130 protein-coding genes, 1 tRNA gene and 1 riboswitch (1 of these 132 running past the window's edge) are annotated in these 115,343 nt (G+C 43.8%); of the genes, 8 read left to right on the top strand and 123 right to left on the bottom strand.

What is annotated here, in order from left to right:
- From JOD02_RS09835 to JOD02_RS11710, 15 genes are all read right to left on the bottom strand, one after another.
- A protein-coding gene (locus tag JOD02_RS09835; protein WP_204489170.1) for a spore germination protein crosses the window boundary here: on the bottom strand, positions 1–654 show its beginning. Its footprint begins 1,209 nt before the window's first position; the window shows 654 of its 1,863 coding nt (coding positions 1–654); its start codon is at positions 652–654; its stop codon lies off the left edge, out of view.
- Positions 655–861: 207 nt separating this feature from the next.
- Positions 862–937, bottom strand: a tRNA-Val gene (locus tag JOD02_RS09830).
- A 261-nt stretch (positions 938–1,198) separates the two neighbouring features.
- Positions 1,199–2,536, bottom strand: a complete 1,338-nt coding sequence (locus JOD02_RS09825; RefSeq protein WP_204489168.1) for an FAD-dependent oxidoreductase — start codon at positions 2,534–2,536, stop codon at positions 1,199–1,201.
- Between the two features lie 11 nt (positions 2,537–2,547).
- Positions 2,548–3,081, bottom strand: coding sequence for a hypothetical protein (locus JOD02_RS09820; protein WP_204489166.1), 534 nt, complete (start codon positions 3,079–3,081; stop codon positions 2,548–2,550).
- A 2-nt stretch (positions 3,082–3,083) separates the two neighbouring features.
- Positions 3,084–5,231, bottom strand: coding sequence for a hydantoinase/oxoprolinase family protein (locus JOD02_RS09815; RefSeq protein WP_204489165.1), 2,148 nt, complete (start codon positions 5,229–5,231; stop codon positions 3,084–3,086).
- A 75-nt stretch (positions 5,232–5,306) separates the two neighbouring features.
- A complete protein-coding gene (locus tag JOD02_RS09810; RefSeq protein ID WP_204489163.1) occupies positions 5,307–6,605 on the bottom strand; it encodes a C4-dicarboxylate ABC transporter in 1,299 nt (432 codons plus the stop codon).
- A 27-nt stretch (positions 6,606–6,632) separates the two neighbouring features.
- Positions 6,633–7,310 carry a hypothetical protein gene (locus JOD02_RS09805; protein WP_204489161.1) on the bottom strand — a complete coding sequence of 226 codons (678 nt, stop codon included), beginning with the start codon at positions 7,308–7,310 and terminating at the stop codon, positions 6,633–6,635.
- A gap of 2 nt (positions 7,311–7,312) precedes the next feature.
- Positions 7,313–8,461, bottom strand: coding sequence for an ROK family transcriptional regulator (locus JOD02_RS09800; protein ID WP_204489160.1), 1,149 nt, complete (start codon positions 8,459–8,461; stop codon positions 7,313–7,315).
- 233 nt (positions 8,462–8,694) lie between these two features.
- Complete coding sequence (locus JOD02_RS09795) at positions 8,695–9,543, bottom strand: TMEM164 family acyltransferase (RefSeq protein WP_204489159.1); 849 nt, start codon at positions 9,541–9,543, stop codon at positions 8,695–8,697.
- Positions 9,544–9,586: 43 nt separating this feature from the next.
- A complete protein-coding gene (locus tag JOD02_RS09790) occupies positions 9,587–9,826 on the bottom strand; it encodes an MTH895/ArsE family thioredoxin-like protein (RefSeq protein ID WP_204489158.1) in 240 nt (79 codons plus the stop codon).
- 292 nt (positions 9,827–10,118) lie between these two features.
- On the bottom strand, positions 10,119–11,291 hold the full coding sequence (locus tag JOD02_RS09785) for a permease (RefSeq protein WP_204489157.1): 1,173 nt from the start codon (positions 11,289–11,291) through the stop codon (positions 10,119–10,121).
- A 208-nt stretch (positions 11,292–11,499) separates the two neighbouring features.
- The gene (locus tag JOD02_RS09780; protein WP_204489156.1) at positions 11,500–11,745 is read right to left on the bottom strand and encodes an ATP-binding protein; all 246 of its coding nucleotides are present in this window, start codon (positions 11,743–11,745) and stop codon (positions 11,500–11,502) included.
- A complete protein-coding gene (locus JOD02_RS09775) occupies positions 11,721–12,071 on the bottom strand; it encodes an ArsR/SmtB family transcription factor (RefSeq protein ID WP_204489155.1) in 351 nt (116 codons plus the stop codon). The genes JOD02_RS09780 and JOD02_RS09775 overlap by 25 nt, the downstream gene beginning before the upstream one ends.
- Before the next feature lie 263 nt (positions 12,072–12,334).
- Positions 12,335–12,736 (bottom strand): arsenate reductase ArsC, encoded by a 402-nt coding sequence (locus JOD02_RS09770; RefSeq protein WP_204489154.1) that lies wholly within the window; start codon positions 12,734–12,736, stop codon positions 12,335–12,337.
- Between the two features lie 209 nt (positions 12,737–12,945).
- Positions 12,946–13,149, bottom strand: a complete 204-nt coding sequence (locus JOD02_RS11710) for a sigma factor (RefSeq protein WP_204489152.1) — start codon at positions 13,147–13,149, stop codon at positions 12,946–12,948.
- A 380-nt stretch (positions 13,150–13,529) separates the two neighbouring features.
- On the opposite strand from JOD02_RS11710, the gene JOD02_RS09760 reads away from it, so the two are divergent.
- Positions 13,530–14,093: a pyruvate kinase alpha/beta domain-containing protein gene (locus tag JOD02_RS09760; RefSeq protein WP_204489150.1), complete on the top strand. Its 564-nt coding sequence runs from the start codon at positions 13,530–13,532 to the stop codon at positions 14,091–14,093.
- Between the two features lie 94 nt (positions 14,094–14,187).
- Here the strand turns inward: JOD02_RS09760 and JOD02_RS09755 are convergent, their stop codons facing one another.
- From JOD02_RS09755 to JOD02_RS11705, 8 genes are all read right to left on the bottom strand, one after another.
- Positions 14,188–14,493 carry a type II toxin-antitoxin system RelE/ParE family toxin gene (locus tag JOD02_RS09755; protein ID WP_204489148.1) on the bottom strand — a complete coding sequence of 102 codons (306 nt, stop codon included), beginning with the start codon at positions 14,491–14,493 and terminating at the stop codon, positions 14,188–14,190.
- A complete protein-coding gene (locus JOD02_RS09750) occupies positions 14,486–14,773 on the bottom strand; it encodes a type II toxin-antitoxin system Phd/YefM family antitoxin (protein WP_204489146.1) in 288 nt (95 codons plus the stop codon). The genes JOD02_RS09755 and JOD02_RS09750 overlap by 8 nt, the downstream gene beginning before the upstream one ends.
- 219 nt (positions 14,774–14,992) lie before the next feature.
- Positions 14,993–16,528, bottom strand: a complete 1,536-nt coding sequence (gene guaA, locus JOD02_RS09745; protein WP_204489144.1) for a glutamine-hydrolyzing GMP synthase — start codon at positions 16,526–16,528, stop codon at positions 14,993–14,995.
- A gap of 312 nt (positions 16,529–16,840) precedes the next feature.
- A complete protein-coding gene (gene hisF, locus JOD02_RS09740) occupies positions 16,841–17,602 on the bottom strand; it encodes an imidazole glycerol phosphate synthase subunit HisF (RefSeq protein ID WP_204489143.1) in 762 nt (253 codons plus the stop codon).
- Positions 17,603–17,742: 140 nt separating this feature from the next.
- Positions 17,743–18,348, bottom strand: a complete 606-nt coding sequence (gene hisH / locus JOD02_RS09735; protein WP_204489142.1) for an imidazole glycerol phosphate synthase subunit HisH — start codon at positions 18,346–18,348, stop codon at positions 17,743–17,745.
- Between the two features lie 139 nt (positions 18,349–18,487).
- The gene (locus JOD02_RS09730; protein ID WP_204489141.1) at positions 18,488–22,279 is read right to left on the bottom strand and encodes a phosphoribosylformylglycinamidine synthase; all 3,792 of its coding nucleotides are present in this window, start codon (positions 22,277–22,279) and stop codon (positions 18,488–18,490) included.
- A 302-nt stretch (positions 22,280–22,581) separates the two neighbouring features.
- The gene (locus tag JOD02_RS09725; RefSeq protein WP_204489140.1) at positions 22,582–23,265 is read right to left on the bottom strand and encodes a diguanylate cyclase; all 684 of its coding nucleotides are present in this window, start codon (positions 23,263–23,265) and stop codon (positions 22,582–22,584) included.
- The gene (locus JOD02_RS11705) at positions 23,237–23,413 is read right to left on the bottom strand and encodes an aspartyl-phosphate phosphatase Spo0E family protein (protein WP_341534574.1); all 177 of its coding nucleotides are present in this window, start codon (positions 23,411–23,413) and stop codon (positions 23,237–23,239) included. Before JOD02_RS11705 ends, JOD02_RS09725 begins: the two co-directional genes overlap by 29 nt.
- 143 nt (positions 23,414–23,556) lie before the next feature.
- On the opposite strand from JOD02_RS11705, the gene JOD02_RS09715 reads away from it, so the two are divergent.
- Entirely contained in the window at positions 23,557–23,937 is a 381-nt protein-coding gene (locus tag JOD02_RS09715; RefSeq protein WP_204489137.1) for a helix-turn-helix domain-containing protein, read from the top strand.
- A gap of 192 nt (positions 23,938–24,129) precedes the next feature.
- On the opposite strand, the gene JOD02_RS09710 is transcribed toward JOD02_RS09715, so the two are convergent.
- The 9 genes from JOD02_RS09710 to JOD02_RS09675 all read right to left on the bottom strand — a co-directional run bounded on the left by JOD02_RS09710 (position 24,130) and on the right by JOD02_RS09675 (position 31,369).
- Complete coding sequence (locus JOD02_RS09710; protein ID WP_204489135.1) at positions 24,130–25,524, bottom strand: sensor histidine kinase; 1,395 nt, start codon at positions 25,522–25,524, stop codon at positions 24,130–24,132.
- 2 nt (positions 25,525–25,526) lie between these two features.
- The gene (locus JOD02_RS09705; RefSeq protein ID WP_204489133.1) at positions 25,527–26,228 is read right to left on the bottom strand and encodes a response regulator transcription factor; all 702 of its coding nucleotides are present in this window, start codon (positions 26,226–26,228) and stop codon (positions 25,527–25,529) included.
- 171 nt (positions 26,229–26,399) lie between these two features.
- Positions 26,400–28,253 carry an urease accessory protein UreH domain-containing protein gene (locus tag JOD02_RS09700; protein ID WP_243426471.1) on the bottom strand — a complete coding sequence of 618 codons (1,854 nt, stop codon included), beginning with the start codon at positions 28,251–28,253 and terminating at the stop codon, positions 26,400–26,402.
- A gap of 96 nt (positions 28,254–28,349) precedes the next feature.
- Positions 28,350–28,595: a DUF2933 domain-containing protein gene (locus JOD02_RS09695; RefSeq protein ID WP_204489132.1), complete on the bottom strand. Its 246-nt coding sequence runs from the start codon at positions 28,593–28,595 to the stop codon at positions 28,350–28,352.
- Between the two features lie 246 nt (positions 28,596–28,841).
- Positions 28,842–29,375 carry a YeeE/YedE thiosulfate transporter family protein gene (locus JOD02_RS09690; protein ID WP_204489130.1) on the bottom strand — a complete coding sequence of 178 codons (534 nt, stop codon included), beginning with the start codon at positions 29,373–29,375 and terminating at the stop codon, positions 28,842–28,844.
- A gap of 17 nt (positions 29,376–29,392) precedes the next feature.
- Positions 29,393–29,620 (bottom strand): sulfurtransferase TusA family protein, encoded by a 228-nt coding sequence (locus tag JOD02_RS09685; protein ID WP_204489129.1) that lies wholly within the window; start codon positions 29,618–29,620, stop codon positions 29,393–29,395.
- Between the two features lie 20 nt (positions 29,621–29,640).
- Complete coding sequence (locus tag JOD02_RS09680; RefSeq protein ID WP_207754281.1) at positions 29,641–30,294, bottom strand: YeeE/YedE thiosulfate transporter family protein; 654 nt, start codon at positions 30,292–30,294, stop codon at positions 29,641–29,643.
- Positions 30,295–30,407: 113 nt separating this feature from the next.
- Positions 30,408–30,533, bottom strand: coding sequence for a hypothetical protein (locus tag JOD02_RS11700; RefSeq protein ID WP_279380692.1), 126 nt, complete (start codon positions 30,531–30,533; stop codon positions 30,408–30,410).
- A 389-nt stretch (positions 30,534–30,922) separates the two neighbouring features.
- Complete coding sequence (locus JOD02_RS09675; protein WP_204489128.1) at positions 30,923–31,369, bottom strand: RrF2 family transcriptional regulator; 447 nt, start codon at positions 31,367–31,369, stop codon at positions 30,923–30,925.
- 347 nt (positions 31,370–31,716) lie between these two features.
- Between JOD02_RS09675 and JOD02_RS11930 the strand changes: the two genes are divergently transcribed.
- Complete coding sequence (locus JOD02_RS11930; protein ID WP_394355758.1) at positions 31,717–31,857, top strand: LDCC motif putative metal-binding protein; 141 nt, start codon at positions 31,717–31,719, stop codon at positions 31,855–31,857.
- 59 nt (positions 31,858–31,916) lie between these two features.
- Here JOD02_RS11930 and JOD02_RS09670 read toward each other — a convergent pair whose 3' ends face one another.
- From JOD02_RS09670 to JOD02_RS09625, 10 genes are all read right to left on the bottom strand, one after another.
- Entirely contained in the window at positions 31,917–33,320 is a 1,404-nt protein-coding gene (locus JOD02_RS09670) for a C40 family peptidase (RefSeq protein ID WP_204489127.1), read from the bottom strand.
- Between the two features lie 241 nt (positions 33,321–33,561).
- Entirely contained in the window at positions 33,562–35,790 is a 2,229-nt protein-coding gene (locus JOD02_RS09665; protein ID WP_204489126.1) for an ABC transporter permease, read from the bottom strand.
- Positions 35,790–36,488, bottom strand: a complete 699-nt coding sequence (locus JOD02_RS09660) for an ABC transporter ATP-binding protein (protein WP_204489125.1) — start codon at positions 36,486–36,488, stop codon at positions 35,790–35,792. The genes JOD02_RS09665 and JOD02_RS09660 overlap by 1 nt, the downstream gene beginning before the upstream one ends.
- 77 nt (positions 36,489–36,565) lie before the next feature.
- On the bottom strand, positions 36,566–37,201 hold the full coding sequence (locus JOD02_RS09655) for a TetR/AcrR family transcriptional regulator (protein ID WP_394355759.1): 636 nt from the start codon (positions 37,199–37,201) through the stop codon (positions 36,566–36,568).
- Positions 37,202–37,294: 93 nt separating this feature from the next.
- On the bottom strand, positions 37,295–37,816 hold the full coding sequence (locus tag JOD02_RS09650; RefSeq protein WP_204489121.1) for a Csac_0668 family 2Fe-2S cluster-binding (seleno)protein: 522 nt from the start codon (positions 37,814–37,816) through the stop codon (positions 37,295–37,297).
- Between the two features lie 106 nt (positions 37,817–37,922).
- The gene (gene glmS / locus JOD02_RS09645) at positions 37,923–39,746 is read right to left on the bottom strand and encodes a glutamine--fructose-6-phosphate transaminase (isomerizing) (protein ID WP_204489120.1); all 1,824 of its coding nucleotides are present in this window, start codon (positions 39,744–39,746) and stop codon (positions 37,923–37,925) included.
- 219 nt (positions 39,747–39,965) lie between these two features.
- Complete coding sequence (locus JOD02_RS09640) at positions 39,966–41,162, bottom strand: HD domain-containing phosphohydrolase (RefSeq protein ID WP_204489119.1); 1,197 nt, start codon at positions 41,160–41,162, stop codon at positions 39,966–39,968.
- Between the two features lie 17 nt (positions 41,163–41,179).
- On the bottom strand, positions 41,180–42,016 hold the full coding sequence (locus tag JOD02_RS09635; RefSeq protein WP_204489118.1) for an ATP-binding cassette domain-containing protein: 837 nt from the start codon (positions 42,014–42,016) through the stop codon (positions 41,180–41,182).
- Entirely contained in the window at positions 41,995–42,717 is a 723-nt protein-coding gene (locus JOD02_RS09630) for an energy-coupling factor transporter transmembrane component T family protein (protein ID WP_204489117.1), read from the bottom strand. The genes JOD02_RS09635 and JOD02_RS09630 overlap by 22 nt, the downstream gene beginning before the upstream one ends.
- A 10-nt stretch (positions 42,718–42,727) precedes the next feature.
- Positions 42,728–43,483 (bottom strand): energy-coupling factor ABC transporter permease, encoded by a 756-nt coding sequence (locus tag JOD02_RS09625; RefSeq protein WP_204489116.1) that lies wholly within the window; start codon positions 43,481–43,483, stop codon positions 42,728–42,730.
- Positions 43,484–43,780: 297 nt separating this feature from the next.
- On the opposite strand from JOD02_RS09625, the gene JOD02_RS11815 reads away from it, so the two are divergent.
- Both JOD02_RS11815 and JOD02_RS09615 read left to right on the top strand, forming a co-directional pair.
- Positions 43,781–47,677: an AAA domain-containing protein gene (locus JOD02_RS11815; RefSeq protein ID WP_204489115.1), complete on the top strand. Its 3,897-nt coding sequence runs from the start codon at positions 43,781–43,783 to the stop codon at positions 47,675–47,677.
- A 59-nt stretch (positions 47,678–47,736) separates the two neighbouring features.
- Positions 47,737–47,940, top strand: coding sequence for a DUF378 domain-containing protein (locus JOD02_RS09615; RefSeq protein WP_204489113.1), 204 nt, complete (start codon positions 47,737–47,739; stop codon positions 47,938–47,940).
- 57 nt (positions 47,941–47,997) lie between these two features.
- Here JOD02_RS09615 and JOD02_RS09610 read toward each other — a convergent pair whose 3' ends face one another.
- From JOD02_RS09610 to tsaD, 3 genes are all read right to left on the bottom strand, one after another.
- The gene (locus tag JOD02_RS09610) at positions 47,998–48,237 is read right to left on the bottom strand and encodes an alpha/beta-type small acid-soluble spore protein (protein WP_204489111.1); all 240 of its coding nucleotides are present in this window, start codon (positions 48,235–48,237) and stop codon (positions 47,998–48,000) included.
- A gap of 64 nt (positions 48,238–48,301) precedes the next feature.
- Positions 48,302–48,742: a CBS domain-containing protein gene (locus tag JOD02_RS09605; RefSeq protein ID WP_204489109.1), complete on the bottom strand. Its 441-nt coding sequence runs from the start codon at positions 48,740–48,742 to the stop codon at positions 48,302–48,304.
- A 299-nt stretch (positions 48,743–49,041) separates the two neighbouring features.
- Positions 49,042–50,127: a tRNA (adenosine(37)-N6)-threonylcarbamoyltransferase complex transferase subunit TsaD gene (gene tsaD / locus JOD02_RS09600; RefSeq protein ID WP_243426470.1), complete on the bottom strand. Its 1,086-nt coding sequence runs from the start codon at positions 50,125–50,127 to the stop codon at positions 49,042–49,044.
- Positions 50,128–50,225: 98 nt separating this feature from the next.
- On the opposite strand from tsaD, the gene JOD02_RS09595 reads away from it, so the two are divergent.
- A complete protein-coding gene (locus JOD02_RS09595; protein WP_204489107.1) occupies positions 50,226–50,405 on the top strand; it encodes a hypothetical protein in 180 nt (59 codons plus the stop codon).
- A 130-nt stretch (positions 50,406–50,535) separates the two neighbouring features.
- Here JOD02_RS09595 and JOD02_RS09590 read toward each other — a convergent pair whose 3' ends face one another.
- The 7 genes from JOD02_RS09590 to JOD02_RS09560 all read right to left on the bottom strand — a co-directional run bounded on the left by JOD02_RS09590 (position 50,536) and on the right by JOD02_RS09560 (position 55,983).
- On the bottom strand, positions 50,536–51,255 hold the full coding sequence (locus JOD02_RS09590; protein WP_204489106.1) for a TIGR01906 family membrane protein: 720 nt from the start codon (positions 51,253–51,255) through the stop codon (positions 50,536–50,538).
- Positions 51,256–51,261: 6 nt separating this feature from the next.
- On the bottom strand, positions 51,262–51,738 hold the full coding sequence (gene rimI / locus JOD02_RS09585; RefSeq protein ID WP_341534573.1) for a ribosomal protein S18-alanine N-acetyltransferase: 477 nt from the start codon (positions 51,736–51,738) through the stop codon (positions 51,262–51,264).
- A gap of 19 nt (positions 51,739–51,757) precedes the next feature.
- On the bottom strand, positions 51,758–52,453 hold the full coding sequence (gene tsaB / locus JOD02_RS09580; protein WP_204489102.1) for a tRNA (adenosine(37)-N6)-threonylcarbamoyltransferase complex dimerization subunit type 1 TsaB: 696 nt from the start codon (positions 52,451–52,453) through the stop codon (positions 51,758–51,760).
- Positions 52,450–52,911 carry a tRNA (adenosine(37)-N6)-threonylcarbamoyltransferase complex ATPase subunit type 1 TsaE gene (gene tsaE, locus JOD02_RS09575; RefSeq protein WP_279380691.1) on the bottom strand — a complete coding sequence of 154 codons (462 nt, stop codon included), beginning with the start codon at positions 52,909–52,911 and terminating at the stop codon, positions 52,450–52,452. The genes tsaB and tsaE overlap by 4 nt, the downstream gene beginning before the upstream one ends.
- A 134-nt stretch (positions 52,912–53,045) precedes the next feature.
- Complete coding sequence (locus JOD02_RS09570; RefSeq protein ID WP_204489098.1) at positions 53,046–53,660, bottom strand: ECF transporter S component; 615 nt, start codon at positions 53,658–53,660, stop codon at positions 53,046–53,048.
- 94 nt (positions 53,661–53,754) lie between these two features.
- A riboswitch (FMN riboswitch) is annotated at positions 53,755–53,876 on the bottom strand.
- 102 nt (positions 53,877–53,978) lie between these two features.
- Positions 53,979–54,899 carry an AEC family transporter gene (locus JOD02_RS09565; protein ID WP_204489097.1) on the bottom strand — a complete coding sequence of 307 codons (921 nt, stop codon included), beginning with the start codon at positions 54,897–54,899 and terminating at the stop codon, positions 53,979–53,981.
- A gap of 79 nt (positions 54,900–54,978) precedes the next feature.
- A complete protein-coding gene (locus JOD02_RS09560; protein WP_204489095.1) occupies positions 54,979–55,983 on the bottom strand; it encodes a Gfo/Idh/MocA family protein in 1,005 nt (334 codons plus the stop codon).
- A 213-nt stretch (positions 55,984–56,196) separates the two neighbouring features.
- Between JOD02_RS09560 and JOD02_RS09555 the strand changes: the two genes are divergently transcribed.
- A complete protein-coding gene (locus JOD02_RS09555; RefSeq protein WP_243426468.1) occupies positions 56,197–57,330 on the top strand; it encodes a transposase in 1,134 nt (377 codons plus the stop codon).
- Positions 57,331–57,517: 187 nt separating this feature from the next.
- Positions 57,518–57,640 carry a hypothetical protein gene (locus tag JOD02_RS11695; RefSeq protein ID WP_279380690.1) on the top strand — a complete coding sequence of 41 codons (123 nt, stop codon included), beginning with the start codon at positions 57,518–57,520 and terminating at the stop codon, positions 57,638–57,640.
- 316 nt (positions 57,641–57,956) lie between these two features.
- Here the strand turns inward: JOD02_RS11695 and JOD02_RS09550 are convergent, their stop codons facing one another.
- The 71 genes from JOD02_RS09550 to JOD02_RS09200 form a co-directional block, all read right to left on the bottom strand.
- On the bottom strand, positions 57,957–59,120 hold the full coding sequence (locus JOD02_RS09550) for an amidohydrolase (protein WP_204489094.1): 1,164 nt from the start codon (positions 59,118–59,120) through the stop codon (positions 57,957–57,959).
- A gap of 97 nt (positions 59,121–59,217) precedes the next feature.
- On the bottom strand, positions 59,218–59,883 hold the full coding sequence (radC, locus tag JOD02_RS09545) for a RadC family protein (RefSeq protein ID WP_204489093.1): 666 nt from the start codon (positions 59,881–59,883) through the stop codon (positions 59,218–59,220).
- Between the two features lie 49 nt (positions 59,884–59,932).
- Positions 59,933–60,763, bottom strand: coding sequence for a polyamine aminopropyltransferase (gene speE / locus JOD02_RS09540; protein ID WP_204489092.1), 831 nt, complete (start codon positions 60,761–60,763; stop codon positions 59,933–59,935).
- The gene (locus JOD02_RS09535; protein ID WP_204489091.1) at positions 60,760–61,197 is read right to left on the bottom strand and encodes a Fur family transcriptional regulator; all 438 of its coding nucleotides are present in this window, start codon (positions 61,195–61,197) and stop codon (positions 60,760–60,762) included. Before JOD02_RS09535 ends, speE begins: the two co-directional genes overlap by 4 nt.
- A gap of 55 nt (positions 61,198–61,252) precedes the next feature.
- The gene (thrB, locus tag JOD02_RS09530) at positions 61,253–62,161 is read right to left on the bottom strand and encodes a homoserine kinase (RefSeq protein ID WP_204489090.1); all 909 of its coding nucleotides are present in this window, start codon (positions 62,159–62,161) and stop codon (positions 61,253–61,255) included.
- Positions 62,162–62,414: 253 nt separating this feature from the next.
- Complete coding sequence (locus JOD02_RS09525) at positions 62,415–63,161, bottom strand: HAD family hydrolase (RefSeq protein ID WP_204489089.1); 747 nt, start codon at positions 63,159–63,161, stop codon at positions 62,415–62,417.
- A 6-nt stretch (positions 63,162–63,167) separates the two neighbouring features.
- A complete protein-coding gene (locus JOD02_RS09520) occupies positions 63,168–64,898 on the bottom strand; it encodes a phospho-sugar mutase (protein WP_204489088.1) in 1,731 nt (576 codons plus the stop codon).
- A gap of 97 nt (positions 64,899–64,995) precedes the next feature.
- Positions 64,996–65,877, bottom strand: a complete 882-nt coding sequence (galU, locus tag JOD02_RS09515) for a UTP--glucose-1-phosphate uridylyltransferase GalU (RefSeq protein ID WP_204489086.1) — start codon at positions 65,875–65,877, stop codon at positions 64,996–64,998.
- Between the two features lie 189 nt (positions 65,878–66,066).
- Positions 66,067–68,574, bottom strand: coding sequence for an MBL fold metallo-hydrolase (locus JOD02_RS09510; protein WP_204489085.1), 2,508 nt, complete (start codon positions 68,572–68,574; stop codon positions 66,067–66,069).
- 48 nt (positions 68,575–68,622) lie between these two features.
- Complete coding sequence (locus tag JOD02_RS09505; protein ID WP_204489083.1) at positions 68,623–69,039, bottom strand: site-specific DNA-methyltransferase; 417 nt, start codon at positions 69,037–69,039, stop codon at positions 68,623–68,625.
- Between the two features lie 35 nt (positions 69,040–69,074).
- The gene (locus JOD02_RS09500; protein ID WP_204489081.1) at positions 69,075–70,832 is read right to left on the bottom strand and encodes a RecQ family ATP-dependent DNA helicase; all 1,758 of its coding nucleotides are present in this window, start codon (positions 70,830–70,832) and stop codon (positions 69,075–69,077) included.
- Between the two features lie 242 nt (positions 70,833–71,074).
- Entirely contained in the window at positions 71,075–73,033 is a 1,959-nt protein-coding gene (locus tag JOD02_RS09495; protein WP_204489080.1) for a glycoside hydrolase family 13 protein, read from the bottom strand.
- A gap of 144 nt (positions 73,034–73,177) precedes the next feature.
- Complete coding sequence (gene glgA / locus JOD02_RS09490) at positions 73,178–74,623, bottom strand: glycogen synthase GlgA (protein ID WP_394355757.1); 1,446 nt, start codon at positions 74,621–74,623, stop codon at positions 73,178–73,180.
- Complete coding sequence (glgB, locus tag JOD02_RS09485; RefSeq protein ID WP_204489078.1) at positions 74,617–76,533, bottom strand: 1,4-alpha-glucan branching protein GlgB; 1,917 nt, start codon at positions 76,531–76,533, stop codon at positions 74,617–74,619. The genes glgA and glgB overlap by 7 nt, the downstream gene beginning before the upstream one ends.
- A 307-nt stretch (positions 76,534–76,840) precedes the next feature.
- Positions 76,841–78,394 (bottom strand): Rne/Rng family ribonuclease, encoded by a 1,554-nt coding sequence (locus tag JOD02_RS09480; RefSeq protein WP_243426467.1) that lies wholly within the window; start codon positions 78,392–78,394, stop codon positions 76,841–76,843.
- Complete coding sequence (locus JOD02_RS09475; RefSeq protein ID WP_204489076.1) at positions 78,361–79,056, bottom strand: TIGR03936 family radical SAM-associated protein; 696 nt, start codon at positions 79,054–79,056, stop codon at positions 78,361–78,363. Before JOD02_RS09475 ends, JOD02_RS09480 begins: the two co-directional genes overlap by 34 nt.
- Positions 79,053–80,888 carry a TIGR03960 family B12-binding radical SAM protein gene (locus JOD02_RS09470; protein ID WP_204489075.1) on the bottom strand — a complete coding sequence of 612 codons (1,836 nt, stop codon included), beginning with the start codon at positions 80,886–80,888 and terminating at the stop codon, positions 79,053–79,055. Before JOD02_RS09470 ends, JOD02_RS09475 begins: the two co-directional genes overlap by 4 nt.
- Before the next feature lie 152 nt (positions 80,889–81,040).
- Positions 81,041–81,937 (bottom strand): site-2 protease family protein, encoded by an 897-nt coding sequence (locus tag JOD02_RS09465; protein ID WP_204489074.1) that lies wholly within the window; start codon positions 81,935–81,937, stop codon positions 81,041–81,043.
- A gap of 21 nt (positions 81,938–81,958) precedes the next feature.
- Positions 81,959–82,768 (bottom strand): M23 family metallopeptidase, encoded by an 810-nt coding sequence (locus tag JOD02_RS09460; protein ID WP_204489073.1) that lies wholly within the window; start codon positions 82,766–82,768, stop codon positions 81,959–81,961.
- Between the two features lie 55 nt (positions 82,769–82,823).
- Positions 82,824–83,246 carry a methylglyoxal synthase gene (gene mgsA / locus JOD02_RS09455; RefSeq protein ID WP_204489072.1) on the bottom strand — a complete coding sequence of 141 codons (423 nt, stop codon included), beginning with the start codon at positions 83,244–83,246 and terminating at the stop codon, positions 82,824–82,826.
- Positions 83,247–83,279: 33 nt separating this feature from the next.
- Entirely contained in the window at positions 83,280–84,431 is a 1,152-nt protein-coding gene (gene rodA, locus JOD02_RS09450) for a rod shape-determining protein RodA (RefSeq protein WP_204489071.1), read from the bottom strand.
- 96 nt (positions 84,432–84,527) lie between these two features.
- A complete protein-coding gene (minE, locus tag JOD02_RS09445; protein WP_204489070.1) occupies positions 84,528–84,818 on the bottom strand; it encodes a cell division topological specificity factor MinE in 291 nt (96 codons plus the stop codon).
- Positions 84,819–84,832: 14 nt separating this feature from the next.
- Positions 84,833–85,642, bottom strand: coding sequence for a septum site-determining protein MinD (gene minD / locus JOD02_RS09440; protein WP_204489068.1), 810 nt, complete (start codon positions 85,640–85,642; stop codon positions 84,833–84,835).
- A gap of 106 nt (positions 85,643–85,748) precedes the next feature.
- Positions 85,749–86,393 carry a septum site-determining protein MinC gene (gene minC / locus JOD02_RS09435; RefSeq protein ID WP_204489067.1) on the bottom strand — a complete coding sequence of 215 codons (645 nt, stop codon included), beginning with the start codon at positions 86,391–86,393 and terminating at the stop codon, positions 85,749–85,751.
- An 87-nt stretch (positions 86,394–86,480) separates the two neighbouring features.
- On the bottom strand, positions 86,481–88,916 hold the full coding sequence (locus JOD02_RS09430; RefSeq protein WP_204489065.1) for a penicillin-binding transpeptidase domain-containing protein: 2,436 nt from the start codon (positions 88,914–88,916) through the stop codon (positions 86,481–86,483).
- A gap of 108 nt (positions 88,917–89,024) precedes the next feature.
- Entirely contained in the window at positions 89,025–89,531 is a 507-nt protein-coding gene (mreD, locus tag JOD02_RS09425) for a rod shape-determining protein MreD (RefSeq protein WP_204489063.1), read from the bottom strand.
- A 43-nt stretch (positions 89,532–89,574) separates the two neighbouring features.
- The gene (mreC, locus tag JOD02_RS09420; RefSeq protein ID WP_243426465.1) at positions 89,575–90,315 is read right to left on the bottom strand and encodes a rod shape-determining protein MreC; all 741 of its coding nucleotides are present in this window, start codon (positions 90,313–90,315) and stop codon (positions 89,575–89,577) included.
- Positions 90,316–90,433: 118 nt separating this feature from the next.
- Positions 90,434–91,465: a rod shape-determining protein gene (locus JOD02_RS09415; RefSeq protein ID WP_204489048.1), complete on the bottom strand. Its 1,032-nt coding sequence runs from the start codon at positions 91,463–91,465 to the stop codon at positions 90,434–90,436.
- A gap of 93 nt (positions 91,466–91,558) precedes the next feature.
- Positions 91,559–92,137 (bottom strand): Maf family protein, encoded by a 579-nt coding sequence (locus tag JOD02_RS09410; protein ID WP_204489046.1) that lies wholly within the window; start codon positions 92,135–92,137, stop codon positions 91,559–91,561.
- Positions 92,138–92,212: 75 nt separating this feature from the next.
- On the bottom strand, positions 92,213–92,482 hold the full coding sequence (locus tag JOD02_RS09405; protein ID WP_204489044.1) for a DUF4321 domain-containing protein: 270 nt from the start codon (positions 92,480–92,482) through the stop codon (positions 92,213–92,215).
- A 121-nt stretch (positions 92,483–92,603) separates the two neighbouring features.
- Positions 92,604–93,953 carry a phosphoglucosamine mutase gene (gene glmM / locus JOD02_RS09400; RefSeq protein ID WP_204489043.1) on the bottom strand — a complete coding sequence of 450 codons (1,350 nt, stop codon included), beginning with the start codon at positions 93,951–93,953 and terminating at the stop codon, positions 92,604–92,606.
- 28 nt (positions 93,954–93,981) lie between these two features.
- Positions 93,982–94,899 (bottom strand): thioredoxin-disulfide reductase, encoded by a 918-nt coding sequence (trxB, locus tag JOD02_RS09395; RefSeq protein WP_204489191.1) that lies wholly within the window; start codon positions 94,897–94,899, stop codon positions 93,982–93,984.
- A 127-nt stretch (positions 94,900–95,026) separates the two neighbouring features.
- Entirely contained in the window at positions 95,027–95,419 is a 393-nt protein-coding gene (gene rpsI, locus JOD02_RS09390; protein ID WP_204489041.1) for a 30S ribosomal protein S9, read from the bottom strand.
- A 27-nt stretch (positions 95,420–95,446) separates the two neighbouring features.
- Positions 95,447–95,875 (bottom strand): 50S ribosomal protein L13, encoded by a 429-nt coding sequence (gene rplM / locus JOD02_RS09385; RefSeq protein WP_204489039.1) that lies wholly within the window; start codon positions 95,873–95,875, stop codon positions 95,447–95,449.
- 290 nt (positions 95,876–96,165) lie between these two features.
- Positions 96,166–96,621, bottom strand: a complete 456-nt coding sequence (locus JOD02_RS09380; RefSeq protein WP_204489037.1) for a VOC family protein — start codon at positions 96,619–96,621, stop codon at positions 96,166–96,168.
- A gap of 18 nt (positions 96,622–96,639) precedes the next feature.
- Positions 96,640–97,377, bottom strand: a complete 738-nt coding sequence (gene truA, locus JOD02_RS09375) for a tRNA pseudouridine(38-40) synthase TruA (RefSeq protein WP_204489036.1) — start codon at positions 97,375–97,377, stop codon at positions 96,640–96,642.
- Between the two features lie 194 nt (positions 97,378–97,571).
- Entirely contained in the window at positions 97,572–98,375 is an 804-nt protein-coding gene (locus JOD02_RS09370; protein WP_204489034.1) for an energy-coupling factor transporter transmembrane component T family protein, read from the bottom strand.
- Positions 98,372–99,232: an energy-coupling factor transporter ATPase gene (locus tag JOD02_RS09365; protein ID WP_204489032.1), complete on the bottom strand. Its 861-nt coding sequence runs from the start codon at positions 99,230–99,232 to the stop codon at positions 98,372–98,374. The genes JOD02_RS09370 and JOD02_RS09365 overlap by 4 nt, the downstream gene beginning before the upstream one ends.
- Entirely contained in the window at positions 99,220–100,056 is an 837-nt protein-coding gene (locus JOD02_RS09360; RefSeq protein WP_207754280.1) for an energy-coupling factor transporter ATPase, read from the bottom strand. The genes JOD02_RS09365 and JOD02_RS09360 overlap by 13 nt, the downstream gene beginning before the upstream one ends.
- Positions 100,057–100,132: 76 nt before the next feature.
- Positions 100,133–100,648 carry a bL17 family ribosomal protein gene (locus JOD02_RS09355; protein ID WP_204489031.1) on the bottom strand — a complete coding sequence of 172 codons (516 nt, stop codon included), beginning with the start codon at positions 100,646–100,648 and terminating at the stop codon, positions 100,133–100,135.
- A gap of 48 nt (positions 100,649–100,696) precedes the next feature.
- Positions 100,697–101,644 carry a DNA-directed RNA polymerase subunit alpha gene (locus tag JOD02_RS09350; protein WP_204489029.1) on the bottom strand — a complete coding sequence of 316 codons (948 nt, stop codon included), beginning with the start codon at positions 101,642–101,644 and terminating at the stop codon, positions 100,697–100,699.
- 77 nt (positions 101,645–101,721) lie between these two features.
- Positions 101,722–102,351 carry a 30S ribosomal protein S4 gene (gene rpsD, locus JOD02_RS09345; RefSeq protein ID WP_204489027.1) on the bottom strand — a complete coding sequence of 210 codons (630 nt, stop codon included), beginning with the start codon at positions 102,349–102,351 and terminating at the stop codon, positions 101,722–101,724.
- A gap of 27 nt (positions 102,352–102,378) precedes the next feature.
- Positions 102,379–102,771 (bottom strand): 30S ribosomal protein S11, encoded by a 393-nt coding sequence (rpsK, locus tag JOD02_RS09340; protein ID WP_204489025.1) that lies wholly within the window; start codon positions 102,769–102,771, stop codon positions 102,379–102,381.
- A gap of 3 nt (positions 102,772–102,774) precedes the next feature.
- The gene (gene rpsM / locus JOD02_RS09335; protein ID WP_204489023.1) at positions 102,775–103,161 is read right to left on the bottom strand and encodes a 30S ribosomal protein S13; all 387 of its coding nucleotides are present in this window, start codon (positions 103,159–103,161) and stop codon (positions 102,775–102,777) included.
- A 57-nt stretch (positions 103,162–103,218) separates the two neighbouring features.
- Entirely contained in the window at positions 103,219–103,332 is a 114-nt protein-coding gene (gene rpmJ / locus JOD02_RS09330; RefSeq protein ID WP_204489021.1) for a 50S ribosomal protein L36, read from the bottom strand.
- Between the two features lie 16 nt (positions 103,333–103,348).
- A complete protein-coding gene (infA, locus tag JOD02_RS09325) occupies positions 103,349–103,567 on the bottom strand; it encodes a translation initiation factor IF-1 (protein WP_204489019.1) in 219 nt (72 codons plus the stop codon).
- A 13-nt stretch (positions 103,568–103,580) separates the two neighbouring features.
- Positions 103,581–103,853: a KOW domain-containing RNA-binding protein gene (locus JOD02_RS09320; protein WP_243426464.1), complete on the bottom strand. Its 273-nt coding sequence runs from the start codon at positions 103,851–103,853 to the stop codon at positions 103,581–103,583.
- A gap of 15 nt (positions 103,854–103,868) precedes the next feature.
- A complete protein-coding gene (gene map / locus JOD02_RS09315; RefSeq protein ID WP_204489017.1) occupies positions 103,869–104,612 on the bottom strand; it encodes a type I methionyl aminopeptidase in 744 nt (247 codons plus the stop codon).
- Between the two features lie 10 nt (positions 104,613–104,622).
- The gene (secY, locus tag JOD02_RS09310) at positions 104,623–105,885 is read right to left on the bottom strand and encodes a preprotein translocase subunit SecY (protein ID WP_204489015.1); all 1,263 of its coding nucleotides are present in this window, start codon (positions 105,883–105,885) and stop codon (positions 104,623–104,625) included.
- Position 105,886: 1 nt separating this feature from the next.
- Complete coding sequence (gene rplO, locus JOD02_RS09305) at positions 105,887–106,327, bottom strand: 50S ribosomal protein L15 (RefSeq protein WP_204489013.1); 441 nt, start codon at positions 106,325–106,327, stop codon at positions 105,887–105,889.
- Between the two features lie 16 nt (positions 106,328–106,343).
- Complete coding sequence (rpmD, locus tag JOD02_RS09300) at positions 106,344–106,529, bottom strand: 50S ribosomal protein L30 (protein WP_204489011.1); 186 nt, start codon at positions 106,527–106,529, stop codon at positions 106,344–106,346.
- A 14-nt stretch (positions 106,530–106,543) separates the two neighbouring features.
- Positions 106,544–107,044, bottom strand: a complete 501-nt coding sequence (gene rpsE, locus JOD02_RS09295) for a 30S ribosomal protein S5 (RefSeq protein WP_204489009.1) — start codon at positions 107,042–107,044, stop codon at positions 106,544–106,546.
- A gap of 13 nt (positions 107,045–107,057) precedes the next feature.
- Positions 107,058–107,426 (bottom strand): 50S ribosomal protein L18, encoded by a 369-nt coding sequence (gene rplR, locus JOD02_RS09290; protein ID WP_204489007.1) that lies wholly within the window; start codon positions 107,424–107,426, stop codon positions 107,058–107,060.
- Between the two features lie 21 nt (positions 107,427–107,447).
- On the bottom strand, positions 107,448–107,987 hold the full coding sequence (gene rplF, locus JOD02_RS09285; protein ID WP_204489005.1) for a 50S ribosomal protein L6: 540 nt from the start codon (positions 107,985–107,987) through the stop codon (positions 107,448–107,450).
- Positions 107,988–108,023: 36 nt separating this feature from the next.
- A complete protein-coding gene (rpsH, locus tag JOD02_RS09280) occupies positions 108,024–108,419 on the bottom strand; it encodes a 30S ribosomal protein S8 (protein WP_204489003.1) in 396 nt (131 codons plus the stop codon).
- Between the two features lie 30 nt (positions 108,420–108,449).
- Entirely contained in the window at positions 108,450–108,635 is a 186-nt protein-coding gene (locus JOD02_RS09275) for a type Z 30S ribosomal protein S14 (protein ID WP_204489001.1), read from the bottom strand.
- A gap of 17 nt (positions 108,636–108,652) precedes the next feature.
- A complete protein-coding gene (rplE, locus tag JOD02_RS09270) occupies positions 108,653–109,198 on the bottom strand; it encodes a 50S ribosomal protein L5 (protein ID WP_204488999.1) in 546 nt (181 codons plus the stop codon).
- Positions 109,199–109,222: 24 nt separating this feature from the next.
- A complete protein-coding gene (gene rplX, locus JOD02_RS09265; RefSeq protein ID WP_204488997.1) occupies positions 109,223–109,555 on the bottom strand; it encodes a 50S ribosomal protein L24 in 333 nt (110 codons plus the stop codon).
- 16 nt (positions 109,556–109,571) lie between these two features.
- Positions 109,572–109,940, bottom strand: a complete 369-nt coding sequence (rplN, locus tag JOD02_RS09260) for a 50S ribosomal protein L14 (protein WP_204488995.1) — start codon at positions 109,938–109,940, stop codon at positions 109,572–109,574.
- A complete protein-coding gene (rpsQ, locus tag JOD02_RS09255; RefSeq protein ID WP_204488993.1) occupies positions 109,915–110,241 on the bottom strand; it encodes a 30S ribosomal protein S17 in 327 nt (108 codons plus the stop codon). Before rpsQ ends, rplN begins: the two co-directional genes overlap by 26 nt.
- Positions 110,242–110,267: 26 nt before the next feature.
- Positions 110,268–110,471, bottom strand: coding sequence for a 50S ribosomal protein L29 (gene rpmC, locus JOD02_RS09250; RefSeq protein WP_204488991.1), 204 nt, complete (start codon positions 110,469–110,471; stop codon positions 110,268–110,270).
- Positions 110,468–110,896 (bottom strand): 50S ribosomal protein L16, encoded by a 429-nt coding sequence (gene rplP, locus JOD02_RS09245; RefSeq protein WP_204488989.1) that lies wholly within the window; start codon positions 110,894–110,896, stop codon positions 110,468–110,470. Before rplP ends, rpmC begins: the two co-directional genes overlap by 4 nt.
- On the bottom strand, positions 110,883–111,569 hold the full coding sequence (gene rpsC, locus JOD02_RS09240; protein WP_204488987.1) for a 30S ribosomal protein S3: 687 nt from the start codon (positions 111,567–111,569) through the stop codon (positions 110,883–110,885). The genes rplP and rpsC overlap by 14 nt, the downstream gene beginning before the upstream one ends.
- A 14-nt stretch (positions 111,570–111,583) precedes the next feature.
- Positions 111,584–111,973 carry a 50S ribosomal protein L22 gene (gene rplV, locus JOD02_RS09235; protein ID WP_204488985.1) on the bottom strand — a complete coding sequence of 130 codons (390 nt, stop codon included), beginning with the start codon at positions 111,971–111,973 and terminating at the stop codon, positions 111,584–111,586.
- Positions 111,974–111,990: 17 nt separating this feature from the next.
- Positions 111,991–112,278, bottom strand: coding sequence for a 30S ribosomal protein S19 (gene rpsS / locus JOD02_RS09230; RefSeq protein ID WP_204488984.1), 288 nt, complete (start codon positions 112,276–112,278; stop codon positions 111,991–111,993).
- A 39-nt stretch (positions 112,279–112,317) separates the two neighbouring features.
- A complete protein-coding gene (gene rplB / locus JOD02_RS09225; RefSeq protein ID WP_204488982.1) occupies positions 112,318–113,145 on the bottom strand; it encodes a 50S ribosomal protein L2 in 828 nt (275 codons plus the stop codon).
- A 16-nt stretch (positions 113,146–113,161) separates the two neighbouring features.
- Positions 113,162–113,458, bottom strand: coding sequence for a 50S ribosomal protein L23 (gene rplW, locus JOD02_RS09220; RefSeq protein WP_204488980.1), 297 nt, complete (start codon positions 113,456–113,458; stop codon positions 113,162–113,164).
- Entirely contained in the window at positions 113,458–114,081 is a 624-nt protein-coding gene (gene rplD, locus JOD02_RS09215) for a 50S ribosomal protein L4 (protein WP_204488979.1), read from the bottom strand. The genes rplW and rplD overlap by 1 nt, the downstream gene beginning before the upstream one ends.
- 31 nt (positions 114,082–114,112) lie before the next feature.
- The gene (rplC, locus tag JOD02_RS09210) at positions 114,113–114,754 is read right to left on the bottom strand and encodes a 50S ribosomal protein L3 (RefSeq protein ID WP_204488977.1); all 642 of its coding nucleotides are present in this window, start codon (positions 114,752–114,754) and stop codon (positions 114,113–114,115) included.
- Between the two features lie 40 nt (positions 114,755–114,794).
- The gene (gene rpsJ / locus JOD02_RS09205; RefSeq protein WP_204488975.1) at positions 114,795–115,103 is read right to left on the bottom strand and encodes a 30S ribosomal protein S10; all 309 of its coding nucleotides are present in this window, start codon (positions 115,101–115,103) and stop codon (positions 114,795–114,797) included.
- Positions 115,104–115,250: 147 nt separating this feature from the next.
- The coding region (locus tag JOD02_RS09200) for an EF-Tu C-terminal domain-related protein (protein WP_449240102.1) at positions 115,251–115,343 on the bottom strand (93 nt) is incomplete at its 5' end.

The following is a 115,343-nucleotide window of genomic DNA, read 5'->3' as shown; positions in this document are numbered from 1 at the left end:
AGTAACCTGGTAGACGGAAACTACGTTTCTCACTATATAGTCCAGGATATCACCCTGGTTAAATTCTCTGAAATTCCCGTCATCCATAAGTTGAGGCAATACAAATTGATTGATGACCGTCTTATCCATCATCCCGTCTACAAATACAAGGAAAGCCTTAAACCTTTTTGCGACATTGAACTCCCTGATGACTATATCTTGATTCTTCGGCACGCTAAATCTGTATTTCACATACTCCATGTTAACGTCAATATTTAAGGCCACCATGCCGTTTTTGATCAAATCTATATCCTCTTCATCGATTTGTGTTTGCTGAGTACTTATAACATTTTTATTTCGCCGGTTTCTCTTCTTTACTATGATGGTTGGCTTGATTGTGCCGGTGGGAGAAAAGTTATCCAGTTGCCCACCAGCATCAGATACCTTACAATTCCCTTCCTGGTTTTGCTGAAAGAAGTAGCTACCCTCCTGTTTTGCCCGATTTAAAATCTGTTGCCAGTCTACCCTTTCGTTGTTATTTTGCTGATCATCATGCACACCAAGATTATAAAATGACTGATCCCTTTGCCTAGAATGCGTATATCCTCCCCTATTAATGTTAGAATGAGGCTTATATGTAAAAAAGTCTATAACCGCCTTAATAACCTTTAACATGTGCCCCACACCTTTTCAGAGTGCCTGCGTTTTAAACTGCCACTTGTGATAACCTAAAACCTATTATGGCACCTCAAAAATTATTTATGCGTATATTGACAAGGCAAACTGGAATGTGAACTTGAAGATGCAGATCAATAGGGAAACACACTATAGTCCCATAAAAACAAAAAACCTTCGGCCTTTTCCCGAAGGTTTAGATTTCACTGGTGGGACCTACTGGACTCGAACCAGTGGCCTCCACAATGTGAGTGTGGCGCTCTCCCAGCTGAGCTAAGGTCCCGCCCCCCTATTAAACTTTACGATGATATTATATACTTCAAACTTCACATTTGTCAATAGGGGTAAAAAACCTAAAAACCTATTTTTGCTCCCCAAAGCAGTCAAGGCACACCTTGTGCCTACTATTTTATGCCTTATCTTGCTCTTTAAGAATATTTGCCACAAAACTCACACTCTATGGATGGATTTTCCAAGTTCAAGCGGTCCCAGCTTAAACAGGCACATTATAATTAAGAGTTGGGGAAATTGGCTGAGCCTACTGTCATACACATGCGCCCTGCTCAATCAATATACCCCTTAAGATATTTATATCCACCTCCCAAGGAGCTATGCTGTTTAAAGCAGCAATGCTGGCAGCCACTCCAGCAGCCTGCCCCGTCGCCATAGCAATGGGCGATACCCTCACTGCGGCATTCGCTTCATGGGTTGATGATATGCACCTTCCTGCCACAAGCAGATTGCTCACTTTTCTGCTGTATAAGCACCTGTAGGGTATATCATAGTCTGTGCCTTCCTTCAAATGCATGTACACCACATTCGCACTGTCAGGGGAATGTATGTCCACAGGATACCCCCCTTTGGCAATGCAATCTTCAAATTTCCTGTTATTTATTAAGTCCTCAGCAGTCAGTACATACTCACCGATTATTTTTCTAGTCTCCCTCACCCCAATCTGAGGGCCGGTAGAGAGCAAGATAGAATTTCTAAAACCAGGTATTCTCTTCCTCAAGAAATTGTACACTTCCACAGCCTGCCTTCTGCCAACAATCTCTGCACAGGTTAAATCTTTGGCACTGGTACCGTTTAACCTCTGTACCCTTGTCATGTTGACTATGACTTCACCAGGAGTGTTAGTTTCAAAGAACAATACCATATCCCGCTCAAAACTTATTTCCCCTTTTTTCTTAGCCTCATTTAAGATAGAATAAAAACCGTTAACCGACAACCTCCTGGCATTTTTAATTTCATCTTGAGCTATCATTCTAAATTCGGCCGGATTTTTAAGCATGTAATCTTTTATGGCATCTATATCTACATTCCCAATCCTCACGTTCATGGTCATCGGTTGAGTCAAATGATCCTTTTCTCTCCCCATCAAATAATCCACACCGCTTCGGGCAGCAAGGTCGGCATCTCCCGTTGCATCGATGTACACTTTTGCTTCAATATTGCCCTTCCCTGACTTATTTACTACCTGTACTGATTTAATGCATGGACCATCCATCTCCACTCCGAACATGAAGCTGTGATACAAAAGTGATACCCCGCTTTCAAGCAGCATATTCTCCAGCACGTATTTCAACATCTCAGGGTTAAACGGTGTGACGGTGCTTACAAATCCCGTTGTGTCAACGACGTGTCCGGGACTTCCTCCTAATTCAACAAGCCTATCAACTATTTCCTGGGGTATACCCTTTATCACCTGCCTTTGACCTGCATGGAATGTCATCATGGGGCCAACGCCCATGTTGGTCAGTGAACCCCCTACAAACCCATACCGCTCAACCAAAAGCGTCTTGGCACCCGCCCTCGCTGCAGCGATTGCTGCCACTGCACCGGATACGCCACCACCAATAACGGCCACATCGTATTTATCCATACTATCACCTCTTACCATATATTGTAAAATTCTTTGACAAAAGCATGTGCTGCAATCTCACTCAAAGCCTTAAGCTCCCTTTTAAGCTTTATAAGGCCAAACCTGACATCAATTTTCTTAATGGCACTTGTCCACCCTATACAATTAGCTTCAAGAAAATGAAAATATTCATGGCACAAAAATAGACTTATGGCTTTCTCATAGTCTTTCCACTGCGAATATTTATCGGGAATTAAAGGTATAAAAACCTGCTGTATATTTCTCTTATACAATGTAATAGTTCTGCTGTTTATCGCACAAGTGCTAAATATTGCATATTTGAAACTATACATTAACTCATCAACTTCAACCTTTATCCCATGACTCAATATCAACTCATTTATATCATTTCCTTTTAATCTCTTGCCTTGCTCAATTCCCCTTGTCCATGCTAATTCTGCCAACTCCTCCATCAGCGAGCTTGAGGCTATTCTATCATAATACAAGTCCATTTTTAATTCCTGCTCAATCAATTCATGCTTCTCTAAAAACACAGACGGTACCAATTTCAGCTACCCCTTTTGCTTAAAATGATTATTACCTTTTCATTGGCAGAAACACCGTTTACCTCCGCCCTTGCCAGCGATACAATCTGCTGTTTGTCTATGAGGCTTGACAAATCCACTAATCTGTTTGATAAAACCAAAAAACAGTCAGGTATCTCAGCTCCCCCATCACCATAAGATATGGTTTGGTCCAAAACCTGTTCAAGCGTGCTTTCCAAGTTTCCTGCTGTAGCTTCATAAACCTTTCCATTGTTCCTTTGAAGCCTTATAACCCCTTCTTGATCTATTACCCTTATCGGTTCCATCCTTTTAGTTAAGATGCCAAAAAATCTCTTTTGCTCTACTTTACCTTTGACAACATGCATATATCCTGTGGAAGCTATTATTCTTACATCAGAAGGATTTGCTCTCAAAGAATCGCATGCAACCCTTATTATGTCCTCTTCTGTCACGTTTCTCTTTAATACATCCTTGGAACGCAGCTCTGTGGTCCCTGTTGCAATAGCTCTCACTATATTCCTTTGTACATCCACTTCAACAAATATTTCAACTGTGCTTTCCAAAGCCCCAGCCTTAATTACAGCCTCCCTTGCTTCATTCCTTACAGCTAATATATCCTTTTCGGTGGGATTAGGAATGGTTCTCTCTACCGTTTCCCTCACCATTGCAAGCGCTACTCCTATAGTGGAGATTACCTGTGCATTTTTGGCTATCTTGTATTTCATCTTCATCGTTTCTGCAAGATAAGGCACTATAGAAGTACAACCACCACCTCCACCCACCAGCACCGTCATATCCTTGTCCATTTCATATTCTAGCAACAATTGCTCAACGACCTTACCCACTTTATTGCACGCTATATCCATTATCCTTTTAGCAACTTCCTCAACTGTTTTATTTAACTTCTTTGCTATAGGTTCAAACGCTCTCCTTGCCGCTTCTACATTTCCATGAGCATAATCCCCAGGCTTGACATATCCTAAAATATTGGCAGCACACGATACTGTCACCGCATACATCTTGCCATTCTTACTCTTTATAGCGATATAATTGTCTGGATCTCCTTCTTTAGGTTTAATGTACACTACCTGAGGCTCCACAATCTCCTCAGGGTCACTATACACAGCATAAGGCAATCCAGCAATATGAGCGCTACGTGGGCCAACATCTTCAATGTCTTTCTCTCCCAGCCTAACCATGCTACCTCCCGCTATGCCAACCGTCCTTACGTCCAAAGAATTGATATACGTCTTATGCCCACCTATCTCGGCATAATCAACAACCACTTTGCCGTTTTTTATAGCAGAAATATCAGTACTTGTACCGCCAACCTCAAGGAAAATCCCGTCCGAAATCTTTTCATACATTAGAGCACCTGCTACACCAGCAGCGGGTCCAGAAAGGATGGTAAGCACAGGCCTTTTCTTCACTTCTGCTATATCCATCACACCGCCATCACATCTCATAATCATGAGTTGCGCTTTTATACCTGCCTTTTTTACGCTCTCCTCGGTCATATTGGCGGTCTCTATCATTTTAGGCATAATACAGCCATTTATGGCAGCAGTGCGCGTCCTTATTTTAAGCCCGTAAAGCTTGGTTATCTCATGGGTCGCCGTTGCCGGAAAACCGTTCTTTTCTGCCAATTCCATTATCCTTTTTTCCACAGTAGGGTCATCAACTGAGAAAGCCTGTGCTGCAACAATTGTTCCTACACCCTTAAAAGCCAGTTTCCTCAAAACATCCTCAATCTTTGAATCAAGATTTTCATCTATCTCAACGTACTCATTGAATGTCTTTAAAATTTTTCCTGGCGCCAGCTCTATATCACCAATTTCTGTATCTTTCCTGGCTTTTATGCCTTCAATGCCCTTTCCTGCAGTAATTATGCCTACAGGAACTACATCGCCTTCCAGCAAAGCATTGGTAGCCTGCGTAGTGCCATGAGCTATAAACAGCACATCCTCAGGCTTTATATTAAAATCTTCCATCAACTTCTTTAGCACATCCACTATACCCTTAGCCACGCCCTCTTTGGCGTTGTGCGTTGTAGGAAGTTTGACGGTCCCAATCAGCTCATAAGTATCATTGTCGATTGCAACTGCATCTGTAAAGGTTCCTCCAACATCTATTCCGATTCGTACCTTCAATATTCTCGCCTCCTAAAGTTATACATCTTTTAAGTGAGGGGTTAAGGGTATACCTTAACCCCTCTTGCCATAACCTTAAAAGAACATAATAGCTGCTGCAATTATACCAGCAACAGACAAAGCCCATATATACGGCAACAACTTAATGAGGAGCTTGTTGACGTCAATGCCTACATAGTTGGTTAACCATACATTATGCGTATTAGTAGGGTCCCCTATTGCCTGTATTCTTTCTGTGGAAAGCAGAGCCCCCATCACAGCGGTAGGCGGTAAAACTTTCAAGCCTATAATCAGTCCAGCTATGCCGCTTCCGAGACCCCACAGATTGAGCGGCCCTCTATATAGTGCCAAAGGTGCCAGCACGCTGAAGAAAACGACATATAAGATGGGAGTGGAAGGAATAACGTTCTTCAATGCTGGTTCCAAGCTTTTTGCCACTGATGGATGCATTACAGAATTTAACAGCATTCCTATACCAATCATCAAAAGTACTGCAGGAGCCGAATCAGCCACACCATCATATGCTGTCTTTATCACAACACCTAGGGCATTTTTAATTGACCTCTGTGTTGTTATGATGCTGTAAATGATTCCTGCCAAGAAAGACGATATAATTGGCCATTTGAATACTAAAACAAAGATAATGGGTACAATGGGAGTTAACAGGGCGAAGAAGTTTACTTTTCTCTCGGCTGCATCCTCCTTTTCTGTTTCCATTTTCTGTGCCCACGTAAATTTTAGCCCCTGTCGCTTAAACTCTACAATAAGGAAAACAAGAGCAGTTATCGCTGTCAATGCCATAAGAACTAACGCAAAGCTTCTCATCTGATCCAAGGTTACCCCTGTAGCAGAGATATAAAATGACCAATTCGACATGTTAAGTTGCAGGCCTATAGCCATCCCAAACAGAAAGGTCGCAACCGCCACCATGGGAGGTACTCCTACAGACAACAGTATTGGCACCGCAATGCTTGCTATCATGATTACAGCACCAAGACCCGCCACTGTGGTAAACAACAAAGCTATAGCAGCAGTTACCAACACTGTTATTATAAAAGGCCTATCCCCACCCAGCTCAGCAGCCGTTTTAACTATAGTTCTTGAAATACCTGTTTGATTCATTATTTGGCCCAGCCACGCAGCAATCATCACAGCCACATATGCAGAAGCCAGCCTGGTAGCTCCACCCTCAATAATATGTGCCAGAAGACCAGTATCAGCTTTTGTTTCGGGATTAATCATTTTAAGCGGTACACCTGCTATTGCAGCAATTCCAATTGCCAGAACCGGTAAAGCGACCAATGTGGGTAACTTTCTTGTGACCATCAAAGCTACAACCGCCAAGAAAAGAATCAATATTAACACAGCCTGCATATTAATTTTACCTCCTCCATTCTAAAATTATAAACTATCAATAGCTTGCCTAAATTGCCTTGTTATACGTTCGATGCTGTCTGGACTACTACCCGTTACAATTGCCCCTATCATTATTCCTTTAATGCCCAACTTATATAAAAATTTCACTTCATCGGGCTCTATGATCCTTTGAGTGGGGACAACAACGGGTTTATCAACACTTTCAACAATGCGACCAAACCTCAATAAGTCAGAGACGTGAATTTTTTCTCTTTTGTCATCAGAAAATACATCTGCTTCTATGATGTCCACATCAAGTTTATTGAGCACTTTAAGGTGTGCAGTATCGTAGGATTCGTTTATTGCAAGCATTTTATCCATCTTGGTCTCAAGCATGTAAAGCGGCATATGAAAAACAAACACAGACAAAAAACTAAAACCTAACTGTTCGGCTAACTTGAGTTCATCTTGACTTGCACAGACCTGTGCACCTGGGACAAGCCCTATTGGCACCTCAAAGCTATCCAGCAATTCCTTGAATACTTCTCTTTGCTCATAAACGCTACCAAACCTATTCCCACTTGCTTGATGAAAAACGTTAGCATGAACCTTTAGGGCATCAGCACCTCCTCTTACTGCGGCCTCTGCCAACTCTGTCCTGTTTTGTGGAAGACTGACAATAAGGGTCATCTTATTTTTGTTTAGCATTTGTGATAATTTCACCGTTATCCCCCTTTTACATCAATAAGTTTTTTGAGTGAAAGCCTAGAAACCTCTCTTAAAATATCCTCGTGTTTAACGCTGGTTTTTTTGATTATCACCCCTTCCAAGCCAGAATTTAGTCTATCAATCAACCCTGAAAGGTTCAGAACCCTTCCTCCCAATACAAAAGCCTTTATGTTCAACAAATTCTTTAAATTTAAAAGGGCAATTTTGAAATATCCAGCCACTTCATTTGTCAACTTACTTATCTTTGCCTCGTTCAAAAAGCCACTTAAATTTTCTAAATTTAATTCCCCTATGTCAGTAATAGAACTTGTAATTCCAACATGTTCTTCTATCATCATAATCAAAGCTTTCTTTATAATGGCTTTTGCCGATATAAGCGAGATTAAACATCCCCTGTGGCCTTCAGGGCACTCGGCTCCATCCTTGTCGATAATCAAATGCTCCAAATTTATACCGCCCTCGAACACTTTACCGTTAATGACAACACCAGCCTTGATATTATCATCTATTTCTAAATACGCTAAATTATTAACACCACTCAAACGCCTATATTCAGCAATAGCTTTTAAGTTAATTTCTTGTTCTTTAACCACCGGAATACCGAGCTCAAACGTCAATGCTTCCTCAAGAGACATAAATTCAGCAGATATAGAAGTGTCCAACATCGCTTTGGGATTGAGCAATTTCATATTACTGTCCAAACAGATGCCAACCCCAAGTATTTTTTTATCATCACCACAGAGTTCTTTTTCTAAGGATAGGATATGCCTCATCAAAATCTTATGCAAGTTATGACTACTAAAGTAATCAAATGCGATCTCTTTTTCTGCAATTTTACCCATGTTAAGGTCAAACAACACAGAGTTAATTTTATTCTCTGCAACTCTAATGCCTACCACATAGCCATTTTCAGCATTAAAATCCAATAATATGGGCCTTCTCCCACCGGTGTATTCTCCCGGTCCTATTTCTTTAATGAAATGATCCATCATCAGTTCCTCAACTAGGTCCGAAACAGCTGTTTGACTCAGGCCCGTATATTGGGAAATCTCTGTCCTGGATAAAGGTCCTTTTTTGATCAAAAGGCTCAAGATTATCTTTTTATTCTTCTCTTTTAATTCCTTTAAATTATGTCTACTTTTCAAACTACTTCACCCCTATAAAAGCCCCTGGTTAAATAATATACTGCAAGGTTTTTATGCTTATTTTTAAGAATTTCTTAGTAAGTTAATAAAAAAATGTAATTTAATTGTACCAGCCTCGCATAAATTCCGCTTAATCGACCTCAATATTTTTGCGAATTTCTTAGTAATAAAAATATTCGCCATTTTTCTCAAAAATCCTTCTTAGTCAAATCAAATTTTAAAAATTTTTTTGCCTAAAACGAAGATTTACCAGCTCGCAATTCTTGGGCCATATCGTCAAACACCTTCTTTTGCAATAATCCATGTGCATAATACGGCAGGCGCCCCACAAACAAAGCAAATGCGAACAAAAAGGGCAGATACGTTGGCCATGGCAACAGCTCAAAATCAATGGGAAGATAGGACGTGTATAAATAATTGCTTCCTATGAGCGCATTGACTATACCTGTAAAGACAGCACATATCATGAGAACAGAATATGCCTTTTTCACGTTTTCAATATTTGGTTGATAATTCAAATAAGGGAGCATGAGGGCTACAAACCCCAAAGCCGCGTGATAAAGCAGGCTTTGAATGCTTCTAAAATGAAATACCGGGTATTCGCGAAGCGTGGGAAGCGGAAGTATAAGAGCAAGCACAAAGCCCACTGTACCGTATGCATACACGAATTCACACATATATTCTCCCATCTTCCAGATCCACCTTGAAGTTTCAGCAAAGCTGGATGCATCAGAATGGTCAAGCGGTTGGCCCTCGTTGCGTTGCAGTAAAAGCGCCAGGGGGATGGCAAACATCTGTATGCCACAAAGCTGAAGGGGCAAATCTTCCTTTATGTCAAAAACCCCTGCATAAACATCCCAAACAAATCTCAAAACATTGAGAAACACAAGAAAGACATAAGCCCTTACAGTCCACAGAAACCGCAAACGATATTCATTCTTCTGTCTCACATTACGAACAGCTATAAATACGAGGATGAACAGAAATGTCACTGCAGCAATGTGTGAAGCGGTAAATGGCCTGTAAGGGCCGTTTTGTAGAAGCAACGGGTCATCTTTACCGGCAAAGAATAGCTTAAACACGGTAAATCCTCCCCATTATCGCAATCAAACTGACTATAAAGCACTACATCTCATCCTGTATGAGCTTCTTTATCTCCTCCTTGCCGGGTACCCTACCAAATGCCTTTACTTTACCGTTGATCACCAATCCTGGAGTCATCATTATATTGTACTCCATAATCTTATCGATTTCTGTGACCTTTTCAATAGTAGCGTCAATCCCCAGTTCGCTCACAGCTTCACGGGCGTTTTTCTCAAGCATCTTGCATTTGGGGCATCCTATCCCCAGAATCTTTATATCCACATACTTCAACCTCCCCATTAGGTCATATTACATTTTAGAAAAGTTCAAAGCCATAATTTTTTGCTTATCTTAGAGGTCAACTTTTAAGCCCAAACATAAATTCCCTTCAAGCTTCATTCTTCAATGTTGCGTAAATTCTCCCTTTTAAATTATCGTATACCGACTCTTTACTTCCCAAACACTTTTCGAAAACATCTAGTCATAATATGCCGATTGACTATCAAAGCTTCAGACCCACCACTTAACAACTACATTATGTCACCTGTAAATAAAATATATCAACTTACAAGTTTTATCCAACTATAAAACCAAATATCATGCCGGTTATGGTAGCGAATATGATTACCAGAGACACATATACAATAGTCTTCTTTGTCCCCAGCACGCTCCTTATGACCAGCATGCTGGGAAGGCTGAGCGCTGGGCCAGCCAGCAGAAGCGCCAGAGCCGGGCCTTTCCCCATGCCCGAACCCAGTAACCCCTGTAATATAGGCACTTCGGTGAGGGTGGCAAAGTACATGAATGCCCCAACCACTGAGGCTACAAGATTTGCCAACAGGGAATTACCTCCAACTACAGCCGAGATATATTTGGAAGGAATGATCCCCGCATCGATATTGGGCCTTCCCATAAGGAAGCCCGCAACCAAAACCCCTCCAAACAGCAGCGGCAGAATCTGTTTTGCAAAGCTCCAGGTGGCCTCAACCCACGAAATCCTTTCATCCCGATTAAACCATTTGATCAGGGTATAACCTAAAACGACGAGGAAAAACGCAGTCAAATACCATTTTACTTTGTAAACCGCCATGAAAAATCCCACATCCTGAGTCGGCTTACCCCACGCAGCAAAGATCAATATGAATACAAGGCTGGCAAAGTATATAATGCTCTGCAGCGGACTGCGCCCCTCGGCTTCTTCCACAAACTGTGCCATAGAGCTTTTGGTGCGAGCCTCATCTTCCCTGCGGTATATAGCCGCCATAATAAGGCCTATTATTATAGAAAAAAGCACAGCACCTACGGCCCTTGCAACGCCAAGCTCCCATCCCAAAACGCGTGCCGTTAGAATGATAGCCAGTATATTGATGGCAGGTCCTGAGTAAAGGAATGCAATAGCCGGGCCAATACCAGCACCCTTCTTGTATATCCCCGCAAACAGCGGGAGAACGGTACAAGAACACACGGCAAGAATGGTGCCCGAAACCGATGCCACAGCATATGATACCCATTTTTTGGCTTGACCGCCAAAATATTTAATGACAGCTGCCTGGGATATAAAATTTGAAATTGCTCCGGCGATAAACAGCGCCGGTACCAGGCAGAAGAGCACATGTTCCCTTGCATATTCCTGGAGCATGTAAAAAGCCTCAAGTATAGCCGAACTCACTCTAGGATGAGAAAAAGGTATATAATAGGCAGCAAGGAATACTCCTACTATCAATGCAAACTTTTTCCATTCCTTCATGATCTACATCTCCTTAATGCTCATACTTACAAGCTTTAATTTTCACAGTTATTCCCTTGAAATTAATGTCTGATAATCAGACTCCCATATAAGTACCACCGATAATATGGTTTACTCACAAACCACACTCATAGCTCACCTTATAACATAATAATGCTGCTTAAATAACACTGTTTGTAACTTTAATTAATCCCCATTGTATCACATCTCAGCCGCAACAACTGCACCCACAATTGCAGCTTCCACCATCCTCGCCGGCATCCCCTACATAGGCTATTGCTCCCACTGGACACAGGTTACCGCATCCCTTGCAGCCTTCTACGCATCCTTCAGGGTAGACCACCACAGGCCTATTGCCATCGCGCTTGAACACGCCGTGTTTGCATTTTTCAAGGCAGGCACCGCATTCGATGCATTCCTCATAATTTATCACCGGATACCACGTCTTTGACATTTGAGCTCCCCCTTCTCCTCCAATAATATTTTTGTTTCCTCAATCTGCCTTAAAATCATCTTTTCTGCTAATTCAATTACCTGCAACACCTCAGGACTCTTGAGCCTGTAAACCACCTTGGTCCCTTCTCGCTCGCTTTCCACAATACCTTGACTCCTTAAAACCGCCAGGTGTTGTGAAGCGTTTGACTGTTCAGAATCAATATTGGGCAAAATCTCGCAAACGCACAGCGGTCCCGCTCTCAACAGATTGATAATTTGCAGCCTTATGGGATGAGCGAGGGCCTTAAACACGCCAGCCACCAATTTATCGCTCATATGTGCCATCCACAATACACCTTCTTTAGAATATTAGAATTTTCTAATTTACTAATAATAATATTGCTATTTTTTACATTTGTCAATCATAAAAATTGTTATTTTGCCCCGCAAACTTAATTTATAAAATGCTTACCAGAATTAGTAATACTTCCCATCCAATTTTAGGATTGCTATTATTTTTGCTTATCTTTAACAGAAATATTTTAACTTTACACCTGAATCAATATTAAAAGCCCGGTTGCAACCTACCGGGCTCTGAATCCCTAATTTCACAACTCACCTCTCTTTACCCTGTCTATCAGTTCCTCAACCTTTTGCCTGATGATATCCCTTGCCTTTCTGTAGTCCTCTATGGGACCACCTGATGGGTCTTCTATGCCCCAATCCTCTCTGTGCTTACAGGGAACATAGGGACACTCCACACCGCATCCCATGGTTATCAATATATCCACTTGTGCAGGGATGTCGCTTAGCAGCTTGGGATGATGCCCCGTCATGTCCACCCCCGCTTCTTCCATGACCTTAACAGCCAAAGGCTTAACCTCGGGATACTCCTCAGTCCCGGCTGAATAAGCCTCCAGGACATCGCTCCCTAATTTCTTTGCCCAGGCCTCTGCCATTTGAGACCGGCAGGAATTATGCACGCACACAAACGCCACTCTCTTTTTCATGTTTACTGCATACTCCTCTCCTTATTTTATGTCGTTCTCGAAAAATTCGAGAACTTCATTTGACTGGTTTGCAGGTTTGTTCTAGCGACTTTACCCCCAATTCTTCTGGAAGGTTGTCCTACAAAATCAATCAAATCAATCGTTGTGTTTATGCGCCCAGCTACTTTTTTGAGAGTATTTTTTATTTCCAACCCTTAATTTATTTTAATTTAATGTTTATACAAAGACAACCCTAACAGACACTTTCGTAAGAAATTGGGTGCTTTTTGCATAAGCGTTAAAAATACATCCTGGGTTACATCCTCTGCATCTACAGTATTTTTCAAATAGGCAAAGGCAGTTTTGGCCACTGTTTTAGAATATTTCTCTATAGCAGTCCGGATAAACTCATTCAGTTCTCCCGGTTGGTTCACCTGTACTCCACTCCCTTCACTGATATATACGAACAGGAATAGCAGTATTTTTCATGTAATAGCAAAAAATTTGAGTATCTGGTAGATAAGCGTTTAATTACCCTGTTCAAATTCGTTGGAAATCTTAATGATTCCTACCATTTGCAACACCCACCAAACAGTTATTGACTATGGTACCATTATTGTACCATACAAATATCTCGCATGTGTACGCTAATCCTTACGAAAATCAGTATAACGCTTTCAATCCGCTAAAATGATCTTGTGTTAGAAAAATAAATAACTCTGCTTACTATTCGGTTACCAAAAACAACTCATATATGTTATAATTTTATTAGCTGAACGATTTTCATCAAAATAAAAACAAGGGGGCGTGTTCTATGGAAAGTACCATTACATATTTTGAGGAGCCTGGAAGAAAAAATACCTTAGCCACCCTTGAAATTGCCAAAAAAAGAGCCCTGGAGCTGGGGATCAAGAAAGTACTGGTAGCTTCTTCCCATGGCTATACAGCCCTTGAAGCAGCCAAAGTCTTTCAAGGCACAGGCATTGAAGTTATAGCCGTAAGCATATCCAACAGCTTTCAAGATCTAGGGTGGTCAATGACAGCTGAGCAAAGAAGCAAGATAGAAAAAGCAGGTGTTAAGGTATTAACCGGCCTTCACGGCCTGGCCGATGGTGTAGCGGAAGGTTTTTACGGAGAAAATACCCCAGGAAGCGTCATTGCCAATACTCTGCGCATGTTTTCACAGGGAACAAAAGTAGCAGTTGAAATATCTATCATGGCTCTGGAAGCCGGCCTTATTCAGCCGGGTTCCGAAGTAATCTCTATCGCTGGAACCAGCGAAGGATGCGACACCGCTCTTGTGGTCAGACCGGCTTTTGCAAGAAAAATTAAGGACTTCAGGATATGCGAGATTCTCTGCAAACCTAGAATTGCTTGATTTGTAAGCATCAAATAGAGCATACCTAAAAATATAACCCCCGAAAGTCTTTCACACCAAGGCTTACGGGGGTTTTTCTTTACCTATTGTCGTATCATTTTATAAGCTTGTTTATATCCATTTTAGCATATACCACTCTGTGAATTTCAACAACCTGTTCTTTGACTACATAGAATACCAAATAGTTTTTCACAGGCAACACCCTATATTCATTTTCAAGGGGTTTTTCAGTCTTATACACCCTACATGAATATGGAAACTGTGCAAGCCTTGATATTGCATCATCCAACGCGTTAATTAAATCCATTGCTGCTTTCGGTGATTTCAACTCATCTACAATATAAGTTATAATATCAGCCAAATCCTTACTTGCCAAAGGCAGATATCTAATTTCATACATTATCAGATTCCACCTTATCCTTAAGTCTTGCCCTCAATCCATTAAATACTTCTTCATGGGAAAAACGTTTATCATTAGACTTAGCTTCCAGCTCTGCTTCCTTTAGTTTAAAGTAGATTTCGCTTTCAAACAATTTTTTTTCATAAGCTTCCATGCTCATCACGACCATATCGCCATACCCATTCTTAGTCAAAAATACCGGCTCGCCAGTTTCATGGACAATTCTGGATATTTCAGCAAACTTGTTTCTCAGGTCAGAAACTGGTCTGATATGCGGCATATACTCTCACCTCTCTATTCGTTTATCATAATTTTATCATAATTATGCTAAACAATCAATAAATCAATTGTACTTGTTTTACAAAAAACCTTCAACCATGTTTTTATTAACACTAAAACAGCAATCTTCTTTAAGAGTTAGATAACATAAAAATTATAAATACAACCCCCGAAAGCCTTTCACACCAAGGCTTACGGGGGTTTTTTCTACTCCAAGTTTCTATTCCCACTCGATTGTGGCAGGGGGTTTTGTGGTGATATCGTAAACCACCCTGTTTACGTGCTTTACCTCATTTACAATCCGGGTGGACACCCTTTCCAGCACCTCATATGGTATTTTTGCCCACTGTGCCGTCATGAAATCGGTGGTCACTACCGCCCTCAGGGCAACAACGTAGTCGTATGTCCTGTCATCCCCCATAACGCCCACCGTCTTCATATCGGTAAGCACTGCAAAATACTGGCTTATGTTTTTGGCCAGCCCGGCCTTTTCGATTTCCTCACGGAATATATGGTCAGCTTCTCTGAGGATTTCAAGCTTTTCCCTCGTCACCTCGCCTATTACCCTTACCGCCAGGCCTGGGCCCGGGAAAGGCTGCCTTGAAACTATCTCTTCTGGAAGGCCCAGTTCCCTTCCCACATTCCTTACCTCATCCTTGAAAAGGCTTCGCAGCGGTTCGACAATCCCTTTGAAATCTATGTCTACCGGCAATCCGCCGACGTTGTGATGGCTCTTGATCACCGCCGCATTCCCGGTACCGCTCTCTATCACATCAGGGTATATGGTACCCTGTACCAGATAATCAATCTTCCCAAGCTTTTTCGCCTCTTCCTCAAAAACCCTTATGAACTCCTCCCCTATAATCTTTCTCTTCTTTTCAGGGTCAACAACGCCTGCCAGCCTGGACAAAAATCTGTCGGCTGCATCCACCCTTATGAAATTCATATTGAACCTCTTCTTGAAGACATTCTCAACCTGGTCGGCCTCATTCTTTCTCAAAAGCCCGTGGTCGACGAATATGCAGGTAAGCCTGTCCCCTACGGCTTTATGCACCAGCAGTGCCGCCACCGACGAATCCACGCCGCCCGACAGGGCGCACAGCACCGAAGCATCTCCCACCTTCCGGCGTATATCCTCAACGGCATCCTCAATGAAGGATGAGATCTTCCAGTCGCCCGCACATCCGCATATCCTGAACAAAAAATTTTTCAAAATTTCCTTTCCCTTAACCGTGTGCTCAACTTCGGGGTGGAACTGCACGGCGTAAAGCTTTTTGTCTGTATTTTCCATAGCTGCCACAGGACAGTTGGCTGACCTTGCTGTGACTCTAAAGCCCTCGGGAAGCTTGCTCACGTAATAGGTATGGCTCATCCAGCTTGTGGTCTCCTCCTCTATACCGTAAAAGAGCTGGCTGGAAGGATCAAGCATAACCTCGGTTTTGCCGTACTCCCTCTGCTCGGCTCTTGCAACCTCCCCGCCCAGCATGACGCTCATGAGCTGCATGCCGTAGCATATTCCCAGCACAGGTAAACCCAAATCAAACACCTCAGGGTGGCAGAAAGGCGCTCCCGGCTCGGTAACCGACGCAGGTCCTCCCGTGAATATAATTCCTTTGGGGCTCAAGTTTTTTATCCTATCAATTGAAGCATTAAAAGGCAATATCTCACAGTATACGCCGGCTTCCCTTACCCGTCTGGCAATAAGCTGGCTGTACTGCCCTCCAAAATCTAGTATCAACACCACTTCATGCTTCAAAATAAATACCCCTTTCTCTCGTAAAGATTCGTAAAACAGTACTCACACTCAACATCAACCAATATCCCGACGATATAATTACCCAGCTCTCTTTCTCTTATAGAGTCTCATATTGCAGCTTGAAAGAGTTATTTTGCTTAAAAAATCTGCAACTCTAAATCCAAGAACAAAAGCAAACGAAAAAACGCTTGCACAAGCATGACTTTACCAAAGCACTTTTTGGGTTTATTATATCACGTGTTTCTTTTGCCTCAATACGGGAACTTTACCCCAATTTCCCTCAATAACACAACAGCCATATCAACGCATCATCTATCTTCTCACTGGTATACCTCTCTCCGCCAGATAATCCTTTACCTGAGCAATCGTCAGCTCCCCATAATGAAACAGAGAAGCCGCCAGGACGGCATCGGCTCCTCCCTGAACTATCACATCGTAGAAATGCTCCAGTCGTCCCGCACCGCCCGACGCAATAACGGGTATGTTGACTGCCTGCGTTATAGCCCGGGTTAAGTCAATATCATATCCGTTCTTGGTACCATCGGCATCCATGCTTGTCAAGAGTATCTCTCCGGCACCTCTTCTTTCAACTTCTAAGGCCCACTCGACGGCATCCTTGCCGGCGTTTATCCTCCCGCCGTTGATGTAAACATCCCAGCCGGTACCATCCTGTCGCCTCTTGGCATCTATAGCCACCACAACGCATTGGCTGCCAAACCTTATAGCCGCTTCCTCTATAAGGTCAGGATTGCGCACGGCTGCAGAGTTTATGGAGATCTTATCAGCACCAGCCTTGAGTATCTCCCGGAAATCCGAAAGGCTGCGTATACCACCGCCCACTGTCAACGGAATAAAAACCTGCTCGGCAGTCCTGGCCACCACATCCAGCATTATGTTACGGGCCTCAGCCGATGCGGTAATGTCGAGAAACACAAGCTCATCGGCACCGGCCTGGTCATACAGCCTGGCTATTTCGACCGGATCTCCGGCATCCCTTAGGTTGAGGAAGTTTGTACCCTTTACTACCCTTCCACCATCAACATCCAGACAGGGAATTATGCGTTTTGTAAGCATCTATCACTATCACCCACCACGTCATCTATTGTATAGTGACCTCTTCCCACTACTGAAAAGTGGGCTTCCTCCTTCACCTTTCAGTTTATCTCTTCTTTAGCAGGCAGTATTGGGAATAAACAAGATTTGGAGCAATCCCTTTATTTAAGCCGTGCAAAATTTCTGAGCATCTTCAGACCCTCGGCTCCGCTTTTCTCGGGATGAAACTGAAACCCGTATACGTTATCCTTATTGACCGCCACCGTTATGTCAATTCCATAAAAGGTAGTCCCTATAACATGCTCGGAAACCCTTGGCTCAACATAGTATGAATGAACAAAATAGACAAAGCAGGGGTCATTTAACCCTTCAAATATCGGACTCACTCTGTGTTTTAACTCATTCCAGCCCATGTGGGGTATCTTTATGTTAAGCTCCTCAGGAAGCCTCTTAACCTCCCCTGGCAACAACCCCAATCCCTTGAAGAGCCCTCCTTCATAGCTCCTCTCAAACAGCAACTGCAGGCCAAGGCAAATTCCAAGAAATGGCCTGCCATCTTCTACAACCCTGTATATGGTGTCTATCAATCCGGCTATCTCTAAATTTCGAATGGCACCTCCAAACGCTCCAACCCCCGGAAGCACCACATGACTGGCGTTTAAGATCATCTGTGAGTCCTGGGTGACCACCGCCTGGTAGCCCACATATTCAAATGCCTTTTGAACGCTCCTTAAATTGCCCATCCCGTAATCTATAATGGCAATCATTATATTTCCTCCATAATTATCAAGCTGCCTTAACATAAATTTAAGCTGTGTCACAACGTAATGTTTAGCATAAAACATTTTCACACCATTTTATCTTATAACATTATGGGCCCACGCACAAGAGCAAAATTGCCTCGCTTTACATGAAGTATTCAACGCCGGCTTCGAATATCTTCTGGTCCTTCTCACCCGGTATATTTTTGGCGACGTTAGTGCCTATCCTTTCGGAATGGCCCATCTTACCCAGCACACGCCCATCGGGGCTGGTTATACCTTCTATGGCCATGACCGAACCGTTTGGATTAAAGCGTATATCATAGGTGGGCTTCCCATCAAAGTCCACATACTGGGTGGCCACCTGCCCGTTTCTAAACAGCTCGGCTACCTGCTGGGACGAAGCAATAAACCTGCCCTCGCCGTGGGATACAGCAACGACATGGATATCTCCGGGCTTTACTTTGGAAAACCACGGTGAAAGGTTGGACACCACCTTGGTATACACCATACGGGAAACATGGCGACCTATGGTGTTAAAAGTAAGGGTTGGGCTGTCCTCGGTCATGTCCCTTATCTCTCCATATGGCACCAGGCCCAGCTTTATGAGCGCCTGAAAGCCATTGCATATACCCAAAATAAGACCGTCTCTTTCGTTTAGAAGCCTCATAACCGCTTCTCTTATATACGGATTTCTAAATGTAGTGGCTATGAATTTGCCCGAACCGTCGGGCTCATCCCCTGCGCTGAAACCACCCGGTATGGCTATGATCTGCGAATTGCCTATACGCTTTACCATCTCCTCTATTGACTCTTCAATGTCCTGCGGAGTCAAATTCCTTATCACGAAGACGTCCACCACACCGCCGGCCTTCTCAAACGCCCTGGCGGTGTCGTATTCGCAGTTTGTGCCGGGAAATACCGGTATAAACACCCTGGGCCTTGCAATCCTGACCTTAGGCTTTTGGCGTATACCCCGCGTAAATAGCCCCATATCGGGATTGTCTTGAGGTGCGACCTCTTCATGAAGCCTGGTGGGGAATACATCCTCCAGCGGCTTTTCCCAGCTCTGCAAAGCCTCATCAAGGCTTATCCTTACGCCGTTCACGCTTATCTCGGGTTTATCATCGGTGTATCCCAGCAGCTTATACTCTATATCATCAAACAGGACTGCCAGGTCCTCGTCACCGGGGACCTCGAGTATGATGGCACCGTAATCGGGCCTGAAAAGAGTCTTCAAGTCATCGACCTTTTCAAACACAAACCCCAGCATATTGCCAAAGCACATCTTGCTTATGGCTTCGGCAATACCGCCTGCCTTTACGGAGGAAGCAGCCAGCACTTTACCGGATTCTATGAGAGAATGGATTCTTGTGTAGTTGGCTTTAAGTTGTTCAAAATCCGGCAGCCCATTGCAGTCCCTATTAAGCGGCACCAAAACAACCTTGCTGCCCGCCTTTTTAAACTCGGTTGAAATCACCTGGTTTACATCGACAGTATCCACCGCAAAGGCCACAAGCGTGGGCGGAACATCCATATCCTTGAATGTCCCTGACATGCTGTCCTTGCCGCCGATTGAGGGCAAGCTCAGCTTTATCTGCGCCCAATAGGCTCCCAGCAAGGCTGCCAGCGGTTTCCCCCATTTCACCGGATCATCCCCCGGTTTGCCAAAATATTCTTGAAGGGTAAACCTTATGCGGCGCCAGTCTCCGCCCAAAGCGCACACCTTTGAAACAGCCTCTATAATCGCAAAAACGGCACCGTGGAATGGGCTCCATTTAGCCAATACAGGATTATAGCCAAAGGTCATGATGGTGCCTGTGGTAGTATCACCCTCAAGCACCGGTAACTTGGCTACCATGCCTTCGGCAGGGCTTAATTGATATTTCCCACCAAAGGGCAGAAGCACCGTCCCGGCACCTATAGTGCTGTCAAACCTCTCAACCAGCCCCTTTTGGCTGCACACATTGAGCCTTTCAAGGTTGTTGAGCCATGCCTTCTTTATATCGACATCGCACATCGACACCTCTTCAGGCAGCTTGTCAAAGAAGTTACCCTCTTCCGAGGACGCTGATACCACCGCCCTGCTCTTCCTTTTGACCCCGTTAGTGTTCAAAAATTCCCTGCTTATGTCCACTATGAGTTTCCCGCGCCACCATATCCTGACCCGTTTTTCATCAGTCACGCGTGCAACCGGCGTGGCTTCCAAGTTTTCTTCTGCTGCAGCCGAAATAAAAGCCTCCACATCCTCAGGCGATACCAGCACCGCCATCCTCTCCTGCGATTCGGATATGGCAAGCTCGGTACCGTCAAGCCCCTCATACTTTTTGGGTATGGCATCCAGGTTTATCTCAAGGCCATCAGCCAGCTCGCCTATAGCCACCACCACACCGCCGGCGCCAAAGTCGTTGCACTTCTTGATAAGTCTGCTCACCAAAGGATTCCTGAAAAGCCTCTGGATTTTTCGTTCGGTGGGCGGATTCCCCTTTTGGACCTCGGCACCCGACTTTGTGAGCGACTGTTCATCGTGCTCCTTGGACGAACCAGTAGCACCGCCGCACCCATCACGGCCAGTTCTTCCGCCCAGGAGTATCACTACATCGCCTGGCTGCGGCTTGCCTCTCACTACATTCCGCCTCGGTGCAGCACCTATCACCGCACCCAGCTCCATCCTCTTTGCCACATACCCCTCATCGTATATTTCGGCCACCTGGCCGGTGGCAAGTCCCACCTGATTCCCGTATGAGCTGAATCCCTGGGCAGCCACCGTGGTTATCTTGCGCTGCGGCAGCTTCCCCGGGAGGGTCTTCTCAATGGGGGTCCTGGGGTCACCGCTTCCTGTAATCCTCATTGCTTGGTACACATAAGCACGTCCCGACAGAGGGTCCCTTATGGCCCCTCCAAGGCAGGTGGCAGCCCCTCCAAAGGGCTCTATCTCTGTAGGATGGTTGTGCGTCTCGTTTTTGAACATCACAAGCCACTGTTCTTTTTTGCCGCTTACATCCACATCCACCACAATGCTGCTGGCGTTTATCTCGTCGGATTCCTCCAGGTCATCCAGCATGCCCTTCTTTTTAAGCTCCTTCATTGCAATGGTGGCTATGTCCATAAGGCAAATATCCCTATCCTGCTCTTTGTCACCGTAGACGAACTTTCTGGAATCTAGATAGCTTTCAAGTGCAGCTTTTATCGGACGGGTATACTTACCATCCTCAATTTCAATGCTTTCAAGCTCTGTTAAAAATGTGGTGTGGCGGCAATGGTCAGACCAGTAAGTATCCAGCATGCGAAGCTCGGTTATGGTAGGGTCACGTTTTTCGATATTTTTGAAATAATTCTGGCAAAACTCCATGTCCTCCACAGACATGGCAAATCCCCTGTCCTCTATAAACTCGGATAGCTTATCTTTACCCCACCCGATAAAGCCCTGTATGATTTCCACATCTGCCGGCGGCTCAACCTCAACCTCAAGCGATTCCGGCTTTTCGAAAGAGGCCTCCCTGCACTCGATGGGATTTATGCAGTAACGCTTTATCCTCTCAAGCTCTTCCCTGGATACATTACCCCCTAACACTATAACTTTGGCGGTACGGCACAGAGGCCTTTCTCTCCTAGTCAAAAGCTGTACACACTGGCTGGCCGAATCAGCCCTCTGGTCATACTGCCCCGGCAGGTACTCTATGGCAAAGGCCTGCTCGCCATCTCCCAGCGGAAATTCCTCATCATATACCATATCCACCGGGGGCTCCGAAAATATGGTATTCCTGCATGCCATGTACTCTTCATCAGAGAGCCCCTGCACATCATACCGGTTTATTACCCTGACATACTTCAGGCCTTTTATTCCCAGGTTGTACTTTAAATCCCTGTAAAGCACCTGCGCTTCGACGTCAAAACCTTTCTTTTTCTCAACGAATATTCGCCTTACTTTGCTCATAGTTATCTTATCTCCTTGAAAACCAATATTTCATCCAGTTAATGTAAAAATATTCCATAATATATCCATATCTACAACAGGATGATAGCGCTACACATTCTGAACAATACAGTTAAATAATAACATAAAAATTCGGAACTTTGAATACTTTTTTTATAATTTTTCTCATTTTGTACGACATAAATGCTGCTTGGTCATCTTCGCAAAGACTTATACCCTCACTCTCATACCTTTGATCAACGCTGTACTGCATCAGCCGATTTTTATAATATTCCTTAACACTTTTTATTGCAAAGTGACTTTTAAATTTTGCTCACCGTTATACAATTTCTTTTTTCCTTTGCTTTATAAAGAGCCTTATCTGCAGTTACAAAGAATTGCTCTATATCATCAATATTTGCTTTGCCGTCAATTGAGGCTATGCCAATGCTTACAGTGATGTTGCATGTAACCCCTTCATAGCAAAAACAATGCTCCTCTACCGCCCTCCTTATGACATCCGCAATACGAAAAGCTTCATCAACTCCAGTCTGAGGCAGAGCCATCACAAATTCCTCCCCACCCCAACGGGCAATAATATCGTCCTTTCTTGCTCTACTTCGTAAAATATCAGCAAATTGCTGCAACACAAAATCCCCCACGACATGCCCGTATGCGTCGTTTACGCTTTTAAAGTTATCGATATCGATAAGAAGCAAAGAAAAAGGTATTTTCATTATAGCATTTGGTAGTCTTTTATAAAAATATCTCCTGTTGTATAAACCGGTCAGTATGTCGGTATATGCTTCTTTATACAACTTATAAACCCAAACTCCAAAAAACGCTTTGCCGGTTACCTGAATCACCACAACAAATATCCATATTAAGCTATAATTCAAAATATATCCTTTGTCCATTAAGGGTATTATAAACCATAATGATAAGTCGGCCAATATTAAAACAATGAACGCAGTCGCATTATTGATTTTTTTCTTCCTCAGTTCCACCCTTTAAACCCCCGTATTTTACATAATATTCCACAATGTACTGGTCCATCCTCTGGCTTATTTTAAAAACGATTTCCTTATTCATATTCATCTCAATAGCGTTATGAAGTAAAGTTCGAGTTATTTCAATGCTGGTCTTGGCGTCCACATGACCACCTCGCCAACAATTGTTATACATAATTTTACATTATATACGGGCTGATTGGCAATTATAAAAATATGCAATTTGCAAATTCAGATAAGCTGCAGAATTCGGTAAAGTAAGAGTATATAAGCTTGGGAGTGAACAAAATGGCAAACAAAAAAGAAATAGATAACAAAGCAATTGGTCAAAGGATACGTGATGAAAGGAAAAAACTTGGGCTTTCAAGAGAGGAATTTGCAGAGATTATCGGGCTTTCTGACTACTATGTTGGTCAGTTGGAACGAGGCGAAAGGCAAATGAGCTTGCCGGTTTTGGTTAAAATAGCTAAGTGTTTACATATTTCTTTGGATTACCTCATTTTCGGTAAAATTTCTAATGCCGAACCTTCCGTCAACGAACCTCACGATAAGTACACAAGTCAAAGTGATGAAGAGCTAAACGAGCTGCTTGGCAAGTGTTCTTCTAAAGAGCTTGAGCTAATTAAAAAACTTATAAAAGTGGTTCTTCCCTATGTTAACATAGAATGATTTGTCCTACACAACAATACTCATGTGTTCGGTGCTTCGATTTTACAAAAGAATATTTTGAAAGTATTTCTTTGTTATAATCTGCCCTTGGGTAATGGTTCCCCCTACTAAGCCCACTGCGTACTTTCACTGCCAAGTGGTCGTCCGTTATCGGAGGCGCTAAAAAAAGCTGAAAAAAAACAGGTAGGCATCTTAGCCTACCTGTTTTGGCAATGACACTATGAACTCCGTCCCTTCATTTATCCTGCTATTTACTCGTATTGTCCCCTTATGTGCCTCGACGATGGCTTTTGCTATCGTAAGCCCGATTCCGGCTCCCCCCGTTAGCCTGTTTCTCGATTTATCAGCACGATAAAACCGTTCAAAGATATATGGTAAATCCTCCGGTGAGATGCCTTCCCCGGTATCCTTAACGATAATATTAACCACATCGCCGCTACTTTCCACTTTTACCTCAACCCTCCCTCCCTCGGGAGTATATTTCAATGCGTTGGATAAAAGATTTATAATTACCTGACTTATCTTATCCTTATCAGCAAAGACAATCTCTTCCTGACCATTGAATTCGATATCCAATCCCTTGTTTATAAAGTCAATTTCAAAGTTCCTGATAATATGTCGGATAAGCTGTGAAACATCAAAGCGTGTTTTGTTAAGGATAAGACTTTCACTCTCATATTTTGCCAGCTTTTCAAGGTCCCCTACCAACCTGCTTATTCTGACAATCTCCTCATGGCAACTTTTAATCCTATCAATATCCGGTTCCCACACCCCATCAATCATTGCTTCCATATGGCTCTGGAGCGTAGCAAGAGGGGTTCTCAATTCATGTGCCACATCAGCTGTAAGCCTTTTTCTCAACATCTCCTGCTTTTCAAGCACCTCAGCCAAATCGTTTATCGTTTGGGTAAGCTGAGAAATCTCCTTTATACCTGACTTCTCGGTAATCCTGTCCTGATAATATCCTTTGGAAATCTTGTGGGCAGCTTCAATGACCCTTGAAATCGGCGTACTCAATCTTTTGGACATAAATGCAGCTATAAACAGCGATGACAAGAGGGAAATCATTCCTACGCCAATAAACAACCGATTTAAAGTATTAATAAATGCAAGGTCATTGTCATTAAAATAATACGGACCGTAATATCCGATTTCAACCCTTCCAACTTCACTCAAATTATATGTGACAGGATATTTATCCTCCACATAACCCCCCTTCCAGTTTGGGTAGCGGCTGGTCATGTTGCAAGCCATATGCTCCAGCATCCGGTGGCACAACCCCCTGTTATACACCATTGCATCCCATATTGCCTTCCCGGAAGAATCAACAACCTTTATTATCATACCCTGCTCCAAGGCATTCATGCCAATATTCTCTATGACATCCGTGTTCCATCTCCCACCCGGCTTATACTGCTGGCTGATCAGAGAAACAATTTCCTTACTTTTACGCTCTTGATTCTTTATAACGTATTCCTTGAAGTGCTTTTCAAGAAGCAAGTTGGTAAGCACGCTGGTCAAGAATACAGAGATTAGAACCACTAACATATAGGATAAAGACAATTTGGCTCTTAAAGTATATTTCATAATTATTCACCACCAAACCGATAGCCTATTCCATAAACTGTTAAAATGTACTTCGGATTTTTAGGATCCGATTCAATTTTTTGCCTTATATTTTTTATGTGGGCATCGATGGTCCTGTCATAGCCATCAAAATCATCACCAAATGCCATGGATATGAGTTCCTCCCTTGTAAAGGTCTTATTGGGATATTTAATCATAGTCATAAGTATCCTGTATTCACTGGGTGTCAAATTAACAAGGTTTCCATTCTTCTTAATCTCATATTTCAGAGTATCGATCACCAGATCACCGTTATTAAAGGATATGATGCTGGATAGAGGGACAGGGTCATCGCTCACTCTCCTTAATACCGCTTCAACCCTTGCCACCAACTGCCTCAAGCTGAAGGGCTTTGTAACATAATCGTCGGCGCCAATATTCAATCCTCTTAAAATATCCTCTTCATCAACCTTTGCGGTCAACATGATTATAGGTACCCTTGATTTTCTCCTTATCATTTGGCAAATTTCCTCGCCGGATACATCAGGAAGCATCAAGTCCAAGATGATGAGAGTCGGATTTACTTTTTCAAATTTGTCTAAAGCATCCTTGCCGCTGTATGCGACATCGACGGAATATCCCCTGCTTTCCAAATAGGATTTGACAACTTGGACAATCTTGACCTCATCATCCACTACAAGAATCTTTTTTACATTAGCAATCATCTTTTGCCTCCTTGCAGGTAAATTTGTTGATGGATATAAAATATTATATCACATGAAATGGTGGTTGCCACAAAAGGTCCTCATCTCAATCGTTAAACCTTAAAGAAAAAAGCCCCTTATACAGGAGCATTATCAATTTCATCACCAGTTGCAATCACAACATCCATTTTTTCATATTCCACAACAGCCACCGGCACCTCTTGCAGGCCTATATCTTTCGACTTCTTCCTTTATAGCGTCTATATCTATATTGTTTATATCGTCCACCACCTTCACATACCCGTTTAACATACCCATCCAACAGCTAAATGTAAAATCACCCTCGGGAACAAACTGGACTTCATTTTTCCCTTCTCTCAGAGCAATTTGGGCATCGTATGCAGGAAAGACCAACACATTATTGCATGTGTTTAGCTGTTTCCCGTTGATCGTCCATATTGTTTTAATTCCCTTTTGAACCACAATAACCGCCGGTGAAAAACCGTAATCGTCCACATCGATGCTCACATATTGTACATCATCCCTAATCTTCCCAATGGCCAATTCATCAGTTGGTATTCTCCCGCCGGCAAACTTGGTGGCTTTTGAGCCAGCTGCACAGCATCCCCCGCCTACAGCTCCTGATGATGAACCATCAGAATCCTGTAAATCTTTTTTGGATACCTTGCTGATATCCGATACTACCTTTATATTGCTTCTAATCATACCCATCCAGCAGGTATATACTATATTGCCTTCTTCAGTAGGAGTAAATTCAATAACATTATCCCCCGGGACAAGTTCTTTCTGTATATTGTATTTTGGAATGGTCAAGGGATTATTACATCCATTCAAGTCTCCCTCTTCAACCCGTATTGTCCACCTTACCGGAATACCTTTCTGGACGACTATGGGCGAATAACTATATGAACCAATTTGAGAAGTAACAACCTGCACGTCCCCTTCTATTTTAGCGATATTTCCTGAACCAGATGAAGCAAAGGCAATGCTAACTCCAGACAGACTCAATCCCCTGTTTACCATAACCACGCCCAGGACTATGACAAGCATAGCGCTCACTTTCATCATCTTACGGGTAAACCTTCTGCTGAGTAGCGAGCTGATAGCGCCAAACCCAAACATTAACGGCACTGTTCCCAGGCTAAAGAGAAACATGGATGCCGCCCCAGCCACAAAGCTGCCAGTACCTAAGGCGTAGATCTGCATCGCTTGAAGCGGCCCGCACGGCATGAGGCCGTTCAGCAACCCAATATAAAAAGGACCGTATTTGCCTGCACCTTTATGAATTTTGTTTCCAAAAATTTTTGGCATTCTGGGGTTTAACTTTCTTAGCCAAGGAAATACATTCAGCATATTAAGGCCCATGATAACCATAAATACACCCGAGATAATTGCCACAATTCCCTTGGCAGCACCGGAGAAGCTTATAACCGAGCCTAATGCCCCTACTATACCCCCAATTACGGTATAGGATACAACCCGTCCCGAATTATACAATAAACTTGGCTTCAACCTGGAAAACTTGCTTGGCTGACTATCTTCGAAGTTGTAAGAAACGCACTGGGACAGGTTTATCCCGCCACACATGGCTATACAGTGCAGTGAAGTCAACAAACCCACTGCTAAAAGGATTCCGTACCCCATTGATTGGTCGACTTTAGGCACAAAGTTAAAACCAACGGTATTTTTTATGACAAAATATACAGCAAACAGGATAATGGCTATACCCAGAAATTGGTTTACAGTCATTTTATCCTCAGATGGTTCTGGGGCATTAGGTCTTGAAGCGGCCTCCCCTTCGTTTCTTCTCTTTACAAGGTAATGCAGCTTTTCTATGGCCTCAATTATTTTATCAAGGCTTATCACATCTGCGTCATAGGTAACAATGACATTTGAGTTGCTAAAGCTAGCTTTTGCATCTGCTACACCTTGGAGCTTCTTTAAAGCATTCTCTATCCGCATCTCACAGCTAGTACACGACATCCCTTCAAGTTTAAGAGTCTTTTGCATTAACCTTCGCTCCATCATATCCCTCCTATATATTGCAGTCAAAAACCTCTTTACGCCGGGAGCAGTTTTTAAATATCGTGTCCGTTACATCCTGAAGAATTAATAATCCTCTTATTTCCTATCCTTTTTGAGCATCATAGGTATCATCAGTATATGCATTAGAGGACAAAGCAAAATTGCACCATAAGATAAAATATCCCTTAAAATGGTATTGTTAATTTTAAGCAAATACAGAGCCAATATAACCGTTACAGGGAGAACACAGCACAAAATCATCACAAGCTTGTGCAGCTTATGCCCTATTGTGCCATGCCCGTTTTCATTTCCAACGCTCCCGTGACCACCGTGACAATTCATATTTATAGCCCCCTTTATACTTTTCATCTTAAGCCCGACTATGATGCTTTACATCGTTTTTGCTTATCATATCAGAAATATATGAAGATATTATGAAGATATTATGAAGATATTGAATGGCAATTCGGAACATCAATCTTGGTTGCCAGGTCCTTTATGACTTTACCGCTTCTAGGCTCAAGAGTTAGCTCATCTTCTACTTTCTCCTGGAATCCAGGTGGCCTGTGACCACCTGGATTTTTACTTTCACATAAAATATTTAACTAAAAGTTTACTTCCTATCCATGCTCCAATTAGTGCAAACACTGCCCACAACCAACCATGGAGGGACATTGAAGCGATACCGCTGAAATACGCACCAATGTTACATCCAAAAGCTATTCTCGCACCATATCCCATTAAAAGACCGCCTAGTATAGCCGCAATTACCTGTTTGTAAGATTTTATCTTTTTAATTTTAAACTGTGAAGCTAAAAGAGTAGCCAAAAGAGCGCCCAAAATAATCCCTATATTTTGGATTGAACCTCCATTTGTAAAAACATTTTGAGTAAGGGCGTTTGCATGAGACGGGTTTTGAAAATAAGCCCAGGTCTCTGGCTGCCCTCCTAAAGCTTTAAATATCCATGCACCCCAGTAGGAAAAAGGTGTCGTAATACCCCACGGATGCCCAGAAAACGCAAACAAAGCTATATTTAAAACGGCTAAAAGAATAGCCCCTGTCCAATAACTCCACGCATCCTTTATTATTTTCTTGAAAAGGGGATGTTCTTGGAATTTCATTTATATCACCATCCTTTTTATCTAGTCTTTTCAATATAAACCTCCCACTGACCATCATCAACCTCTTCAATTTCTACATTGTATCCCATCTTTCTTGCCCATTCTGGCACATTTTTCATAGCACAACTGTGGTCTATCTCTACAATCAAAATATCGCCAACTTTTAACTTCTCCATCTCTTTTTGAGTTTTCAAAAGTGGTACCGGACAAGCCTCACCTAAACAATCAATTCTGTATTCTGCCATAAAAATCTCCTCCTCACACATTAATTTTTTGCATTAAAGCGTTTATATTCATACCATTCTACAAATATGAAAATCAGACCCAACAGTACTAATTGCCCAAAGAATGCAACTCCCCAGCCAAGCACATCCGGTAAAAATACCTTAGGAGATTTAGATATGAACACTTCATTCCACCATCCAAAGTCCCTCGCTCCCCATAAAGACCCCACGATAAAGAATATCAGTGTCAACCATAACATCATATATCCTTCTCCGACTCTCATTAAGGTTCCAGAAGCACAGCCTCCAGCTATTACCATTCCTATTCCGAACATCACAGCGCCTATAGCTGTGTGTATTCCAACAGGTGAGATGTTGCCAGGGACTGTTTCTCCCTTCAAATAAGCGCTGTACTGAATTGCGGCAAATCCTATTGTGGCAATCATAAGGGCTACAATCACCGCTCTGGTAAGTGAAGTGCTTCCCGTCAAAACCGGGTCTCTAAAAGATGCGGTAAAGCAAAATCTGGCCTTTTGAAGCACGAAACCAAAGGCAATTCCAAAGGCCCAACGAACCGCTAACTGAGGCGATTGTTTTGATAAGATTATACCAATGACAATAAGGACGACTAAAAGTGCGACTCCGTAAGGAAATTGGTTTGCCCTTTTCTTTTTGCTTTTTTTCACCGTTTCCATTTTTATCCTCCTCCCACTGTTTTTCTGGCCTGGGCATTTCAGGTAACCCTTAACGCCAGTGATGACCAATTGCCTTCTTATATATAGGCCTAGGCCTTCAAAGTAACAAGCTATTAATTGTGCAGGGCGTTTTTCTTTAAAACCCAATTCAGGATGAGAAAATACATCCTCTGCAAAATCAATAATCTCCTGCCTTTTTCATCGATGACCTGTACTATGCGTTTTTCAATATCATCCATCTGTAAGCCACCTCCTAGTTAAATAGCGATATTCAAGAAATCACTAGAGTACCGAATTTAATCCTCAAAAATATTTAATTTCGCCTACGGTCAACCATAACTTGTCTTTATGCTTCTCCCCTGTAATTTCCTTTCACCGTCACTAAATAGTTTTCCAATTTGTTTACTATGTTTTTGTATAGAATATCCCTTGATAAAATCTACTTCTCTAGTCAATTGCCTCTAACAATATTCAAATTTCATGCTTCTACTTGTCTTTCCACCTAAATTCTCTTTGTTTCTAAACGCAGTATCGGTTCCCAGCAGAGATTTGATGAAAACAACATTTACTTTAGTCATCGCTATTACACATTAAATAAATATGTTTTCTGGGTTTTGTGTCAAAATTTTTATATATAGTACATCAATCCCATGTTATTGTTTAACTTTTTATATGCGGTTACCAGGTCTTCCAACGTGATCGAATCTAAAACCTCACCTATACTTTCATTGAGCTTCTTCCATACCTCATTGTTGATACAATACTCCACAGCATTTTCTATATCCCGTCCTTCATCTGACCCTTCCACTACTGACAAGTCGCCCTCAAGCACTCTCAATACATCCCCCACAGTAATTTTTGAAGCATCATCAGCCAGGCAGTACCCCCCTTGAGGTCCTTTCACGCTTTTCACCAATCCGGCTTTCCTAAGACTGGCAAATACCTGCTCTAAATACCCTTCCGATAAATTCTGCCTCTCTGCTATACTGTTTAAGGGGACATAATCTCCACCAGAATGTATTGCAAGGTCCACCATGGCCCGTAAACCGTATCTCCCTTTTGTAGATATTCTCATCTCATGCACCCCTATATAACCAAGTATACCTATATGATTTATATATTTTATGAGCTATATGTTATTTAATACAAAAACGTCTGTCAACCCAAAAAATCCAATGTTTTATCTAATTATTTGCAATTTTTATCAACTCATCCAAGAATTTTTTATTTTTCTTCACTTTTCATCGATTTAATTATAAAGACATTTAATCTCTAAGAAATTTGTGCATTACAACAATCCTTCACAAAACATTCATACTTGTCTGATATTATAAAGATAGGTAATAAAAGCTCTATACTATATTCTGCATACAGACCTCAGTTATACTGAAGCCAGCATGGAATAGGAAGGTGTTACTTCACATGTTTAAAAAGATTAAGAAATTTCTTGAAAAATTGGCTAAACAAAACAATGCATTATTCCATGGACAAAAGCTTAATTGCTGTGAACTGAATCGACAGAAAAATAAATTTCCCAATGTCAAAGATTCGAAACCAACTTAATTTTGACCGTATAAAAAAGACGACCCTTTCGGGCCGTCTTTTTATCCATACTATTTAATTTAATTCAATACACGTCTTGCACCAATATATCGCCTACTATATGAAGAAGAGTTAAGGCTGCTTATACATATAGCTTTATAAGCACCTGAGGAGGCGTGTATGAACTGCCCTCCGCCTATGTAAATGCCTACATGATCAGGCCTGGAAAACAAAACCAAATCGCCAGGAGCCAAATCGTCTTTTGATACAGGTACACCCACACTGCGCTGACCATAGGCCGTCCGTGGAAGATAGATTCCAAAATGCTTATATACATACTGTGTGAATCCCGAACAATCAAACGCATTGGGGCCTTCAGCACCATACACATACGGTCTGCCCAAAAACTGCATTGCAAAGGCCACTACATCTCCTCCACGCGCTGACCCTCGACCTGATGACGCCGGCACGGTAGGCGTTATAACCTTTTTGGAAATTACCTTTGTACCCTTAAGTATCACCTTCTTGGCAGGCTCTTTTATAACCTTTTCCTCCAACACCTCACGCTTAATCTCTTTGCCGTTCTCCTTGGTAATCAGTAAATATACCTCTTTTTGGCCATTTTCTCCTTCTTTTAATACCTTTGTTTTCCCTTTTTCCAAAGTATTATCCAGCCGTATCTCAGTCTCAAAAGGAATTTCCTCTACTGCCTTCTGCCTTTCTTTGGTCACCACTGTAACCAGCTGTCTTTCGAGCGTAAGCTTAACCTTATCCCCTGGATGCAGATTGTCTACATCTATATCTGCATTGGCTTGCTCTAAAACCGAAAACGGGATGCCATGCTCTCTTGCAATAGACCAAAGCGTATCTCCCTCTTTTACCTCATACTCTTTTATTTCTTCGCTACCCTGTTTGAGAATTTGGATAGCCTTATCTTTATCTACAATCTGACTAACCGGCACCATCTCCTCATGATAGGATATATCCTCTTTAAAGAAAACCTCCTGCAGCTGGCTATCCTTATTCTGCTGGATAGCTTCCACATAAGCATTTTTTATCTCTTCAAAAACTTCTTCAGCAACATTTGAATCCTTAACATAGCAAACCGTCTTCCCATCTACAACCATTGCATAGGCATTAGACTTAACAACTATAACCTGTTCTATAGCTTGAGCTAATTCATTCTCAGAACTGATTTTGACATTTTCTGTTCTAATTTCTTTAAAACGCACGCTAGCATCTATGAACGCTCCATCTCCATAACTTTGTAGAAGCTTTTCTGTCACCTCGTCATATATTGCCAGACCCTTAGCTGCCGACTTTACAACGCCTACTTCTTGGTCATCTACCATCATTACAAACAAAGGCGTTGAAACATAGCCCGCTACTGCAACCCCGTCCTGCCCTACCCGTATAAAACCTGTCAAACAAACTACAGTCCAAATACTTAGCAACACTAACGATGCAATTTTGAAGCTCCTCATGAATATCCCTCTTCTTTCAAATAATAGTCGTCCATTAAAAGTTTATCACAAATGTTACAAAAATATTACAAAAATTTATATTTTACTATTCTACAAAAAATAAAAAATTCCTGCTTTAAAATAAAAATTTTCAAAAAAATTAAGCCCTTCAATCATCTTTTTTCATAAAACAAAAAAAGAAAGCAAAGGGCTCTTTAACTCTACAAGTCTATAATCCTCGACACAAGTTGCTATATCTATTTTAATCCACCTGCTGCCTCAGTATATCAATGGGCATGACCTTTGCTATTTTTACCCTCACCAGCAATCTTGAAAACAGGAACACCAGCAGCAGTATGACAAATGTGGAAAGCACACTGTTTAAGCTCAAATCAAGGCTCATGGCAAAGTCAATATCCTTTGTGGCTGCACTCATCAAGCTGTCCATAGTAAATTTTGAAAGGGGAACCCCTACAATGAATCCAACCAGAAATGATATATAGTTGAACCCAAGAACCATCTTAAATATGCTGTTTTCCCTGTATCCCAACATCTTCAAAATCCCTATATTTTTCCTGTTCTCGTTGAGCGTCAAATTGGACAGAACGTATACGATCAAAAGTGCAAGTATTGCTGCCATGAGCGCCATGACGCCGATGGTTTTTGAAAGGTCCTGAGCCGACGTCTTAATGGTAGTAATCAGTTCAGACTTGGTATAGCTCTCAAAAAGCGAATCTTCAGGTATATCCACCTTATCCTTTGAAAATATCCCCACATACTCACTGCTGCCATAGCCAAACAGCCTGTTAAAGCTTTCAAGCTCCATGTATCCATTATTGCCAACTGGCAAGTCTGCAATCCTGTAGACTTCTAAAGCATATTCCTCGCCTGTAAACTTGTTTCTTACCTTAATCTCGTCCCCTTCACTGACTCCCAGCTTGTTTGCAAGAGGCTTTGAAATGATGAGCTTATCCGAGACAGAAATCTCTTTCCCCCTTGTATCATACAGCTTTATCATTTCGGAATCGCCCTTGATGCCATATATCATGACGCTTGCTTTTGTGCCTTCGACATCAAAAGCCAAAAGGTTATAAGGCTCTGCAAAGTCGGGTATCTCTATCTCAGGATGTTCAGATATAGAGTTTAACATATAGAGATAGTCATACTTGAAATAGTCAGAATAAGCTTTCTCAATGCCAACGATAACAGAATCCTTTGCCGTCATACCGTACATCATGAGTATCGTTGAGAACACAATGCCTATAACTAAAATGAGTTCCCTTGCAATGTGCCGCCAGCCGTATTTCAGCATGACCCTGGTTTTAAACTCAAACCGGTCAAAAAACTTTATGGTGGGAAGTTTGCTAAACTTTATCTCATCAACGCCATGTAGCATCTGGATGATGGTTAGCTTAAAAAAGCCTTTTAGCGCAAGATACCCTGCAAGGAATATGAATACAGCCGGAAGGAATAGGGCCACAAGCACATGCCGCCAAGGCAGGAAATTCGTTATCTTGGGTAGGGTAAAAAATGACCTGTAAAACTCGGCAAAGGGTGCTGCCTCCAAATACCCAAGCAAAACTCCAATAATAGAACCAAAAAGCCAAATATACAGCGGGAATTTCATGAAAACTTTAAAGACGTCCTTTTGCGTATATCCCATTGAATACAGCGTACCAATTTCAGCGTGCATTGTGTTAATTACCCTTCTCATCACGATGAAGAGTATAAACGATGATACTATTATTATGAATAAGCTTATGGGCAGCGTTATCCTCTTGGCATTCTCAACCTTCATCTCTGTATAAATTATCCTGGGATTTTGATCCCTTTCAACAAACTTCAACAGCCCCCAATTGGAGTTTATAAAGCTCTTTAGATCTTCGACATCAACTTCACCTTTGTAGCTATAATAATATACATGTGAGGCAGGGAACAGCTTCTGCATGTCGCTTTTCGGCATCATAACAACGCCAAATCTCTCGGGGTCGGGGAGAAAGTCCTGATCGTTTTTTATGATGTAGATGTAGTCGGGAAGATAACCCACTCCACTTACCTTAAATGTTTGCCCTGATATAGAAATCTCATCGTTTATTTTATAGCCGTGGGCTTTAAAAAAGCTGGGGTCTAGCAACACTTCCCCCTCTTGGGGCATTTCTCCCATGCCTATATAAGGCTTGTTTATTTTTTCTGAGATGGAAAAAATCCTCAAAGTTACTTCATCCTGCTGAACCTCATAAAACAATCTTTGCTCAAGTGTAATGCCGAATTTGTTATTCAAGAGGCCTTCATCTATCTCCTTAGAAGTAATAAAATAGCCATCTTCCTGTACGTAGTCCTTGATAAAAATTTCATAATTCTTGCTTATATCATCCATCGATACAGCAAAAAGGGTATACGTCATGGATGCAATGGCCACAAGCATTATAATGGAGAAGAATTGCAGAAAATCCCTCCTGATGGTCCTTAAAGGTATCTTTTTAATTACCATTACCAGGTCACCTCCTGGGCAGAAATCTTCTGAGCGTTCTCATAAAACTCAACAAGCCTGCCCGACCTCAACCTCAGCGTTGCGTCAGCCATTTTTGAAATGGCAAGGTTGTGGGTAATAATTAAAATAGTAGTCCCAAACTGTCTGTTTACATCTTCCAATAACTTTAATACAAGCTTGCTGCTTTCATAATCTAATGCGCCGGTGGGCTCATCACATAGGATCATCTGGGGATTTTTCACAACCGCCCTGGCTATGGCCACTCTCTGCTGTTGTCCGCCCGATAGCTCAAATGGAAATTTGTCCTTCTCAGAGTACACATCCATCATCTTAAGCACCGTATCGACATCCAGAGATTTTTTACTCAAAGACGCGCTTGCCAGCACATTCTCATAAACCGTAAGCCCGTTTATGAGGTTGTAGAACTGAAAGACAAATCCGACGTAATCCCGTCGGTAGTCAGCAAGCCTTTTTTGGTCCATTGCCGTTATCTCTTTGTCATCCACAAAAATTTTACCCTCTTCTGCCCTATCGAGCCCCCCGAGAAGGTTAAAAAGTGTGGTCTTTCCGGAACCTGAAGGGCCAATTACGGTGTATATTTTGCCCCTTTCAAGCTCAAAGCTCACCTCGTTAAGTGCCCTAATCTCATTTTTGCCCAGCCTGTAAATCTTGGAAACCTTTTCGGCCCTCACAAACATAGTTTCATCTCCTTTTTCAAATTGTTTTTATTACATTATAATTATGACTCATGAGTCATATGACTGTCAAGTCATTTTTATTTTTTGGCAACCCCTTCTTTTAGGAGTTTGACAAACTGGCCGAGGGTTTCTCTAAAATATCCCACATCAATATCCAGGGTAGTTGAAGACTGGCTAAGCGCCTTTTCGATCACAAACTTCTTCATAAAAAAACCGGCACCCTCTAGGAAAATGCTTATCAGCAGTGGCGACACATCATCCCTTATATACCCCTGTTGTTGGTTGTACTTGATAACTTCCAATAGAAAATCCCTTGACTGCCTTAAAAATTTCTCGTTTATCTCATCCTTAAAAGGCGAGTCATGGGAAAAAAACGCCCTTTCAAGGAGCATGTACTCATTTCTCATTTCTTTCATGGCAAGCCACACACCCTCAAGTGAATTTTCGTAGTAATCCAGTATATTGGTGTGCGCCATATCCAGCTTCTCAAGAAGCTTCAAAAACCTTTGATAGGCAATTTCAAGAGCATAAAAGTACATCTCCTTCTTGTTCTCAAAATACTGATACATGCTCCCTTTTGCAACATCGCTTTCCTTTGCAATCTCCGATACATCAACGTTATAATAGGGTTTTTGTGAAAAATGCTTTATGAGAACATCAGTGATGCGCTGTCTTTTTTCTTCCGGAAGATTCAAAAACGTCTGCTTTGGCACCATAATCACCTCAAACTCGTCAATAACTTTCTTACCGGCTAAATGATAATATCTTCTACCCGAGAAACTCTCAACTCAATAAATTGAGGGGGATTACTGCCCCCTCGCGCTCCCCCTATCCCTAACACCCAAATCTGGACTACCTTGTTTCATGGACAATCCTTTATTTATAGCGTCTTGAATTATCCTATGGCAACACTTCCCCCAAGGGTTATTCTTTATACAGCAACTGTTTTTCATCGCTCCTGTAATCTCCACAACATCCTCAACTGTTTTTGCACCATGTCTTATTACGGCATCTATTACCTGCTCCTCTGTAACCTTGCTACAGTAACATGCATATTTGGGATAAGCATCTTTTTTAAACCATATGGGCACTTTCACTTGCTGCTTATCAAATTTAATCCCTGATTTTGAATTATAATAGACGATATCGCATTCTTCATTTGTGCATATATAATAATCCATATCTCCAACTAATTGCATAAGATCATCAATTACCAAATGTTTAACCGTAATATTTTTCACTTTGATCCCTGATGTTTTACATATAGGACATGTATTGTAATTACCCACTTTGTGAGAGAGTTCTGCATCTTCACAATAACTTACCATTTTAAATATTGCCTCCCCAAGCACACGTGTTAAGCACAGCTGTTGTTATCATCATGATTATAGTCATTTGGTATTACACAACAATCTGAACTACTTTTTGGTAATATCACTCCACAGTGACGCTCTTTGCAAGGTTTCTGGGCTTATCCACGTCACAGCCTTTGGCCACAGCCACATAGTACGCATACAGTTGAAGGGGTATGACCACTAAAACAGGCGCCAAAATGTCGTATACCTTTGGTATATATATTACTCTATCTGCTTCCTTTTCTATCTGGGTATCGCCTTCCATGGTAACGGCTATTACAAAGGCACCCCTTGCCTTCACTTCCTTTATATTGCTCAATGTCTTTTCAAACAGTCCCTTTTGGGTGGCCAAAGCAACCACTGGCGTACCCTCTTCTATTAACGCTATAGTACCATGTTTGAGTTCTCCTGCAGCATAGGCTTCCGAGTGAATATACGAGATCTCCTTAAGCTTTAGTGAACCCTCCATTGCAACAGCATAGTCCAGTCCCCTACCCATATAGAATATGCTGCTGGCATTGAATGTTTCATCCGCACACCTCTGAATAACCTCTTTATCATCGAGTATCTTCTGAGCCAGTTCCGGCAATCTCTTTATTCCCTCAATTATCCGTCGGTATTCATCAGCCGATATCCTTCCCAGCTTGTCGGCAAAATCAAGCGCCATCATATACATGCATAAAAGCTGGGTGGTATACGCCTTGGTGGAAGCCACGGCAATCTCAGGCCCTGCCCATGTGTACACCACATGGTCGGCCTCCCTGGACACCGTACTGCCCACTACATTGGTAACGGCGATCACCTTGGCACCCACCTTTTTGCACATCCTCATGGCAGCCAGAGTATCAGCCGTTTCGCCCGACTGGCTTATGATGATTACTATATTATTCTCATCTATCAATGGGTCCTTGTATCTAAATTCCGAAGCAATTTCGACGTCCACCGGTATCCTGGCCAATTTCTCAATCACATACTTGCCCACCACGCCCGCGTGATATGCCGTTCCACAAGCGATAATGATAATCTTCCCTGCCTTTTCAAGCTGTTCCTTCGTGATATTCAAATCGCTCAAGTTTACCTTTCCATCTACAATGCGGGAAGCCATAGTATCCCTCAATGCCTTGGGCTCCTCATGTATCTCCTTTATCATAAAATGCTGGTATCCGCCCTTTTCAGCCGATTCCACATCCCATGTGACTTCAAACAATTCCTTTTGTACCTTATTCCCATACTGATCTATGACCTCTACTCCATCCCTGCGTATTAGAGCTATTTCTCTGTCTTCTAGTAAGTACACCTTCCTGGTATATTTCAATATGGCCGGGATGTCAGAAGCTATATAATTTTCGCCATCCCCCAGGCCTATCACCAACGGGCTATCCTTGCGCGCAGCCACCATGCAATCGGGATGATCCTTTGCAATAACTCCCAGGGCATAAGAACCCTCTATTTTATCCAATGCCTTTCTTACCGCTTCCACAAGGTCACCACAATAATAGTAATTAATCAGATGGGCAACCGCCTCTGTATCGGTCTCTGACACAAAGACATACCCTTCCCTTTGAAGCCAATCCTTAAGCTTCATGTAATTCTCTATGATGCCATTGTGGACTATTGCAATCTCTCCCGACTGGTTGGTATGGGGATGCGAGTTGATATCAGAAGGTTCACCATGTGTAGCCCACCTAGTATGCCCTATCCCTAACGTTCCCTGAAGCCGATTAGGATCTACTCTCTGCTCCAGTACTGTTAATCTTCCCTTTGCCTTGCTGATATTTATACAATTTCCATCATGAACCGCCACACCTGCCGAGTCATAACCTCTGTATTCTAGCCTCTTTAACCCTTCAATCAGAATGGGCAAAGCCTGCTTATCTCCTATATATCCAACAATACCACACACTGCATACTCCTCCTGTCGTTATAGTAAAGTACCTTTACGCCTCCACAGCATATACAGTTTATCACGTATGTATTTTACCATATGAGGTACTTGAAATACAATTTCCAAAAATCCAGATTTCGTTTACGTGAAAATAATTCATCATCTCAAGAGCCAATGCAGGGTCACCCTCCCACGGTTAGTAGTTTACCCTGGAAAGAAGTAAACATCAAAGATGATTTACCCACCATAGACGATTTCACTGAAGTACTTGCCCAAAATATCCACAACATCCCCATCTATACGATTATATCTCACCTGCTCCCTCAACATATCCATGGTCTCCTTCTCGCCGTAACCAGCTCTATAGGGTCTATCCTCAGTTATAGCCCCCACCATATCGGCTACGGCCATCACCCTGGCTCCCAGATCCAATTCGCCGGCAGTCAGGTGAAAGGGATAGCCGCTCCCGTCCAGGCGCTCATGATGAAAAGCCGCCCAGTCCCGCACCTTGTCCATCACATTGAGCCGATTGATCAGGCAGTAAGTATAATATGAGTGCTGCTTGACTACCCGATACTCCCCCTCGGTCAACCTTCCTTGCTTATGTAATATGGTATCAGGTACAGCAAGCTTGCCTAAATCATGAAGCAACCCTGCTATCTCCATAAAAAATAAATCCTGCCCTCTCATGCCACAAAACCCTGCCAATCTCACAGCTATTGATGCTATACGTTGGGAATGCTGCGCTGTAAATGGGCTCTTTCTATCTACAATTCTTGCACAAAGATGAGAAAACTGTCGCACGTCATTTGCATCCATCTTGATGTCCAACGAGGGAAAGGAGATATGCTCCACTACCGGTTGATACTCATTTACAATGTCCAGCCAAAATGACTCTTTTTCAGCCAAATCAACAAAAACCTCGACCAGCTGGGGATTAAACATAAAACCCTTATAGCTCAAAATTGTATTCACAATATTATCCACCTGTTCCAGCACAAGCCTGCCAGGCTTGATCAGCACCTCTATCCTATCAGCCAAATGGATAATTTGAGCCTCCAAGGGGACATCTTTCAAACCGTTCAGTATTTCAGAATAATCGGAGTGGTGATAAAGGATAAAAGGCTTGATACTTTTAAGCAGGTCTACCGTTTCAACCAGTTCAGCGCCGTCGCGACAGTGGGGCCACAAGACTTCTCTATCCAAGCGAAATTCCCTTGCTTTTTCCTTCACCCTGAAAGATTCGATACCTATGTCATGTAGGTACGACGCAATCACAACGTCAGTTGGGTCATGCCCCGGCTTTACCTTTTCAAACAGTCGGAAAGCGATGTATGCTACCCTCTGCCCATGATGATGTGACCCTCTCTCCATAAGGTCCACAGCACAAGCAAGCATTTCTGCAAAATCCAAAAGGTTAGCCGTAAATTCCAAAATATCACCCCATTCTTTTATACGGTATCCTCAAGCAGCATATACAGCTGACGTTTAGCCTCTTCCAAAGTAACAGGTATACTTACACCATAACCTTTCTCCTTGAGAGATGAAAACAGCTCAACCAAGATAGGCGACTCAAGATGTGCCTCTTCAAGTACATCCTTCCGAACAAATACCTCACTTGGGCTTCCCTTGGCAACTATCTTGCCATCGTATATTACGTACACCGTATCGGCAATATAGGGTACAATGTTTACATCATGAGTGGTAATAATCAGGGTGGTACCATTTTCCCGGTTCAAATGATTCAGCAGGTCCATTATCTCCTTTTTAGAAGCAGGATCCAAGCCATCAAACGGTTCATCCAATATCAAAAGCCTGGGAGACATAACTATAGCGCCGGCCAGCGCTACTTTCTTTTTCTGACCACCACTCAAATAATGGGGTATCTTGTAAAGTATATCCTCAATTCCAATCTTCTTTGCGACAGCCATCACACGTCTTTCCACTTCTTCCCTGGTAAGCCTCTCATTCCTGGGCGTAAAGGCAATGTCATCATATACCGTCGGCCCTATAATCTGCTCATCAACGTTCTGGAAAACCACACCGATATATCGGCGCACCTGTCGGAAATGCTTATGCGGCTCTAATCCCATCACTTTAACCGAACCTTCGACTGGCGCCAATAGCCCCAGGATATGTAAAAGCAGCGTAGTCTTGCCAGCACCATTAGGCCCTAAGATGGCCACCCTTTCTCCCGCCTTTACAACGAAATCCAATCCGCATAAAGCCACCTGAGTGTTATCCGGGTAGATATGCCTTATGCACTTTACTTCCACCAAAGCTTCCACGATATCACCGTCCCTACCAAGACAAATAATGAAATAGCTATGACTATACCATCAGAATAGTCAAGCTTCCACCATCTTCGTTTTATCGGAATACCTCCATCATATCCCCTGAGCAGATATATTTTGTACATCCTTTGGCTCATTTCAAATGAATGTAACAAAATCAGGCCGACTACCGCCGCCATATTTTTAATATTCATGACCATGTTAAAAGGGTGGTATCCTCCTTTTATTTTTATGCTGCGAAGAAGGTTATCCACCTGGTCAATTAAAATAAAAAAAGAGCGATATGTAAACAGGAATATATCAACCAGCAGCCCGGGCAAATACGTCGACAAAAATGCAAACACCTCAACCCAGGGCGTGGTAGCCAGCAAAAACAGCGTCACAAGGGCAGCCCCTATACCTTTAAACATAATTAAAAGCCCTGACGTCCATGACTCCTGAAACCTGAAGGCAGCAAAAAGTAAGCTGAAAAAGGCCGGATAAAGGAGCAGATGTAATATTTCCTTAAACCGTACTCTGGCCATCATGTACAAAATTAGCAAAACGGCTATTAATATCCCTATCGAGATGACGTCGTTGCCGCCAATGACCACCCCAAGAAAGCACAGCGTCATCAACATCTTATAGGGCACACTCGCACGGTGAAACAAACTAGTACCATTGCTAGCCATATAATCCATTACTGCCAAGTGCATTTTTTCACTCCTACCTTTTCTCACCCGACGTAGGGTTTATTATATCTGGCCGTACCTTCATAAAGAAGTTCACAATCAAAGCCGTTACCAAACATTCAAGTACAATGCCTATAAGCAACACGGCTAACACAGCAGACCATCCTGCCAAGGTCACTTTCCCAAATCCATACTCTCTATCGTCTTGGTGTGACTCCTCTAGCTCAAGCTGGTCAGCACCCCCCTCATGAGCACCCCCCTCATGAAGGTGTTCCCCATGTAAAATGCCTTCTCCTGACTGTATATTTACCACTCCAATCAAACTTAAAAACAGGATCATAAGGGCTGTGGACAGCAGAAGGGCCATAGCCGTCGATACAACGCTTGAAGGGATACTCCCAAGTCTGGCTTTCAACAAATTAAATGCAGTCCCACCAACCAACGCCTCAAGCCCTATAATCAGTGTATTTAACCCCACGGCGGTAATCCCTCCGTGTCCTAAAAGGGCCAGGATGAAATTTGCCACAAAAACCACCACAAACCCTGGACCTGGACCTAACAGAATACCAGCCAATGCAGCAAAGTTCATATGAAAAGGTATAAACCCTAATGGCACAGACATGGTGATCAGCATAACAGCCGCCATCATTGCCATCTCGGGTATTCTGTTACGCACTGCTTGTGCATTCACTCTTTTCAGCAGGATAAACGCTAGAACTAGACTGACTATGTATCCCAAGACCCACCAGAAAGTGGGGATTACACCATCTGGCAAATGAATATGGCTCATCAAAAGCCCTCCTCTACCCTTTTATAAGGCTTATTGCAAATAATTTGCATTTTGCTCTACCATTATATGTCTCGCATTCTAGTTTGTCAAGTAAAACATAGATTATAACCAAAAATTTCAATCAGTACAAATTATACAAATTTTTTGCTCATTTTTATAAAATCTTGCAATATACGAAAACTCAGCAAAGAGTGTATAATTATATTATGTATTTTATAATGCTCATAATAGACAACGACATAATATTTTCAATATACGATGCAACAATTGATGTTGGCTGAAAGGAGAGCTATGACAGTGCAAGCATTAGAATACCAAGAAAGGCTGGATGACCTCGAAGAAGTACTCTCCATATTAAGGCGGAAAAACAGGTCAGGCCGTCCCCGCGCTTTTTTATGGAACAAGGTAAGCGACGAGATACACAGACAGATATTATACATGGCAGCCCAGGAGCTCAATCTCCCCAGCCCTCGCTTCATTGCCTCCAAAGACCTTGAAAAGCACAAATTCAAATTTTTGGATAATCAACCGCTAAATGGCTTGTATTCGTATTATAAAAACAGGGTCCCCAGAAAAGAAGGCGTACATGTAATTACCAATATATGCGACCAGCTGGGCATACCACCGGTATCAGAAGATGAATGGATTAAATATATAGGCACGCACAACATTTTCTCCTGGGATAATATCCCAAAAGAGGCAAAGAAAAAGATATTGCTTATGGCCTGTCAAGAACTGGGATATCCCCATCCCATTTACATCAAAAACGACGATTTTTCGCATAGGTTCAAGTTTTTAAACGGGAAAACCCTTACAGGGTTTTATAATTACTTCAAGAACCTCTCACAAGACATAAGGGGAAGCGTCATAAAAAACATGTGCGACATGCTAGACATCGAAATCACCGAACAAGACTGGATTTCCTATATTACCGATCCTTCAATAACCATTTTTTGGGACATCATTCCCCACAAAATAATAAGAGATATACTGTTTAAGGCTGCACGAAAGTTTGGATACTCCAACCCCAGGATGATGTCATCCGATGACCTAAAAGTTGGGCTCGATTTCTTAAACGGCATGTCGCTTTACAGCTTTGCCTCTAGGTTTTTTGGTTTAAACAGGGGTGGTATGCGCAGCATCGATTTCATATGCGACGTCTACGGGGTACCAGAGCTAACTTTTGAAGAATGGCTGCACTTTATCTCTCATCAAAAGAATTTTAAATGGGAGGCCATACCAAAGCCTTACCTGGCAAAAATATTGTTTATGAAAGCCTCGGAAGAAGGTAAGAGCAATCCACGAATGCTCAAGGCAGAAGATTTCTCCAAACCCGCCTTCTTTTTGAACAATAAAACCCTAGCAAGCCTGTACGCCTACTACAGCATTCTGGCCTTCAATAGCGGTAAAGACACGGTGACCTATATGTGCGACAACCTGGATATACCGCAACTGAATATCGATGAATGGGTATCACAGGTTGGCGAGCCCAACTCCAAAGTGACGTGGGAATCAATCCCTAAGGAAATTACCAGGGAAATACTATACATGTGCGCACACGAGCTGGGGCTTAAAAGTCCGCGGCTCATGGGATACAAGGATTTTTGCCTCACCAAATTCGAGTGCCTGAATGGAAAGACGCTGTCCGGGCTTTATGCATACTACAGCCTTAGGATGCCTTCCAACGAGATGCCGATAGTACAATATATATGCGACTCACTAGGGATAGAAAAACTGACGGTCAATGAGTGGATAGAAATGATAGCCAACTGCAACATGTGCAGGTGGGAGAGCGTACCCTTGAAGGTCCAGCGAGAGATAATCATGCGAGCAGCCATCGAAATGAAGGTATTTCATCCCAGGCTCATGGGAACCAAAGAATTCGACTCGGTAGAACTCAAATTCTTAAACAACAAAACTTTAAGTGGGCTATATTACCACTATGCTGCCAAACTCGATGACCCGGAACAGCAAGTAACCGAGTTTATATTCAATACCCTGAACATCCCAAGAATCGACATAAACCCCAAAACTGGAAGATTGGCCACCGCTGACAATATATCCCACCGTAAGTATTTTGACAGCCTGGCCAACATAAAGGCATTAGTCAACGAATATTTAAAGAGGTTTGACCTTGAAAGCCTTTGCAGAAAACACACATTCATTAAAAATGCTAAAAAGGCCGGCATATACAAAAAAGGCCTGGTCACCGTCCTGGCACCCATGAACCGGAAGCAATATCTGGACTTCCTTTACGAGATATTAAAAGCTGTACCCAGAGATTGGCTTGGCCTTAGAAAACCCCGTAAAGGAGACTACAGGTTACTGAAAAGCGACCTTTATAAGCTGGCTGGCATTAAAGAATTCACCGAAGAACCGGTTACCAAGATAAATTTCGCAAAACCCGAGCTGGTACAGCTTAAAGATAAAAAAGCGGTAATTGAGGAACTCAATGTCTATAAGAAGCTTCTTGACATAAAAATAAGGAAATTTCATGACATGAGGTGCATTTTCCTAGTGGAATTCGGTGATTCATTCATATTCCAGATAGAAGCATCCTTGTTCCCTGGAGAAGTTATCATGTCGAATACGGGATATGAGTTTGAAGTCGTTGAATGCCGGGAGCGTAAAACCAATGAAGGTTATATCATAGAACTTCGGCCTTTAGAGCCAGTTACTGAAGATGAAGTAGCCAACATTAAGACCTTTACCAGGAGCTCCAATGACGCCATACTCCTAAACTATCTTGAAAACCTAACGCGCCAGATAGAAGACGATACCCTCTCTCCCCTTATGGCAGTAGTATTGGGACTCAGGAAGGAAGCACCCTTGTCATGGGAAGATTTAGGTGTAATTCCTGACCACGCCTATTACAATAAGAGCCTGCTGTCCAATCAAGCACAAAAACAAGCAGTAGCTCTGGCGTGTGCTTTGGATGGCATCAACCACGTGCTTGAAATAGTGCAGGGGCCACCAGGCACAGGCAAGACTACCTTGATAAAGGAGATTGCTTTGCAGTATTACCACGCTGGCAAGAATGTACTCATACTCGCCAAGACCAACGTGGCTGTGGATAATATACTTGAAAAGCTGATAGAGGATAAGGTACGGGTACTGCGCACCGGGAACAACATAGAGTTTAAATCCACACTACCCTATGCCCCTGCCGTCTCAACATCCAACCCAACTTATATGGCCAGGCTAAGAGGCACTAACAAGATTGTACTGGGCACTCCACTGGGCTTTTACCTGGACAGAAACATGGAGCCCGAAAACTATGATATAGTGATCATAGACGAGGCCTCACAACTAGACGTGCCTGAGTCGCTCTTTAGCCTGGGCTTTGCAGACAAGGCGGTCATCATTGGTGACCACATGCAAATACCGCCCTTTCCCATTCAGAACGAGGTTCTTTTAGAATACGATCCTCACATAGACCTTTACACCAGCGAGGAGCTGCAAAAAAGCCTTTTTGAAAAGCTTATAACCGACAAAAACAGGTTCAACTCGGTATTTCTGGATATAAACTACCGTACTGAAAATCCAAAGATGGTATCGTTTATCTCAGAGCTCATATACGACGGAAGGCTTTATCCTAACACCGATTCGCTGTATTACAAGATACCACAACAAGAAAGAAGCAGGTTATTCCCGGACAGCCCTATAGAAATCATTGATACATCGGAGTTTTTGGACCCTCATACCCGCGCCGAGACCGAAGAAAACTCTACCTACTACAACATGAGCGAGGCCATGTTATCGGTCAAAAAGGTCCTGGACCTGTTAAAAGCAGGCGAAAACCTGGAGGATATATGCATAATCACACCCTACAAAGCTCAAACCGAAAAATTAAAGGAGGTATTTAAAACCAACGCAAAGTATTTTTCCAGTTTTAACTGTTCCCTAGAAGATTTTATACAGCACAACATCTACACCATCGATTCCTTCCAGGGCCGCGAACAGGAAAATGTCATAATAAACTGGGTTAGAAGCAATTACAGCGGACCGGGCACATATACCCGCACCGGCTTTTTGAGGGATTACCGCCGAATAAACGTAGCGCTGTCCCGTGCCAAAAAGCGGCTTATACTGATAGGCGACTTCGCCACGCTAACCAAATCGGAAAACATGAGGGTTCAGTATATATTCTCCAAAATAAAGAGCATAAACAGAGAAGAAAAAATTGTATTATAACTCTTAAAGCTGGCAATATTAATTAGAGAAAAAATTCTGATGCAAAAGGAGTTGATGGGATGGATCGCTTGGCCCTTATTCTAGTGATAATAGGAGCCCTGAACTGGGGACTTGTGGGTCTATTCCAGTTTGATCTGGTGGCAACTTTATTTGGTGGACGTGACACGCTACTAAGCAGGGTCATATACACCATAATAGGCGTTGCAGGGGCGTATTGCATAAGCTTTCTCTTTCGTGAAAGAGAAAAAGCAGCACAGAGATAATATAACAAAAAAGCAGGGCAGAAACTCTGCCCTGCTTTTTAATTTCGTAGTGTATGGTTATTGTTGACCAGCCATTTGTCTCTGTTGTTGTTCTATCATTTTCTTTACCATGTTACCGCCAATTCTACCTGCATCCTTAGCCGAAATATTGCCATTGTAACCCTGCTGGAGGTTTATGCCTAACTGACCGGCTATCTCAAACTTCATCTGGTCCAAAGCTTGTTTAGCCTCGGGAACCAGCTTTCTGTTTCTGCTGGTACCAGTATTGTTGTTTCGGTTTTGGTACTGTTGTATCATTTAATTTCACCTCCCGTCTACCCTTAGTATTTCACGGGAATGTAAAAAATAAACGGCTTCATCTCTATTGCCTTATATTAACAGGTCTAGAAGGTTCAGAGATCTCGCTTAGAGCCTCACCTGCTTCCGAAACGAAGCGATATCTGGTAGCAATATCCCCTATTGAAACCATCCCCACCAACCTATCGTTTTGTACAACCGGCAACCTGCGAATTTTGTGCTGGGACATCAATTCCGCTGCCTCTTCCACCTCCATACCTGGGCTTGCACACACAACCTCCTTGGTCATTATCATCCTTACAGGAGTGGTCTTGGGATCTCCACCGTTGGCAATGTTTCTTACCACGATGTCTCTATCGGTTAAAATGCCTACTACCTTGCCATCTTGTTGGCAAACAGGAAGAGCACCCACGTTATGAATCTGCATCAGCTTACATGCATCCATTACCGTATTGTCCGGTCCTACAACGGCAACCTGTGTAGTCATTATATCACGCAGCTCCATAGTCTACCTCCATTCCCTAAATCTAATTTATTCTGATCCATCTCCTTTAGTTTCTCACAGATTAAATGCAATTATTCTGTTTAAACCTTCAAAATAGATGAATTAGCGATCAAAGTTTTAAATTCTCGACATCTTACGCATGTCTACATTCAGGAGCTGCAAATCCATTCAGGTTAAAAGTCAAAATAATGATTTTTCTGAAATATTCACATTATCCACAGAGTTATCCACAGTTCTTGCTCAATTAAGTTGACCATTCCCATCAGATGTTCACATTATCCACACTTTTATTGACCACATTATCCACACTGTATACGGTCGTTCACAATGTTGGAAAAGCTGGGCTCTACAGTCAGATACAGGTCATGGAAAACTCCCTTCATAAGCCTGTAATAGGCCGCACAGGCTATCATAGCAGCATTATCGGTACAAAGCACCGGTGAAGGATAATATACTTCAAAACCGCATTCCTCGGTCTTTCGCTTCATATATTCCCTTAATAAAGAATTGGCAGCTACACCACCCGCCAGGGCTATTCTAGTCACCCCTATTTTTTGAGCCGCCTTGATTGTCTTATCTACCAAAACATCCACTACGGCCTGCTGAAAGCTGGCAGCTATGTCTGCCACGCTGTAACTTTGGCCGTGCTGCTCCAGGTTGTTGAGATAGTTGAGCACCGCCGTCTTGAGCCCGCTAAAGCTGAAATCGAAATTCTCCTCTTCCATGTATGCCCTTGGAAAGTATATTGTTTCAGGATCTCCCTGCTTTGCTACAGCATCAATAGCCGGTCCTCCAGGATAGCTCAATCCCAAAGCCCTGGCCACCTTATCATAGGCCTCTCCAGCCGCATCATCACGGGTTTGCCCTATGAGGCTGTATTCCCCATAGTCTTTTACCCATACCAGATGGGTATGTCCTCCCGATACCACCAGACAAAGGAAAGGCGGCTGAAGGTTGGGATGTTCAATATAATTTGCGCTTATATGACCCTCGATGTGGTCCACCCCTATAAGGGGGATGCGAAGGGCGTAAGCCAGCGCCTTAGCGATGGACATTCCCACCAGCAAGGCCCCCACCAATCCAGGCCCAAAAGTAACGGCTATGCAGTCCAGCTGCTCAAACCCTATCCCCGCCTCCTCTAGCGCCTCATCTATGATGGGGCTTATGGTCTCCACATGTTTACGTGAAGCTATCTCAGGTACCACGCCACCGTATTGTCGGTGGAGTTCAATCTGAGATGAAATTCTGTTGCTGAGCACTGTACGCCCATTTTTTACGACCGCCGCCGACGTCTCATCACAGGAAGTCTCTATGCCAAGAATCAGTATATCATTTTTACGTCTAAGTTCTTCTACTTTGCTCCTCATCTCTTCAAAATAGGTCATAACCGCTTACCTCCTTAAAAATCAATTTAAAAATACTGTAACACTCTAGTAAGTCATACATAACATGATATTGAAATAAAATAAGGGAGTGATGAAGCGTGTCAAACCTTTTACACTTTTTTGGTGGCGATAATTCCATACTCATACTTATCCTGCTGTTCTTGTTACTGAGTGGAGGCAATTTCTTCCATGATGACGACTTCGAACTATTGATCATCATCCTTGTCATATTGTTCCTGTTTTCAGGCGGTTTCAGGACTTTCAGCAGTGAAAACTAGTCCAAAGAACCTACTCTTTTAACGACAGTTACTTGCGTTTGTGTGACCTCTGCAATAAAAGCTGGAGTAAGGCCTCCTAAATCTCATTTCAACCATATAATGCTAAGGGATAGGGCTTTAAGAAAAAGCCCTATCCCCCTCCTCGTTTTACCCTGTTTATCAATAAAAATGCGCTCCCCAGCAACAACCCCGTAATTAGCATTCCCAAAATAAAATGCGTAACTATCCTGACCACTATATCGTAAAAAAACTGCTCCGGAACCATCTGTATAAGTATATCAGTCTCGGGATCCAGCAACCATAAGTCGTTATCAAAGAAAATATAGTGGAAATAGTTCCAATAAGAGGTAAAGTCTTGACTGATGAGTACCACCAAAATACCACATACTACAGCTAAAAAGGCTAAAAAAAACAAATAAGCTTTAAATAACCACCTGGTCATGTCCTTTCTGGTAAGCACATACAGCACAAATACCAGGACAACCAACATGGCAATCAAAATATTGCGCAATATGTATCCTCTTATAAACAAATCCCTAACATCCACCATATGAGCCATCTCGCGCTCATTGAATACATACCTCTCGTGACCATTGATGACGGCCTTGATGTTCAAATCAGGCCTTTGACCCTTTATGTATGCTAACAACGCCTGCGTAACCCCCATTAGTTCTTTTTGGGAGATACCTATAGCTTCAGGGCGCTTCAGTTTTTCATACTCGATACTGTAAAATCCAATGTCAAAGGCGGAAATCTCTATACATGTAAGCAACATTATAAAAGCAAACAAAATTACACACGCCGCTGAAACAAAAAGTGCCACTGCTCTCGACTTCCTTAAATTGACCATTTTATATCATTCCCCCTGTTTTAAACCCAGCGCACGGCTTATGCTAAAATTCCACATTATGACAGCATCTTCGTCGTTATCGCTGTAATATCCCTTTCTCACACCCACCTCAACAAAACCCAGCTTTTTATACAAACTTTGTGCAGCTATGTTGGAAGCCCTGACCTCCAGCGTCATCTTATCTATGCCCATTCTGTAAGCCTCCATCATCAAAGCCTTGAGTAGTGCCTGGCCTATTCCCTTCCTGCGAAAAAGAGGATGCACCGCTATGTTAGTTACATGAGCTTCATCAACGATAAGCCACATTCCTGCATACCCTAACACATTACCATCCTGCTCAGCTACCACATACCGGGCACATTTGTTCTTTTCCACCTCCAACACAAAGGACTGCCTGGACCATGGAACAGAAAAGCACATCTTCTCTATCTCCCACACCGCATCGACGTCATCAGATTTAATTGGGCGAACGACGTAATCCACTAACAATCGGCCCCCTTTGCTAGCGCTTCCCAAATCTCTGTTCAGCCTGCGATTTACGCAGGTAAAAAGGTTGTAGCTCCCAATAAGTTTGGGTATCCCCTGTCAACGCTCTCTCAAGAGCCAGCCATGCTATAGAAGAAGCCCTTTGCAAAGCATGGGTGGGAGGAACAAAAATCGCCCTACCTCCCATTTGTGCTTCTATAATGCTCCTGTAAGCAAATATTCCATCGCCACAAAAGTGGACAGGCTCATCCCACTTGCCGAGCAACTCTATCAATTTCTCTACAGATACAGCTAAATACTCTTCAAGCCGCTTAAGCCCATTTTCGCTCCATCTGTACACCGAAGTATACACCTGTGCACGCCTGGCATCCATTATGGGACAGATCAGCCCTTGGGCATATGCCAGGTTAAACGCCAGCCCATCAAGGGTTGAAACCCCAACCACCGGTTTCTTGAGCGCCTGAGCCAACCCTTTAACAGTGGCCACCCCAATGCGCAACCCCGTGAACGAACCAGGCCCATGGGCTACCGCAAATACGTCTATATCATTAAACGCCAATAGAGACTCTTCTAACACCTCTTCCACTATTGGCATCAATTTCATGGAGTGATTCCGTTCCTGGTTCAATATATACTCCGCAAGCAGCCTGTGCTCATCCACTATGGCCACAGAAATTACGGCCGAAGATGTCTCAACTGCCAAAACCCTCATATGCTTTCAAGCTCCTTTTCAACATTGGTATATCGGCTTCCTACTGCATCAACGGTAACTTTTCTGCTTTGGCTATTTTCACCCATCTCTATCCTCACGCTCAAGTGCTCCTGTGGGCAAAGGTATTCCAAGCGCTCAGGCCATTCCACTATGGTTACTCCATCACCGTAAAAAAACTCCTCATACCCCAGGTCCAGCACTTCGTCCGGTCCGCTCAACCGGTACAAATCAAAGTGATAAATTGGTACTTTCCCTTTATACGTATGCATCAAAGTATAAGTAGGGCTTGTGACCATATCCTGAGAGCCCAAACCCAGAGCAATACCCTTAGTAAAAACGGTCTTGCCAGCTCCCAAACCCCCATACAGTAGCACAATATCCCCTGCTTTGAGCAACCTACCCATCCTTATACCAAGTCTCACCGTTTCCTCCTCTGAATACGTCACAAACACCACCATAACGCATCATTCCTTGTAAAAATATTATCATGTTTTTATATTATAACCTTAAACGTTCTGTATAACAAGAACAGAGCAAAAATAAAAAATCCCCGTTTTATGCACAAACGGGGAACATCAAACTTACAGTTATCCTACCGGTGAAGAATAGGGGATACCTTTTTGTATATGAGAAGAGTAATTATAGAGACTAACACCGCCTTTATAACATTAAAAGGTATAACAGCATACACTATATACGTTTTTAGATCAACTATCGCTTTATTGGCCTGGGACATCATATTTAATATAGCATCCATGGAATACACCTTAGCATACAAGGGTATCAACACATAATAATTTGCCAGGGAAGCCAGCAGAGTCATGGTCACCGTACCCACTGCCATACCTATGAGCGCTCCCTTTTTAGTCTTATTTACCGAATATACCACCGATGCTGGAACCACAAATCCAATTCCCACGACGAAGTTTGCCAGGTTTCCAACCCCACCTGTCTCGCTTTTAAAAAGAAAATGAAGTAAATTTTTTATGAATTCGATTATAACCCCTGTCACAGGACCCATGGCAAACCCTCCAATGAGGGCAGGCACATCGCTCAAGTCAATCTTTAAAAACGATGGAAAAAGCGGAAGAGGAAACTCGGCAAACACCATGAGAACAAAGGCAATAGCTGAAAGCAATGAAATTTTGGTAATGTCTTGAACTTTGAAATTTAACCCTAAACCTGTGTTAAATTTCGCCTTAGTCATAAACCATTCTCCTCCCATATTGAAATTTTGTAAAATTAATTAAAAAAGCTCCCGACTATCTTTCGGGAGCTTTTCGTATGCGTGAACACAATAATACTATCTTCTCCCATCCAGACTTTAACTGTCGGCTCCGGAGTTTCACCGGATCAATCCCTCTCTCAGGGACTCGCGGGCTTTACCGCCGGTCGGGAATTTCACCCTGCCCCGAAGATAGCTAATCATCCAAAATTATATTCATTTGTTGACAATAATTATATCCGACCGTCAAAAGTTTGGCAAGTACTTTTTGTAGCCACCAAGCACTTTACAAAATCACATTTACAGCAACACCATGAGCAAGGGGATTGTGACGACAGACAGTGCTGTGGATATCCCAACAAACCTTGAAGCCAGCTCGGCATTCCCGCCATATTTTTCAGCAAATATCACAGTATTGACTGCTGCAGGCATAGCTGTCAAGATGACGCAAGTACGCAATATATCATGCGGAAGCGGAAAAGACTTTAATATCGTCATAACCAGCACGGGGAGAAAAACTAACCGCACAATACTTCCATAATATACAGAAAAACCTGAAAACATTTCTTTAATTGGCGTACTTGCAAGCAAAGAGCCCACTATTAGCATGGACAGAGGAGAAGTCATAGAACCTACCATCGAAGCCGCCTTGTACAACGGCGTAGGGAGCCTCCATTGCAATAGAAATAGAACCATGCCTATAGCCACAGAAACAATTACAGGGTGAACCAATATTTTTTTCAGCATATCCTTATCGCTTTTCCCGGTAAAAATTATCGCACCATATGAAAGAGTTAGTATATTAAAAGGTATAACATATATAGAACCATAAAAAATACCAATTGTGCCAAAGATGCTCTCCAGCACTGGAAATCCCATAAAACCACAATTAGAAAATACCGTCACATATTTGAGCACACTTCTAATATGGTCGGGATATCTAAAATATAAAATTTGACCTACCACCATTGAAAGCAGGTGAATACCCAATGATAGTAAGAAGATCAACAGCACATTACGAAGCATTTCTTTAGAAAGCTCAAAATTAAAAGAAGTAATTATTAAAAGCGGCTGTGTAACTTGCAATATCAATTCTGATAATTTCTTGGTCATGTCTCTAGATATAATATCTCTCTTTCGGGCAAAAAAACCGATCCCTATAATCAAAAACAATACAGTTATTTGAGATACTACAACGCTGGTATTAGTAAGTTTCCCCATTTCTCTACAATCCTTTGCTCATTTAAATGTTTGATTATTACCACACAAGTATATACAGTAAGTACATATCATGCCAATTTCACAAATGTTCAATCTCTGAAAATTCCACTATTCTTCTCTCCCTGTAAGAAATATATGCCGCCTCCATAAGTTCAGTAAGTTGTACCCCCTCCTCAACTCCAAAATGGATCTCCGAACCTTTCAATATACCGTTTACCCATTGTTGTATGGGGCTAGGCAAAGGCTCAGGAAGCCTGGACGGTTCTACCCAACCCGATATTGCACTCATCAAGCCATCAGATATTAATTTAACTTTGTTTTCCGGCCCTCCTATAAAAAGGCTTCCTTTGGTACCGTAAAGCTCTAATGAAAAAGGACTACTCTTAGACACAAAACTAGTCTCCGCAACAGCTATTGCTCCATTTTCAAATTCTATAACACATACCGCATTATCTTCCACGGGTTTATTGGTAAAGCTGTTGAACATGGAAGTTATACGTAAGGGCTTGCCTAATATCCATCTGCAAAGGTACATGGGATGAGCTCCTAAGTCAATCATAGCTCCTCCACCACATTGTACAGGGTCATAGAAATGCTGCGGTAACCAATTGCTAGAGGCTCCATCATGGGCGTTTCGTACTCTCATCAACGTGATGTCCCCTAACAACCCCTCTTCAACTACCTTTTTTGCAAAAAGGTTGGCAGGCCTTGTCCTGTGAGGAAATGATATACAGAATTTAACACCCGCTTCCTTTACGGCCTTTGCAATGCTTTCAGCTTCTTTGGTAGTAATAGCCATGACTTTTTCGGTAAAGATGTGTTTCCCTGCCCTAGCAGCTGCAACCATAATCTCAGCGTGCATATTAGTAGGGGCATTTACACACACAGCATCTACATCCTCCCTCGCAAAAAGGGCATCAAGGTCTGGCACAAATTCCACCCCCAGTTCGCATGCCCACTGCTGTCCCCTGCTTTGATCTTCATCCCATACCGTGGTAATAACCACATCGGGCAAAGACCTCAATTCATTGGCATATCCAGTCGCATGTACATGCCAACGGCTGAGCATTGCCACCCTCAACATACTTATATCCCCCCATCGAAATTATTGTACGCTCTCGAAAAGTCCGAGAGCTTCATTTATATATGTTTCAGGGCTCAGCCTTTAAGCTTCACCCCTACTTTGTAAACAACTTTCATATCCTAATTTCCATTTATTACAACTTTACTTTCTTAGCTCTTACCCCCAAAATAGTCTTATGTTCTCTAATTCTATTTCGTTTGGGGGGTTTTACACATGCTAAGAAACTGGCAATCTCATTCCGATTATCAACAACATCTTATACAACGTCTATCTGCCTATGATCAAAAAGAAAAAAGCAGGCTCCGTGAGCTCGATAAAGCTATCTCCAAGCTCTACCTACTCAACCTGGATAACCTGCTCCCAATAATAAAACCTCTTTACCCTGACTTCGGGCGCCCAGCTAAAAATCAGCAGGGCATTATTCGCTCGTTGACACTTATGCTCGACCAACAAGAACATTCTATCACAAAATGGGCCAAAAAGGTACAACATGATCAACTTTTATTCGATATCTGTGGCTTCGATTCCGATAAAGCCCCTGGCGTCGGCTCCTACTATGACCTCCTCTGGCGCCTCTGGCTTGCTTCTCATAAAAAACTCCTAAAAAGAATACGCAATCTTCGCCCTTTCTCCCCTAAACCTAATAAAAGGTTTAAACCCAATCAAAAGTTGCCCAATAAACACCCAGGTATCGTAAGAAAACTTGTAAATCGCACTATTAAATGCAAACTCCCTGACTTTAGACCCGAGAAAATCCTTCAAGAATTCCTCGCTCGCTGCCTCGTCGATACCTCCGCACAAATGGGCCTCTTGGGTGATACTTCCAAACTATCTGTCGCCTTCGATGGCTCTTCTTACAACTCTGGTGCAAGCCATTACGGCACCAAAGTCTGTGACTGCCATTCTAAAGGTATTTACAACTGTACCTGCCCAAGGCACTTCTCTGACCCTGAGGCAACCTGGGGCTGGGATAGCTACCGCAACCAGTGGTTCTACGGTAGCACTCTCTTTACTGTCACCGCCTCCGATAGCCCCTATGACCTCCCTATATACATGCGAATAGTGCAGGCCAACCGTCACGATAGTGTTACTACCATCTTTGCCCTAAGGGACATCCATTCTATCTACCACAACCTCACCTTTAAACATTTCATCGCTGACGGCGCTATGGATAACTACCCAACCTATGACCTACTCAAACACTACAACATGATACCTTTCATAGCACTGGATTCTCGCAGTAAACTTAAATTTGACTACCCTCATCCCGACATCCTTTGCTTTGATAACAAAGGGAAGACCTATATGCCCAGGTGGTATCCCTTATCAAAACTGGGGCTACAGTAAACCTAAAGGTATCAAGTACCGCTGCTGGTTCGCTTGCCATGGTCAAGAACCTCCTCATGACTGTTTGTGTTCCAAGAGCTCCTACGGTAAAGTAGTTTATATAAAACCCGACTATGACCCTCGAATGTTTCCACCCGTCCCACGCCACACCAAGGCTTTCAAGGATAAATTCAAAACAAGGACGTCGGTGGAACGTACTAATAAGAGATTGTTTATCGACTACAATATTGAAAGAGCTCGCTCAAGAAGCAATATGATGAGATTTGCCATGGCTACCTTTGCCGCAGTCAATATCCATCTTGATGCTTGAATTAAACATACAAACTTTAGTTTTGTAGATACCTTTATCAAGGCAGCGTAGACAGCCCAGTTTACAACTTTTATAGCTTTTTCTAGAAGCTTTAAAAAATCCTATTTTTAAAGCTTAGGTTGTTATACCCTTTTTTAGGTTATCCAGGTAATACCATATGAATTTTTCAAGGTCCATCTCTTATATTTGGTAATCATATCTACAATTTTGTCAAAATAACCCTTTTCCTATTTCCTTGTAATTATTCCCATTTACTTTTCGAGAGTGTTCATTATTAATTACTCGATATTGGCATAACAGCCTTAATTATAATTTCTCATTCCCTTTTGAATACCAGATTGCCATCAATAAATACCCACTGTGTCCTTGAACGCACATCCAGGGGATGGCCGTCAAAGATTACCACGTCGGCATCCTTGCCTTCCTCTAGACTTCCCACCCTGTCATCCAGGCCAGTTATTTGAGCAGGATAGATGGTAATTGCTTTCAAGGCCTCCATCTCATCCATCCCTTCCCTCACGGCTATAGAGGCACAAACAGGCAAATACTGAATGGGAATTACCGGGTGATCGGTCATAATGGCCACTTTAAGACCGGCTTTAGATAGAATGGCAGGCGCTTTAAAGGTAAGATTTCTCAATTCCACCTTGCTCCGCTCTGTAAGCAACGGACCCACAATGACCTTTGCCTTTTCTTCCAACAAGAAATCGACTATCCTGTGGCCTTCTGTACAGTGGTCTAGAGTATAATCTAGATTGAACTCTTTAGCAATTCTTATCGCCGTTAATATATCATCCGCCCGGTGAGCGTGAACCTTGAGCGGTATCTCACGATTTAAAACTTTGACCAGTATCTCCATCTTAAGGTCTCTATCTGGCATTTTATCAGGATTTTTCTGCCCCATTTCTAACTTGCGCTTGTATTCCTGTGCTTGAATCAATGCCTGCCGCAGTATGGCAGCAGTAGCCATCCTGGTGGAAGGAGCTTTGTTCTGCCCGCCGTATACCCGTTTAGGATTCTCCCCAAATGCCACCTTCAAAGCCAGAGGAGCCTTAAGCACCATATCATCCACTCTGCGTCCATAAGTTTTAAGGGCCGCGAACTGCCCTCCTATAACGTTAGCGCTTCCCGGTCCGGTAACTACTGTGGTAATGCCATGTTCCCTGGCCTCACGAAAGCTGTTATCCTCAGGGTTTATACCATCAATGGCTCTAAGGTGAGGAGTCACAGGGTCAGTCATCTCGTTGCCATCGGCTCCTTCCGTCCCTATCCCATCCTCCCACATTCCTATATGACAGTGGGCATCAACGATTCCCGGCATGACCCACATCCCCTGCACATCAATTACCTCAAAATTCTCTGGGGGGTCTATGTATTCAGCGATCTTTTTAATTTTGGTCCCTTCAATCAATATGTCCCCCCTATCGTAGTTTTTATCTGCCATGGTAAGTATTCTACCATTTTTAATAAGTACATTCATTTTATTCTCTCCCCTCACTTTATTACTTGAAACATTTCAATGCAAAGCCTTTCAATCTAGTGATATCCCATTATAAATGCTCACCTTATTACAAAATCTATATAAGGCCGTGATCGGCGAAGCTAAAATATTTTCCATCAGCCACGATGATGTGGTCCAATACCCTTATAGAAATGGCTTCGAGGGCGGCAACTATCTTGCGCGTAACGTTCAAGTCGGCCTGAGAAGGTTCCAGCGAACCACCAGGGTGATTATGGGCTAGAATGACTCCATGTGCTTGGTGTCGCAATGCAGCCTCGACAATCAACCTAGGATATACCGCTGCCTGGTCAATTGTCCCTTCATGAACCAGACAAGGATGATTGACCCTATTTTGGGCATCCAGACATATCACATAGAAGGCCTCATATAACCTACCAGAAAACAACGCTACTAAATACTCTCCCGCCTTGGCCGTACTGTTCAATTGAGGCTTTTTTCCCCATTTATCTTTAAAATAAATCCTTGCTAGCGATGGTATGAGCGTTAACAATACAGCAGAATTTTTGCCAATACCGGGGACAGACATCAAATCAGCTGGATCTGCCTCAAAAACCGCCGATAAAGAACCATACCTTTTCAGCAAAGCGTGAGCCAGTTCATTGGTATCCTTTCTGGGCACTGAATAAAACAGCAGCAGTTCCAAAATTTGATGGGGTTCAAAGCTGTCTAACCCCTCACTTAAGAATCTATTTTTGACCCTTTCCCTGTGTCCCTCATGCACCGATATCACCTGTCCAGCAAAGAAGATGTAGACAGAAACCCTTTTGAGACTAAACCATATTCAAAAAATCATTTATAAATTCGGGCAACGCAAAACACGCGTGAAACAGATCCTTATTAAAATACCGCGTATTTAATCCTTGGATACGGGTTAAATCAGCCGCTAAATAATGATATACGTTAGAAGCCATTGTAAAGCTCCACAGCCCGCTGGGATAAGTAGGAATACAAGCAAGGTATGGATTGACATATTTAAACAGGCTGCTCAACAAATCTTTTACCCTCTTCATGATATCTTTATTATAAAAAGGAGATTCAGACTGTACATTCAAAATCCCATCGGGTTTTAAAGCATTTAAGCAATCGCTGTAAAACTGATACTCAAACAGCTGTACTGCCGGCCCTACAGGGTCGGAAGAATCCACTATTATCACATCGTATTCCTGGTTTTTAGATTTAATAAAGTCAAGGCCGTCCTGTATAAACAATTTAAACCGCGGGTCATCAAAAGCAGAGGCATTGACCGGAAAAAATCTGCGTACCGCCTCAATCACTTCACCGTCGATTTCTACCATATGTACCTCTTCAACCTCTTTATGTTTAAGTACCTCTCGCGCCGCCCCTCCATCCCCCCCTCCAATTATAAGCACGCGCTTGGGAGAAGGATGCGTCAGCAATGGTACATGGGAGATCATCTCATTATATATGAATTCATCCTTCTCGGTAATTTGGATAGCATTATCTAAAACAAGAGCGCGCCCATAATCTTCAAGCTCCAGCACTTGCAACCTCTGATACCTGGTTTGCTGTTCATAAAGCACCCTCTTTACCTTCCAATGAAGGCTGTATCCTGGCGTCTCCTCTTCCACGTACCAAATCACTCCCTCTCTCCCCCCCTTTCGTCATCGACACACTCCTTGCAAAACCCAAACACCTCAAAACTATGGTCAATTGGAACAAACCCTTCTTTTATGGGCATATCATCAAGTGGGCAATAATCCACACACTGTATTTTACCACACCTTTTACAAATCAAGTGATGGTGATGACTTCCATCCATCAGCTCATAATAAGCAGCTCCTTGGTCAAACATTATCTTGCGCACCATACCCTCTTGCACAAGTATATCAAGATTTCTGTACACAGTAGAAAAGTTGATACCGGGATTTACCTCTATCACCTTCTCAAAGATGTGCTGTGCTGTAACCAGAGGTTCCCCTATCCTCATAAAGGCATCCAGTATGGCCTGGCGCTGCTTGGTAAGCTTATACCCTTTCTGCTTGAGCCGTTCCATCAATTCGCTCTTATTTTCCATCCACAAAACTCCTTCACTCTATTCCCTAAGGCATCATAAAATAACAAAACCTCTTTTATGTATGCGATGGCAATACCTCAGTACCGTTTCTACAAAAATCAACAATCCGTATCTCCCATCTTCCCTCAAACCTATAAAATTCTTCTTTTACCTTCTCTGCAAAAGCAGTTGCATTGCCTTCCTCTACAATAGCGATAATTGCAGGTCCCGCTCCGCTCAAAAACACACCTTTCGCGCCATACTTAGTGGCACAAAAAAATATGTCATCCCAATGAGGGATCAGGGCTTTCCTGTAAGGCTGATGTAACCTGTCCTGTGTAGCAATGGCAAGCATATCCGACCTGCCAGTCAAAAAAGACGCAACTAAAATGGCCGTACGGCTAATATTAAACACGGCATCTTTAAGCGGTACGGCGTTGGGAAGCACTTGCCTGGCTTTGGCAGTATTCAGCTCGAAATCAGGTATCATGACCACCAGCCTTATGCCAGTTGGCGGATCCATCTTTATGTATATAACGTCATCTCCCTCCAAACACGCTGCTGTCACTCCACCTACCACGGCAGGAACCACGTTGTCAGGATGCCCATCATACTGTACAGCTAGCCTCATCAGATCAGGCAATCCCAGCTTAAATCCTATCAGGGCATTGGCAGCCATCATACCTCCCACTATACAAGCAGCACTGCTCCCCAGCCCTCTAGCTACCGGAATATCATTGGTCAACACCATCCGTATACCCTTTGGACGATAACCTGCCTCATCAAAGATCCTATTCATGGCAGAATATACCAAATTAGTATGATCCCGCGGCACTTCATGACATCCTTGCCCTCTGACCTCTATATGCAACTCTTCATCCCATTCTTCTACCTCTATAGTATTGTATATATCGACTGCTATTCCCAGGCAATCAAACCCCGGACCAATATTGGCTGTAGTAGCCGGTACTCTGACCCTTACCACATATGCTTCCTCCTGTTTTGAACGTATTCCCTTTCTTTAGGAAATTGTACCACAATTTCAACTGCACTACAACCTTTCTTGACTCTCTATCCCCTACAAAATATTCCAAATAGCACTCTATCAAAGCCGTTCCTCTCATGTATTTTTATAGAGAATGATTATACCCTGTGGTATTTCATCTTGGGCGCTATCGTAATCATTCGCATAGCTGTCCATTCCGTCGAGCACACGTTCCTCTCAAAATATTACCATTTCATCCAGTATATGGATGTTTATCGATGGGCGGCAACTCCTTCACGAATTCATAAAAATCCTCATACGATCCTTTATATGTGCATTCAATAGGCTCATCGGTCCTGTGTATCAAGTACTCGGTAATCAAATAGGTCTTCATGCCAAGCAAAGCAGCCACAAGGTCCTCCTGCACGTCATTGCCCACCATGATGCACTGATGTGGGGATTTACCGATATCCCTCAAAACCTCTTGGTAAAATCCCACATTGGGTTTACAAAACCTGTTATTTTCATAACACGAGATATATATAAAATCCTCTGGGTCGAATCCCGCCCATTTAATTCGATGGACAATGGCCTTCATAGGAAAAAGGGGGTTTGTGGCTATAGCCACATCGTACCCCTTTTCTTTCAATATACGCACGCTCTCCCGCATGAAAGGAACATCCTTGACGCACCGCCGCGTATTTAAAAAACCTTCTTCATAAAAAGCATCAAACCTCTTTTTGTATACATCAATTTTATCCTCCCCCACTAGCCTGGCAAAGCTGTCCATAAACACCTCTTGATTAGTCCGTTGCCCGTTGTTGTTGATCATCTCCTTTGTAGCCGCCCATACATATTTTACAATACGCTCGGGTTCTATCAAATCGCTAAACACTTTTGCCATTTCCTTAAAATACAGCTCGGCAAACTCATCTATATCCATGGGAAGCAATGTCCCATCAAGGTCAAACAGGAAAGTATCGACCCCCCTCAACTCCATCCCTCCTTATCTAACCCTGGCCATCACTCCATCCACCAACCTGTTCATCTTTTCTTCAGCATCTTTGAGGCTTTTCCCAACAGTAGAGAAATAAAACTTTATCTTGGGCTCAGTACCGGAGGGCCTGACGGCAAACCATGACCCATCAGCCAGGGTATAGCGTAAAACATCGGCGGGTTGAGACATGGCTATGGATAAAATTTTATTATCCTCTACGTGATAGGCCTTCAGTTCCCTGTAATCCTTAATAATAGTAACCTTTACTCCACCTAAATCCACCGGCGGGTTGGCACGAAAATCTTCCATAATAGCCTTTATCCTTTCCATCCCTTCCTTACCCTCTAGATATACAGATTCCTGGGTCTCATTGTAATACCCGAACCTCTCCCAAAGCTCTACCAGGCCATCATACAGCGTCATATTCCTGGATTTGTAATAAGCAGCCATCTCGCAGGCCAACATAGAGGCTATAACGCCATCTTTGTCCCTTACAAAATCGCCAGCTAAATAACCATAACTTTCCTCATAGCCAAATAAAAACACCTTGTCGCCCCTTTCCTCAAACTCCTTGATCTTTTCACCTATAAACTTAAAACCGGTATAGGTATCCACCGTCTCAATCCCATATGAATTAGCTATCTCCCTACCCATCTCGCTGGTCACAATGGTCTTAATTATAGCCCCATTGGACGGCAATTTGCCTGCTCTCTGTAAAGAGCCGAGCACATAGTTGACTAGAAGTGCACCAAGCTGATTACCAGTCAGCACAACATATTTACCTTCTCTATCCTTAACCACAACACCCAACCGGTCACTGTCAGGGTCAGTACCTATTATTATGTCGGCATCATGCTTTTTGGCAAGCTCTATAGCCAAAGCAAAAGCCTCGGGTTCTTCAGGATTAGGATATTTCACCGTACGAAATTCAGGATCGGGCAACTCTTGTTCTGGTACAACTATGACGTTTTTAAACCCAAGTTCTTGTAAAACACGCCTTACCGGCTTGTTACCTGTTCCGTGCAGAGGAGTATAAACGATCTTGAGGTCTTTACCCACCTCTTTAACCAATTCCTTGTTTATACATAGCTGCTTTACTTTTTCGATATAGCGGCATAAGACGTTTTCACCTATGATATGGAAAAGTCCACGGGCTTCAGCCTCTTCTCTGGTAATGGTTTTAATGTCCTCAAAGCGCTCTATCGCATATACTTCCTTTATGATTTCTTCGGAACGGCTGGGAGGTACCTGTCCCCCATCTTCCCAGTACACCTTGTACCCATTATAAGCCGCAGGATTGTGGCTGGCCGTTATGACCACTCCTGCAATAGCACCCAGTTCCCTTACACTAAAGGACAGTACCGGGGTAGGCTGCAGTTCATCATACAGATATGTTTTAATACCGTTAGCATTTAAGACGAGGGCCGTCTCCAGCGCAAACTCCTTAGACATACGCCTAGAGTCATAGGCAATGACCACACCTCTGTTCATTGCCTCCTGCCCCTGTTTCTTTATATAGTTGGCCAATCCTTGAGTAGCCCTACCCACTGTGTATTTATTCATCCTGTTGGACCCCGCACCTATAATCCCACGGAGCCCACCAGTACCAAACTCCAAATCTTTGTAGAAGCGGTCCTCCAGCTCCTTTTCATCGTGTGCTATGGCCATCAATTCTTCCTTTGTTGCTTTGTCTATTACAGGGCTTTCCATCCACAGCTTATACCTCTCTTTATAATCCATACTCAATTCCCTCCCTTTCTGTTAATGTACTTCATACATTGCCGGTTTTATTGTTTAACAATGGCCAAAGTTTTATTTATATGCGCCACGTATATGGTCAAATATCGCTTAACTCCTTTTCTACCAAATTCTTTAAATACCTTCCAAATTCTTCCCTTAAATCATCTCGCCTGAGAGCAAATTCCACCGTAGCCTGAAGATACCCCAACTTGTGCCCCACGTCATATCTTTTGCCTTCAAACTCGTAGGCATATATTGCCTCTTCCGACGCCAACGCCTGAAGGGCATCGGTGAGCTGTATCTCCCCTCCAATTCCCGGTGGAGTATTGGCTAGGTGATAAAATATCCTAGGCGTAATGATATACCGTCCTAGGATGGCAAGTGTGGACGGCGCCTGATCAGGCTGTGGTTTTTCCACAAGTCCCTTTACCTTATACACCCTGTCTTCAATAGGAATTGCATTGACGATGCCATACTTGCTCACGTCTTCTTTGGGCACGTGCTGGCATCCAAGAACAGTGGTCTTATATTCATTGTAAACCTCAATGAGCTGCTTTAAACAGGGCGTCTTGGAATATACGATGTCGTCGCCCAACAGCACTGCAAAAGGCTCGTCCCCTATAAAGGAACGGGCGCAGTATATGGCATGGCCCAAACCTTTGGGCTCTTTCTGGCGTATATAGTGGATATCCACCATATTCGAAATATCATCTATAAGCTTGAGCAAGTCCTCCCTGTTGCTCTTACGAAGAGCCTCTTCCAGCTCCAGCGAACGATCAAAATGGTCCTCAATAGACCGCTTATTTCTCCCAGTAACTATAAGAAACTCCTCTATCCCTGACTCTATAGCCTCCTCTATAATATACTGTATGGTAGGTTTATCAACTATGGGTAACATTTCCTTGGGCTGTGCTTTTGTGGCTGGCAAAAACCTGGTACCCAGCCCAGCCGCAGGAATTATGGCTTTTCTTATCTTCATGCTACATCCCCCATTCTTTCTCTTTTCCGTATTTGACTTCTCATAAAAAGCCTTTTATTCTGGTAAACTGAAAACTGTGTACCTCCCAGAGAACCCTTAAAAACTGTATTAAACCTTGCAGACTTTTGTGAAATTTAATGCCAATAGTGCCCATCAAGGATATCCATATATAGTATTTTACATCTTATGCTAACTTTTCTCAATAACTAGCCTATACCCAGTACAATATTCAAATTCCTTTTTAACATCTTCGAATACATCATAATCCCACTCGTTTAGTGGGACAACCCTAACCTCTTTTTCCAGCTGAAAAAAGCTGGGATTCTTTTTTAAACGCACTCCTCTTTGCTCCAAAAGCCGCCTTGCCAGCTTGATAACCTCGTTTTGGTTGGGATTGGGATTGACTCTCATGGGCCAACCAGTCTCTTTCTCAAGGTGTGATATCACATCTCGGTACTTTTCGCCTATCTCCGGCGATATAAAAGTAAGCTCTATATAAGCACCTTTTTCATCCCGCTTAAGCCCTTTTTTGTACAGCTTATGAGGCTTTCCAGCAAAGGCTTCTTCTATCAGCTTAAAGGCCCTGTTTTGCTCCATCTGGCCGGGCTGCGCAGCTACTGGCTCAAGCGTTTCAGGTTGTGTGTGCCTTTCAATGATTAAATCAAGGCCAGTAGTCTCCCTGAATCTTTTTATTATATCCTCAACATCCACGTCCCCTTCAATACAGGCTTTAAAATATCCCTGAGCACGGTAATACGATAAACTCCCCGACAGATAAGCCCCCTCAGGTAAAAGGCTTACAAGCAGGTCCTCGGCAGCTTCAAGATTGCATTCCTTGTTAAGCTCCACACGCCATCCGGTTAGCCTCTCAAACTGCTCAATTTCATTCCTGTACTTCTGGGCTGCAATCTTGGGAAATTTAAAGTAGAGCAAGGCAACCTTTTCATCAAACCTGGCTCCTTTTTTGTAAAGCCCCGTCTCAGGTGGGAAAAACTCCTCTACCAATGCAAGCATACGATTCACTTCCATAGGGCCTTGAGTCTCTTTAATACGTTCAGCCACCTGCTCTTCAGATAGCGGTCGGTACAAGAAAGGCCTCCACCTATCAGGCTCAAAATAATCGGAATGAAGAAGCACATCCGCCAGCTTGCTTACCTGCTCCTGTGCCGGCTCATCCACACCCGCCCAAACATTGAGCAGTTCTTCCAAACTGTAGGCCCCCTTTTGACCACCGTGAGCCAGTATATGCCTCCAAAGGAGCTCTATATCCCCTTCACTGGGAATGCCCTCTTTACCGAGCGAAGGAATTGAAAGCTTACTAAGCTGTTTTCTCGGTTGAGCAATGTGAAAATCGTATACTTCGCCGTTTCTGGGCACATAAATCCTGCCCCAGAAGTCGGCCTGGATTTCCCTGCCCAAGTGCTGTAAAATTTCTTCCTGCCCGTGTACCAGGAAAATCTGCCGCGGAGACAGGGCATGCACCAGGCCCAAAAGCTCGGTCTTGTCAGCGTGTGCAGATAAGTTATACCTGTCAACTTGGCACTTGACAGGGATCCGCCTTTCACCCAACGCCAGAAACCTCTCCTCGCAGGGAGCATTTGCTAAGTCAAGCAACTGCCTTCCAGGCGCCTCCTCATCCTGATAGCCCGTTATGGCTATGGAGTTTTTCTCGTCCCCCACCAACCTTTCGGCATACCATTGGCTTGGGCCGCCGGTTAACATGCCGGAACTGGATATTATACAGCAGGGTTCCGAAAGCCCTAATACTGCCTCCCTCTCCTTGCGATCGGCCACAGGCTGTATCCAGTCATCAAAAAACACCTCTTTATCCCTCCATACCCTTTTAGCCAGACTGGGGTGGAGATAGTTGGGATTCAAGCGATACACCCTGCACACTTCCCGCACCATGCCGTCAACAAACACCTTAAACTTAGGCAGCTTACCTTTATTCATGGCACGCCTCAACATGAGTATTACTTCTTGAGCGCGCCCTATGGCAAAAGCTGGTACCAGTACCTTTCCTCCTCTATCTATGACCTCACCCACCATCTTAATAAGGCGCTCTTCTTCCATCTGGCGGTTAGCGTGAAGCTTATCACCGTAAGTACCCTCCAATATGGCCACATCAGGGCGCAACTTAGGTATGGCAGCTCCGCTTACCGTATACTGATTAACCAAGGAAATGTCCCCTGAATAAAACACGCTCCCTTCTTTACCTTGTATATAGACGCAGGCCGCACCCACGATATGCCCGGCATGATAAAAGGTCACTTTCAACTCGGCATCTTTAAAAGGCTGTATAGCATATTCGGGCGAAAAGCATATTATCCTGTCCAGCATCTGCTTTACATGAACCTCTGCATAGATGGGTATCTCGCCTTCCTGTTGTTCCATAATCTTTAGACTGTCATAAAGCAGGACGCGTACCAAGTCCTTGGTAGCATGGGTCATATATATGGGAGCATTGGGATACTCCCTGCTTATTACAGGAAGGGCGCCGGTATGGTCAAGATGTGCATGGGTGACAAATACCGCATCCACACCGCCCTTTTCTTGAATGATGCGAAGGTCAGGAAGGCTATCTTTCGCCGAATCCATCCTGACCCCCGCATCCAAAAGGATATTCTTATCATCTATGCGCAGCAGATAGCAGCTGGCTCCGACTTCAGCAGCTCCACCGCAAAACGTCAATTCCATCCATCAACATCCTTCCATATAAACAATGTAAACTGTATTAACAGCTTTCTAGTCCACAATGTAATCATCAAACAAATGCATTTGTTGTGAATAAGACTTAATCCTTTTTTCAGCCAATCCGACATATTTTTTGTATGTCTCTTTGAACACCCTTCTAAGCAATTCTCTGTATTCATCCAATGTTAAATCCTCATCATATTCTTTTTTTACATTATATGGAGGAGAAGTAACCATTAAATGTACACTATAATCTGGAATCTCATCCATTGACTCACTTGATTTACAGTATATTTTATTTAATCTTTCCTTGGGTATAGGATTTTCTATAAACTTAATATTCTTAGATATTTTTATATTTTGATAAAGCCTACTGCTATAAAACTCCGATGAGTCATGATTGAACCTGCCGGGGGTGCCAAATGCACTTGTCTTAGTAGAAACCTTTTTCATTCTAACATCACTCATAAACCTCAAACTCACTTCCTAAATAGAAGTGTAGTTCACACAATGGTCTTTTTACGGAGATATCGGTGTATCTCCAGCAGGAATTCATCGGCAAACAGTTCAACCTTGCGTTGCTCTATCCCGGCATCAATTTTGAACAGCTGTTTTCTGGTGACAGGTTTGAGGGCCGCCATCCGTTCAAGGGTGCTGTCGTCAAAGACTGCCTGGCGAGGCACCCCAGTTTTTTGGGCAATCCTCTCCCTCACCCGTTTCAATACATCCAGCAGCGCTGCGTCCGCCTCCCCAGTCTCCTCAGTGTTAGAAACATGCGTTTGGGCATTAACATTTAGTATCCCTTTAAGCAAATCATCTATAAACTTCCTCTTTGTCCCATCAGCGGCTAAACCGCATACGCTGCAGCTTCCACATTTAGTAAATGTGGGCTCCTCGTTAAAATACTCAAGAATATTACACCGCAAGCACCTTTTGCTCAGGCAGTACTCCACCATTTTATCCAGTTTCTCTAATTCCACCTTCTTGTGCTGGTCTATCTCTTCCTGGGTAAGCTCAAACTTCCTGCCACTTAAAAATGGATATATAACACCGCTTTTCAGCTTCACGTAGTTATACTCAATAAGCTTCCGCACAGCGCTGTGCAGAATTTGCTTTGATATATTGCCTTTAAGGAGCACGTCAAGGGCGATTCCTTTGTCGCCCGCCTCAAGCACTCTGTTGTATACGCTCTCTACCAAGGCCACAGAAGGATAATTTATATTTATAAGAGCCCGGTTGAGATGATAATCTTCTTCCGAATACAAGAGTATACAGGAGGCCAACTTACCATCCCTTCCGGCCCGTCCCACTTCCTGATAGTAATGTTCCAAAGACCTGGGCATGTTGTAATGGATTATATATCTAATATCGCTCTTGTCTATGCCCATACCAAAAGCATTGGTAGCCACCATCACGGTGGTTTTACCCCGGGTAAAGTCATCCTGTGCTATAACTCTGTCCTGACTGCTCAGGCCCGCATGATACATCCCGGCGGGTATACCTCTGTTTATGAGCAAACTGTAGAGGTCCTCAACCGTCTTCCTAGTGGCGGCATAAATTATACCTGGTTTTCCTAAATTCTTCTTAACGAACTTGAGCACAAACTCCTGCTTATCTCGTGGCATCTCTATCCTAAACTCCAAATTGGGCCTGTCAAAACCGCTGACAAACAGTCTATACTCCTTTAAACCGAGAAGCCGCACTATATCCTCTTGCACCCTTCGGTTGGCAGTAGCCGTAAAAGCACCTACTATTGGGCTGCCCACCTGCTCTATTAAGTCTTTAATCCTCAAATAAGCAGGACGGAAACTGTGCCCCCACTGGGATATGCAGTGAGCCTCATCAACCGCCACAAACGATACATGCAAGCCCTTTAAGGCATCAATAAACCCTTCTGAATAAAAACGTTCAGGGGCAATATATATGACCTTATACTTTCCCTGCCTTAAATCATGCATGCGCTTCAAAAGCTCTTCTTCTGAAAGAATGCTGCTTATAAAAGTCGAAGGAATCCCTCTCTGGCTCAGTTGGTCAACCTGGTCCTTCATTAAAGATATAAGAGGGGATATGACCAGCGTTATGCCAGGAAGCATAATGGCAGGGAGCTGGTAGCACAACGACTTACCGCTTCCGGTCGGAAAGACTGCAAGCACATTTTCCCCTTGCAGGATGCTTTCCACTACCTGCCGCTGGCCGAGACGGAAATCATCATGTCCAAAGTATTGTTGCAAATATTCGCGCAAAATTTCTGACTGGCTCATAAACCGCCACACCTTTTGGTTATTTCCCCAAACTGAAGACTATACCTCAGCCTTCCCCTAGCCAAAACAAAAATTTATCTGCTATAACTCTTCCCTGTGCTGTTGCCCCACCATCCAGCCCAGGGGAACGTCATTTATAGTTTATATATAAACATTTACAAAATCAATAAGTTAGTATAAAAATTGCCATTTTGCTGCTTTCTTATTCAAAATTTTATTAAAAAGTTACAAAAAGCGGTAAATTAGACACCAACCAAAATCCTGCCTTTAAGAGGCAGCACATCAATGAATAGGTATCCTTCTCTCACACAAAATTCTGCACCAGCATTTATCACATCCATAACCCTGGTTATACCCCATTTCTGCAAGTTAATCTTCACACCGTAAGCCCTGTACCGGCTTCGGTTTACGATTATGAGCGCAAAGCCGTCGCTGCGTTGTCGCCCAAATACATCCTTACCCCCTCTAATACAGCGAACAAAGGCATATACATCCCCTTCACAATAAACTGGTATAAATTCCCCTGTTCTCAAAGCGTCCATGCTGTTTCTAAGCACAATAATCTTCCTGTACCACTCCAGCAGTTCCTTATCCTCACGACCCCAAGGATAAGTGCGCCTGTTAAACGGGTCGCTGTAACCCGACAATCCAACCTCGTCTCCATAATATATGCAGGGCACCCCCGGAAAAGTCATCTGAAGCAGGGATACCAATTTGAGCCTTTGAATAGCCAACCTTTCCTGCTCATCGGTCAACACATAATGTGCCTGCTCATCTCGTGAAAGGGTATGTTGCGGTGGTGCCTCACCCAAAATGGTCTTTATCCTGGGCACATCATGGGATCCGACAAGGTTTAGGAGCGAATAAAAGCTTTCAAGTGGATAGTTTTCATACAGACTCATAATGGCTCTGTTAAAATATGCAGCATCCCATTCACCTAAGAAAAATCTTATCACCATATCTCTAAAAGGGTAGTTGGTCACCGAGTCAAGCTCTTCGCCAAGTAGATATTCCCTCCTCTTATCATAGCTAACCTTTCTGGAAGCATCTTCCCATACTTCCCCAATTATAACAGCCTCTTGATCCACTTCTTTTACAGCCTTCCTAAACTCCTTTAAAAACTCATCGGGCAATTCATCCACCACATCCAGGCGCCAGCCTTTTGCGCCCTTTTTAAGCCAATACTTAGCTACAGCATCTTCATCGTAAATGATATAGTTCAAGTACGAGGGTTCCATCTCATTTACATTGGGCAGCGTGTCTATCCCCCACCAGCACTCATACACATCTGGATGGCGGATAAACCTATACCATGGATAATATGGCGAATCCTTGGACTGATAAGCGCCCAGAGTAGGATACCTACCATTCTTGTTGAAATATATGCTATCGCTACCGGTGTGGCTAAATACCCCATCGAGTATGATGTATATGCCAAGGTCCTTGGCTTTTTGGCAAAGAGCTAGAAATGTATCTTCATCTCCAAACATTGGGTCTATTTTCTTGTAATTACCCACATCATATTTGTGGTTGGAATAGGCCTCGAAAATAGGGTTGAGATAAAGCGCACTCACTCCTAAATCCTTAAGGTAAGGCAGCTTTTTTATTACACCAAGAAGGTTCCCCCCAAAGAAGTCATTGCACAGCATCTTACCGCTGACCGGATCCGGCTTGTAGTGGGGCAATTCGTACCAGTTCTGATGTATGATGTAGTCACTCCTATTGACAAGGTGACGACCATCTTCGCTTCCATTATAAAATCGATCCACAAATATCTGGTACACCACGCTGTCTTTGAACCAGTCAGGGGCCTTAAACCCCTTTTTATAAACCGTTATCTGGTATGAAGAGGGTGGGTAATCGGTGATGTGCCCTACTCCCCCCAGGCCATCGGATTTACAGCCATAATAATATAAACTCCTGTTGGTTTCAACTATAAAATAATACCACAGAAGCCCCGGGACTTCGGGGCTTCTCAATTCTACCTCATACACGTATTGACCTTCATGCTTCCACATAAGCCACATGGGTATACGCCTTTCCCCTACGCCATCCTGCCACAACCTCAACACAACCGATTCTACCTCATGCTGGGTACATACTTTTAACCGTAAAGTAACCGTCTCCTCACAGGTCACTGCACCAAACGGCTGCCTGTAAGCGATATCGTGTGAGTCATGATAAATCCAAAGATATTCCATATAAGACCATCCTTTCACCCACTAGTTCATTTTATCCATAACCACGTAAGGTTAAACCTACAAATTTCCATCATTCCACCTATTTTACCAGTCAAAGTGTTTTGCAACCTATATACTTAAAAAATATTCAATCTCATCTACATATCAATACTGTCCCGCCTTTAAACGCTGATACAGCTCTATATATTCTTTTGCAGAACGATTCCAACTGTAATCGCATTGCATAGCCCTTCTCATCAAGGCATACCATACCTCTTTGTCGTAATAGAAATTTACAGCTCTCTTTATGGTATATAGCATGTCATGGGCGTTGTAGTTAGTAAAGCTAAAACCATTTCCCTCACCGGTAAACTCATTATACGGCTGCACGGTATCCCTAAGCCCACCAGTCTCCCTCACAATAGGGATAGTACCGTACCTCATGCTAAAAAGCTGCGCCAATCCGCATGGCTCATACAGTGACGGCATGAGAAATAAATCGGAGGCAGCATATATGCGATGCGCCAGGGTATTATCATAGAAGATATTAGCCGAAACCTTTGTAGGATAACGGGCAGCCGCATTTTTAAACATGTTTTCGTACTGCCACTCTCCGTTCCCCAACACCACCAACTGTACATCCATAGCAAGTATCTCGTCCAGTACATGAGCTATGAGGTCCAAGCCTTTTTGCGCCACCAACCTAACTATTATACCTATCATGGGTACATCCTCTCGAACCTCAAGCTTCAGCTGCTCCTGAAGCCTCAGCTTGTTCTCCACCTTGTGCTCAAGGCGGTCCTGGTCATAGTTTCTGAATATGAGCGGATCAGTAGCAGGATTGTACTCTTCATAGTCCACTCCGTTTAATATACCAAACAGTTGATGACTCCTTGCACGCAACAATCCGTCAAGTTTTTCCCCAAAAAACGGCATCTGTATTTCTTGAGCATAGGTAGGGCTGACAGTACTTATGAGGTCTGCGTATACAAGGCCGGCTTTCAACATGTTTACATTACCATAAAATTCTAATTTGTCAGGCGTAAAATAATCATCGCCCAGGTCCAACAAGTCACCCAAAACCTTCCTGTCGTAAATACCCTGATATCGAAGATTGTGAATGGTAAACAGGGTACGAATATCCTTATAAAAATCATTATACCGATAATGGGCTTCCAACAATACAGGTATTGCACCTGTCTGCCAGTCATGGCAGTGTATCACATCGGGCATAAAATCGATATGTGGAAGTACCTCAAGCACGCTTCGGCAAAAAAATGCAAATCGTTCTACCTCATCATCTGAATAACCATATATCCCATCGCGCCCGAAATAATACTCATTGTCAATGAAATACACAGGCACCCCTTTATATTCCGTTTCCTCAATCCCGCAATACTGATTTCTCCAGCCCAACCTGACATATATATGCTTTATATGCCTTATTTTCTCTTTCAGGTTTGGTGAAATGGCCTTGTATTTTGGCAGAATAACCCTGGCATCTACTCCTTGATATCGCAGAGCAATTGGTAGAGAGCCGATTACCTCGCCCAATCCCCCTGTTTTTACAAATGGCGCTGCTTCTGAAGCGGCAAACAAAACTTTCAGCAATCCCCTAGCCTCCTTTTATTACGCTTTAAAAACACTGCTGCAAGGGGCGGTACCGTGATGCTGATGGATTGCTCAAATCCATGCCATGGTATACCTTCCGCCACAATGATGCCAATATTGCCTTGTCCAGAACCACCATATACCGGGTCATCGCTGTTAAAAACCTCCTCATACCCTCCTGGCCAAGGAACCCCTATTCTGTAACCATAGCGGACCACGGGCGTGAAATTGCAAACCACAATCAGGCATTCATCCTGCCCTTTTGATTTCCGTAAGAAGGCTATTATGCTCTGACTGTAATCTCGATGGTCAATCCAACAAAAGCCTTCCCAGCCATGGTCACACTCCCACAGAGCCCTGTTATCAAGATAAAAATGGTTAAGCATTTTGACATAGTAATGCAGTTTTCTGTGCATTTCATATTCAAGGAGATGCCAATCCAGGCCGGCGTCAAAATTCCACTCGGCAAACTGGCCAAATTCCCCCCCCATGAATAAAAGCTTTTTACCCGGATGGGCCATCATATACGCGTACAGCAGCCTAAGGTTGGCAAATTTTTGCCAATAATCTCCCGGCATTTTATCCAAAAGCGAGCGCTTGCCGTGTACCACCTCGTCATGTGATAGGGGGAGGATGAAGTTTTCTGAAAAGGCGTACATCATGGAAAAGGTAAGGTTTTCATGGTGCCACTTCCTATACACCGGATCCAGTGACATATAGCGCAGCATATCGTTCATCCATCCCATATTCCATTTATAGTTAAATCCCAGGCCTCCCAGGTACACAGGGCGAGTGACCATGGGCCAAGCAGTTGACTCTTCAGCAATCATGAGCACATTGGGAAAGTATTGAAACACCACTTCGTTCATTCTCCTCATAAACTCAATGGCCTCTAAATTCTCCTTGCCGCCATATCTGTTTGGGAGCCATTCCCCCCAAGACTTCCCATAATCAAGATAAAGCATTGAGGCCACGGCATCCACACGAAGCCCATCCACGTGGTACACGTCAAACCAGAATATGGCATTGGATATAAGGAAGCTCCTCACCTCATTACGCCCGTAGTTGAATATTAAAGTGCCCCAATGGGGGTGTTCCCCGCGTCGAGGGTCCTCATGCTCATAAAGCGCTGTACCATCAAAACGCCTCAATCCATGCTCATCTTTAGGAAAATGAGCCGGTACCCAGTCCAATATTACCCCTATACCAGCTAGGTGGCACTCGTCTATAAAAAACATGAAATCCTCTGGCGTACCATAGCGTGAAGTGACCGAGTAATATCCTGTGGTTTGATAGCCCCACGACCCATCATATGGGTGTTCTGCGACCGGTAAGAGCTCTATATGGGTATACCCCATATCCTTCACATAAGGGATAAGCTCTGCGGCCAATTCCCTGTAGCTTAAAAATCTATTCCCCTCTTTTCGACGCCATGACCCCAGATGCACCTCATAAATTAACAGCGGCTTATCGTATATGGGCGTATTGGTCCTTTCTTGCAACCACTCATCATCTCGCCACTCATATTTGTTCAAATCATACACTATTGAAGCGGTACCCGGCCTAACTTCACTGTAAAAGGCGTAGGGGTCAGCCTTCAGGACAACTTGCCCATAATAATTCTCTATCTCATATTTGTAGAGATCAAATTCCTTAACTCCCGGAATAAAAAGTGTCCACACCCCAGAATCCCCCAACCTGTTCATTATGTGAACCCTTCCATCCCAACAGTTAAAATCCCCCACCACGCTGACTCTTCGGGCATTGGGTGCCCATACAGCAAAACGAGTGCCTTCAACGCCGTTAATTTTTATAAGATGGGCCCCCAGCATCTTGTAGCTATGGTAATTAGTCCCTTCATTAAATAAATACAGCTGGTAATCAGTAATGCCAAAAAAACTTGTTTCCATTCCACCCTCCAGGCAGTTTTCCCAAGCTTTTTATCTATCAATCCACAAAAATACTTTAAAATTTCAGCCATACTCATTATGATGTATTTTTAAAGAACTTCCTTTTTTTATTATTTACGCGAAAGGCTGTTTTTTACCCAAAAAATTAATTTCTCTCACGTTATTAGACAAATAATCACATGACCACATAAAATAAAAAAAGCCCATTATTAGGCCACATCGACATGCTCAATGTGCTTATACCAACATTGTATTTGCAGATGTATACTGCTGGACTTTAACCGCTATATTCAAAACAGAATTCCCCTCATGAAAAGCGAACAACCTTCTCCAAATCCCCCGGCCCTTTGAGCAGCTTAATCCTGCTATCTTCAACATGAATGCTTTCATCAGCCCGGATGCATATCTTCTTCTTAAGCGTAGTTTCAAGCTGTTCCAAAGCCTGTTTGTCTTCCATCCACGCATTGGCCACGCTGGGATGTACCTCTACCAAAGCACCCCAAGCCTCATTTACGCTAAACAGCTTCTCCAGCTCCTTTTCTATTTTGGCTATCACGGTGGATTCCGAATACACTCTCCCTGTTCCATTGCAGTAAGGACAGGGTTTTAAAAAAGCGGTAGAGAGCCTGGGACGCACTTTTTTCCGGGTCAACTCTACCAATCCCAGCCCCGTTAACCCTACCAGATTAGTCCTGGTACGGTCTTTTTTTAAAGCCTGTTCTAACACCTCTAACACCTTTTTCTTGTGCTCATCTTCTTCCATGTCAATAAAATCTATGATGATAATGCCACCTATGTCGCGCAAGCGTATCTGATGTGCGATCTCCTCTGCTGCCTCCAAATTAGTCTTAAAGGCGGTGTCCTCCAAACTGGCGTTACCAACAAACTTGCCGGTATTCACGTCTATAACCGTCAGTGCCTCTGTCACATCTATTACAATATAGCCGCCGCTCTTAAGCCATACCTTCTTTTGTATGGCTTTTTCAATCTTTGCTTCAATGCCGTAAATCTCAAACAAGTTTCTCTGAGCATCGAAATACTCCACCCTGTCAACCAGTGAAGGCGAGACAACCTTAACAAGCTCAACTACTTTTTGATAATGATGATAGTCATTTATGACCAGCCTGTCCACATCAGCAGAGAAGATGTCACGTACAGTGCGGTACAGTAAACTCTCATCCTTATGCAACAGCCGTGGCACTTCACCCTGTTTTTCCCTTTCCCTTATTCCTTCCCATAGCTTACACAATACTTCTATATCAGGCATAAGGTCTTCAGCTTGCTTACCCTTGGCCGCTGTCCTCACTATAACTCCCATATTTTGAGGCTTAATGGCCTCAGCGACTTTCCTTAAACGCTGACGTTCCTCTTCATCCTCTATCCTCCTGGAGACACCTACATAGTTCAAGGTCGGCATGAGCACGACATATCTGCCCGGCAAGGTTATATGGGTGGTGACTCTAGCACCCTTGGTTCCCATGGGCTCCTTTAAAATTTGAACGGTGATCTCCTGCCCTTCCCTTACGATATCACGCAGGGAGATGTTTTTGACCTCTTTGCCATTGCTTTTATCCTTAAAGTCAAATACCGTATTGTCGATGTTTATATCTCCTGCATACAGAAAAGCATTCTTCTCCAGCCCTATATCCACAAAGGCGGCGTGCATTCCTGGCAGGACATTAACCACACGCCCACGGTATATATTGCCCACCAGCCCCTGCTTTTCATCATCCTCCATATAAAACTCCACAAGGTCTCCGTCCTCCAGTACCGCAACCCGTGTCTGGTCATATCGAATATCCACCACAATCTGTTTCCCCACGCCCATCATCCTCTTCCCAGCTCCAATGGTGTTATCCATGCATTATCCTTATACAAAAACATCTCCAGCCTATGGATATTTGCAAAACAATGGGAATCATCTTCCATGCCGATGAACTCCAGAAAACAGCACACCATCTGCTCAGCGTTTAAAGATTCTTTACTGCCAGCGCTCAACACAGCTTCCATGACCACCACTTCTTTTCCCTGGCTCACTGTTTCCAGCCGGTGTATCATAGGCCTGATGTTTACTGTCCTCTCACCTTTTTTTCCGCTCTTTGTAATATTTATCACTGGCTGAGATAAAAAGTCTTTTAATGCCTCTTCAATAGATTGAACCGGAGTTTTAATGCTTATATGATATAGCGCCCTTTCAATAACGCTCATAAGCGAAGGAAAGGATTTGTCAATTGCCACCGCATCCAGCACAGTTATACCCTGAGGAAGTACGCTGTTCATCCTATGGCAAAATTCTTTGGGATTCATCTCCAAGTCCAAAACTATATCCATGTATTCACCTTCACTGGTCATTCCGACTGGCAATGGAGGCCCAAATGCCACCTTAGGCTGGGGGTTATAGCCCTGCGAAAACGCCACAGGTATACCGGCCCGCCTTAAGGCGCGGTGCAGGGTTCTCATGAGGTCTAAATGGGATATGTATTTAACCCTGTCCCGTTTGGCATACTTTACCACCATCCTCATTGGCACAACCCTCCCAGCCTTGTTATGCCGCAGCCCCAACACCTTACCCGACAGTCAGGCGTCAGCTCCCCTTTCAGAGCCTTTTGGTACTCCCTCCACAGGAAAGATGGCGTAACTCCCACATCGATGTGGCTCCATGGGAACACCTCTTCCTTATTTCTCACCCTGTTGGCATAAAATTCAGGGTCTATGCCGGTTTCCTCAAAAGCTTTAAGCCAAGTATCGTACTTGAAAAGTTCTGCCCATCCATCAAACTTGCAGCCCATTTCCCATGCCTTCAGCAACACCTTACCCAATCTGCGATCGCCTCGGGCAAACACAGCCTCAAGGAAGCTTAAACGCGGGTCATGCCAGTCAAACTCCACTGATTTTATGCGAAGCTTGTCCTTCAAAAAATCAATCTTATCATTCAAATCCTCAATAGTATCCTGCGCAACCCATTGAAACGGAGTAAAAGGTTTTGGAACAAAAGACGCAACACTGATGGTTATCCTTAACCTATGGGCCCTTTGGCCCAGGGTCGCGTCAAAATAGCATTGTTTAACCTTTTTAGCCAGTTCCGCAATGCCTTTAAGGTCTTCCCGTGTTTCAGTGGGCAACCCTATCATGAAATACAGCTTTACAGTATCCCATCCCAGCTCAAATGCCTGCCTCGCACTGTTTAAAAGGTCATTCTCGGTAACCCCCTTGTTTATCACATCCCTCAATCGCTGTGTACCAGCTTCAGGAGCAAAGGTCAAACCCGCTTTACGCACCTTTATCATCTCTTCAATAAGCTCCCTAGAAAACGAGTCAAGGCGCAGCGAGGGAAGCGAAAAAGATACCTTTTGCGATGCAAAGCGCTTCATAAGCTGCTTTACCAGCTTTTCTAGGTCAGAGTAATCGCTGGTACTTAAGGAAGAGAGCGATAGCTCCTCATAGCCGGTATTGCTGATCAGTTTCTCCGCTAACTCCATAAGCCTTGGAACCGAACGTTCCCTCACCGGGCGGTATATAATACCTGCTTGACAAAACCTGCAGCCGCGGGTGCAACCCCTAAACACCTCAAGCATGATGCGATCATGGACAATATCCATGTACGGCACTATCATGGTCTCAGGATAATAGGCCTTATCAAGGTCTCTTACAACCCGCTTTCTAATTATGGGGGATATCCCTTCACGGTTAGGCTTAATCGAACAAACAGTACCGTCAGGGTTGTATTCCACGTCATAAAAGCGTGGCACATAAACTCCCGGTATCCCAGCTGCCGCCATCAAAAAATCCTGGCGCCTACCGCCCTGCATTTTCCACTGGCGATACACATCCAACAGCTCGTTTATTACCTCTTCCCCATCACCCATTACCACCAGGTCAAAAAAGTCGGCTAACGGCTCTATATTATACGCACAAGGACCGCCCGCAATCACAAAGGGATGATGCTCTTCCCTTTCCCACCACCGAAGTGGAATACCTGCCAAGTCAAGCATGTTTATCACATTCGTGTAACACATCTCATATTGAAGCGTAAATCCCACAAAATCAAACATGGCAATGGGGTCCTTGGTTTCTAAAGCAAACAGCGGAAGCCTCTTTTCCCTCATCTTTTGTTCCATATCAACCCAAGGCGCAAACACACGTTCACAGTATGTGTCTTCCCTTTTGTTCATGAGATGATACAGTATCTTCATCCCCAGATGGGACATGCCCACCTCATAAACGTCCGGAAAGGCAAAAGCAAACCGAATCAACACCTTTGAAGGATCCTTTTCAACCATGTTGTACTCATTTCCCATGTATCTAACAGGTTTACTAACCTGCCTTAGTATCTCATCTAGCACAGACTTGTCCATTTTGCAATTTCCCCCTACTAATACCAAAATAAAAAACTTACTTTTTGCACCAAACAAGCTTTGTTTCATTATATATTTTGCTCTGCATCCCCTTGCCATTCCCCCAACAGCACAAAATTAAAACTTCGCCCTTTTCATCAATGCAACCTCTGTCAATCAACCTTTTTGCGGCCCGACTGTGCAAGCAACCGGTATATCGGCACGTTAAGGCCATAATCCATAAGGCCGTCCACTATATCCTTTTCAGTTAAATAACCCCTGGGCCTTAGCTGCTCGTCAACCAAAACGAGGCTGTGATATCTATGGGGCACAAACTTCCTTATCACATCCCTTAAGGGTAAGTCATACAGCACTACCAGTTCCCTGGATTGAATTGCACCCTCCTTTACTAAAATATCCCTTTTGTATGTGAGGTCCCTCACTATGACGTAGGCAGCCATCCTGTTTTCTTTTACTGCTGAGTATGCCAAAAAAACTGCCACAACAAACAAACTAGGGTTAAAGATGCCATAATAGATGGCGTACAACCCTGTCATGACTAAAAAGAGTGACAAGGCAAACCCACCTATTGTAGTAATCCTGGTAGCCCTTTTTATCCCTAACTCCCTTGAAAGAAGGGCTCGAAGCACCCTACCACCATCCAGCGGAAAAGCCGGTAGTAGATTAAAACCCGCCAACATTAGATTGGCCTGTATGAAAAAATCACAATCCTTAAGTAAAACCAGTCCCATCTTCTCTAAAACCATGCACCCCATCACCAGTATAAAGTTGGACAGAGGGCCTACAATGGCTATATATATTTCATCCCGTGGATTTACTTCAAAAAAGCTTTCGATTCTAGCCACTCCACCAAATGGAAGCAGCTCTATTTCGCTTACCCTTAAGTTCAAAGCCCTAGCCATAACTACGTGTGCCAGTTCGTGTATGATCACCACCAAAAATACGACAGCCAGCTTCATCCCCTCTCCTAGAACTACAGCTATTACTATGAGCACAACTAACAGTTTGTTTATATATACGTTTATACCAAACAGCATACCTAACTTCATATTCCCTGTACCTATCACGCTTTATTGAAACACTTTGCTCTCTTGCTGAATGAGTTCGAGGGGATCCACCAGCTGCTCGCCATGCCACACCTCAAAATGCAACCTGTATCCTCCGGCGGCATCCTGTCCCATCTTGCCTATCTTATCTCCCCGTTTAACTGAATCTCCCACCTGTACTTGGGTTTCTCCACACTGACTGTATAAGGTCCCCCAGCCTTCTCCATGGTCGACCTTTATATATTTGCCGCTATTCTCATCCTCTCCCACTGCAATCACTTTCCCATCGGCAGCTGCATAAACCCAGCCCTGTTGTTGAGATGAAATATCTATACCCTGGCTTTTGACCTTTTGACCTTTCTTATCGTAAACTTGACCGAAAAAGCACACTACCTTCCCTTCAGCAGGCGCGGCAAAAACAGGCCAGTCCGCTTGAACGTTTGCTCCCTGTTTTTCGGGCTCTTCACTTTGGTTTTGAATCTGGTGCTGGCTGAATACCTCCTTAAACTTTGGCAGGTAATCGCCCACAAACTTGAGTTTTCCTAACGATTCATTTATATCGAACTCATAGGTTATGGCTTCACGGATTCTATCAACCGCCCACTTTGTAGTAGGAGTATCAATGCTTTTAAGCAACATCACCACCACAATAATGACGGCCGCTACTGACATTCTCACTACCAATATAGCCGCTTTGTGCTCATCTTCCAAACCGCCTGGTTTGCCGTAGGATATTCTCCGACGCATAGGATGTGAAACAGGCAAGCCCAACCTAGGTCGTTGTCTTATCGGTCTAAGCCCTCTCTTGGCATATACCCCTTTTCCCGCTTCCAAACATCATCCCCTCCCCATCAATACATTATATTTGGAGGGGACAAAATTTATGATTTTAAAATATCTCGTCATTCTCTTGCGGAGGATTGACTATTAGCCTCCAATCCAAATCGCCGCGCTCTAGAGCCTTGACCATCACCTCTGCCGTAGCTAGATTGGTAGCCAGAGGAATATTGTGCACATCGCACAGCCTCAGCAACGCATTGATATCAGGCTCATGTGGCTGGGCTGTCAACGGATCCCTCAAGAATATAACTAAATCGATTTTATTATAGGCTACCCTGGCTCCGATCTGCTGGTCACCTCCCAATGGACCCGAAAGAAAACGATGCACCGACAATCCTGTAGCCTCTGCAATCAGCTTTCCCGTAGTGCCGGTGGCGCACAGCCTGTGTTTCTCCAAAATATGTTTATAAGCCACACAAAAGTTAACCATATCTTCTTTTTTCTTATCGTGAGCAATCAAAGCAATATTCACATCCCTTACCCCCTACAAAGTCCTGCTTGCCCCTCAAAAATTTATCTTCTGCCTGCGCATGCCCACATTGAGCACCAAACCGTATGCAATCATATTTGTAAGCATGGAACTTCCCCCGTAACTCATAAAAGGGAGCGGAATACCTGTAACCGGCATCAATCCCATGGTCATCCCTATATTTTCAAATATATGGAACACCATCATCGACACTACGCCTATGACCAAAAAGCTACCAAAATTATCCTTAGCCTTTGTAGCCAAATATATGGTCCTCAGCACAAGACAAAGGTACAGACATATTATTATAGCCCCCCCTATAAAGCCAAGGGCTTCAACCGTTACCGAAAATATAAAGTCGGTATTCTTTGCCGGAACAAAATTAAGTTGACTTAAAGTATTATCGGTCAAAATACCTTTGCCGTATATTCTACCCGAACCTATAGCAATTATGGACTGAATCACATGATAACCAGCACCTAAGGGATCCATTCCAGGATTTAAGAACACCAATATGCGATTCTTCTGCACATCTGACAGCAACCCATACCACATTGCAGGTATGGCCGCAATACCTGCCCCAATTATGCCTAAAAGAAGCTTGTAATTTATACCTGCAACAAAAACCATCCCAAAAAGTATCGCTATAAACACCATGGCTGTCCCAAAATCGGGTTGGTCTATGATGAGCGCCAAAGGAATGGCGACCCTGGCAATCAACGGCAAGAAGTCCTTTAGCCGATTAATACCCTCTCCTTCATCTTTCTTTTTGGCCATCACCTTGGCCAGAGAGATAATGATGACTATCTTTGCAAACTCCGATGGCTGAACGTAAAACGACCCCAAGTTAATCCAGCTTCGCGCATTGCCAGCAATGTGTCCCCTAAAGGACACATACAGCAGCATGGCCACTACCGTCCAGTACATATATGGCAACATATCGGCAAAAAGGTGATAATCAATGCTGATGACCACCAGCATTGCAATGAGTCCCACTCCAAACCACAGCAAGTGCAACTTCACGTGATACAGGTTAAAATTGCCCATTAAATCAAGCAAGTGATATTGGTCTCCCTGTACTGGTTCCTTCATAGCCACTCCAATACCTATCAAACCAAATCCCACCAGCAAAAATATTAAAATCAATATAGTAAAATCAAAATTTTTGATAAGCCTTTTGTCAAACATATAAGTCCCCCACTCGCACACCTGCCAAATTACCATCGTACTCAAACATTATACCATATTAACAGATACAAAAAAAGAGATTGCACAGGGCAACCTCTAACCTCTGTTGGGTCCCATGTTTTTAACCCTCTTTATGGGAATACTTGCCATCAGAGCAGTACTATACGTATCATCCTCCTGGGGTATACGGGACAAGCGTATATCCAGGCTTCCCTCCTCTATCTCCATGTAATTTGATATGACCTTAATGATATCATCCTTAATCATATCCAAAAATTTGGGCGAAATATTGGCGCGGTCATGAATGAGCACCAGCTTAAGTCGCTCTTTGGCGATATCCTTGCTCTTGCTCTCCCCTTTGCCAAAAAATTTAAATAAATCGATCATTTGAATCCCCCTCACTAATAGGACCTCTTCTTGCCTGCGCTAAACCATCGTTTGACCTTGGCTAAAAAACCCTCACCCATCTCCAAATCCATAATGGGCACATTTTCTCCCATCAACCGCCTGGCAATGTTCCTGTAAGCCTGCCCCGCCAAAGAACCCTCATCCAACACCGCCGGTTCACCCTTATTGGTTGATATAACGACCCTTTCATCGTCAGGTACCACCCCAAGCAGGTCTATACCTAGGATATCTAGAGTATCATCAATATTCATCATGTCCCCTCGTTTTACCATATCTATCCTTATCCGATTTATTATAAGCTTGGGATCCATGAGCTCATTAGCAGCAAGTAACCCTATTATGCGGTCAGCATCCCTAACTGCCGACACTTCAGGAACAGTAACCACTATTGCGCTATCAGCACCAGCTATAGCGTTTTTAAATCCCTGCTCAATACCGGCAGGACAATCGATAAGGACATACTCAAACTCCTCTTTTAACTGCTGACACAGCTCCTGCATCTGCTGAGGCGATACAGCCGTCTTATCCTTGGTCTGGGCCGCCGGCAACAAGTAAAGCCCCTCAAAGCGTTTGTCCTTTATGAGGGCCTGTTTCAACCTGCAAACTTTTTCCACCACATCCACTAAATCATAAACAATCCTGTTTTCCAAGCCCATGACCACATCCAGGTTTCTAAGGCCTATATCAGCATCCACCAACACTACCTTTTTGCCAGATAAAGCCAGAGCCGCACCTATATTGGCCGTTGTGGTGGTCTTACCCACCCCTCCCTTCCCAGAAGTTATTACTATTACCTCTCCCATATGTGTCCACTCCCCCTATATATCTTTGTCCATACGCACGATGTTTGCTCTTTTTATCCCACAATTTTAAGCTGAAACAAACCATAACCTTCGCTTCCATTATACACTATTTCCCTTTGCCGGGTAAATAAGGCTCTATTACTAGAATATTGTCTTTGACATACGCTATTTCAGGATAAGAAGGTTTCACACTTTCATCTTCGGGAGGCCTGGCAATTATCCCACCAATCCTCAGCTGGGTGGGCTGCAAGCTGAAAGCCACCACCACGGCATTGTGATTGCCGGTAGCGCCAGCATGCGCCACTCCTCTCAACGTCCCCATCACCAATATATTGCCACCGGCAATTATCTCGCCTCCCGGATTGACATCCCCGATCACCACCACATTGCCCTCATAGTATATCCTTTGTCCATTCCTTACCGTCCCTCTTACAAAGCGCGTCATGCCTTCGTCTATTCCGTCAAAGAATTCAAAATAATCGGCAGCAGGGATGTCAGGATTCGTCATTTCAAACGTAATACTCCCCACTTCGATTTCCCGGGAAATTAAATCGACAATATTCTGCTGCTCCTGTAGCGTTAACCTCTTACCAGTGAATATCAAATTGATCTGGGAATTGCCAAAAAATTGCCTGCTCCCTTTTATCTTCTTCTCAAGGTCTTCTACAATCTGTTCTATATCACCATCACCGTTAATATAGACCTTTAAACCACCTTTTACTCCTTTGAATACCACCAAACTCTGGTTCATCTTCCGCGTTCCCCCATAAATTTGAATGTTACATCCTCCAATATTCGTCAAACAAATCAAAATTCCTGCAAATAGTACAAAAATTATTCACTGCTTAAGCTGGTTTACCTGATCCACTGCATCAAACTGCCTCTGCGTGTTTTTCAATCTGTAATACTCCTCAATTACACGTCTTGCCACTATTGCCGCATTGCTTGAAGTACGTCCATTGGGAATCATGACAACTATGGCAATTTCGGGATTTTCATAGGGTGTAAAAGCGCCAAACCAAGCGACATTATACTTTTGCTGTTCCTCCCTCTTCTTTTCGTCCTTATCAGCGCCAGGAATTATCTTTGTCTGGGCAGTACCGGTCTTGCCTGCCACGGTAATAGCCGGGTCTAAACCTGCAAAGGCGCCCACCGCAGTACCGGCTCCTCCCCCTGCTGTAGACTTGTCGTTTACCACTTTATACATACCCAGCCTAGCTGCCTCTAGATATTCCGGTTTTATGTTAAGGTCATTTACCACTACCGGCCGCATCTCATTTAAAATCTCACCTTTAGGAGACACCACCTTCTTTAACACGTGCGTCTCCATTACCTTGCCGCCATTGGCTATAGCCGCTATATACCGCGCCACAGCCAAAGGTGTAACATTCACATCAGTTTGACCTATACCAGTTCGTACAGTATCATAAGGCAACCAGCGTTTAGCATAAATGGGCCCACCCCATACATCGCTCGAAAAACTCTCAAACCCCTTAAAATTTCCCACCTCTTCCTTTATAACCCTTCTTACATCGTTATATGTGGCTTCAACAGGCAAATCAGCCAGCCTCTCTGCCAACTTGTCCTTCTTCTCTTGGTCAACATTTTGAAAAAAATCATAATACGGCTTATTTTTGTTGCCCATTAAAGCCTTAATCCCCCCTATAATCGCAGGCCTACGCAAGGCAATCCTTCTCTCGGGGTCGCCTATAAAAGATTCCACGTCTCCGATTTCAAGACCAGCATGTCCTTCCAGCCCAAACGCTCTTCCCCACTCAACCAATTTATAAATCCCTAGCCGATCAGCAAGCTCGTAAAAATAATAGTCACACGAATGTTTCAACGCATCCACGAAGTTCTCGTGCCCATGTACACCGGGCCTTGTCCAACACCGCGGTCCTCCAGTCCCATACTTTGTGTACTGATAAGCATCATATATCTCCTCATTTAAAGTGACTTTCCCCTCCATCAAACCAGCAATGCCAACCATCATCTTAATGACAGAACCCAGTGGAAACCTTTCTTGAAAAGCAACAGCCGTCAACGGCTTGCCCGGTGCATTCAAAATTTTTTGGTATTCCTTAGCAGATATAGAGGGGATAAACAGATTCAAATCAAAAGCCGGATAGCTGGCCATTGCCAAAATTTCGCCTGTATGCACGTCCAATATCACAGCTGCACCTCTATTGGCATAGGGAGCGTATTTATCCCCTTCATATGGCGGCAAGCCCGCAGCCATCTTGTGTATCTCTTCGGCCAAGATATCCTCCACCGCCTTCTGCAGGCGGCTATCCAGGGTGAGAACGACGTCATTCCCATCCTCAGGCGGCGTCTCGCTCAGTACCCTGACTACCCTACCTGCAGAATTCACCTCAGCCCAAAGCATACCACGCTTATCCTTTGTACAAGCGGTAAGCCACTGTTCAGCGTATTTTTCTATGCCCATTTTGCCAATGCGGTCAACAGATAAATCGTATCCTGCTGCCCTCAAGTCAATGCCTTTGTTCCTGTATTCTTCAATATCTTCACTGCTTATCCTCCCCACATATCCTATGATGTGAGCGGCCACGTCCCCCATAGGGTAGTACCGTCCCATCTCCACCGATATCTGCAAGCCAGGCAACTCGTTTGCATAGGTCTCCAACTGCGCTACCGTCTTTTGGCTCACACCGGTGGCAATCCTTATGGGATTGGGTCGATATCTATTCATATAAATATCTAGCCTTACAGATACCATATCCCTAGCAATATCATCGGGCAACTCCTCAGCCAGTTTAAACCTCTCCCTGAGATGTTGAAGCATCTCATCGGCCGGCAGGTCAACCCTTATACCTGCTTCAGATTTCCATCTCTCGAAGTCTTTTTTCTGGCTATCAGGCGACTTATTTTCCCATGCATAATAAAACCTTCCATTTTCATCTATCTTTATAGGTATATTATCCATCAGGCTTGTGGCATCTCCGTTTTGTTTTATGATACTGATGACCCTGTAAATCAGATCATTGAGCTGTTTATCCCCTGTAGGCATCCTTTGCTTATCAAGCTCCACCACAAACATCTGCTTGTTAGTAGCCATGGGGATACCGTTTCTGTCCAGTATATTTCCCCTACTTCCTTTAAGGGGAATTTCAACCGATTTTCGTTCCATAGACAGAGCATAATAGGTTTCCCCCAGCTCCACTGTAAGATAAGCAAGCCTGAACAACAGCGTAGTGAAACCCAGAGTGCATATTAATCCAAATAAAAAAAAGCGGTTTTTAAACCATTTAAGCATTCCTTGACCCCCTTCTCCATCATACAACACAGTCCAACAACAGTAGACACCCCCGTAAGTATTTTATCATGCTTAAAACAAACAAAAAAGAGGCAATATTTTACCCCTTTAGTCGAAATGCCATCGACGGCTCATAAATTTATGCTTATACAGCCTATTCATATAATGATATACTATAGGCGTCAAAATAACAGTATATATGGCTTCGGGCAGAATGGTCTTTAAAGACAGCCAATAGAGAGACACATCTAATCCTGCAAAATACATCCATAAAAAGACAAACAATCCTCGTAAAATAGTCGATACGCTTACAAAAAATACGGGGACAAACAATTTATCTGTAAAAACCCTTCCGTAAACCAATCCCACTAGATATCCCACCAGCATATACTGCAAGGCATAGAACCCTACACCTTTACCAAACAAAAAATCCTGCAACAGCCCTCCACCTAGCCCTACTACAGCTGAAGTAGGATTGCCCGACAAAAGAGCAAACGATACAACGAGTATCATTAGCGAATCAGGTTTAACGCCGTACAATTCAATAAAAGGAAATAACGTGGCTTGAACAATCAAATTGCCCACCAGAATACTCACTATGACCCAAACCTTCATATCACTGCAATCCCCATCCAACTTTACAAAATAAACAAAAAGCTCACTCACCTACTCTTCCTTTAACCACCAGCACCTCTTCTAAACGTTGAAAATCAACTCTCGGCTTTATAATGGCGGTTTTGTAAAGGTCCTTCTTATAACGTACAACTTTGGTCACTTCGCCAATATAGATCCCTTTGGGGAGAAAATCACCTAGCCCTGAAGTGATCACTTTATCCCCTTCACTTACCTCCGAATCCAATGGAAGATATACCATGCTACAGGTACCATCCTCCATTCCAAATGCATTGTTGCCCTTTATTATACCATTGTCTCTGGTTCTCTCAACTATACCGCTTATGGAACTCTGGGAATCAATGATGGACCTCACCTTCGCCCAGTTGGGACCCACTTCTATTACACGACCCACCAACCCTTGATCAGTAACCACAGCCATATTTACCTCTATCCCCTGGTTTCTCCCTTTATCGATGGTAAAGACGTTAAACCAGTTACCAGGGTCCTTACCCGTAACCCTAGCCCCCGTAACGACCAAATCCTCTCTCCCAACAGCAAAATCCAACAACTTCTTTAAGCGCTGATTTTGCTTTTCCAGTTCGTTCATCCTGAGCAGCTCCTTCTCTAGCTGCTCCACCCTTTCCTTGAGCTTTTCATAATTTCCCCTCAAGTCACGCCACTCTTTTATGTCTGCAATAGAACCATAAATAAAAGACGCAACGCTGTAAATTGCTCTTTGAACAGGTGAAATAATCTCTCCAACAAACCCTTTAAGAAAGCTCATATTCCCATCTGCTTGGGAAGAAAGAATAGCGAAGGTCAGTAAAAAAAGAGAAACGGCCACTACAATGGCCAGCGAATGTCTTCGCAAAAATTGGAGCAAAGCTATCACCATCCCATCTTTAAGCCAAATTCTTGGATGAGATGGTAACCCTTCTTAAAACCTCTAACTCTTCTAGAGCTCGTCCAGTACCCATGGCTACACAATCCAAGGGCGCCTCTGCAATATGAACCGGCATACCGGTTTCCTGTGCTATAAGCTTATCGATACCATCCAGCAAAGCCCCTCCTCCGGTCAGCATTATCCCCTTGTCCATAATATCGGCAGCCAGTTCAGGCGGGGTTTTTTCCAGCGTAAGTTTAATAGCCTCTACTATTTGACTTACAGGTTCCTTCAGAGCCTCAAGGATTTCAGAAGAAGTAACCCTCAACGTCTTAGGTAATCCAGTTACCAAGTCCCGACCCCTTATCTCCATTTCCTGCTCTTCTTCTTTGGGATAGGCTGAACCTATGTTGATCTTTATCTCCTCCGCCGTTCTCTCGCCAATCATCAAATTGTATTCCTTTTTAATATAGAAAATAATGGCATCGTCCATCTTGTTACCGCCTATCCTTAAAGACCTGCTGGTTACTATACCTCCTAGCGAGATCACCGCTACCTCGCTTGTACCACCGCCTATATCCACTACCATGCTACCTGTAGGCTCATGTACCGGTAGGCCTGCACCGATAGCAGCAGCCATGGGCTCCTCAATAAGGTAAGCCTCACGAGCACCGGCCTGCCTTGCCGCCTCATAAACCGCCCTCTTCTCAACTTCGGTAACACCCGAAGGAACCGAAATGACCACTCTCGGATGCACCATAAGAGGACCCTTTATGGCCTTTCTTATAAAATACTTGAGCATCTCCTGGGTAACGTCAAAATCGGCTATCACGCCATCCCTCATAGGCCTTATTGCAACAATATTGCCTGGCGTCCTACCAATCATCCTTTTGGCTTCTTCGCCAACAGCCAACACTTCCCTCGTATCACTACGGATCGCCACCACAGAAGGCTCACGAATAACTATCCCTTTTCCTCGAATATACACTAAAGTATTGGCCGTACCCAAGTCAATCCCCACATCTCTGCTGAATATGTTCAACAATCCCATACCATCCATTTCTCCTTCCGAACATGTTGTTTTTATAGCCAAAATAATTATTGCCAATAATTTCACTTTTGATAACTCTCACCCAAAATCTGGTTAGCTAAACACTTCAATCCCAAATCCTTTTAGTATCAACCAAAGCCTGTGTATTGGAAGTCCCACCACATTGTAATAGCATCCCTCTATTCTCTTTATAAACATTCCTCCCAGGCCTTGAATCCCATAAGCGCCGGCCTTGTCCATAGGTTCTCCCGTACGAATATATCCCTCAATTTCGTACGGGGTAAGAGATGCCATCTCCACCAAAGTCTTCTCATAAGCAACCGCGCATTTTTTGGAAGGCACTTCCATGACAGCCAGCCCTGTTATCACCTCATGAACCTTTCCCTGCAACTCCATGAGCATCTGAAATGCCTCTCGTTCGTCCTTAGGCTTTCCTAACACCTCGTCACCTTTGACCACAACGGTATCAGCACCTATTATCAAAGCACAACCTTGTACCCTTTGTGCAACGCTTTCAACTTTTTTAACAGCTAACTCTATAGCCAGACTATCGGGAGAAAGGCTTTCCATCACTTTTTCTTCTTGACCACTGGGAATAACCTCAAACTTCAACCCCATCTGTGCAAGGAGCTCGCTCCTCCTAGGCGATGCAGAAGCCAGTATTATCCTCATCTGCTGCTCATTGCCTCCTGACTTTTTGCCGTTGTTTTAGAAACAACTTATGTGTCCTTAACGCGTTTTATTTAACTAATTTAAAGATTTAAAATAAAATATAAGTCCGAGCAACACGCCTAGCACAGTGCCAAAGTTGATGGTAAAGGTTATTCCCAACACTAGGTTTACTACCTCTACATCAAGTATTAAGGGATTATCTTCAGTACCAATCTTAAATGACTGGGTAAACAGGGGTATATCAAAATACGCAGCCAAAATTTTCCCTATAATGCTGCCAATGATAATACCTGCCAGCAAAAGCAACAGCAGTACCCCACCCCTTCTCGAGCTTCCCCTTCTCATTACACTCAAATTCCTCCTTCTTGAGAGCAGCCCTCGGCCGCTCACTCCCATGATTAGTATAACATCTTCTCAATTGAATACAAGATTTTTTGTATAAAAATTTGCCTTATCACGACAAATTTCAATTTAGCCGCTCCTCTATCAAACTTGCCAACCTTTTGGCACTTTCTTCTATTTCTTTTTGATCCGCTCCTTCAATCATGACTCTGATGAGAGGCTCCGTTCCAGATGGACGGATAACCACTCTACCTGCCCCTTTGAACCTGGATTCAATCCTTGATATCTCTTCCGCTATAACGTGATCTTCCATGTAAAAATTCTTTTTATCGGGATTAACTCTGGCATTGACCAGCACCTGCGGGAATCTTTGCATGACAGAAGCGAGTTCAGATAGTTTCTGCTTTTTCCTTTTCAGCACGGATAAAAGCTGCAGAGCCGTCAAAATGCCGTCTCCCGTAGTACTGTGGTCCAAAAATATTATGTGGCCTGACTGCTCGCCTCCTATATTGTATCCATTTTTGAGCATTTCTTCTAAAACATACCTATCCCCCACCTTGGTTTTCACAAAACTACACCCTGCTCTTTCAAGGGCAATATCAAAGCCTATATTGCTCATGATGGTAGCTACTACCGTATTTCGCTTAAGAAGGCCTCTCTCCTTCATATCCAAGGCACAAATCACCATTATCTGATCCCCATCCACCAGCTCACCTTTTTCGTCCACGACAATCAATCTGTCTGCATCTCCATCAAACGCCAGCCCTACGTCAACCCTGTTCTCTACCACAAACCGCTGAAGCCCTTCAGGATGAGTAGAGCCACAATTCCAGTTTATGTTGATGCCGTTGGGGTTATCATTAATGGCTACCACTTCAGCACCCAACTGAGAAAATACCATAGGCGCTACCTTATATGCTGCACCATTAGCACAGTCCAAAGCCAACTTTAAGCCGTTCAAATCTACATCTATAGTGTGTTTGAGAAAATTGACATAATCCTGTATAGCATTGGGAACAATCATTTTGCTCCCTATGTCGCCGCCTGTAGGCGCGGGAATGTCAACACGTTTTTCTCCTTTGATAATGGCCTCTATCTCGTCTTCCAACTCATCGGGCAATTTGTATCCATTCCTATCAAAGAATTTTATACCATTGTACTCCATTGGATTATGAGAAGCCGAAATGACTACGCCAGCGTCCACCCTGTAATGCTTTGTAAGGTAAGCCACTCCAGGAGTGGGGATAACTCCTGCCAACAACGCTTGGCCACCTGCCGAACAAATTCCAGCTACCAGTGCCGCCTCCAACATATCACCTGATAGCCTGGTATCCTTGCCTATTAAAATTTTGGGCTTTTTCTTGCCCTTTGATAACACATAGGTTCCTACCTGCCCCAGCTTAAACGCCAGTTCACAGTTTAAATCTTGATTTGCTATCCCCCTTACTCCGTCTGTACCAAACATCCTTGACATCTTAATGACCCCCTATCTAACACAAACATCACGCGAACTGTTCCATTATGTATCTCTGAGCTGATACCGAAGCGATGGCTCCATCTGCTGCAGCAGTTATGATCTGCCACAGCGGTTTCTGTCTCAAATCACCCGCTGCAAAAACACCAGGTATATTAGTAGCCATAGTCTCATCGGTTATCACAAACCCTGCTTCGTTCATATTTAACTTGCCTTGGATCAAGGCATTATTCGGCTGTATACCAATTGCCACAAACAGCCCATCCACTTTTAACTTTTTGCTGGAACCATCCTTTACGTTTCGCACCAGCAGACCCTCTACCCCTTTTTCCCCCAGTATCTCATCTACTACCGAATCCCACACCATTTCAACTTTGGGATTTGCAAACAGCCTGTCCTGTAATATTTTGGAAGCCCTTAAAGCATTACGCCTGTGAATAAGATACACCTTTGTAGCATGCTGGGCCAAAAATAAAGCATCCTCCACCGCAGTGTCGCCACCGCCCACCACTGCAACTATCTTATCTCTATAAAAAGCACCATCACAGGTGGCGCAATAGGAGACCCCTCTACCCCGGAACTCATCTTCTTTGGGCAAGCCCAGCTTTTTAGGCTGTGCCCCCATACAGAGTATAAGCGCCTTGGCTTCATATTCCCCTTTATCGGTCCTCACTTTCTTTATTCTGCCTTCAAGCTCCAGCTCTATTACCTCATCATATAATATTTCAAGCCCAAATTTGCGGGCATGAGATTCCATCTTCATGGCAAGGTCCGGCCCACTTATAGGCTCGTCAAATCCGGGATAGTTTTCTACCAAGTATGTAGTAGCCATCTGTCCACCTGCAAACATCTTCTCAAAAAGCAGCGCATCCATCCCACCTCTTTTGGCATACAGCCCAGCAGTGAGGCCAGCCACTCCACCTCCCACGATTATTATATCTTTCAACATTACTAAAACCTCCTTTTTGAAGTCAAACCCTTAACATGATTATTATACCTCAAAATATATATGAAGTGAACATAAAAAACCACAAAAAAACCGCCACGAGAACAACCTCTGGCGGTTTTTGACTTCACCTCTTGGAGAACTGGGGTGCCCTTCGAGCGCCTTTCAAGCCGTACTTCTTTCTCTCTTTCATTCGAGGATCACGCGTTAAGAAGCCGGCTTGCTTGAGTATTGGCCGGAAACCCTCGTCTACCTTCAGCAAAGCCCTGGAAATGCCATGCCTGATAGCGCCGGCCTGTCCGCTAAAGCCACCACCTTCCACCTTGGCTATAACGTCAAACTTGCCTAATGTACCCGTCAGCTCCAGTGGCTGCTTTACCATAATCCTCAGCGGTTCCATACCAAAGTACTCATCAATATCACGGTCATTAATGATGATTTTCCCCTCTCCTGGGATAAGCCGTACCCTGGCTACAGACGTCTTTCTCCTACCAGTCCCATAATACTGTACCTTTACCAACGTATATCTCTCCTTTCCCGACCTTCATTACAGTTCAAGTATTTCGGGCTGTTGCGCCTCATGTTTATGGTTTGGCCCGGCATATACCCTCAATTTTTTGAGCATCTTACGTCCCAATCTATTATGTGGCAACATCCCTTTTACAGCATGATATATCACAAACGTGGGCTTGGTTGCTAAAAGCTGTCTATAAGGAATTTCTTTCAGACCTCCAGGGTACAAGGTATGATGACGATAAAGCTTCTTATCAAGTTTCTTACCCGTCAACTTGACTTTTTCTGCGTTGATAACGATAACAAAATCGCCTGTATCCACATGGGGAGTATAAATGGGTTTATGCTTACCCCTCAATATTTTAGCAATTTGGGATGCTAATCTACCCAATGGCTTGTCAGTTGCATCCACAACATACCATTTTCTCGTAATCTTATCCGGCTTAGCTACATAAGTCTTCATGGCCTTTCCTCCTATTCTGCTCGATTATCTAAGTTAACCAACATAGTAACACTACAAACCCATGTTAATCTACTTATTAATAAGGTAAGGTATTTTCCTCTTTAAGGCAATTTTCCTATTTAAACAACCGCTTTATCAAAATACAAGCCTGCCCTCTCACTAAAGCTCAATTGCGCTCCACCATTTTGATAAATATCCGGAGCTAATAGAGCACATTAAAACTAGCTTATATTGTAATACAAGGCATTTAGCCTGTCAAGGCCAAAATATCCATTAACTTTTAAGGGCCTTCAAAAATTTTCTAGTAGTTCAATTAGCACTTTTAACTGTTCCCTCGTATCTATATAAGCATAACGTCCTCCCTCATAATCTCCCCGCTGTATCAGTCGCATTCCATGCCGTTCCAGCTTCTTTATTTCATCATCCATCTCCTTTATCATAAAGGCTATATGATGTACACCCTCACCGCAGTTATCTAAAAAATCTCTCCATGTGCTTGGCTTTTCGTCAGGCTCAATCAGTTCCAATTGTACGTTTCCCATATCAAAAAATGCCAGCTTTGCCCGCGCATGACTGGGCTGACCATAAAACTCGGTATGAGCTTTTTCGTATTCATCCGTCCAGAACCACTGCGGTTTTTCTACGCCCAACAAGTCTGCGTATGCCTGGGAAACTGCTTCTATATCCCGCACAACAATCCCAATTTGAACAATCACCCTGCTATTTAATATGCCTTTATCCTTCATAAACACCCTCCTAAATTATCAATAATACACCCTTTCAAGGCATAAACCGTGAGCGGGTGCCGTGGGCCCTGCTTTATCCCTGTCTCCTGCTTCCAGAATGCGCTTCATATCAGACTCCAACATCCTGTGCCGCCCTACCTCTATGAAAGTCCCTACAAGAATGCGCACCATATTGTACAAAAATCCGTCTCCTTTAATATTGAAATATAAGAAGCATGGCGGCTCCCATACCCAATAGGCCTCATACACCGTTCGCACGGTATTTTTTACGCTGCTACCAGCGCTTTGAAAAGCCTTAAAGTCATGAGTACCTATGATATATTTAGCTGCTGAATTCATTGCATCCACGTCTAAAATATCCGGCACATGATAGTAATAATTTCTGGCTATGGCAGGTGCATGCGGCCTCATGCATATAGAATACCTGTATTGCTTTGCCTTGGCAGAATACCTGGCATGAAACTCGTGAGAAACCTCTTCCGACTCAAGCACTCGAATATCAGGGGGCAACACAGAATTTAATGCAAAGCTAAACCGTTCGGCAGGGAGCCTCGAAGCTGTAAAGAAGTTGGCTACTTGGCCCCGGGCATGTACCCCACTATCGGTACGCCCTGCCCCAACCACCGTGACCGTTTCTCCAGTAAGCTTGTACAAAGCCTCCTCTACTACTTGTTGAATCGACAGCGCATTCTTTTGCCTTTGCCAGCCAGCATAATTGGTACCGTCATACTCCAGCACAATTTTTATGTTTCTCATGCTTTCATACTCCCAGATCCTGGTTGTATCTTCCCTTATAAAACCGAGTAACCTACCAGCACCTCAAAGCACTCACAAACCACTCTCTTCTCTTCTGTGATACAAAATTCAGACTTTGCAGCAACGCATTTCGTTCATCACGGATTATAATAATTTCACTTAACAGGCCATTTCAATAATTCCTTTAAAGCGCATTACAATACATAGCTGTCCAGGAGTATGCCCGCAACTAACAACAGCGTCACCCCCACCGCTATGTAATCCCTCTTAGTCGCCTTAAGGACTTTCATGCGCGTACGATTTTTGCCGCCGCGGTAACAACGCGATTCCATTGCCATAGCCAACTCATCGGCCCTCCTAAATGCACTTATAAATAGCGGCACCAAGAGCGGCACCAGTGCCTTTGCCCTTTGGAACAGGTTGCCGGTCTCGAAATCAGCCCCTCTTGCCATTTGCGCCTTCATTATCTTGTCGGTTTCTTCTAGCAAGGTAGGGATAAATCGCAAGGCTATTGTCATCATCATAGCTAGCTCATGAGCCGGGAACCGGACCACCTGAAGCGGCTGAAGCAGGCGCTCAATACCATCAGTTAAAGATATGGGCGATGTAGTTAAAGTAAGCAACGAAGTCCCCACAACTAGAAGCACCAGCCTTAGCGCCATAAAGATGCCCTGATTTAATCCTTCCTGGGTAAATTTAAGCACCCATACCTGAAACAATACCCTATTCCCCGGCGTGAAAAAGACGTTTATAAAAAACGTCAGGACTATTATGAACAGAAGAGGCTTGAGGCCCTTCAAGATGTACCGAATAGGCACTCCTGAAAGCCATACTGCAAACCCTATATATGCAAAAACCAGCCCATATCCTGCATAGGTTTTAACAAAAAATATTATTACAATGAAGACAAAAGTCAGTATTACCTTCACCCGTGGATCAAGCCGATGTATCACTGATTGGCCGGGGAAAAATTGACCTATGGTGATGTCTTTAATCATTTTTTCTTCCCCCTCACCCTCTCCAATATAACCTTTACAGCTTGGTCCACGGTATATATGTTGTCAGGTACATCCATCCCCCTTGCTCTCAACCCTCTCATCACATGCATTATTTGAGGAATACCCAAACCCATAGCATGAAGCTCTTCAACGTATGAAAACACCTCTTCCGGTTTGCCCATCAAAGCTATTTTGCCCTTGTTCATCACTATAATCCTATCGACCAGCCTGGCGATATCCTCCATGCTGTGCGAAACCAGAATAATTGTCATGCCCCGTTGCTCATGAAGATTCTTTATCTGGCTCAGAATCTCGTCCCTACCTCTGGGGTCCAACCCGGCAGTAGGCTCATCTAATATGAGGATTTTGGGCTCCATCGCAAGAACTCCCGCAATGGCAACCCTCCTTCTCTGCCCCCCGCTGATTTCAAACGGCGAACGATCCTTGACTGACTCAAAATCTAAGCCCACCAACGCCATGGCCTCTCTTACTCTTCTCTCTACTTCGTCCTCAGGCAGATTTAAGTTCCTGGGGCCAAAGGCGATATCCTGGTACACCGTTTCCTCAAACAGTTGATGCTCGGGATATTGAAAAACCAATCCTACATGCTGTCTAAGCCTCTTGGGCACCCTGCTGTTGCTTGTAATCTCAATATCATCCACCACTATTCTCCCGCTTGTTGGCTTTAAAAGTCCATTGAGGTGTTGCACCAAAGTAGATTTTCCCGAACCGGTATGTCCTATGAGGCCCACGAATTCCCCATCTTGAATCTCAAAGCTAACATCATCCAGCGCCAGCGACTCGAAAGGGCTTCCCGGCATGTATACATGAGTTAAATGTTCGACTATAATCGGCATATGGCATCAACCATCTCTTCCACTTTTAAGATGTTCAGGGGAACGTCCAGCCCCTCAGCCCTGAGCCTGTAAGCCAGCTCGGTTACCTGTGGCACATCAAGCCCTATCTCCTTTAAAACCTCAATCTGGGAAAATACCTCACGTGGCGTTCCTTGCAATACTATCCTGCCCTGTTCCATTACAATAACCCTGTCGGCATCTACTGCTTCTTCCATATAATGCGTTATATGAACAACCGTAATTCCTTCATGCTTGTTCAAATACTTCACTGTCTCCATAACTTCGCGTCGCCCCACAGGGTCCAGCATGGCAGTAGGCTCATCCAATACTATTATTTCAGGCTTCATGGCAAGAATACCGGCTATAGCAACCCTTTGTTTTTGGCCTCCAGAAAGATAATGGGGAGCCGCCTGTGCATACTCCTGCATGCCCACAGCCTTGAGAGCCTGGGTTACTCTCAACCGTATCTCTTCCGGGGGAAGACCCAGATTTTCTGGCCCAAAGGCCACGTCCTCCTCCACAACCGTAGCAACAAGCTGATTATCGGGATTTTGGAAGACCATGCCCGCTGTCTGCCGTATCTCCCACAGCTTACCCTCATCTCGGGTATCCATTCCCTTTATCCATACCACTCCGCTGGTGGGGCGTAAAAGCGCATTTATGTGTTTAGCCAGCGTGGATTTTCCTGAGCCGTTGTGGCCGATAATTACCACAAATTCCCCCTTTTGGATATCAAGTGTCACCCCATTTAGAGCCGCGATCTCCTCACCCTCAAAGCTTAAATACTCGAATTGTACATCCTGTAACTTAATGATAGGTTCCATTATCTCTCCCCTTAAAGTTTTGAGCTCAACGATAAAAATTATGGATTAAGTGTATACACTTAATCCACTGCCAAAATCAATCTACCAACTCTATAAGAACCTGCTCTGCGCCATCCCCTCTTCTGGGACCTAATTTTATAATCCTGGTATAACCGCCAGCACAGTTTTTCTCTTGATTTCTGGCTCTGTATTTAGGCCCGTATTCATTGAATAATTTTTCTATAAGAGGATGCCTTATTTGCCTTATACGCTGTTTGTACTCCTTCTTGGTCTCCTCACGGCTTTTCGGCTCACGCAAATCATAAAGGAAAGCCATCATCTTTCTTCTAGCATTCAACTTAGAAGGAGCATCATTGGTAACTTCTATAGTAACGGTCTGACCCTTTTCGTTATTGACCTCTTTCTGCACCTTTACCGTCTTATCATATTCTTCAACGGCAAGGTGAATGAGCTTTTCAGCGATGCGACGCACTTCTTTTGCCCTTGCCTCTGTGGTAACTATCCTTCCATGCCACAGCAGAGCCGAAACCTGATTGCGAAGCAGTGCACGCCTTTGATCGCTTGGCTTGCCCAGCTTTCTCTGTTTGGCCATGTTATCGCCTCCTTTTCACGCGTAATATCATAATATAGCACGTTGTGGTTATTCTTCCTTCTTTTTTAAGCTCAAGCCCAAAGCCTTTAGCTTTTGTTGCACTTCCTCAAGGGATTTTTTGCCCAGGTTCCTGACCTTCATCATGTCCTCTTCCGTCCTTTGTATAAGCTCGCCCACCGTATTGATTCCAGCGCGCTTCAAGCAATTATAGGAGCGAACAGAGAGGTCAAGCTCTTCTATAGTCATCTCAAGCACTTTTTCTTCCTTGTCCTCTTCTTTTTCTACCATGATTTCAACGTTGTTTACATGGTCAGTTAAATTGACAAACAGAGCTAAATGTTCGGTTAGTATCTTTGCAGCTAAACTGGTTGCTTCATCAGGCCTTATTGTACCATTTGTCCAAACCTCCAGCGTCAGCTTGTCGTAGTCAGTAACCTGTCCTACGCGGGTGTCCTCCACCGTAAAATTCACTTTTCTGATAGGAGTAAATATTGAGTCAATGGGAATAATGCCAATGGGCTGCCCTGGCTTCTTATTCTTCTCTGCCGACACATAGCCCCTTCCCTTCTCAACATTCATTTCCATATAGAGCTTTCCATCCTCATTCAAGGTAGCTATGTGCAGGTCAGGGTTTACAATCTCCACATCGGCATCGGTGATTATATCGCCCGCCTTAACTTCACAAGGCCCCTGGGCATTTATGGTCAAAACCCTCGGCTCGTTGGTTTCCATCTTTATACACAACTCTTTAAGATTGAGGATGATCTCAACCAGGTCCTCCTTCACGCCCGGTATTGTGGAAAACTCGTGGAGCACGCCGTCTACTTTGATAGAAGTAACAGCAGCCCCTGGCAACGAAGACAACAATACCCTTCTCAAGGAATTCCCCAAGGTAATGCCAAACCCTCTTTCCAGGGGTTCCACCACGAACTTGCCATAGCGATTGTCTTCGCTCATTTCCACAATCTCTATTCTCGGCTTCTCAATTTCAATCATTCAAATAAACCCTCCTCATCGCATTGTTGAACTACACCTATCCGAGGGCAAAATGCTCTTTAACCTGTGACGCATCATCACTTGGAGTACAGCTCGACGATCAGGTGCTCCTGAACAGGTATATCAATATCCTGGCGTGTAGGCAATGCAGTAACCGTTCCCTCTAGCTTATCAAAATCGACAGACAACCACGGAACTATATTCCCAGCTGGTCCTTGTTGGCGTAATGCCTTAAAATGCTCCATTTCATTAGCGCTCTTTTCGGCAACACCAATTACGTCTCCTACATTTACAAGATAGGAAGGAATATTTACCCTCTTACCGTTTACAGTAAAATGCCCATGGCGAACCAGCTGCCGTGCCTGTGCACGGGAACTTGCAAAGCCCATGCGGTAGACCACATTATCCAGCCTTCTCTCCAGTATCTGTAGGAGGTTTTCGCCGGTTACCCCTTTCATGCGTTCAGCCATCTCAAAATACCTTTCGAACTGCCTTTCAAGTATGCCGTATATCCTCTTGACCTTTTGCTTTTCACGCAGCCGAATCCCGTATTCCGAAAGCTTCTTTCTGTTTCTACCATGTTGGCCCGGCGGAAAAGGCCTTCTTTCAAAAGCGCATTTATCGGTATAGCAACGGCTTCCCTTCAAATATAGCTTCATACCCTCACGCCTGCAAAGCCGGCATGCAGGTCCTGTATATCTAGCCATTTACTTAACACCTCCAGACATTTGTTTTTATACCCTTCTGCGTTTGGGTGGCCTGCAACCATTGTGAGGTATAGGGGTGACATCCTTAATAAGGCTTACCTCTAGTCCAGCAGCCTGCAACGAACGAATGGCAGCTTCCCGTCCTGCTCCAGGGCCTTTTACGTGCACCTCCACCGTCTTCAGGCCATGTTCCATAGCAGCCTTGGCAGCCGACTCCGCTGCTAACTGCGCTGCATAAGGGGTACCTTTTTTCGTACCAGTAAAACCTACAGTACCAGCGCTTGCCCATGTAATGGTATTGCCCGCATTATCAGTTATAGTCACAATGGTATTATTAAAAGTCGACTGAATATGGGCTATCCCCCGCTCTATATTCTTTCTTTCACGTCTCTTTTTGGTTTTACGTGCTTGCCTTGCCATCTATCACACGCCTCCTTGCTGCTTCTTCTTTCTTGTACCAATACCCGGTCTCGGACCTTTTCTGGTACGCGCATTGGACCTCGTCCTTTGCCCGCGAACCGGCAAACCTCTCCTATGCCTTATCCCTCTATAGCAGCCAATTTCTATTAATCTCTTTATGTTAAGGGCAACTTCCCTGCGCAGGTCACCTTCGACCTTTACATTTTTGTCAATATAATCCCTTAACTTGGCTACTTCTTCTTCGGTTAAATCCTTTACCCTGGTATCGGGATTGACTCCTGTAGCCGCCAAGATTTCATTGGCTTTTGCCCTGCCAATGCCATAAATATATGTCAGAGCAATCTCCACCCTCTTCTCCCTGGGCAGATCAACACCGGCAATTCGTGCCATTGTCACACCTCCGTACTCTTAATTATTCCATTTTTTTCATATTTAAAACCTCAAAGGTCAACCTTGTCTCTGTTTGTGTTTGGGATTTTCACAAATCACCCTTACTTTGCCTTTTCTCTTTATGATCTTGCATTTTTCGCATATAGCTTTAACAGATGGTCGTACTTTCATCGCTGTATCCCTCCTTTTATTTAAGGCGCCAAGTAATTCGGCCACGAGTGAGGTCATATGGCGACAGCTCTACCGTTACCCTGTCACCGGGCAAAATGCGTATGAAATTCATGCGCAGTTTCCCGGACAGGTGGGCCAAAACCTTATGTCCGTTATCCAGCTCCACCTGAAACATTGCATTAGGCAACGCTTCCACCACAGTGCCCTCAACCTCAATTACATCTTCCCTGGCCAAACAGCTCACCCTCCTATCGCTCATATCCCAACGCTTCTAAGCTCTTTCTGAGCTCGGCATCAAATACCTTTTTACCGCTTAAAATTTTTTCTCTCACATTATACACCACATGCGGCTTGGCTTCCAGATGCTTTATCTTTTTTTTCTTAGGCTTGTCTATTGACCTTGTCTTGCCATTGGCAATCAAAACATAGTTATCGTCAATTTTTCCTACGATTACAAAATGCCTGCCTTTGTCACGCCCTGCTTTGGCCAATACCACTCTCCCTATATCCATATCATGCATTACATTCACCTGTCCCTATTGAGTTAATATTTCGGGGTCGCCATCGGTGATGGCGATGGTGTGCTCATAATGGGCCGACAGGCTGCCGTCCTGCGTCACCACGGTCCATCCATCGTCCAGTATGACGACCTGGTCCGTTCCCTCGTTGATCATGGGTTCGATAGCCAAAGTCATTCCTGGGCGTAGCCGCACACCTTTGCCTGGGGGCCCATAATTGGGTACTTGAGGGTCTTCATGCATATTCTGACCTATCCCATGCCCCACAAAGGCCTTCACCACAGAATAACCTTTCCCCTCTACATAAGTTTGAATGGCGTGGGATATGTCAGAGAGGCGGCATCCTGGCCGGGCATATTTCAATCCCTCATAAAATGCTTCTTCAACGGTTTTAATCAATTGTAGGGCACGAGGATGCACATCACCCACAGCATACGTCTTGGCAGCATCACCGTGATAGCCTTTGTACATCACCCCTATATCTACACTGACAATATCCCCATCCTGTAGCCGAACAGGACCAGGAATACCATGGATGACCTGATGGTTTATCGAGGTACATATACTGGCCGGAAACCCATGATAACCTTTAAACGAAGGAATTGCATTATGGCGATATATATACTCTTCCACCAACCTATTGAGCTCAGCTGTTGTCATCCCTACCTCAATACTCCTTGCAACCAGCTCATGAGCTCCCGCTACGATCTTCCCCGCTTCACGCATAATCTCAAGCTCTTTTTTAGACTTTATTATGATCATAAGGCAATCCCTACTTTAAGAAACCTCGGTAATGCCTCATGAGCATCTGGGCTTCCAGCTGTTTAACCGTCTCAAGTGCCACTCCTACCACGATGAGGATAGCAGTTCCACCAAAGTACATTCGCATATTAGCCGCCCTCGACGCAACAACGGGAATTACGGCGATCACTACTAAAAACAAAGACCCCACCAGAGTGATGCGATTGGATATCCGTGCAAGATATTCAGCAGTAGGCTTACCTGGCCTTATACCCTGTACAAAACCTCCATATTGCCTTAAATTGTTTGCAATTTCGACGGGGTTAAATGTAATTTGAGTGTAAAAGAAAGTAAAGAATATAATAAACAGAGAATATAAAACCCCATATAACATCGTCCCTTGATGAAAATAGCTTTCCACCCATCTGTTGAAACCACTATTTGGGAAAAACTGTGATATAATTTGGGGCAATGATAAGATCGAAACAGCAAATATTATGGGCAGAACCCCTGCCGAGTTAACTTTTAAAGGGATATGGGTGCTTTGGCCACCATATACCTTGCGTCCTACAACGCGCTTGGCATACTGTACTGGTATTCTCCTCTCTCCTGAATCCACGAATATTACCGCAGCAATTATCAATATAGAAAACACCGCGACTATCGGCAAGCTCCAGGGGCTCATAGTCTTGGCCACAAAAGTCAGCTGCCACAGCGAGGCCACCGCCACCGGCAACCTCGATATTATGCTGGTAAATATGAGAAGAGATATCCCATTACCTATCCCCTTATCAGTAATCTGCTCACCCAGCCACATCAAAAAAGCCGTGCCAGCAGTCAGGGTCAAAGACACAACTATATACCCCACAAAGCTCTTGTTTTGCAGAGCATCCCCTGCAAGGCCATAGGTAATACCTATAGCCTGTATAAAGGCCAAAATTACTGTGGCATAACGGGTATACTGGGCAATTTTCTTTTGCCCCTCCTGGCCTTCCTTGGCCAGCTGCTCAAGCCTGGGGATAGCGACTGTAAGCAGCTGCATTATGATGGAAGCATTGATATATGGGGTTATACCCATGGCAAATATGGTGAAGTTGGCAAATGCTCCACCAGAAATGATATCAAGTAACCCCAGCAGAGTATTCCCTTCCACCAACCTCCTTATAAAGCTGCTATCAATACCGGGGACCGGTATGAAGCTCCCCACCCTGTAAACTAAAAGCATGAGGAGAGTATAAATGATCTTTTTCCTTAAGTCGTCTATCCGCCAGGCGTTCTTGAAAGTTTCAAACACTTTAAATCACCTCTGCTTTACCTCCAACAGCTTCTATCTTCTGTTGGGCTGTTCTGCTAAACTTGTGGGCCTTGACTATCAAGCTCTTGGTCAGCTCACCGTCACCTAAAATCTTAACCCCGTCCTTAACCTTCTTTATCAAGCCTTTCTCTTTCAAAAGCTCAGGGGTAACAATCGTACCAGGCTCAAATATCTCCAGCGCCCCTACATTTACCTCGCTGTATTCCTTAGCAAATATGTTGGTAAACCCTCGCTTGGGGATACGCCTGGTCAATGGCATCTGACCACCTTCAAAACCTGGCCTTACTCCTCCACCGCTTCTGGCTTTCTGTCCCTTATGCCCCCGCCCAGCTGTCTTTCCATGTCCTGAACCGATGCCTCTGCCCTTTCTCTTTGGTTTTTTGTTGCTGCCCTCTGGAGCCCTTAATTCATGCAGTTTCACCTGATACACCTCCCCGCTACTCCTCTACCTCTTCAACTTCCACTAAATGCTTGACTTTTTCTATCATCCCACGAATAGTAGGGTTATCCTCATGGACCCTCTGACTCCTTATCTTCCTAAGTCCCAGGGCCCTAAGGGTTGCAATTTGGTCATCACGGCAGCCGATAGTACTGCGCACTTGAGTTACTTTCAGTTTAGCCATCGCTTACTACCCCCTTAACCTAATATCTCCTCGACCGACTTGCCGCGGAGCCTGGCAATTTCCTCCGGAGTTCTCAGCTTGGACAACCCTTCCATCACGGCATACGCCACATTGATGGGATTATTTGAGCCTATCGATTTTGTCAAAACATCTCGAATGCCCGCCAGTTCCAACACAGCACGAGCTGGACCACCGGCTATAACTCCCGTACCTTCACGAGCCGGAATCATGATTACTTTTGATGCACCAAATTCACCTATTACCTCGTGGGGAATGGTGGTATTCATTATAGGAACTCTAATCATGTTTTTCTTGGCCTTTTCCACACCCTTTCTAATAGCATCAGGAATTTCAGCTGCTTTTCCCAGGCCTATTCCCACATGCCCCTTCTCATCCCCCACAACCACAAGGGTGCTAAACCTAAAGTTTTTCCCACCTTTTACAACCTTGGACACACGATTGATGCTCACAACTCTCTCTTTAAGTTCCATCTTACTAGCATCTATCCGCTGCATGCATTACCCTCCTTTAAAACTCCAGTCCGGCTTCTCGCGCACCAGCCGCCACTTCTTGTACTCTTCCATGATATTTATAGCCTCCGCGGTCAAACACCACTTTTTTGATCCCTTTCTCCAGGGCTCGTTTGGCCACCAATTCACCAACCATTCTAGCAGCCTCTTTTTTGGTTTTACCGGCAATCTTATCTCTTAACTCTGGATCAAGGGTGGAGGCTGATACCAGGGTATGCCCAATTTCGTCGTTGATTATTTGCGCATAGGTGTGTTTTAGGCTTCTAAAAACATTCAGGCGTGGTCTTTCTGCGGTACCCTTGATTTTTTTTCGAATACGCATGTGCCGAACTTTTCGAGCTTCATTCCTGTCTACTTTTTTAATCACGCCATCTCACTCCTTCCCCTATTATTTACCAGCCTTACCCTGCTTTTGTATTACTCTCTCATTTTCGTATCTTATGCCTTTACCCTTATAGGGTTCAGGCGGCTTTATACTCCTAATTCTCGCTGCCACTTCCCCTACTTTTTGCTTATCAATACCCTTAACTATGATTTTATTAGGAGCAGGCACTTCAAATTCAATGCCCGGCTCTTCATTTATCTCAACCGGATGGGAGTATCCAACCGACAGCACCAGCTTTTTGCCCTGCTTTTGTGCCCTATAACCTACCCCCACAATATCAAGGCCTTTTTGGTAACCTTTGGTCACACCTTCAATCATGTTTTGAATCAGCGTACGGCTCAAGCCATGCAGGGCCTTGTGAAATTTCTCATCAGTTGGACGTTCCACCCTTACCATGTTCCCTTCGACAATTACCTTCATATCTTTGTGAATCCGCTGAGTCAATGCTCCCTTAGGTCCTTTTACAGTGACGTTGTTATCCGAATCTACGCTTACTGTAACTCCTGAGGGAATGACCACAGGCCGCTTGCCTACTCTTGACATTTCAAAACACCTCCGTTCCGTTAAAGTTACAGCGGCTTACCAGATATAACAGAGCACTTCTCCTCCTAATCCTTCCTTGCGTGCCTGTTTATCGGTCATAATTCCTTTTGATGTCGAAATAATGGCAATACCCAATCCGCCCAAAACCTTGGGAATCTGATGCTTCTTTACATACACCCTCATGCCTGGTTTACTTATCCTCTTAAGACCAGTAATAACCCTCTGTTTGTTTGGACCGTATTTTAAAGTAATCTTAAGGATTCCCTGCTTGCCATCATCGATCTCGGTGAAATCCTTTATATATCCCTCTTCCAGCAGTATTCGAGCTATTGCCCTCTTAACGTTTGAAGCTGGTACTTCTACCGTCTCATGCTTGACGATCAAAGCATTTCGAATCCGCGTGAGCATATCCGCGATTGGATCAGTCACCATATTTCCCTACCTCCTTTCAGTCTCTCCTGCTTACCAGCTTGCCTTCTTTACCCCTGGTATTTGTCCTTTATGAGCTAATATCCTGAAACACAGGCGGCATACCCCGAACTTCCTCAAATAAGCACGGGGCCGGCCGCATAGACGGCAGCGGTTATAAGCCCTTGTGGAGTATTTGGGTTTCCTCTGCTGCTTTACGATCAATGCTTTTCTGGCCACTCACTTTCCCTCCTTAATCACTGTTTTGCAAATGGCATACCTAACAACGACAAAAGCTCTTTTGCCTCTTCGTCGGTCTTGGCGGTGGTAACTATGATGACATCCATTCCCCTTATTTTCTCAACCTTATCATAGTTGATTTCAGGGAATATGAGCTGTTCCTTAATTCCCAGAGCATAGTTCCCACGGCCATCAAAGGACTTAGGCGAAACCCCTCTAAAGTCCCTCACACGTGGAAGCGCTATATTAAACAACCGATCAAGAAACTCGTACATGCGGTCACCGCGCAGAGTGACCTTTGCCCCTATCTTCATCCCTGCCCTCACTTTAAAAGCTGCCACCGACTTTTTAGCCACTGTAGCAACAGGCCTTTGACCTGTTATTGCCGCCAATTCTTCCATAGCACTTTCCAAGAATTTGGGGTTTTCTTTAGCGTCGCCTACTCCCATGTTAATTACAACCTTTTCAAGTCGGGGTACTTCCATCACGTTTTTATACCCGAATTTTTCCATCATGGCTGGAACAACGGTTTTCTTGTACAGCTCTTTCAATCGTGGCTCCACACCACTTCCCTCCCTTCAAAAGACCTAGTCATTGAAAGTCTCCCCACACTTCTTACAAACCCGAACCTTTGTGCCATCTTCCAATATCTTGTGCCCAACTCTTGTTCTTTGATTGCATTTGGTACACACCAGCATGACCTTGCTGGCATATATGGGCGCTTCAGTGCGAACTATACCTCCAGGTTGATTTACCCCTCGAGGTTTTCGATGGCGTACTACTATATTTACCTTTTCTACAATCACCTTGCCCTCTTTAGGAAGGGCCGCGATTACCTTTCCACGCACGTTTTTGTATTTCCCTGATATCACCTCTACCAGGTCTCCCGTTCGCACATGGAGCTTATTTCTACCTGCCAACTTGAATACACCTCCTTCACAGCACCTCAGGAGCTAATGATACTATCCTCATAAAATCCTTATCTCTCAGTTCCCTTGCAACAGGTCCGAAGATTCGAGTCCCTACAGGTTGCTTTGCTTCATTAATAATTACAGCAGCGTTATCATCAAACTTGATATACGAACCATCGGGCCTTCTTATTCCCTTCTTGGTGCGCACTATAACCGCTTTTACCACATCGCCCTTTTTAACAACACCGCCAGGTGTAGCGCTCTTTACCGAAGCAACTATAATATCACCTATATTGCCATATTTTCTATTAGAACCACCCAACACCCTAATACACATGATCTCCTTTGCACCGGTGTTATCAGCCACCTTAAGGCGTGTCTGTTGCTGCACCATTTTGGTCCCCTCCTTCTTCGAGCGGCAATTGCTCTGGCATCTGAGATCTTTCAAGAATCTCAACTACCCTCCACCGCTTTTCCTTGCTTAGCGGTCGAGTCTCCATGATCATTACTTTATCCCCTACCCGGCATTCGTTGTTTTCATCATGAGCCTTAAACTTCTTGGTACGCTTTATCACTTTACCGTATAGCTCATGCCTTACCTTTCTTTCGACAGCCACTACAACCGTCTTATCCATCTTATCGCTTACCACTACGCCTATACGGACCTTTCTCTTACCTCGAGTTTGTTGCGCCATATAGCCCCTCCTTTCTCAATTTTATATCACATCTGAGCCGCCTTTAACTCTCTTTCGCGAAGGATTGTTTTAATACGAGCTATATCCCTTTTCACTTCGCGTATTCTCATGGGATTTTCCAACTGTCCGGTGGCTAGCTGAAAGCGTAAGTTAAACAGCTCGCTTTTTAGCTCATTCAGCTTTTGGTTGAGTTCCTCGTTGGTCATCTCTCTCCACTTGCTGGCCTTCATAATGCCTCACCACCCAACTCTTCTCTTTTAACGAACTTACACTTGATAGGAAGCTTATGACTTGCTAAACGCAAGGCTTCTCGCGCAACATCTTCAGGTATTCCAGCAATTTCAAACATGACGCGTCCCGGCTTGACTACAGCTACCCAGTATTCAGGCGACCCTTTTCCGCTACCCATTCGGGTCTCAGCGGGTTTTTTAGTAACCGGCTTGTGTGGGAAAATTTTGATCCATACTTTGCCGCCCCTTCTGACATACCGGGTAAGAGCAATACGCGCAGCTTCAATCTGATTGCTGGTAATCCAACCAGGTTCTAAAGCCTGCAAACCGTATTCACCGTAAGTGACGGTATTGCCCTTAGTAGCTTTCCCCTTCATCCTTCCGCGCTGCTGCTTACGATATTTTACTCTTTTAGGCATTAACATCGGTATTTCCCCCTTCTGCTTTTGGTAAGTCCCTGTTCTTGGCTTTTGGGAGGACGTCCCCTTTGTAGATCCACACTTTTACGCCAATGCGTCCATATGTGGTATGGGCCTCTGCGAACCCATAATCTATATCAGCCCTCAATGTCTGAAGCGGAATGGTGCCCTCGTGATATCCTTCACTTCTTGCAATCTCTGCACCGCCCAAACGGCCAGACACCATGGTCTTTATACCTTTCGCACCCGCTTTCATGGCTCTGGCAATGGCCTGCTTCATGGCACGCCTGTAAGAAATCCTCTTTTCAATTTGAGCAGCAATATTTTCTGCCACCAATTGAGCGTCAAGCTCTGGCACCTTTATCTCAATTATGTTTATCATGACGCTCTTCTTTGTAAACTTCTCCAATTCATTTTTCAGGGCTTCAATGCCAGCTCCACCTTTCCCTATGACAATCCCCGGCTTGGCGGTATGGATATTGATCCTGACCTTGTTGGCGGCTCTTTCGATCTGAATCCTGGAGATGCCCGCTGCATAAAGTTTATTTTTTATAAGCTCCCTTATCTTGACATCCTCTATAAGAGTATCAGCAAAATATTTTTTAGGGACAATCCACTTGGCGTCCCAATCCTTTATGATGCCAACCCTCAATCCATGGGGGTGTACTTTCTGACCCACGAAATTATCCCTCCCTACTTCTTGATCTCATCTAACACCACGGTAATATGGCTGGTCCTTTTACGGATCATATAAGCCATGCCCCTAGCGCGCGGCCTAATTCTCTTTAAAGTGGGCCCCTGATCTGCATATATCTCAGCAATGTACAGATTGTCTTGGCTCATATTCATATTGTTTTCGGCATTAGCAATAGCTGACTTGAGTACTTTCATCACAGGCACTGTAGCAGCTCGTGGCGTATTTGCCAGTATAGCCAAAGCCTCGTTTACCGTCTTTCCCCTAATCAAATCTATTACCGCTCTCACCTTTCTGGGGGACATCCTGATGTATCTAGCAATAGCTCTGGGACGCCTATCCTTCTCTTGTTCTCGAGCTTTTGCCTTTTCTCTGATCCTGGTAGCCATGCATACGCCTCCTTTCGTTATTTTTTCAGCGACGTGGATTTCTCGGTATGGTCACCGTGTCCTCTGAACGTCCTGGTAGGAGCAAACTCGCCCAACTTATGCCCCACCATCTCTTCTGTAATGTATACAGGAACGTGCTTGCGCCCGTCATGCACAGCTATAGTATGACCTACCATTTCAGGTATAATTGTAGAATCCCTCGACCAAGTCTTTATAACTGACTTTTTGCCTGATTCATTCATAGCCCTAATTTTCTTAATCAGGCTCTCACATACGTAAGGACCTTTTTTTCTTGAACGACTCATACACTCGCCTCCCTTCATCCCACCAAGCTGCGTTTAAAACTAACGCCTACGCTTGATAATATACTTATCGGATTCCTTATTCTTTTTCCTTGTCTTGTAACCCAGAGTAGGTTTACCCCATGGTGTAACAGGTGCCGGTCGCCCAATAGGAGCTTTGCCTTCTCCACCGCCATGAGGATGGTCCACAGGGTTCATAGCAGAACCGCGTACCGTCGGGCGTATGCCCATATGGCGTTTGCGGCCCGCCTTACCGATAGACACGTTCTCATGGTCCAGGTTCCCAACTTGTCCTATGGTAGCCCTGCAATCTAGGTGTATCATCCTTATCTCACCAGAGGGCAACCTCACATGGGCGTAATCTCCTTCCTTCGCCATAAGCTGGGCAGCTCCACCAGCGGCCCTTACCAATTGCCCCCCTCGGCCTGGATACAGCTCTATGTTGTGGATGATGGTTCCTACTGGAATATTCCTCAAGGGTAATGCATTCCCCACCTTAATGTCTACGTTTTCACCAGACATCACGATATCTCCAACTTTTAAGCCCAAAGGAGCTATGATGTACCTCTTTTCCCCATCCTTGTAATGAAGCAGGGCTATGTTGGCGGTCCTGTTGGGATCGTATTCAATAGCCGCTACTTTAGCGGGGATGTTATCCTTGTCCCTCTTAAAATCGATTATTCGATATTTTCTCTTTACTCCACCGCCCCTGTGCCTGACGGTTATATGACCCTCATTATTCCTTCCAGAATGCTTTTTTAAAGGCACCACCAGAGATTTCTCGGGCTCTTCCTTGGTGATCTCTTCAAAGGTCAAAACGCTCATGTTGCGCCTGCCAGGGGAGGTTGGTTTATATACTTTTATACCCATGATTCCTTATCCCTCCTTACTGCGCCATTCCTTCAAAGAACGGGATTTCTTTGCTGTCGGGGGTAAGCTTGACGATGGCTTTTTTATACGCAGGAGTTCTCCCCACATGCACACCCATCCTCTTGAGCTTACCCTTGTACCTCATGGTATTCACCTTTTCGACCTTAACGCCAAATATCTGCTCTACCGCCTTTTTAATCTCTATCTTATTGGCATTTATGTCTACTATAAACGTGTATTTCTTATTCTGCATTTCCCTGTAACTCTTTTCAGTTAAAACCGGCCTTATGATTATATCATAGGGATTCTTCATTAGGCGTACACCTCCTCTATGCGGCGCACGGCATCCTGTGTAGCTATGAAAGTATCATAGTTCAGGATATCCAGCACATTGAGCGTATTTATATAGGCAAGCTTAACGCCTGGGATGTTCCGTATGGCTCGCTGCACAACCTCATCTTTCTCAGGCAAAACCACTAATGCTTTTCGATTAACTTTGAGATTTTTGAGCACCCTTGCCATCTCCTTGGTCTTGGGCTGTGACAACTTGAGCGCATCAAGCACGATGATCTCATTATTTGCGACCTTGGACGACAGTGCACTCTTCATTGCCAGCCTGCGAATCTTCTTTGGTACCGTATAGGAATAATCCCTTGGCTTCGGAGCAAAGACTACACCACCTTTGATCCATATAGGTGAACGGATGCTACCGTGCCGTGCCCGCCCAGTACCTTTTTGCCTCCAGGGTTTCCTTCCGCCTCCACGCACTTCCCCACGGGTCAAAGCAGACTGTGTACCCTGTCGTTTATTGGCCAATTGCATCTTTACCACTTGATATATAGCAGCTTCATTGACCTCTACGCCAAATACCCCATCATTCAAGTAAATCTCGCCTACAGGGGTGCCTTCCATGTTATACAAAGCTACGTTGGGCATAACTTCTCCTCCCTTCTAAAAGCTCTTACCCCTATTTTTTTGCTGCTTGTTTTACCGTCTCCTTGATAATCAGCAATGCCCCCTTGGGCCCCGGTACCGCTCCTTTTATCAGCATGAGATTCCTTTCGGGATCTACTTTAACAACCTCGAGGTTCTGAATAGTCACCCTCTCTACTCCCATTCTACCGGGAAGCTTTTTGGTCTTTAATACACGGCCTGGAAACGTATTAGAACCCATGGACCCAGGACCTCTATGATATTTAGAACCATGGCTCTCAGGTCCTCTACTGTGATTCCATCTCTTAATATTGCCGGTGAAACCTTTACCCTTGGTATAACCTGTTACGTCTACCCTATCACCCTTTGAAAAAATATCAACTTTTATCTCGCTTCCTACTTTATAATCCTCGATATTTGAAACTTTCAATTCCCTTAAATACCTTTTGTACGGTACCTTTGCCTTATCAAAATGGCCTTTTAACGGTTTATTTAAAAGCCTTTGAGGAATATCCTCAAAGCCCACTTGAATAGCGTTGTACCCATCGTTTTCAGGAGTCTTTACCTGAGTAACAACGCAAGGGCCTGCCTCAACCACTGTCACCGGTATTAGCAAGCCGTCCTCGGTAAAAACCTGGGTCATCCCCAACTTTTTACCCAGAATTGCTTTAGTCATTTGTCTCAACCTCCATTCCCTAGTAGTAGGCCTTTACCGCTTACAGCTTAATCTCGATATCCACTCCAGCAGGAAGGTCCAGCTTCATCAAAGAATCCACCGTCTTGGGAGTAGGATTTAATATATCGATTAATCGCTTGTGTGTCCTCATCTCGAACTGCTCACGTGAATCTTTATATTTATGCGGGGCACGGAGTATGGTTATTATACTCTTTTCAACAGGCAAAGGAATAGGGCCTGACACTTTTGCCCCTGTCCTCTTGGCAGTCTCTACTATCTTCTGGGCCGATTGATCTATTAAAACATGATCATAGGCCTTCAATTTAATTCTGATTTTCTGAGTCGCCATGTTCTCCCTCCTTTAAATACCACACAGGTTTTACCCGGCCACCTGTGAATTAAATATTATAAACCTGCTTCATCCACCTGGCGACCTGAAACGGCCGCCACCACACGGTGTCCACAGGCATTCGCCCTTTTAGCCAGGAACCCTTCATCATTCGATGATTTTGGTTACGGCACCAGCGCCTACCGTCCTGCCACCTTCCCTTATAGCAAACCTCAACCCTTCCTCTATCGCTATGGGCGT

The organism is Caldicoprobacter guelmensis (assembly GCF_016908415.1).
GTDB lineage: Bacteria > Bacillota > Clostridia > Caldicoprobacterales > Caldicoprobacteraceae > Caldicoprobacter > Caldicoprobacter guelmensis.
This window is presented reverse-complemented; position numbering and strand designations above follow the sequence as displayed.

Coding starts and splice junctions, on each gene's coding strand:
- rodA (WP_204489071.1), bottom strand. CDS start 84,431: ATGTTTGACAAAAGGCTTATCAAAAATTTTGATTTTACTATATTGATT.
- JOD02_RS09605 (WP_204489109.1), bottom strand. CDS start 48,742: ATGGAGCTGCGTGATATAATGACTACACAGGTTGCCGTTGTAGGACCG.
- JOD02_RS09570 (WP_204489098.1), bottom strand. CDS start 53,660: ATGACTAAGGCGAAATTTAACACAGGTTTAGGGTTAAATTTCAAAGTT.
- JOD02_RS09560 (WP_204489095.1), bottom strand. CDS start 55,983: ATGTTGAGGGTGGCAATGCTCAGCCGTTGGCATGTACATGCGACTGGA.
- JOD02_RS09660 (WP_204489125.1), bottom strand. CDS start 36,488: ATGTTTGTGAGGGCCGAAAAGGTTTCCAAGATTTACAGGCTGGGCAAA.
- hisF (WP_204489143.1), bottom strand. CDS start 17,602: ATGCTTACAAAACGCATAATTCCCTGTCTGGATGTTGATGGTGGAAGG.
- rplM (WP_204489039.1), bottom strand. CDS start 95,875: ATGAAGACTTATGTAGCTAAGCCGGATAAGATTACGAGAAAATGGTAT.
- glgB (WP_204489078.1), bottom strand. CDS start 76,533: ATGGAAACAAGTTTTTTTGGCATTACTGATTACCAGCTGTATTTATTT.
- JOD02_RS09630 (WP_204489117.1), bottom strand. CDS start 42,717: ATGCACTTGGCAGTAATGGATTATATGGCTAGCAATGGTACTAGTTTG.
- JOD02_RS09430 (WP_204489065.1), bottom strand. CDS start 88,916: ATGCTTAAATGGTTTAAAAACCGCTTTTTTTTATTTGGATTAATATGC.
- JOD02_RS09610 (WP_204489111.1), bottom strand. CDS start 48,237: ATGATACAACAGTACCAAAACCGAAACAACAATACTGGTACCAGCAGA.
- rplD (WP_204488979.1), bottom strand. CDS start 114,081: ATGCCCAACGTAGCTTTGTATAACATGGAAGGCACCCCTGTAGGCGAG.
- JOD02_RS09555 (WP_243426468.1), top strand. CDS start 56,197: ATGCTAAGAAACTGGCAATCTCATTCCGATTATCAACAACATCTTATA.
- JOD02_RS09350 (WP_204489029.1), bottom strand. CDS start 101,644: ATGATTGAAATTGAGAAGCCGAGAATAGAGATTGTGGAAATGAGCGAA.
- minE (WP_204489070.1), bottom strand. CDS start 84,818: ATGATCGATTTATTTAAATTTTTTGGCAAAGGGGAGAGCAAGAGCAAG.
- galU (WP_204489086.1), bottom strand. CDS start 65,877: ATGAAGATAAGAAAAGCCATAATTCCTGCGGCTGGGCTGGGTACCAGG.
- JOD02_RS09520 (WP_204489088.1), bottom strand. CDS start 64,898: ATGGATTATAAAGAGAGGTATAAGCTGTGGATGGAAAGCCCTGTAATA.
- JOD02_RS11930 (WP_394355758.1), top strand. CDS start 31,717: ATGTTTAAAAAGATTAAGAAATTTCTTGAAAAATTGGCTAAACAAAAC.
- rpsK (WP_204489025.1), bottom strand. CDS start 102,771: ATGGCAAGGCAAGCACGTAAAACCAAAAAGAGACGTGAAAGAAAGAAT.
- tsaE (WP_279380691.1), bottom strand. CDS start 52,911: ATGGTGGTGTTTGTGACGTATTCAGAGGAGGAAACGGTGAGACTTGGT.
- JOD02_RS09510 (WP_204489085.1), bottom strand. CDS start 68,574: ATGGAATTGACGTTTTGCGGTGGAGCTGCTGAAGTCGGAGCCAGCTGC.
- tsaB (WP_204489102.1), bottom strand. CDS start 52,453: ATGAGGGTTTTGGCAGTTGAGACATCTTCGGCCGTAATTTCTGTGGCC.
- JOD02_RS11700 (WP_279380692.1), bottom strand. CDS start 30,533: ATGGATGATATTGAAAAACGCATAGTACAGGTCATCGATGAAAAAGGC.
- JOD02_RS09675 (WP_204489128.1), bottom strand. CDS start 31,369: ATGAGAATATCTACAAAAGGGAGATACGGTTTACGGGCCATGGTGGAC.
- rplF (WP_204489005.1), bottom strand. CDS start 107,987: ATGTCAAGAGTAGGCAAGCGGCCTGTGGTCATTCCCTCAGGAGTTACA.
- tsaD (WP_243426470.1), bottom strand. CDS start 50,127: ATGACCTATTTTGAAGAGATGAGGAGCAAAGTAGAAGAACTTAGACGT.
- JOD02_RS09690 (WP_204489130.1), bottom strand. CDS start 29,375: ATGAAATTCCAAGAACATCCCCTTTTCAAGAAAATAATAAAGGATGCG.
- JOD02_RS09775 (WP_204489155.1), bottom strand. CDS start 12,071: ATGGCACATATGAGCGATAAATTGGTGGCTGGCGTGTTTAAGGCCCTC.
- JOD02_RS09465 (WP_204489074.1), bottom strand. CDS start 81,937: ATGAAGTTAGGTATGCTGTTTGGTATAAACGTATATATAAACAAACTG.
- JOD02_RS09715 (WP_204489137.1), top strand. CDS start 23,557: ATGGCAAACAAAAAAGAAATAGATAACAAAGCAATTGGTCAAAGGATA.
- rpsJ (WP_204488975.1), bottom strand. CDS start 115,103: ATGGCGACTCAGAAAATCAGAATTAAATTGAAGGCCTATGATCATGTT.
- JOD02_RS09495 (WP_204489080.1), bottom strand. CDS start 73,033: ATGGAATATCTTTGGATTTATCATGACTCACACGATATCGCTTACAGG.
- JOD02_RS09380 (WP_204489037.1), bottom strand. CDS start 96,621: ATGAAGGATAAAGGCATATTAAATAGCAGGGTGATTGTTCAAATTGGG.
- JOD02_RS09550 (WP_204489094.1), bottom strand. CDS start 59,120: ATGAATGTACTTATTAAAAATGGTAGAATACTTACCATGGCAGATAAA.
- rplB (WP_204488982.1), bottom strand. CDS start 113,145: ATGGGTATAAAAGTATATAAACCAACCTCCCCTGGCAGGCGCAACATG.
- JOD02_RS09625 (WP_204489116.1), bottom strand. CDS start 43,483: ATGAGCCATATTCATTTGCCAGATGGTGTAATCCCCACTTTCTGGTGG.
- rpmD (WP_204489011.1), bottom strand. CDS start 106,529: ATGGCTAAACTGAAAGTAACTCAAGTGCGCAGTACTATCGGCTGCCGT.
- mreC (WP_243426465.1), bottom strand. CDS start 90,315: ATGAGCTTTCTTAAAGGGTTTGTTGGAGAGATTATTTCACCTGTTCAA.
- JOD02_RS09785 (WP_204489157.1), bottom strand. CDS start 11,291: ATGAAGGAATGGAAAAAGTTTGCATTGATAGTAGGAGTATTCCTTGCT.
- JOD02_RS09505 (WP_204489083.1), bottom strand. CDS start 69,039: ATGAGTGATGTTAGAATGAAAAAGGTTTCTACTAAGACAAGTGCATTT.
- JOD02_RS09750 (WP_204489146.1), bottom strand. CDS start 14,773: ATGCCGCATATCAGACCAGTTTCTGACCTGAGAAACAAGTTTGCTGAA.
- JOD02_RS09685 (WP_204489129.1), bottom strand. CDS start 29,620: ATGGCAGAATACAGAATTGATTGTTTAGGTGAGGCTTGTCCGGTACCA.
- JOD02_RS09770 (WP_204489154.1), bottom strand. CDS start 12,736: ATGAAAAAGAGAGTGGCGTTTGTGTGCGTGCATAATTCCTGCCGGTCT.
- rplP (WP_204488989.1), bottom strand. CDS start 110,896: ATGTTAATGCCTAAAAGAGTAAAATATCGTAAGCAGCAGCGCGGAAGG.
- JOD02_RS09670 (WP_204489127.1), bottom strand. CDS start 33,320: ATGAGGAGCTTCAAAATTGCATCGTTAGTGTTGCTAAGTATTTGGACT.
- JOD02_RS09410 (WP_204489046.1), bottom strand. CDS start 92,137: ATGAGGATAATACTGGCTTCTGCATCGCCTAGGAGGAGCGAGCTCCTT.
- JOD02_RS09780 (WP_204489156.1), bottom strand. CDS start 11,745: ATGTCAAAGACGTGGTATCCGGTGATAAATTATGAGGAATGCATCGAA.
- JOD02_RS09695 (WP_204489132.1), bottom strand. CDS start 28,595: ATGAATTGTCACGGTGGTCACGGGAGCGTTGGAAATGAAAACGGGCAT.
- JOD02_RS09525 (WP_204489089.1), bottom strand. CDS start 63,161: ATGGAGTTGAGGGGGGTCGATACTTTCCTGTTTGACCTTGATGGGACA.
- JOD02_RS09590 (WP_204489106.1), bottom strand. CDS start 51,255: ATGGTCAATTTAAGGAAGTCGAGAGCAGTGGCACTTTTTGTTTCAGCG.
- JOD02_RS09355 (WP_204489031.1), bottom strand. CDS start 100,648: ATGGCCAAACAGAGAAAGCTGGGCAAGCCAAGCGATCAAAGGCGTGCA.
- mreD (WP_204489063.1), bottom strand. CDS start 89,531: ATGAAGGTTTGGGTCATAGTGAGTATTCTGGTGGGCAATTTGATTGTT.
- JOD02_RS09415 (WP_204489048.1), bottom strand. CDS start 91,465: ATGGGATTGTTGAACATATTCAGCAGAGATGTGGGGATTGACTTGGGT.
- hisH (WP_204489142.1), bottom strand. CDS start 18,348: ATGATTGCCATTATAGATTACGGGATGGGCAATTTAAGGAGCGTTCAA.
- minD (WP_204489068.1), bottom strand. CDS start 85,642: ATGGGAGAGGTAATAGTAATAACTTCTGGGAAGGGAGGGGTGGGTAAG.
- JOD02_RS09615 (WP_204489113.1), top strand. CDS start 47,737: ATGGATCGCTTGGCCCTTATTCTAGTGATAATAGGAGCCCTGAACTGG.
- JOD02_RS09665 (WP_204489126.1), bottom strand. CDS start 35,790: ATGGTAATTAAAAAGATACCTTTAAGGACCATCAGGAGGGATTTTCTG.
- map (WP_204489017.1), bottom strand. CDS start 104,612: ATGATCATAATAAAGTCTAAAAAAGAGCTTGAGATTATGCGTGAAGCG.
- JOD02_RS09500 (WP_204489081.1), bottom strand. CDS start 70,832: ATGAGCCAGTCAGAAATTTTGCGCGAATATTTGCAACAATACTTTGGA.
- JOD02_RS09730 (WP_204489141.1), bottom strand. CDS start 22,279: ATGAGCAAAGTAAGGCGAATATTCGTTGAGAAAAAGAAAGGTTTTGAC.
- rpsM (WP_204489023.1), bottom strand. CDS start 103,161: ATGGCACGAATTGCCGGTGTTGATCTGCCCAGGGAGAAGAGGGTGGAG.
- truA (WP_204489036.1), bottom strand. CDS start 97,377: ATGAGAAACATAAAAATTGTGCTGGAGTATGACGGTACCAATTATGCT.
- JOD02_RS09810 (WP_204489163.1), bottom strand. CDS start 6,605: ATGCAGGCTGTGTTAATATTGATTCTTTTCTTGGCGGTTGTAGCTTTG.
- JOD02_RS09470 (WP_204489075.1), bottom strand. CDS start 80,888: ATGGACAAGTCTGTGCTAGATGAGATACTAAGGCAGGTTAGTAAACCT.
- rplC (WP_204488977.1), bottom strand. CDS start 114,754: ATGACTAAAGCAATTCTGGGTAAAAAGTTGGGGATGACCCAGGTTTTT.
- JOD02_RS09475 (WP_204489076.1), bottom strand. CDS start 79,056: ATGAGGATGGTGGTAAAGTATGCCAAACGGGACAGGGTTAAATACATA.
- JOD02_RS09825 (WP_204489168.1), bottom strand. CDS start 2,536: ATGGATAAATACGATGTGGCCGTTATTGGTGGTGGCGTATCCGGTGCA.
- JOD02_RS09370 (WP_204489034.1), bottom strand. CDS start 98,375: ATGATTAAAGACATCACCATAGGTCAATTTTTCCCCGGCCAATCAGTG.
- rpsH (WP_204489003.1), bottom strand. CDS start 108,419: ATGGTGACTGATCCAATCGCGGATATGCTCACGCGGATTCGAAATGCT.
- JOD02_RS09705 (WP_204489133.1), bottom strand. CDS start 26,228: ATGATTGCTAATGTAAAAAAGATTCTTGTAGTGGATGATGAGGTCAAG.
- rpsE (WP_204489009.1), bottom strand. CDS start 107,044: ATGCAGCGGATAGATGCTAGTAAGATGGAACTTAAAGAGAGAGTTGTG.
- JOD02_RS09480 (WP_243426467.1), bottom strand. CDS start 78,394: ATGGATAACACCATTGGAGCTGGGAAGAGGATGATGGGCGTGGGGAAA.
- rpmC (WP_204488991.1), bottom strand. CDS start 110,471: ATGAAGGCCAGCAAGTGGAGAGAGATGACCAACGAGGAACTCAACCAA.
- JOD02_RS09700 (WP_243426471.1), bottom strand. CDS start 28,253: ATGGAGCGAAGGTTAATGCAAAAGACTCTTAAACTTGAAGGGATGTCG.
- JOD02_RS09405 (WP_204489044.1), bottom strand. CDS start 92,482: ATGAGAAGGGGAAGCTCGAGAAGGGGTGGGGTACTGCTGTTGCTTTTG.
- minC (WP_204489067.1), bottom strand. CDS start 86,393: ATGAACCAGAGTTTGGTGGTATTCAAAGGAGTAAAAGGTGGTTTAAAG.
- JOD02_RS09760 (WP_204489150.1), top strand. CDS start 13,530: ATGGAAAGTACCATTACATATTTTGAGGAGCCTGGAAGAAAAAATACC.
- rpmJ (WP_204489021.1), bottom strand. CDS start 103,332: ATGAAAGTACGACCATCTGTTAAAGCTATATGCGAAAAATGCAAGATC.
- JOD02_RS09360 (WP_207754280.1), bottom strand. CDS start 100,056: ATGGAACCTATCATTAAGTTACAGGATGTACAATTCGAGTATTTAAGC.
- JOD02_RS09710 (WP_204489135.1), bottom strand. CDS start 25,524: ATGAAATATACTTTAAGAGCCAAATTGTCTTTATCCTATATGTTAGTG.
- rpsS (WP_204488984.1), bottom strand. CDS start 112,278: ATGAGTCGTTCAAGAAAAAAAGGTCCTTACGTATGTGAGAGCCTGATT.
- rplN (WP_204488995.1), bottom strand. CDS start 109,940: ATGGTGCAGCAACAGACACGCCTTAAGGTGGCTGATAACACCGGTGCA.
- rplW (WP_204488980.1), bottom strand. CDS start 113,458: ATGAAGAATCCCTATGATATAATCATAAGGCCGGTTTTAACTGAAAAG.
- JOD02_RS09535 (WP_204489091.1), bottom strand. CDS start 61,197: ATGGAAAATAAGAGCGAATTGATGGAACGGCTCAAGCAGAAAGGGTAT.
- rpsD (WP_204489027.1), bottom strand. CDS start 102,351: ATGGCTAGATATACAGGACCTGCATGCCGGCTTTGCAGGCGTGAGGGT.
- JOD02_RS09755 (WP_204489148.1), bottom strand. CDS start 14,493: ATGTATGAAATTAGATATCTGCCTTTGGCAAGTAAGGATTTGGCTGAT.
- rplV (WP_204488985.1), bottom strand. CDS start 111,973: ATGGCTACCAGGATCAGAGAAAAGGCAAAAGCTCGAGAACAAGAGAAG.
- JOD02_RS09680 (WP_207754281.1), bottom strand. CDS start 30,294: ATGGAAACGGTGAAAAAAAGCAAAAAGAAAAGGGCAAACCAATTTCCT.
- glmM (WP_204489043.1), bottom strand. CDS start 93,953: ATGTCAAGGATGTTTGGTACAGACGGAGTAAGGGGGATAGCAAATCAA.
- JOD02_RS09365 (WP_204489032.1), bottom strand. CDS start 99,232: ATGCCGATTATAGTCGAACATTTAACTCATGTATACATGCCGGGAAGC.
- rpsQ (WP_204488993.1), bottom strand. CDS start 110,241: ATGGCGCAACAAACTCGAGGTAAGAGAAAGGTCCGTATAGGCGTAGTG.
- JOD02_RS09650 (WP_204489121.1), bottom strand. CDS start 37,816: ATGGTAAGTTATTGTGAAGATGCAGAACTCTCTCACAAAGTGGGTAAT.
- JOD02_RS09320 (WP_243426464.1), bottom strand. CDS start 103,853: ATGCATGATATGGATATAGGGAGAGTGGTATTGGCCAAAGCAGGGCGT.
- JOD02_RS09565 (WP_204489097.1), bottom strand. CDS start 54,899: ATGGGGAAACTTACTAATACCAGCGTTGTAGTATCTCAAATAACTGTA.